Origin of the sequence: Capnocytophaga haemolytica, assembly GCF_001553545.1 — a bacterium.
Classification (GTDB): domain Bacteria; phylum Bacteroidota; class Bacteroidia; order Flavobacteriales; family Flavobacteriaceae; genus Capnocytophaga; species Capnocytophaga haemolytica.
The window spans coordinates 960,343-1,075,685 of sequence record NZ_CP014227.1 but is presented as its reverse complement, the minus strand read 5'-3'; the positions used below and the strand labels follow the sequence as shown (position 1 = coordinate 1,075,685).

The 115,343-nt window shown below is 45.5% G+C and carries 79 protein-coding genes, 2 tRNA genes and 2 pseudogenes (2 of these 83 only partly in view); 34 read left to right on the top strand and 49 right to left on the bottom strand.

From position 1 onward, the window contains the following. From AXF12_RS04715 to AXF12_RS04690, 6 genes are all read right to left on the bottom strand, one after another. Positions 1-697: the 5' end (the start) of a peptide MFS transporter gene (locus AXF12_RS04715; protein ID WP_066428764.1), read on the bottom strand. Its footprint begins 1,031 nt before the window's first position; only the first 697 of its 1,728 coding nucleotides appear in the window; the start codon lies at positions 695-697; its stop codon lies beyond the left edge, outside the window. A gap of 29 nt (positions 698-726) precedes the next feature. Beyond that, positions 727-2,457, bottom strand: a complete 1,731-nt coding sequence (locus tag AXF12_RS04710; RefSeq protein ID WP_066428763.1) for a peptide MFS transporter — start codon at positions 2,455-2,457, stop codon at positions 727-729. Positions 2,458-2,636: 179 nt separating this feature from the next. After that, entirely contained in the window at positions 2,637-3,851 is a 1,215-nt protein-coding gene (locus AXF12_RS04705; RefSeq protein ID WP_066428762.1) for an alpha/beta hydrolase fold domain-containing protein, read from the bottom strand. A gap of 226 nt (positions 3,852-4,077) precedes the next feature. Beyond that, the gene (gene htpG, locus AXF12_RS04700; protein ID WP_066428761.1) at positions 4,078-5,958 is read right to left on the bottom strand and encodes a molecular chaperone HtpG; all 1,881 of its coding nucleotides are present in this window, start codon (positions 5,956-5,958) and stop codon (positions 4,078-4,080) included. Positions 5,959-6,052: 94 nt separating this feature from the next. Beyond that, positions 6,053-6,658, bottom strand: a complete 606-nt coding sequence (locus tag AXF12_RS04695) for a hypothetical protein (protein WP_066428757.1) — start codon at positions 6,656-6,658, stop codon at positions 6,053-6,055. Next, entirely contained in the window at positions 6,655-7,800 is a 1,146-nt protein-coding gene (locus tag AXF12_RS04690; RefSeq protein ID WP_066428756.1) for an AAA family ATPase, read from the bottom strand. Before AXF12_RS04690 ends, AXF12_RS04695 begins: the two co-directional genes overlap by 4 nt. 220 nt (positions 7,801-8,020) lie before the next feature. Here AXF12_RS04690 and AXF12_RS04685 point away from each other — a divergent pair, with 220 nt between their 5' ends. From AXF12_RS04685 to AXF12_RS04670, 4 genes are all read left to right on the top strand, one after another. Then, the gene (locus AXF12_RS04685) at positions 8,021-8,782 is read left to right on the top strand and encodes an MBL fold metallo-hydrolase (RefSeq protein WP_066428755.1); all 762 of its coding nucleotides are present in this window, start codon (positions 8,021-8,023) and stop codon (positions 8,780-8,782) included. Positions 8,783-8,852: 70 nt separating this feature from the next. Continuing rightward, entirely contained in the window at positions 8,853-9,347 is a 495-nt protein-coding gene (locus AXF12_RS04680) for a lipocalin family protein (protein WP_066428754.1), read from the top strand. A 19-nt stretch (positions 9,348-9,366) separates the two neighbouring features. Further along, positions 9,367-10,056, top strand: coding sequence for a YiaD family glycine zipper/OmpA-like lipoprotein (locus tag AXF12_RS04675; RefSeq protein WP_066428752.1), 690 nt, complete (start codon positions 9,367-9,369; stop codon positions 10,054-10,056). A gap of 203 nt (positions 10,057-10,259) precedes the next feature. Beyond that, positions 10,260-11,510 carry an aspartate kinase gene (locus tag AXF12_RS04670; RefSeq protein WP_066428751.1) on the top strand — a complete coding sequence of 417 codons (1,251 nt, stop codon included), beginning with the start codon at positions 10,260-10,262 and terminating at the stop codon, positions 11,508-11,510. Between the two features lie 175 nt (positions 11,511-11,685). Here the strand turns inward: AXF12_RS04670 and hisS are convergent, their stop codons facing one another. From hisS to AXF12_RS04635, 7 genes are all read right to left on the bottom strand, one after another. Next, entirely contained in the window at positions 11,686-13,083 is a 1,398-nt protein-coding gene (hisS, locus tag AXF12_RS04665; RefSeq protein ID WP_066428750.1) for a histidine--tRNA ligase, read from the bottom strand. Between the two features lie 150 nt (positions 13,084-13,233). Beyond that, complete coding sequence (locus tag AXF12_RS04660) at positions 13,234-14,667, bottom strand: hypothetical protein (protein ID WP_143325014.1); 1,434 nt, start codon at positions 14,665-14,667, stop codon at positions 13,234-13,236. Between the two features lie 4 nt (positions 14,668-14,671). Next, positions 14,672-15,427: a DUF6261 family protein gene (locus AXF12_RS04655; RefSeq protein ID WP_066428748.1), complete on the bottom strand. Its 756-nt coding sequence runs from the start codon at positions 15,425-15,427 to the stop codon at positions 14,672-14,674. Positions 15,428-15,820: 393 nt separating this feature from the next. Continuing rightward, the gene (locus AXF12_RS04650) at positions 15,821-17,068 is read right to left on the bottom strand and encodes a DUF1735 and LamG domain-containing protein (protein ID WP_066428746.1); all 1,248 of its coding nucleotides are present in this window, start codon (positions 17,066-17,068) and stop codon (positions 15,821-15,823) included. A gap of 12 nt (positions 17,069-17,080) precedes the next feature. Further along, entirely contained in the window at positions 17,081-18,427 is a 1,347-nt protein-coding gene (locus AXF12_RS04645; RefSeq protein ID WP_066428744.1) for a glycoside hydrolase family 18 protein, read from the bottom strand. 8 nt (positions 18,428-18,435) lie between these two features. After that, positions 18,436-20,100 carry a SusD/RagB family nutrient-binding outer membrane lipoprotein gene (locus AXF12_RS04640; RefSeq protein ID WP_066428742.1) on the bottom strand — a complete coding sequence of 555 codons (1,665 nt, stop codon included), beginning with the start codon at positions 20,098-20,100 and terminating at the stop codon, positions 18,436-18,438. Between the two features lie 18 nt (positions 20,101-20,118). After that, a complete protein-coding gene (locus AXF12_RS04635; RefSeq protein WP_066428740.1) occupies positions 20,119-23,148 on the bottom strand; it encodes a SusC/RagA family TonB-linked outer membrane protein in 3,030 nt (1,009 codons plus the stop codon). 532 nt (positions 23,149-23,680) lie between these two features. Between AXF12_RS04635 and sppA the strand changes: the two genes are divergently transcribed. The 3 genes from sppA to AXF12_RS04620 all read left to right on the top strand — a co-directional run bounded on the left by sppA (position 23,681) and on the right by AXF12_RS04620 (position 26,706). Beyond that, positions 23,681-25,450 carry a signal peptide peptidase SppA gene (sppA, locus tag AXF12_RS04630; RefSeq protein WP_066428739.1) on the top strand — a complete coding sequence of 590 codons (1,770 nt, stop codon included), beginning with the start codon at positions 23,681-23,683 and terminating at the stop codon, positions 25,448-25,450. Between the two features lie 95 nt (positions 25,451-25,545). Beyond that, the gene (locus AXF12_RS04625) at positions 25,546-25,743 is read left to right on the top strand and encodes a hypothetical protein (protein WP_066428737.1); all 198 of its coding nucleotides are present in this window, start codon (positions 25,546-25,548) and stop codon (positions 25,741-25,743) included. A gap of 159 nt (positions 25,744-25,902) precedes the next feature. Beyond that, a complete protein-coding gene (locus AXF12_RS04620; RefSeq protein WP_066428735.1) occupies positions 25,903-26,706 on the top strand; it encodes a TrmH family RNA methyltransferase in 804 nt (267 codons plus the stop codon). A gap of 39 nt (positions 26,707-26,745) precedes the next feature. Here AXF12_RS04620 and AXF12_RS04615 read toward each other — a convergent pair whose 3' ends face one another. From AXF12_RS04615 to AXF12_RS04590, 6 genes are all read right to left on the bottom strand, one after another. Beyond that, a complete protein-coding gene (locus AXF12_RS04615) occupies positions 26,746-27,450 on the bottom strand; it encodes a phosphoadenylyl-sulfate reductase (RefSeq protein WP_066428733.1) in 705 nt (234 codons plus the stop codon). 2 nt (positions 27,451-27,452) lie between these two features. Next, complete coding sequence (locus tag AXF12_RS04610; protein WP_066428732.1) at positions 27,453-28,238, bottom strand: DUF3298 and DUF4163 domain-containing protein; 786 nt, start codon at positions 28,236-28,238, stop codon at positions 27,453-27,455. A 55-nt stretch (positions 28,239-28,293) separates the two neighbouring features. Then, positions 28,294-28,947 (bottom strand): metal-dependent transcriptional regulator, encoded by a 654-nt coding sequence (locus AXF12_RS04605; protein WP_066428731.1) that lies wholly within the window; start codon positions 28,945-28,947, stop codon positions 28,294-28,296. Positions 28,948-29,015: 68 nt separating this feature from the next. Beyond that, positions 29,016-29,549: an acyl-CoA thioesterase gene (locus AXF12_RS04600; protein ID WP_066428730.1), complete on the bottom strand. Its 534-nt coding sequence runs from the start codon at positions 29,547-29,549 to the stop codon at positions 29,016-29,018. A 19-nt stretch (positions 29,550-29,568) separates the two neighbouring features. Next, the gene (locus AXF12_RS04595; RefSeq protein WP_066428728.1) at positions 29,569-31,002 is read right to left on the bottom strand and encodes an HU domain-containing protein; all 1,434 of its coding nucleotides are present in this window, start codon (positions 31,000-31,002) and stop codon (positions 29,569-29,571) included. Positions 31,003-31,178: 176 nt separating this feature from the next. Continuing rightward, positions 31,179-31,250: transfer RNA gene (locus AXF12_RS04590), tRNA-Arg, on the bottom strand. A gap of 338 nt (positions 31,251-31,588) precedes the next feature. On the opposite strand from AXF12_RS04590, the gene AXF12_RS04585 reads away from it, so the two are divergent. Further along, on the top strand, positions 31,589-34,321 hold the full coding sequence (locus AXF12_RS04585; RefSeq protein ID WP_066428726.1) for a VPS10 domain-containing protein: 2,733 nt from the start codon (positions 31,589-31,591) through the stop codon (positions 34,319-34,321). Between the two features lie 65 nt (positions 34,322-34,386). On the opposite strand, the gene AXF12_RS04580 is transcribed toward AXF12_RS04585, so the two are convergent. The 6 genes from AXF12_RS04580 to AXF12_RS04555 form a co-directional block, all read right to left on the bottom strand. Continuing rightward, positions 34,387-36,342 carry an OmpA family protein gene (locus AXF12_RS04580; protein ID WP_066428724.1) on the bottom strand — a complete coding sequence of 652 codons (1,956 nt, stop codon included), beginning with the start codon at positions 36,340-36,342 and terminating at the stop codon, positions 34,387-34,389. Between the two features lie 87 nt (positions 36,343-36,429). Then, on the bottom strand, positions 36,430-38,394 hold the full coding sequence (locus tag AXF12_RS04575; RefSeq protein WP_066428722.1) for an OmpA family protein: 1,965 nt from the start codon (positions 38,392-38,394) through the stop codon (positions 36,430-36,432). A 47-nt stretch (positions 38,395-38,441) separates the two neighbouring features. Beyond that, positions 38,442-39,362, bottom strand: coding sequence for a PorP/SprF family type IX secretion system membrane protein (locus tag AXF12_RS04570; RefSeq protein WP_394336589.1), 921 nt, complete (start codon positions 39,360-39,362; stop codon positions 38,442-38,444). 155 nt (positions 39,363-39,517) lie between these two features. Continuing rightward, complete coding sequence (locus AXF12_RS04565; RefSeq protein ID WP_143325013.1) at positions 39,518-48,829, bottom strand: T9SS type B sorting domain-containing protein; 9,312 nt, start codon at positions 48,827-48,829, stop codon at positions 39,518-39,520. A gap of 244 nt (positions 48,830-49,073) precedes the next feature. Further along, positions 49,074-57,509, bottom strand: coding sequence for a T9SS type B sorting domain-containing protein (locus AXF12_RS04560; RefSeq protein ID WP_066428705.1), 8,436 nt, complete (start codon positions 57,507-57,509; stop codon positions 49,074-49,076). Positions 57,510-57,614: 105 nt separating this feature from the next. Further along, the gene (locus AXF12_RS04555) at positions 57,615-58,619 is read right to left on the bottom strand and encodes an OmpA family protein (RefSeq protein WP_074860790.1); all 1,005 of its coding nucleotides are present in this window, start codon (positions 58,617-58,619) and stop codon (positions 57,615-57,617) included. A gap of 518 nt (positions 58,620-59,137) precedes the next feature. Here AXF12_RS04555 and metG point away from each other — a divergent pair. The 9 genes from metG to AXF12_RS04510 all read left to right on the top strand — a co-directional run bounded on the left by metG (position 59,138) and on the right by AXF12_RS04510 (position 67,127). After that, positions 59,138-61,243, top strand: coding sequence for a methionine--tRNA ligase (gene metG, locus AXF12_RS04550; protein WP_066431781.1), 2,106 nt, complete (start codon positions 59,138-59,140; stop codon positions 61,241-61,243). A 45-nt stretch (positions 61,244-61,288) separates the two neighbouring features. Beyond that, the gene (locus AXF12_RS04545; RefSeq protein WP_066428700.1) at positions 61,289-61,477 is read left to right on the top strand and encodes a hypothetical protein; all 189 of its coding nucleotides are present in this window, start codon (positions 61,289-61,291) and stop codon (positions 61,475-61,477) included. Positions 61,478-61,647: 170 nt separating this feature from the next. Beyond that, a complete protein-coding gene (locus tag AXF12_RS04540) occupies positions 61,648-62,652 on the top strand; it encodes a cysteate synthase (RefSeq protein WP_066428698.1) in 1,005 nt (334 codons plus the stop codon). A gap of 40 nt (positions 62,653-62,692) precedes the next feature. After that, complete coding sequence (locus tag AXF12_RS04535) at positions 62,693-63,955, top strand: cysteate-C-fatty acyltransferase (protein WP_066428697.1); 1,263 nt, start codon at positions 62,693-62,695, stop codon at positions 63,953-63,955. 99 nt (positions 63,956-64,054) lie between these two features. Next, on the top strand, positions 64,055-64,372 hold the full coding sequence (locus AXF12_RS04530; protein ID WP_145955113.1) for a hypothetical protein: 318 nt from the start codon (positions 64,055-64,057) through the stop codon (positions 64,370-64,372). Between the two features lie 118 nt (positions 64,373-64,490). Continuing rightward, on the top strand, positions 64,491-65,003 hold the full coding sequence (locus tag AXF12_RS04525) for a hypothetical protein (RefSeq protein WP_143325011.1): 513 nt from the start codon (positions 64,491-64,493) through the stop codon (positions 65,001-65,003). 9 nt (positions 65,004-65,012) lie between these two features. Next, positions 65,013-65,711 (top strand): polyprenol monophosphomannose synthase, encoded by a 699-nt coding sequence (locus tag AXF12_RS04520; protein WP_066428688.1) that lies wholly within the window; start codon positions 65,013-65,015, stop codon positions 65,709-65,711. Positions 65,712-65,837: 126 nt separating this feature from the next. Next, complete coding sequence (locus AXF12_RS04515) at positions 65,838-66,224, top strand: diacylglycerol kinase family protein (RefSeq protein ID WP_066428687.1); 387 nt, start codon at positions 65,838-65,840, stop codon at positions 66,222-66,224. 3 nt (positions 66,225-66,227) lie between these two features. Then, positions 66,228-67,127, top strand: a complete 900-nt coding sequence (locus AXF12_RS04510) for a DMT family transporter (RefSeq protein WP_066428686.1) — start codon at positions 66,228-66,230, stop codon at positions 67,125-67,127. A gap of 139 nt (positions 67,128-67,266) precedes the next feature. Here AXF12_RS04510 and AXF12_RS04505 read toward each other — a convergent pair whose 3' ends face one another. The 4 genes from AXF12_RS04505 to AXF12_RS04490 all read right to left on the bottom strand — a co-directional run bounded on the left by AXF12_RS04505 (position 67,267) and on the right by AXF12_RS04490 (position 70,080). Then, positions 67,267-67,473: a hypothetical protein gene (locus AXF12_RS04505; RefSeq protein ID WP_066428685.1), complete on the bottom strand. Its 207-nt coding sequence runs from the start codon at positions 67,471-67,473 to the stop codon at positions 67,267-67,269. A 131-nt stretch (positions 67,474-67,604) separates the two neighbouring features. Beyond that, on the bottom strand, positions 67,605-67,949 hold the full coding sequence (locus AXF12_RS04500; protein WP_066428683.1) for a hypothetical protein: 345 nt from the start codon (positions 67,947-67,949) through the stop codon (positions 67,605-67,607). Between the two features lie 157 nt (positions 67,950-68,106). Further along, a complete protein-coding gene (locus tag AXF12_RS04495; RefSeq protein ID WP_066428682.1) occupies positions 68,107-69,375 on the bottom strand; it encodes an ABC-2 transporter permease in 1,269 nt (422 codons plus the stop codon). Between the two features lie 51 nt (positions 69,376-69,426). After that, entirely contained in the window at positions 69,427-70,080 is a 654-nt protein-coding gene (locus tag AXF12_RS04490) for a TrmH family RNA methyltransferase (protein ID WP_066428680.1), read from the bottom strand. Between the two features lie 104 nt (positions 70,081-70,184). Here AXF12_RS04490 and AXF12_RS04485 point away from each other — a divergent pair, with 104 nt between their 5' ends. Then, the gene (locus tag AXF12_RS04485; protein ID WP_066431779.1) at positions 70,185-70,931 is read left to right on the top strand and encodes an ABC transporter ATP-binding protein; all 747 of its coding nucleotides are present in this window, start codon (positions 70,185-70,187) and stop codon (positions 70,929-70,931) included. Positions 70,932-71,019: 88 nt separating this feature from the next. On the opposite strand, the gene AXF12_RS04480 is transcribed toward AXF12_RS04485, so the two are convergent. The 4 genes from AXF12_RS04480 to AXF12_RS04465 form a co-directional block, all read right to left on the bottom strand. Next, a complete protein-coding gene (locus AXF12_RS04480; protein ID WP_066428678.1) occupies positions 71,020-72,528 on the bottom strand; it encodes a collagen-like protein in 1,509 nt (502 codons plus the stop codon). 189 nt (positions 72,529-72,717) lie between these two features. Continuing rightward, positions 72,718-75,840 (bottom strand): VIT domain-containing protein, encoded by a 3,123-nt coding sequence (locus AXF12_RS04475; RefSeq protein WP_394336596.1) that lies wholly within the window; start codon positions 75,838-75,840, stop codon positions 72,718-72,720. 154 nt (positions 75,841-75,994) lie between these two features. Then, complete coding sequence (locus tag AXF12_RS04470; protein WP_066428673.1) at positions 75,995-77,380, bottom strand: DUF5723 family protein; 1,386 nt, start codon at positions 77,378-77,380, stop codon at positions 75,995-75,997. Positions 77,381-77,464: 84 nt separating this feature from the next. Then, the gene (locus AXF12_RS04465; RefSeq protein ID WP_066428668.1) at positions 77,465-79,015 is read right to left on the bottom strand and encodes a sialidase family protein; all 1,551 of its coding nucleotides are present in this window, start codon (positions 79,013-79,015) and stop codon (positions 77,465-77,467) included. Positions 79,016-79,433: 418 nt separating this feature from the next. On the opposite strand from AXF12_RS04465, the gene metE reads away from it, so the two are divergent. Next, positions 79,434-81,737 (top strand): 5-methyltetrahydropteroyltriglutamate--homocysteine S-methyltransferase, encoded by a 2,304-nt coding sequence (gene metE, locus AXF12_RS04460; RefSeq protein ID WP_066431776.1) that lies wholly within the window; start codon positions 79,434-79,436, stop codon positions 81,735-81,737. A 55-nt stretch (positions 81,738-81,792) separates the two neighbouring features. Beyond that, positions 81,793-82,929 carry a trans-sulfuration enzyme family protein gene (locus tag AXF12_RS04455; RefSeq protein ID WP_066428666.1) on the top strand — a complete coding sequence of 379 codons (1,137 nt, stop codon included), beginning with the start codon at positions 81,793-81,795 and terminating at the stop codon, positions 82,927-82,929. A 105-nt stretch (positions 82,930-83,034) separates the two neighbouring features. Here AXF12_RS04455 and metF read toward each other — a convergent pair whose 3' ends face one another. From metF to AXF12_RS04430, 5 genes are all read right to left on the bottom strand, one after another. Continuing rightward, positions 83,035-83,994: a methylenetetrahydrofolate reductase [NAD(P)H] gene (gene metF, locus AXF12_RS04450; protein WP_066428665.1), complete on the bottom strand. Its 960-nt coding sequence runs from the start codon at positions 83,992-83,994 to the stop codon at positions 83,035-83,037. Positions 83,995-84,062: 68 nt separating this feature from the next. Then, positions 84,063-86,483, bottom strand: coding sequence for a bifunctional aspartate kinase/homoserine dehydrogenase I (gene thrA / locus AXF12_RS04445; protein WP_066428664.1), 2,421 nt, complete (start codon positions 86,481-86,483; stop codon positions 84,063-84,065). A 336-nt stretch (positions 86,484-86,819) separates the two neighbouring features. Further along, the gene (locus tag AXF12_RS04440; RefSeq protein WP_066428661.1) at positions 86,820-87,791 is read right to left on the bottom strand and encodes an alpha/beta fold hydrolase; all 972 of its coding nucleotides are present in this window, start codon (positions 87,789-87,791) and stop codon (positions 86,820-86,822) included. 220 nt (positions 87,792-88,011) lie between these two features. Further along, positions 88,012-88,443: an acyl-CoA thioesterase gene (locus tag AXF12_RS04435; protein WP_066428660.1), complete on the bottom strand. Its 432-nt coding sequence runs from the start codon at positions 88,441-88,443 to the stop codon at positions 88,012-88,014. A 51-nt stretch (positions 88,444-88,494) separates the two neighbouring features. Beyond that, positions 88,495-89,367, bottom strand: coding sequence for a nucleoside phosphorylase (locus AXF12_RS04430; RefSeq protein ID WP_066431773.1), 873 nt, complete (start codon positions 89,365-89,367; stop codon positions 88,495-88,497). 316 nt (positions 89,368-89,683) lie between these two features. Between AXF12_RS04430 and clpB the strand changes: the two genes are divergently transcribed. The 10 genes from clpB (at position 89,684) to AXF12_RS04375 (ending at position 99,257) form a co-directional block, all read left to right on the top strand. After that, complete coding sequence (gene clpB / locus AXF12_RS04425; RefSeq protein WP_066428658.1) at positions 89,684-92,275, top strand: ATP-dependent chaperone ClpB; 2,592 nt, start codon at positions 89,684-89,686, stop codon at positions 92,273-92,275. A 144-nt stretch (positions 92,276-92,419) separates the two neighbouring features. After that, positions 92,420-92,794 carry a phage holin family protein gene (locus AXF12_RS04420; RefSeq protein WP_066428657.1) on the top strand — a complete coding sequence of 125 codons (375 nt, stop codon included), beginning with the start codon at positions 92,420-92,422 and terminating at the stop codon, positions 92,792-92,794. Positions 92,795-92,811: 17 nt separating this feature from the next. Beyond that, positions 92,812-93,030 (top strand): hypothetical protein, encoded by a 219-nt coding sequence (locus AXF12_RS04415; protein WP_066428656.1) that lies wholly within the window; start codon positions 92,812-92,814, stop codon positions 93,028-93,030. Between the two features lie 323 nt (positions 93,031-93,353). Then, positions 93,354-93,680 (top strand): YtxH domain-containing protein, encoded by a 327-nt coding sequence (locus AXF12_RS04405; RefSeq protein WP_066428653.1) that lies wholly within the window; start codon positions 93,354-93,356, stop codon positions 93,678-93,680. Between the two features lie 135 nt (positions 93,681-93,815). After that, positions 93,816-94,055 (top strand): hypothetical protein, encoded by a 240-nt coding sequence (locus tag AXF12_RS04400; RefSeq protein WP_066428652.1) that lies wholly within the window; start codon positions 93,816-93,818, stop codon positions 94,053-94,055. A gap of 10 nt (positions 94,056-94,065) precedes the next feature. Further along, a complete protein-coding gene (rodA, locus tag AXF12_RS04395; RefSeq protein WP_066428651.1) occupies positions 94,066-95,358 on the top strand; it encodes a rod shape-determining protein RodA in 1,293 nt (430 codons plus the stop codon). Then, positions 95,358-97,088 (top strand): MutS-related protein, encoded by a 1,731-nt coding sequence (locus AXF12_RS04390; RefSeq protein WP_066431770.1) that lies wholly within the window; start codon positions 95,358-95,360, stop codon positions 97,086-97,088. Before rodA ends, AXF12_RS04390 begins: the two co-directional genes overlap by 1 nt. 126 nt (positions 97,089-97,214) lie before the next feature. Continuing rightward, positions 97,215-98,072, top strand: coding sequence for a KPN_02809 family neutral zinc metallopeptidase (gene ypfJ, locus AXF12_RS04385; RefSeq protein WP_066428650.1), 858 nt, complete (start codon positions 97,215-97,217; stop codon positions 98,070-98,072). After that, positions 98,072-98,776 carry a lipoyl(octanoyl) transferase LipB gene (gene lipB, locus AXF12_RS04380; RefSeq protein WP_066428648.1) on the top strand — a complete coding sequence of 235 codons (705 nt, stop codon included), beginning with the start codon at positions 98,072-98,074 and terminating at the stop codon, positions 98,774-98,776. Before ypfJ ends, lipB begins: the two co-directional genes overlap by 1 nt. Positions 98,777-98,804: 28 nt before the next feature. Continuing rightward, on the top strand, positions 98,805-99,257 hold the full coding sequence (locus tag AXF12_RS04375) for a hemerythrin domain-containing protein (protein ID WP_066428647.1): 453 nt from the start codon (positions 98,805-98,807) through the stop codon (positions 99,255-99,257). Positions 99,258-99,374: 117 nt separating this feature from the next. Here AXF12_RS04375 and accC read toward each other — a convergent pair whose 3' ends face one another. The 8 genes and pseudogenes from accC to AXF12_RS04335 all read right to left on the bottom strand — a co-directional run bounded on the left by accC (position 99,375) and on the right by AXF12_RS04335 (position 106,972). Beyond that, positions 99,375-100,733, bottom strand: coding sequence for an acetyl-CoA carboxylase biotin carboxylase subunit (gene accC / locus AXF12_RS04370; protein WP_066428645.1), 1,359 nt, complete (start codon positions 100,731-100,733; stop codon positions 99,375-99,377). A gap of 75 nt (positions 100,734-100,808) precedes the next feature. Then, entirely contained in the window at positions 100,809-101,312 is a 504-nt protein-coding gene (gene accB, locus AXF12_RS04365) for an acetyl-CoA carboxylase biotin carboxyl carrier protein (RefSeq protein ID WP_066428644.1), read from the bottom strand. Between the two features lie 69 nt (positions 101,313-101,381). Next, positions 101,382-102,380, bottom strand: a complete 999-nt coding sequence (locus AXF12_RS04360; protein WP_066428640.1) for a beta-ketoacyl-ACP synthase III — start codon at positions 102,378-102,380, stop codon at positions 101,382-101,384. 182 nt (positions 102,381-102,562) lie between these two features. Beyond that, a complete protein-coding gene (locus AXF12_RS04355; RefSeq protein WP_066428635.1) occupies positions 102,563-103,762 on the bottom strand; it encodes a beta-ketoacyl-[acyl-carrier-protein] synthase family protein in 1,200 nt (399 codons plus the stop codon). Positions 103,763-103,764: 2 nt separating this feature from the next. Further along, on the bottom strand, positions 103,765-104,022 hold the full coding sequence (locus AXF12_RS04350; RefSeq protein ID WP_066428632.1) for a phosphopantetheine-binding protein: 258 nt from the start codon (positions 104,020-104,022) through the stop codon (positions 103,765-103,767). Between the two features lie 239 nt (positions 104,023-104,261). After that, positions 104,262-104,797, bottom strand: a pseudogene (locus AXF12_RS04345) (3-oxoacyl-ACP synthase). Further along, complete coding sequence (locus AXF12_RS04340; protein WP_066428631.1) at positions 104,782-105,663, bottom strand: hypothetical protein; 882 nt, start codon at positions 105,661-105,663, stop codon at positions 104,782-104,784. The pseudogene AXF12_RS04345 and the gene AXF12_RS04340 overlap by 16 nt, the downstream one beginning before the upstream one ends. 175 nt (positions 105,664-105,838) lie before the next feature. After that, positions 105,839-106,972, bottom strand: coding sequence for a beta-ketoacyl synthase N-terminal-like domain-containing protein (locus tag AXF12_RS04335; protein ID WP_066428630.1), 1,134 nt, complete (start codon positions 106,970-106,972; stop codon positions 105,839-105,841). An 842-nt stretch (positions 106,973-107,814) separates the two neighbouring features. Between AXF12_RS04335 and AXF12_RS04330 the strand changes: the two are divergent. From AXF12_RS04330 to AXF12_RS04315, 4 genes and pseudogenes are all read left to right on the top strand, one after another. After that, a pseudogene (locus tag AXF12_RS04330) lies at positions 107,815-109,196 on the top strand (sigma-54-dependent transcriptional regulator). Between the two features lie 237 nt (positions 109,197-109,433). Next, on the top strand, positions 109,434-110,780 hold the full coding sequence (gene murD / locus AXF12_RS04325; RefSeq protein ID WP_066431767.1) for a UDP-N-acetylmuramoyl-L-alanine--D-glutamate ligase: 1,347 nt from the start codon (positions 109,434-109,436) through the stop codon (positions 110,778-110,780). Positions 110,781-110,784: 4 nt separating this feature from the next. Next, complete coding sequence (locus tag AXF12_RS04320; RefSeq protein WP_066428629.1) at positions 110,785-112,020, top strand: FtsW/RodA/SpoVE family cell cycle protein; 1,236 nt, start codon at positions 110,785-110,787, stop codon at positions 112,018-112,020. A gap of 151 nt (positions 112,021-112,171) precedes the next feature. Beyond that, positions 112,172-112,251: transfer RNA gene (locus AXF12_RS04315), tRNA-Leu, on the top strand. 94 nt (positions 112,252-112,345) lie between these two features. On the opposite strand, the gene clpX is transcribed toward AXF12_RS04315, so the two are convergent. From clpX to tig, 3 genes are all read right to left on the bottom strand, one after another. Continuing rightward, positions 112,346-113,581, bottom strand: coding sequence for an ATP-dependent Clp protease ATP-binding subunit ClpX (gene clpX / locus AXF12_RS04310; protein WP_066428628.1), 1,236 nt, complete (start codon positions 113,579-113,581; stop codon positions 112,346-112,348). Continuing rightward, a complete protein-coding gene (gene clpP, locus AXF12_RS04305; RefSeq protein ID WP_066428626.1) occupies positions 113,581-114,240 on the bottom strand; it encodes an ATP-dependent Clp endopeptidase proteolytic subunit ClpP in 660 nt (219 codons plus the stop codon). Before clpP ends, clpX begins: the two co-directional genes overlap by 1 nt. 97 nt (positions 114,241-114,337) lie before the next feature. After that, positions 114,338-115,343: the 3' portion of a trigger factor gene (tig, locus tag AXF12_RS04300; protein WP_066428624.1), read on the bottom strand. It continues 332 nt past the right edge of the window; the window shows 1,006 of its 1,338 coding nt (coding positions 333-1,338); its start codon lies off the right edge, out of view — the gene reads right to left on this strand; it ends in the stop codon at positions 114,338-114,340.

Below are 115,343 nucleotides of genomic sequence, written 5' to 3'. Positions count from 1 at the left end.
GGTCGAAGGTGGTGAATGGATTGCGCTTTTCGTGAGGAGTATCCTTTACCTCTGTATGATCTACTTTAGCAGGAGCAGTGCCCAAGTCGCCCAAGAGGTTTTTATTGAAATAGAACTGCAACATACCACCGAGGGTCATAAATACGCCCGCAAGACCAAAGCCGTAGTTCCAATCAAAGTTAGTCCCTACATAACCACAGAGCATCATCCCAAAGAAGGCACCACAGTTTACGCCCATATAGAAAATGGTATAGGCACTATCCTTCTTCTCTGGATTATCTTTATAGAGTTGCGAAAGGATCGTAGGTGTGTTGGGTTTGAAGAGCCCTACGCCCACTACGAGGCATGCTAAGCCTATATAAAAGCTGAGATGCGAGGGCATAAATAGGAAGAACTGCCCTGCGGCGAGGAACACCGTGCCAATGATGATGGTTTTGCGAGCACCGAGCCAGCGGTCGGCAATCATACCGCCGAGCACAGGGGTGAGATAGATGAGCATTGCATACGTACCGTAGAGTGAGGTAGCACGCGCAGTATCCCATCCCCAACCAGGGTTGGCATCTGTAAGACTTGCTGTTAAGAAGAGCACCAAAAGGGCGCGCATACCATAGAATGAAAATCGTTCCCACATCTCAGTGAAGAACAAGAAGAACAGCCCCACGGGCTGACCTAACACTTTTGTATTTGTGTGATACATAATATATTTAAATTACTTTTTATCTTATGTTACTTTACTTCTCCCATTAGTTTTTTGAGCAGTGGGTGCATTGCCATTACGATAATAGCCGCACCTGCGGTGATACCTGCAAATATGAGGAAGAAGGCGTCTAAACCCCACTTCGCTTTGATGACGTCTACTTGTCCACCGAGTGAGGCAGCTATCTTCTTGGCTATAGCAATCGCTAAATACCACATCCCAAACATAAAGGCGAGCATACGCGCTGGCACTAACTTAGATATATAGGATAAACCCACAGGAGAGACAAACAACTCGCCTAAGGTAAGGAATAAATAGATAAGCACTAAGAAGAGCATCGGTATCTTTCCGCCTACGTTGAAATACACATCTCCCAACCAGATTGCTAAAAAGCCTATAGAGACAAGCAGCAACCCAAAGCCGTACTTGAAAGCCACAGGAGGATTGTATTTAGAGTCCCAGATTTTAGAGATTGAAGAGGCTAAGGTGATGACAAAGAAAGAATTGAGCGTGCCAAACCACGTTACTTCAATCTCTGACACTGTCTCGTGAAACTTCTGGTAGAGCATATAAATAGAGCCTCCCCAAAGTAGCATAAAGCACACTAATAGAATGAGGTTTGTAATCGGAATAATCTTAAAGGTAGCTATGGCGAGCCGTATGAGTACATAGGTGATAATCGCCAGCGGGACGAGCACCAATAGGCTATTGACGATGTTGAATATCAGCAGTCCGTTACCTGTGAGTGTTCTATCGATATGGTCGCGGGTGATGATAGTCAGTGAGGAAGGAGCTTGATCGAAACCAATGTAAAAGAAGATGATGAACATTGCGATACAGAGCACGGCAAACATACGGCGACGTACCTCCCCTTCATAGCGCATTGTACGTGAAATAATCAAGTAAATAAAAAGTAACAACGTGCCAAGTATCACAAGCAGTTGTCCAGATAGGTAAGGATTATCAAGAAAGCCAAAGACATCAGTAAAGCCGCCTTTTACCAACTGCTCATTAAGGGCATAGGTGAGCCCCAGTACTGCTACAATCACCGTGAGGATAATATCCACTATTGTAAAAGGGTTATGTTTTTCACCTATATCCACCTTCTTCTCTGCCTCAGGCATTCTCTTAGGGGCAGCCCCCAAGTTGTCCATTAGGTTTTTGGCAAAGATGAATTGCAGTGTGCCGAGCAGCATAAAGATGCCAGCCAGCCCAAAACCGAGATGCCAGCCCCAGTGGATGCCGAGGTAGCCACAGAGCATCATCCCAAAGAAGGCACCACAATTGACGCCCATATAGAAGATGGTGTAGGCACTGTCTTTTTTCTCTGGTTCACCGATGAACATCTGTGATAGTATAGAAGGCATATTAGGCTTAAAAAGCCCTACCCCAATCACGAGGCAGCACAAACCCACATAGAACATCGTGTGGGAATTCATAAAGAGACAGAACTGCCCGAGGGTCATAATGCTTGCGCCGATGATGATCGTCTTGCGTGCACCGAGGTATTTATCAGCGATGATACCGCCAATGATGGGGGTGAGGTATAGCAGCATTGCGTAGGTGCCATAGAGCGAGGTAGCACGTGCTGTATCCCAGCCCCAGCCTGACTGTACTGAACCTGTAATAACCTCCGCTGTGAGGAAAAGCACCAAGAGGGCACACATCCCATAAAAAGAAAAACGCTCCCACATCTGAGTGAAGAACAAAAAAAACAAGCCCGATGGCTGACCTAATACTTTGGTGTTTGAATAATTCATACCCCTTGCAAATCTCTTACTTTCTTTTTAAGGCGACAAAGTTATAAAAACACTACGAAACAACCAAAAATATTCTGTTAATTTTTTAGAGGTAAGGTATGAGATATGAGGTGTAAGGTATAAGGTAGGCGTGTTTTTCGTTTATTATCAATTGGTTACAGAGGAAAAGAAGCTTATTATTACTTACCATCCAGCACATCATCAAAGAAAAGGAGCATTTCCTTGATGTGGTAAATGCCATAACGTTCGAAGACGGCCTGGGTTTTCGCTTCAGGTTTCCAGTCGAAGAAGGCGTGGCTAGCACCACCTACTTCAATGTACTCTGCGCGTTGCCCTGCTTTGATGAGAGCTTGCTCATAACCTCGCACTTCCTGATCACTGATGATAGGATCTTCAGTGCCACGAAACAGCAATTGAGGTACATAACGCTCTTTAGCATTAGGAATAGATTCTATGGGAGCAATAGCTTTGCGATAGGCATCACTTTTGTCCTTCATAGGTCCTGAGAGGAGCCCTGCAGAGAACACTCCATAGGTAGGACTCACAGCTTTGATAGCCTTAGCTAAGTCGGTACGCACTTGGATGAGGGTTTTGCCTTTAGGCAGATAAGTGGGCTTAAATTCGTAGACATCTTCAGTCTTACCAAAACCACGATCTCCAATGCGCTCTACGAAGTTGGCAGCAGAAGCTGATAGGTGTCCGCCTGCACTATCACCTGTGAGCAATAACTTGGAAGGATCGCCTCCGTATACAGCAGCGTGCTCCATAATATGAAGCAGTCCACCGTAGACGTCCTCAATAATCTGATAGGGTTCGGTAGGCGTTTTGTCGCCATCAAGAGTGCCCAGCCAACGATAGTCCATACTGAAGACTACATACTTGCCCGTACGCGCCATCTCGCGTGCCATACCGCGCATAATGTCTTCGGTATTGGACGACCAGCCACCTCCGTGGATAATGACTATACAAGGCAGGTTTTTAGCTCCTTTAGGGGCGTAAACATCGTATTTGAGAGGCTTCTTCCCTGGTTGTGCAAATACTATATCTTGGGTAACGACAAGCCCTTGGGTAGCCTGTTGTTTTACGAAATAAGCCCCAATAGCGATATTGCGATGAACTGTAATTTTAAATTCAGGGGTCATTGTCTCGAAATAGAGTCTACCCCAAGGCATATCTTCGGAAGCGGTGTAATAACCACTGTCAAATGTGTAGCCCTTGTCTGGGGTGGCTTTTACGGTGAGCACAGTGCCTGCTTTGTACATCCCGCTTTTGGGCAGTGCTGGCGATACGGTATAGGAACCGTGTTCTGCCTTGTCAAAAGTTACCTTGTACTGCTGCCCCATAGCAGTTGCCCCTGTGAGTAGGGTAATGAGGATTAGTAAATGTTTTTTCATTTCTATACAGTTTAATATTTAATCATAGCTCTCAGCAATTTATTTTCTATAAGTAAGCTAATTGGCTATCTATTTTCAGGCGACAAAGTTACTATATTTTATCTAAACCTCTACATATTCCTCGAAAAAGTTTTGCAGAAAAAAGGATAAAAGGTCAGGGGTCAGAAGTCAGTGCATTTATACACTGACTTCTGACCCCTGACCTTTTATATTTGACTTATGGATGCTATTTAATTGCCTCAAAATTCTTCTTCACAAAGTCTGACAACTCTTTGCCTTTCAATAAGCCTTGTGAGAGACGTGCCAAATCAAAAGCCTGACTGATGAGGGCTTTCTTAGCGTCCTCTGTAGGGGCTTTGAGGATAGCGTCCGCTAAGGGCGAATTGCTATTGACCACCACGTGGTACACCTCTGGGAATGCCCCAAACATACCCCCACCGCTGGTGGCACTCATCTCTTTCATACGGCGCATAAACTCAGGTTGATTGATAGCCATCGGAGGCTCATCGCTCGCTAAATCCTCAAGCTGCACCATATAGCCCTCCTTAGGCACTACGGTCTCTATCACCTCTTTAAGGGTTTTCTTTTCCTCTTCGGAATACTTGGCTATCACCGTATCGTCTTTCTTAATGAGCTTTGAGAGTGGAGCAGAGTCTACACGGGCAAACTGCAACTTCTCATTGTCTTGCTCGAGCTTCTGCATCAAGTGCGATACAATAGGCGTATCAAGCAGCAGCACGATGTATCCCTTCTCCTTCGCCTCTTCTATGGCAGCGTATTGCGCCTCTTTGTTCTGTGCGTAGAGTAGCACCAAGTTGCCGTCCTTATCCGTCTGCAATGCCTTGGTAGCCTCTTTCAACTCTGTGAGGGTGTAGTATTTATCGTCCGTAGAGGGGTAGAGCATAAAGTCGCCTGCCTTCTCGTAGAACTTGTCATCGGTGAGCATACCGTATTCGAGCACTATCTTGATGTCGTTCCACTTAGCCTCAAAGTCCTTGCGGTTGCTGTTGAAGAGTGATTTGAGCTTATCGGCTACCTTGCGGGTGATATAGCTGCCTATCTTTTTCACATTGGCATCGGCTTGTAGGTATGATCGAGAGACGTTTAGAGGTATATCAGGTGAGTCGATCACCCCCTTGAGCATCGTAAGGAACTCTGGCACGATACCCTCGACATTATCGGTTACAAACACCTGATTCTGATAGAGCTGTATACGGTCTTTTTGCAGCTGTAAGTCGCCTGTGAGCTTAGGGAAGTAGAGTATCCCTGTAAGGTGGAAGGGATAATCTACATTGAGGTGTATGTGGAAGAGCGGCTCCTCGAACTGCATCGGGTAAAGCTCGTGATAGAAAGCCTTGTAGTCCTCATCGGTAAGGTCAGCAGGCTGCTTCGTCCACGCGGGATTGGGGTTGTTGATGCGGTTTGGCACCGTGTCATACTCCGTCTTATAGTCCTCGGGAGCATCTTCTGGGCGTGGTTTAGGCACTCGCTTAGTACCGAAGATAATCGGCACGGGCATAAACTTGTTGTACTTGGTCAGCAACTCCTCAATGCGGTGTGCTTCTAAAAACTCTAATGAGTCATCATTGAGGTGCAACACAATCTCCGTACCGCGGTCAGTCTTTTCTGGGTATTCTTCAAGGGTGAACTCAGGCGAGCCATCGCATACCCAGCGCACAGCGGGCGCATCGGTGTAGCTCTTGGTAAGGATTTCCACCTCCTTAGCCACCATAAAGGCTGAGTAAAAACCTAAACCAAAGTGACCTATAACACCTGCGTCTTTGGCAGTGTCTTTATATTTAGCGAGAAACTCCTCTGCCCCAGAGAAGGCAATCTGGTTGATGTACTTCTCCACCTCCTCGGCAGTCATACCGATGCCCTGGTCTTTGATGTGGAGTGTCTTGTTGTCTTTGTCTACACGCACAGTGATCTCTGGGTTGCCGTACTCTACTTTTGCCTCTCCGATGCTGCACAAGTGTTTGAGCTTGAGGGTAGCATCGGTAGCATTGGAGATAAGCTCGCGCAAGAAGATCTCGTGGTCGCTATATAAGAACTTTTTAATCAGCGGGAAGATGTTCTCCACTGAAACATTGATATTTCCTTTCATATTCTTTTATTCTTTATTACTTATTTAACGGCAAACCTATTGCGAAAAGCATACCAAAGTAGTGCTGACTGACATTTTGTCAGGTGGTGCCAGTTTAAGACAATGTTAATACTTGCGGATATGTGTATTCATAACACTCAAAGCCGAATGCTTCTATGTCGGGGTAGTTTTTCTTTATAGCTACTGAAGGGAGCGTTGCTAAGCGGTTAAAGGCTTCTGGGGCGTAGATGTTAGCTACGTTGGTGGGCTTTTTGTGAAAGAAACAGCATTTTCTAATGGTTTTTGTTTCTAAGTATTTTTTGATAGCGGGCACGGCACAGAGGGTTTGCAAAGAGGTTATTAACTGCGTTTTTGCCTTTTTACGCGCTTCTTTTAAGGCTCTTGTTTTGGTTTCTTTTAGTTCGCCGAGCACAAAGGTTTGGGTGGTTTCGCAGAGTATATCGCATCTATTTTTGTTTTTCTGAAATGCTTCGTTGGCAATGGTGTTTATAAAGGACTCATAGCCGATGATGGTGATGTTGTGTTTCTGGGGGTTGGTACAAACGGCTGTGCCTAAGTGGGTAGGTGTGATGGTGATGCCTTGTCCTTTTAAGTCGCTAATGCCAAAGGAGGTGTGTTGCAGTTGTATTACTTTTATGGTGGGCACGGCTGGCAGGTGGTAATGTGTGATGAAATCGTTGGTTAGTAAATCTGTTATCATTGGTTGTTTAGTTCTTCGTATTGGTTATAAATGTCGTTGATGGTGTCTGAGAGGCTATTCGTATCTACGATGCGGTTCTCTTTGATACACAAGTCTTCAATGCTGCCATCTATCACCTGATATACTGCTAAATCCTCAAACCTAATATTAGCCCCTTTTATCAATTGCCCTTTATCACACGCCTTGATGAGTAGGTTGAGGTAGTTGGCTATATAGGGGCTGTGTGTGGAGAAGACCATATTGACCTCATTCTTGTTTTCTTTAAAGCAGTTGGCAACGAGGGCACTCATTAGCTCGCATTGGGCATCGGGAAAAAGGCTCAGTTCAGGCTCTTCAATATGCAGTGAGATGCGCTTTTTAACCTCGCCGAGATTGGTTACGGGTTTGAAGTCAGTGAGCCTATCTATCTGACTTAGATAGTTTAACACCGTACGGTTAAACGCTTCTTCATAATCAAAATGTTTTGCAAAATAGGTAGCTATAAGTAATGAAGGTATTACATTTTGAATCCCAGAGGAGCTATCTTTCATATCTAATTCATACGTATTAGCGGTATCGCGAACTACATAGCGTGTTCTAAACTTCTCCTTTTTTACTGCAAATTGTAAGTTAAAAAAAGGAATGTCTAAGGCTTTAAGCATATTAGAAGCATCAATAAAGTCGTTCAAGACCTCTTGAAAATAAAAACCCCAAGTAGCCTTCGAGGGAGATTTCTCTGCCCACAACGGAATAAGGTTGCGTGTTTCAGAGATAAAACTCAACTTATTATACTGCAAATCCTCTGTAGCTATGATCTCATTTTTGCCTCTAAGCTTTCCTTGTGTAAAGGTAATGGTGTAAGCCCGTTCTCCAAAATGCGTTGTGTATTGTATCTCAGTGTTTTTCTTCACGTACTGAACAAAACCACAATTTCTTAGATAGGTATCCATACGAAATCGAAAAGGGCTTTTTGATATTTTGCTATTTTTCAGGTAAGAACGTATATTTTGCATCTTATAAATCCATCTAAAAAGCGCAAGGACTTTCATTAGGGTACTCTTACCACTACCTGACTCACCAATAAGTACCGTAAGAGGTTTTATATCCTCAATGTAGATGTCTTTTATAGGTCCAAAATTCTTAATGTGTATACTCTCTCTCATCTATATAATTAGTTTTAACGGGGCAAAGGTAGTATTTTTTATTTAAATTCAAGTAAAATACATATTGTTTTTTTATATCTTTTATATTCTATTCCCTCACCCTTAGTTCGATATCGATTCGATAGTAGTCCGTCAGGAATTTTTTCTGTGGCGAGGTTGGCTTGCTATTTGAAAAATATGTAGTACCTTTGCGGTTGGATTTATTTTTAGATTTATAACTTTGGAACTGGTATTTTTAGGTACGGGCACTTCGCAGGGGGTGCCTGTGATTGGCAGCGATCACCCAGTGGGGCGAAGTACTGACCCAAGGGATAAGCGTTTGCGCACTTCGGCATTGGTGAGCTGGGAGGGTGTGAACGTGGCTATTGATTGTGCGCCTGACTTTCGCCAGCAGATGCTGCGTGAGGGGGTGCGCCATTTGGAGGGGATCCTCTTTACGCACGAGCACGCTGACCATACGGCTGGCATTGACGATATCCGCCCTTTTGTTTTTATGCAGGGCGATATGCCTATCTATGCCCTCGCGCGGGTGATTGAGGAACTGAAAAGGCGTTTTGCTTATATTTTTGCTACTGAAAACAGGTATCCTGGGGCGCCTTCGGTGGTGATTCACCAAGTGGAGGATACGCCTTTTGAGGTGAGAGGTAAGCGGATTATTCCTGTGCAAGTGCAGCACGGCAAGCTACCGATTTTGGGTTACCGCATCGACGATTTGGCTTATATTACGGATGCAAAATACATCGCTGAGGAGGCGTTAGAGAAGTTAAAAGGTGTAAAAGTGTTAGTGCTCAATTGCCTGCGCAAAGAGCCTCATCCTACGCATCTGAACCTTGAGGAGGCGCTGGCGATTGTTGGCAAAATCAACCCGCAACGCACTTATTTTACGCATATTAGCCAGACGTTTGGCTTCCACGCTGAGGTAGAACGAGAATTGCCTTCGGGGGTGTTTTTGGCGTATGACGGGCTACGAATAAACTGTTAAGATTTCGTTAATTATTATGGTGGTTCGGAAATTTGTCGTATCTTTGCAGCAATTATTAAAATACAATTATATGAAAAGAATTTTAATTTTACTTTTAGTGGCAGCCACTATGGGCGCTTGTAAGTCGTCAGGCAGCTCAATGACTGCTAAACCGAAGGAGACCAATGTAGCTAACAAGACGCTTAAAGGGGAATGGACGCTACAGTCGATCACGTACAGCCAACAGGGTAAGTATGATGTTACCTTGCTACAAGATACTTCAAAGGAGTGTTTTGAGGGGAGTACTTGGAAGTTTGTTCCGAACAACAACCGTGGGCATTACACTATTAACAACAGTGGCTGCTCAACAGGGCAAAGGAACTTTATCTTTATTGTACAGCAAATAGATAAAGCGACAGGATACTATGATTTCTTGTTGAAGCCTACTAATGAGAAATACAAATCAGAGAACAACGCTGGTATTCGCTTACACTTGGCAAGCCTTTCTGATAACTCAATGGTGTGGGAACAAACCGTAAGGGTAGATGGCAAGCCTTTTGTGATCTCAATGAATTTTGTTAAATAATTTTTAAAAACATACAAGGATGAAAAAAATCGTAGTATTAGCCTTATCAGCGGCTGTAATGCTGGTGGGTTGTGAGGCTTATAACAACTCAAATAAAACACAGCGCGGTGCCGTAGTAGGTGCTGCTGGAGGTGCCCTTTTGGGTGCTATCTTAGGGAATAACGTTGGTAACGGACAGAACAGTGAACTCGGTGCGGTACTTGGTACGGTAGTAGGGGGTGCTGCTGGGGCTGTTATCGGTAACCAAATGGATAAGCAAGCTAAGAAGATCGAGCAGGAAGTGCCTGGCGCTGAAGTAAAGCGTGTGGACGATGGTATCGTAGTAACGTTTGATGACAACAACAGCGGTGTATATTTCGAGACTGCTAAGTATAACATCAACGCTAAATCGCAAGAGACACTCAATAAGCTGATCAGAATCTTGAAGGAATATCCTGACACTAACGTGCTTGTTGCAGGACACACTGACAGCGTAGGACAAGACGCTTACAATATGACGCTTTCAAAGAACAGAGCGCAATCCGTAAGCCGTTATCTTACTGCTAATGGTGTAGCTGGAAGCCGCCTTACTACTAAATGGTATGGTGAAAATAATCCAGTGGCAAGCAATGACACTGCCGCAGGACGCGCTAAGAACCGCCGTGTGAACATTGTGATTGTTCCTAACGAAAAGATGAAAGCGGATGCTAAAAAACAAGCTGGGCAATAATCCAGCACTTTAGTGTACTTATAATTAATTGCTAAGGAGTTAAGAGCTAATTGTTCTTAACTCCTTTTCTTATGGAGTCCGTTACAATCATAACAAATGGCATCTCTTTTGAGATATTCGCTGTAATATTTGGCGTAAAAGGTGAAAAGCCGTACTTTTGTGCGCTGTAATATTTTCAGAATTCACTCAAAAAAACAAGATTTATGCAGATATTTAAATTCGGGGGGGCATCGGTAAAGGATGCCGCAGGGGTGCGCAACGTCGCTAAGATATTAGAATCCGTAGGCTATAGCAATACGCTGATTGTCATCTCAGCGATGGGAAAAACTACCAATGCATTGGAGGCGGTAGTGCAGGCGTATTTCAAGGATAAAGAGATGCTTACCGCGCGCATTGACGAGGTGAAAGCCTTCCATTACCACATCATTCGCGAGCTATTTAAAGATGAAAACCATCCTGTATACTGGAAGGTGGACGGGCTTTTCGCAGAACTCGTGTCTTTCTTAGAGCGCAATAAGTCGCCAAAGCATAGCTTCGTATATGACCAAGTGATTTGCTTCGGCGAACTGATTTCCACCACCATCATCAGTCTGTATTTGAACGACAATGGTATTAAGAACACGTGGACAGACGTACGCAACCTTATCAAAACTGATAGCAACTATCGTGATGCCGCCATCGATTGGGAGGAGACGCAGCGCAATATCCGCAGTGGCATCAACAAGCAACTACTGAATATCACACAAGGTTTTTTGGGAAGTGATGCTAACTTCTTCACTACCACTTTGGGACGTGAAGGATCGGACTATACCGCTGCTATTTTTGCGTATTGCTTGGATGCCGAGAGCGTAACGATATGGAAGGACGTGCCAGGGGTGCTCAATGCCGATCCGCGCTACTTTGAGCACACTGAATTACTGCATAAAATCCCTTATCAAGAGGCTATCGAGCTCGCTTTTTACGGAGCATCGGTAATCCACCCGAAAACCTTACAGCCATTACAACAAAAGGAGATACCGCTCTATGTGCGTTCCTTTGTAGACCCGACGGCTAAAGGAAGTGCCGTTTGTAAGGTCGCCGATTTAGAGCCGAAGGTGCCCTGCTTTATCCTCAAGCGCGACCAGACGCTTATCTCGCTTTCGTCCTTAGATTTTTCCTTTATTATGGAGGAGCATATCAGCTATATCTTTAAGGCACTGCACCAAGCGAAAATGAAGGTGAGCGTGATTCAGAACTCGGCAATTAGTTTTTCGGTGTGTGTGGATAACAAGTTTGATACGCTCGCTGAGCTTCTTGGGCAGTTAGAGGGCAAGTTTAACGTGAGCGTTGCCGAGGGCGTTACCCTTTACACCATTCGTCACGCCACCCCCGAGGCAATTGCTAGCGTAGAGGAAGGCAAAGAGGTGCTTCTCAAGCAAGTGATGGGCGCAACCGTGCAGATTGTTACTTCGTAAGAGGTCAGGGGTCAGAGAGTAGAGGTCAGAGGCGAGCTGTATCAATAGAGGTCAGAGAACAGTAGTTATAGTACAGAGACGTACTATATAAATAATAAAGTCCCGAGAGTGTAATATTCTCGGGACTTTTTATATAATAATTCAAATGTTTATAGGTATTGTAGCTGATCTCTGGCTACTGACCTCTGATTTCTGCTGCGCCATTCATAATTGTAACGGCTTCCTGTGCTGTTGTCAGCTCTTTTTGCTCGCCTGTTTGCATATTTTTCAGTACGAATGTACCTTTTTGCAACTCACTTTCTCCGATAATCACCACATAAGGGATATTCTTTTTGTTGGCGTATTCCAACTGCTTTTTCATCTTGGCAGCATCGGGATATAGCTCGGCTTTTACGCCTAAACTGCGAAGGGTACGCAGTAACTTTAAGCTCGCTAAGGCTTCCGCTTGCCCAAAGTTGATACAAAGAACTTCCAGCGTAACGCCCAACGACTCAGGGTAGCGACCGAGTTCCTCCATCACCAAGGCAATGCGGTCTAAGCCGAAGGAAATGCCGATGCCGCTGACGCCTTTCAGTCCAAAAATGCCCGTGAGGTCGTCGTAACGACCGCCCCCGCCAATGGAGCCCATTTGTACTTCGCGCGGAGCGGCTACTTCAAAGATCGCCCCCGTGTAATAGTTCAATCCGCGGGCGAGGGTAACATCTAAGTCAAGGGTGGCAGTGGCAAGCGGTAGGCTGTCGATAGCCGTGGCGATAAACTCCAATTCCTCAATGCCCTTAAGCCCCGTCTCCGATGCTTTAAGGATTTCACGCAAGGCTGCTACCTTTTCTGCAAATGACCCGCTGAGGGAGAATATCGGGGCAATCTTATCGATCGCCTCCTGACGGATACCTTTGCTAAGCATCTCGCTGACCACGCCCTCTTTGCCGATTTTGTCGAGCTTATCCAAAGCCACTGTAAAGTCGATAAGGCGGTCGCTTTCCCCGATTACCTCCGCAAAACCGCTGAGGATCTTACGGTTGTTCAGCTTGATGGTTACAGGCAGGCGCAGCGAAGTAAACACCGCATCGTAAAGCTGCACCAGCTCTACTTCCTGCCACAGGCTTGCCGAGCCCACCACGTCGGCATCGCATTGGTAGAACTCGCGGAAGCGTCCTTTTTGTGGGCGATCGGCGCGCCATACGGGTTGTATCTGGTAGCGCTTGAAGGGGAAGGTCAGCTCATTTTGGTGCTGCACCACGTAGCGCGCGAAGGGCACGGTAAGGTCGTAGCGCAGGGCTTTTTCTGAAATTTGGGGGGTGAGGCGGGCTGCGTTCTTAGTCTGCCAATCGCTTTCGTCCACGCCAGCGGTAAAGTCGCCCGAGTTGAGGATCTTAAATATCAATCGATCGCCTTCCTCGCCATACTTGCCCATCAGGGTGTTGTAGTTCTCGAAGCTCGGCGTCTCGATGGGCGCAAAGCCAAAGCGCGCAAACTGCTCGCGGATGGTATTTATAATGTAATAACGCTTAGCGAGTTCTTCAGAAGAGAAATCGCGGGTGCCTTTCGGGAGACTTGGTTTCTGTATTGCCATAATGCTTATTCGTTTTGAAAGTGCAAAGGTAGTAATTATTTAGGTTAGATAAGTATTATCTACTATAAAAATCTAATCTGCTGCTATAAAAAATCGGCTTTGCTGTAATAAACAAAGCCGATTATGATAAAAAAATATGGAAAGGTTTATCTATTCTTCATAGAAATCTACCTCATAAATCTCAAACCAAGCATTGTTACCTCGTGATGATCTAAATGACCCAAATACTAAATATTGAGTCAAAATTGATTCTTTAAAAGTAACTGTATAGAATTTTCCAGACTCTGTAAAAGATGCCGTACCTTGATATTTTATACCATGAGCACTGTATAAATCATTTGAAGCAAAACATTGTAAACTACTTATTCCGTGACTTTCCTTTATTGTAAAGCGAATTGATTTAATTCTCTTTTTCTCAGGAAATTGAAAATATAAGAATTGTCCACTTCTCTGTTTAAAATATGCTGTATCATCAGTTTGACCATCTATCATTTTTTCAGCACGCCCAGTTTCATCTTGTAATCGGAACCAAAAAGACATTCCTGATTTGTCAGCTATGATCGTTCCACTAGGGTTTTCATCGTGTGAGCCTGAGCTGTTGCGGGAGTTTTCAATAAGTTCATTGCTTTTTTCCTTTAGGGTAATATTTACCAATATTTTATTATTAGGTAAATCATACATAGTCCCTTTTGAATCATAAATTACCCATTTTAGAGGTAAATCATATTTTCCTAAGGTTGTTCCCATTTTTGTAGCGTCTAAAGATATTGAAAGGCTTTGATCTGTTCCTTCAAATTCTTCTTTTGGTAAAGTGCCTTCTACTCCTTGAGGGGCTAAGGTTTTACCGCTTCCTAAAGAAGCATCATCACGAACTATTCCTATTGAAAGATTAAATGGAAGTTCGTTATCACTGCTGAGATCTATATTGATATTAGCTTCAGGAAAAGTAACTTTGCCATCCTTTAAATAGGCTGTCCTATCAAATTCAACCTGATTTGTACCAATAGTTACATTTTTTTTCACAAACTTAGCTACAAAATGATCTGCTTTATCTACTAATTTAACTTTTTCATTTGCAATTTTCAGTACGTAAGGAAAAATCAAGTTCTTAGTGAGATTTGTTTGGTTCTCTGCAACTAAATCAAATTTTACGGATCTCGTTCCTTTTGCAATTGTTTTAGTTGTTTCTGCTATTTTAATCAGAGAGGCGTCCCCTAATTCAAAGTTAGGATACTGTGCTTTTACTTTATCATAGAAAGCCGCATCATAAGCAATAGTTACCTGCTGATCTTCTAAGGCAGCATTTAGTAAGGTTACTTCGACCTGCGTAGTGGTATTGCCAACAAGGGGGACATTTTCCAATGATAACATTGGGATTTCCTTATCTGTTGTTGTAAAATACGCATAAGAAAATCTCGGATCGTAGCCGATGCGATTTCTGATGTCATCCTCAGTGATTTTCTTATCAATTTCCCAAGAGAGACTGTCATTTTTTTCAATGGTAATGTCTTCCTTTTTGCACGATGTCATCACTCCTAATAAGGAAAGGACAAGCAAACTATTTTTCAGAATATTTATTCTCATTTTATTAATTTTTAGAGTTTGATGTTTTTTTGTCAGTGTTTTTCTTCCCCTGACGTATTTTTATTTGTGTCTTTTGTTGTTCTAAGAGTTCTGTTAACTCATTGATGAGCGGACTGTAATCCTTGTCGGAGTTTTCGTCTTTATTGAACTCAATGGAAACAAAAAGTCTGTTTAAAGCACTATCCACCTGTGTACGAATAGCCTTCACATCTACATTAGGGATCTGTGAGAGCTCTTGAGTACGATTAAGGAATAGTGTCTCAAAATCAGTATTTGCTGTTTTTAGGCGTGTAAGTAAATCCGTCAAATGCAAATTGTCAAAAGCCGTTTTGAGATTTGTATCCTTCTCAATACCTGCAATAAACTGAGAGGTATTTTCGGTTTGAGAAGTATAATTTTCATTGATTATCTTACGGTCGTAGCCATAATTATCAAAGTATTTATCGATAAGTTTTGCATTCTCTGTATAAGGATCTACAGAGAGCATCTTAAAGGTACTTACTTGATTGAAGATGGCACGTGTAAGGCGATCACGAAGGCTATCCTTATCAGAGATTTCATTGGTGATACCGCTGGCTTTGGCTTGCTTTTCGAGTTTTTCTAAATCGCCTTGAAAAGCTACTAACCTATCAAATGCCTTTTTGAGTTGAAGTGCCTCTGGATTGTGTTTTTCAACAATTTTGATAATGCGCTCTACTACTAATGGATATTCACTGTTCCATAATTTAGAAAAAGTGAAAACTAATTTTTTACTTTTCATCTTAATCAAATTTTATTCGTTTAATAAATTTTGTTTTTTTAGTTTTTCGAAAACCCTTCAAAAAAACTTTTCTTTTGTGTTTTTTCTAAACTTGATACAAGAAAACTTTTCTTTTGCAGCATTTCTGAAAATTTGATGTGAGAAAACTTTTCTTTTACAGTATTTCTGAAAATTTGATGCGAGAAAACTTTTCTTTTACAGTATTTCTGAAAATTTGATGTGAGAAAACTTTTCTTTTACAGTATTTCTGAAAATTTGATGTGAGAAAACTTTTCTTTTACAGCTTTTTTAATTTTCTACTTCTAAAAAAACAACTGAAAAGCTATTTTTTAGAAAAAGAATAGTAAAACTATGTCAAAGTGGTATAACTTTGACATAGTTATGAACTTTTTACTAATCAGTAGTGGTTGTAAATGTATCAGAAGGGAATTTTACGTTTTCCGTCCACTCTACGGAGATGTCTGATTCCTGTACTGGTGGTTGGGTCTTAGGGTCGTGTCCGCTCTTGCCAAAGGTTACCTTATTATTGTATTTTGTAAGTTCCTTAAAGCCATTTTTCTTATCAATAGGTAAGTAAACAAGGAGTCCTTCAGCATCAGGATCGACAGGGAGGTAGAGATTGTCGTTAATCTCAGCCTCAGTAAGGGCGCGGTTCCACACACGTACTTCACGAATGCGGTAGTCGCGTGAATCGTCATTGCCTGCATTTCCGACAGTGATCGCCCCACCTTCTCCTTTAACGAAACTCAAGTTAGGACGTACAAAAGTTTTAGCGAGCTTACCATTGATATATACCTTCAAGTTATTATCCTTATATACATAGGAAACTTGATACCAAGTGCCCGTTTTTACATCCATTTTAATTTCTGTTGCATCTCCATCGGCATCAAGGTCTTTTACTTGAAAAGAACCTTTATTAACACGTGTATACCACCAGTTAGAGCCAGGACCACCTCGGAAGTTAATCATAGACTGATTCCAATAGTGCCCCATACCTGTGTTATCAAAATTTGAGAAGACAAAGTGTCCTTGAATGGTGAACTCAGCAGTGGTAGGGATGGTTGGATCTAAGGCAACAGAGAAATTGTTCCCTTTTTTGATTTCGCCTACCGAAGTTTTGAACGGACGGTTGAACGATACCACAGCGCGGTCGTTTTCCAAAATTCGCGATACGCCTGCAGAAGTAATTCGCAGCGGAATAGCGTATTTGATACCAATAGGGTAAGTTTCATCACTGAGCGGATTTACCACTACACGGATTTTTGCAGCGGCTTCCTTCTTTTTGATGTTTACCACAATCTTCCCGTCCTTCATCACGTTGGAAGGGTCACCTACTTGGTAGATTTTATATTCGCTTGCTGGCAACACTTTGTAGCGGGTGTTATTTTTCTTGTTATAAGCCGCGAAGAAATCATCCATAGAGATGGTAGCCTTCACATCCTCGTCGTTGCGTTTTGCCAAACGCACTTCCACATCGGTCTGCCCGCCAACGGTTGACGAAGCAATGTTGATAGTAGCGGTTTGCTCGGGCATATAGATCGCCGAAGCCTCGTTGCCGCTTGGGGTGTCCAATTTATCTTGGCAGCTCATCGCAGAGAAGAGCACTGCCAAAAAAGATGTTTTAAATATGATATTTTTCATTGTGATACAAGATTAAGGTATAACGATATAAGGTTCTTTTTCCACATAGCCAGCGTAGTTAGGTCGTGGATCGGCGATGCGTATACATTCGCGAGTCCAAGCATAATGCAAATATTTTCTTTTCAGATTATTAGCTTTTAAATAATCAGTAAATTGAATGTTATTCTCATTATTGATTTCATAATCTGTTTGACCGTGATAAGCCCCAAAGCCCCAAATTTGTTTGTTGTGAATAGCTTTTGCTTTAGCAGGGGTTACTTTAAAATTGCCTGCTTGGTAGTTTGCACTGGTAGAGTTATAATATACCCCCCCTAACTGCTTGATATGCGTACCAACACCTGATACTTGATAGTCTTGCATAAAGTGCTTGTCAAAGAATTCCTTAAAGTGATTATTAAAAACTGCAGCAACCCCACAAGGAACATCTGCACAGAAATAATAACGCTTAGTTAAATAATCACTTGGCAGATATGGCTTAAACTCTTCAATGTATTCCTTTTCCTTAGGGTGAAAGCCAGTTGTAGAAGCATCAAATAGTGCCTTGATATTTGCTTCGCGTTTTGCTTGTGTTTTTACCAAGTGGTTAGGACCTACAGGACCAAAGTACTTAGCCATTTCTTTTACAAATCGTGCTAAACTGCTATCATCCGAATTTTTATTCATCATAAAAGGAGTCCCCTCATCAGTTTCAGCCCCGTGATCTCCACAAGTTTCCCAGTCCAAATCATAGCCATCAAAACCAAGCACTATAATGTAACGAGAAAGCTCACGAGCATAAATCTGTCCCCATTGTTCTTTACATTCGCTGTAGGGGTATTTTTTATGAAAATCATCATACCCATTCAAAGTTCCATCTTTGCGGCTTGGTAACCCTAAACCAACACTTGGAGTTTGCCAGCACATAAATACTTTACTCCCTTTTTTGTGAAATATCTCAAGGTCTTTCTTCTGCATATCGGAAAGATTCTCAGGGCGTGTACCTAAGCCACCCCACATAGAAATAGCTGTAACAGAGTCAGGAATAGACTGCAACCAGGTTTTTGCTATTCCTTTTTGGGTTGTCCAAAAGCCTCCTGAGTACCAGAAGTAGAAAAACGGTGTTTGCCCACCTGCTTCGCCCGTGTTGAGCCAAGCTTTCTTCTTGTATTCTCTGAGTTGTGCCCAATAAGCGTCCAAGGCTTTTCGGTTTTCCTCAGTGCGCTGTGCTTCGGCTTCAAACTTAGCGTTATCGCGTTTTTCGCGCAGGTCCTTCAAGGCAGCATTCTCGAAATCATCTGCCATTGACTCGGTTTCTGTCCATTTGCTACAAGCAGCCACTAAGGCAGAAACCGCTATGATTGTGTATATGTATTTTTTCATATTGCTTATTATTTTGATTTTTTATCCCACCAAACATTCGTTGCTGCGTTGTCCGCTCCGCCAATTAAGGCTTGGGCAGCAGTTACATTGGCTTTGTTGAGCCTAAACTCTACTTCAGGAAGCGGGAATCTACGTACGCCGTAGTCTTTTCCGCCATTGCCGACGTTGCGCGTGCCCTTGTTGCTCAAATCAACAGGCACAGGGAACATACGTGGATAGCCTGTACGGCGCCACTCGCTCCACGACTCGAATCCGTTAGGATAATTGGCGATGTACTTCTGGGTGATGATTTGCTCTAAGTGTTCCTCTGTAGATCCTGATGCGAGCCATTTCTTATCAATAGTGCTGGCAGCAGTGATACTGTAATCAGAAGTTTTAGGGTCGGTATAATCCCCAGGTTTCCCTGTAGCCCCGTAGTAGGTTTGTGCTTGTGCAGCAGTTAAGCCGTTTTCAGTAAACGACATCTCGATGCCCTTTTTGTAAAGCGTTTCAGCATCGCCTGTGTAGAGCCCTGCCAGTGCTGCCTCAGCCAACAAGAATTGTACTTCAGAGGCGCGCAACCAATAGGTAGGTGTGGTGGTTACCACTGCTGGCACAGAAAACTCTTTGTAGAGACCATCAGCCAAATTAGGGCCGATACCTGAGCGCACTGCATAATAGCCTGGAACCTTCGGATTGGTATCCGCAGTGCCTTCTTTAAAGTATTTAGCCATACGCGGATCGCTATAGCCTGAGAGATACGAATAAATGGTAGCCCCCATATAGAGTTCTTTATAGCCTAACATCGTTACCAATGAGTTATCAAAACGATTGCGTGCCGTAGTTACGAGCTTAGCGGCTTGGTCATCGCTCTCAATAAGTCCACCTTTGCTGACATCAGTAGCCTCAGTGATGTACTTTTGTGCCAGTGCCGCATCCGCATAGCGCACGCGGATAGCCAAACGCAACATCAATGAGTTGGCAAGGCGAATCCATTTTGCAGTATCACCTTGGTAAACAGGGTCAAACTCTTCCAAGACCTTTTTGCTGGTACCATACTCAATAAGCACGTCTCTGGCTTCTACGAGTTCTTTGAAAAATGCCTTGTAGACAGCCTCTTGGCTATCGTATTTAGCATTCTGCTTCCCTGGCTCCATATCGCTATAAGGAATAGGACCATAAAGGTCAGTAGCACGGTGCATACCCATAATCTTCACAATCTGTGCTAAGGAATAGATCGCTCTACTGCTGAGATCTTTTGGGGTAAATACCAATTTACCATTGACGGTCTCGGTGGTGTGCGTCTGTAATTTAATCTTAAAGAAAGGATTCATCAGCACTTGTATCAAGGTGTTGAACGTACCGTTATTACGCCCGTCAGAGATGTAGAAACTAGTTTGGTTGGTACCACCATCCCATTTGTTTTTCCCAGGAGAAAAGTAGCCTACCCAGTTGTCTGTACTCATATTTTGTATCACCTGATAATCATTGGCAGGACCTACGCCTACTCCCGTAGGAATAGGGCGTTGCACCAAGCTCGCAAAATAACCTCCATTATCCAATCCGTCTCTCTCTCTTTGCTCGTCATTAGGCTGCAAAGGGTTGGTGTTTACATCTTGGAAATCTTTAATACAAGAGGTAAGCACTACACTTGAAAGTATTACAGCTATTATATTTCTATTAAATATTTTCATTATCTTAATCTTTAAAAATTAGAATTGAATTTTCAAACTTGCACCATAAGTAGTAGCACTTGGCGTCATAAATAATTCTTTTTGAGAATAAGTGCCTACCCCAAAAGTAAGTTGAGGGTCGAATGGAGCTTTGTTGTAAATCATCCAAAGGTTTGTACCTATCACACCGAGTGTAATACGTTTTACTTTATCCCAATGGAACTCTTCACCTTTAATACTATAGGTGAGTGCTACCTCTTGCAGACGAACATTCGTAGCATCGTAAGAATAGTAGCCTGGCAATTTCTTAATGGTATTGTAATATTTTTCTACATTCACAGGTTTACCATTTACAAACAAGCCATTATCACGTGCTTGAGCAGACGCCTTTGAAACGCCATAAGCATCTAAGTAAGGCTGTGTCCCAGCCAAAACGATACCTCCAAAACTACCGTTGAACAGCAAGCTAAGGTCGATATTCTTATAAGAGAAAGTATTTCTCCAACCCATTTGGAAATCGGGGGTCAAACGACCTAATTTCACCTCTTGCGTATTATCCCATTTGTACTCAGAAGCTTCTTCTACCAAATCGCCATTGGCATCCTTCCAAAGCACACCTTTTACAATCACATCCGACATACTACCACCTTCGCGCAATGTATATCCTCCCTTGCTTATTTCTTTAATATCAAATGTCTCCCCTGTAAATGGATTGCGGTAGCCTCTTACTAATTCTTTTATCTTATTTACGTTGCGAGAGTAAGTAACAGACGTATTCCAATTAAAGTCTTTCACCAATTCTTTGTTGAAACTTACCGCTAACTCAATCCCTCTGTTCTCAACATTCCCTGCTTGCAGATAGAACTTCGAATAAGTTGATGACGCTGACAAATCTTGCTCAAAGAACTGATTATATGTGTTCGATTTGTACAAAGTCAGATCAACTGAAAGGGCATTCTTAAAGAATTTAGAGTTCAACCCAAATTCCCAAGAAGCCGTACGTTCTGCCTTAAACTCTGGATAAGGATACACAGTATTAGGCTTCAGCCCTTCCTGAGTAAGCTCGTGAGTAATCGTCCCTGGGGTAATCCCTGTCTTACTGATAGGAGAACCTACTTCAGTATAAGAACCACGCACTTTCAGGTAGTTGATAAACTCAGGCATCTTAGCCATCTGCGAAATTACCCCCGAAAGCCCTACCGATGGGTAGAAGAATGAAGGTTCTGCTGAGTTTACCAATTGTGAAGACCAGTCGTTACGCCCTGTTACTGAGAGATACAGCATCCCTTTATAACCAAGTTCTGCACTACCAAATACAGCTACATTCTTAGCACGATAGTAGCTTTGCCCTGCACCTGCATCTACGGCATTGAAATTGGCAGTAGAAAAGAGGTTTGACACCTTGTATAAATAACCAGAAGCACTGAGCGATCTGCTGTAACGGTCGTTATAGCTCGAACCTAAGTTAGCTGTCAATGAGAAATCTTTTCCAAACGACTTGTTGAAGTTCAACATTACATCCGCATAAGTTTGCTCATCCTTAGATTCGGTAATGCCATATCTACCCTTGTTATGAGAACCTAATTCGTTTTTCCAACCTACTAAGAAGTTGGTAGTACTTGCATACAATTTCTCTTCATTGGTGCCATAATCATTATCCAAGCGTACACGCCCTGTGATATTGAGGAAATCAAAAATATCATACTTCAAAGAAGCGGACATCATATAGCGCTTTTTGTTTGAGGTAAAAACCTCACGATTGGCAACCCACCAAGGGTTTTCAGAGAAATATGAATCAACTCTGTCAGAGAAAGGTTGGTATCTTTCTGAGATTTTTCTATCAGGGTTATAGCGTTCGTATACCGCTACATCGTTGTAATCCAATCCACGAGGCATCAAGTAAAGCCCTACCAATGGGTTAAAGTAGCCACCCCCAGCAGTCATATTTCTATTCCCTTGACGGATAAAGTTACCACTTACGTCTAAATGCATCTTATCATTCAAGAAATTAGAAGTATTACGTACCCCTACATTATAACGATAATAAGCATTATTCGGAATCAACCCATCTGCACTAGTTTGTGCAAAAGAAGCATACGTTTGGTTCTGCTTGTTTCCTGTTGATAAGGTAAGGGAGTTGTTAATATTCGTCCCTGTCTGGAAGAACTTCCTTGGGTCTACATTTGAAGGAGTTGCGAGCTTAGCACCCCAGCTTCTATCGCCATTGCTGCCATACGTATTCTGGAACTCAGGCAAAATAAATGGTTTCATCAGTTCAACACTACTACCGAGGGTAACTTCGAGCTTGCCTTCTTTACCTTTCTTAGTATTGATGAGGATAACCCCATTGGCAGCCTCACTACCATAAAGTGCTGCTGAAGAAGGACCTGTAAGCACGTTGATACTCTCAATATCATCAGGGTTGATGTCGGCAATACCTTCACCACCACCTGGCTTACCAAAGTTATTTCCACCACCATCACTCTGCTTGTTAAACATTGGTACCCCATCAATCACATAGAGTACGCCGTTGTTACCATCCAATGATTTGAGCCCACGCATCACCACTTTGGTAGCACCCCCAACACCTGCAGAGCTACGTTGGATATTCACCCCAGCTACCTTACCATTCAGGCTATTAACCACGTTGGCGTCTTTCACCTTGGTAAGCTCTTCGGCTTTTACTTGTTGTACGTTGTAGCTCAAGGCTTTCTCTTGGCGTTTGATACCAAGGGCAGTAACCACCGTACCTTCGAGCTGCTGAATTTCCTCAGTCAAAACAACGTTAATAACCTCTGAACCACTCGCTTTGCTCACCTTCTTGTGCTGAGAAGTATACCCCATTGAGCTAAACTCAATCACCTCACCCTGTGAAGCCTGTATCTGATACTTCCCGTCAAAGTCAGTTGATACGCCTCGTGTTGTCCCTTTAATAACAACACTCACACCTGGTAAGGGCATCTTGTCGTTACCCGTAACAGTACCTGTCACAGATACTTTCGTTTGCGCCCAAAGCGAACCGCTAAAAAGCATCAAAACGAACATTAGCATTGATATTTTCACTTTCATTACTTTATTGAAATAAATTAAATTCGCGGTAAAATTAATATAATTTTAAAAACTGAAAAAACTTTTTACCCTATTTTTTTCGTCTATTTTAATATTTAAAGCCATTATAAATACAATTAACTGAAAATCACATACTAATAAAATGTTAAAAAAATAGAGCTTTTTTACAATACACGCTGATTTAAAAAAATAACAACACTTTTTAAGGTTATAAATATAACAAATTACAGAATGAAAATATAGTTTTTAATAATTTTTAATATATTTATCCCTAAAAAAAACGAAACCATTTATCAAGTAAACAAAAATACACTTCTAAAAAACTTATAAATTTTGTTAATAATATACATCCGTGACTTCCTATTCTCCGCTATCTAAAAAAACGAACACATATCGAAGGGGTAACGGAGAAACCCAGTAGCTCAATCCACCCTTTTCTCCACCTATATATAAATAATCCTACAAAAATTTTTTTATTCCAAGATAAATACCTACCTTTGCCACAGTTTTAATCATCGTAAAATAAGTAAAAATGAGTTTCCTGAAAACCCTCTTAGCCACCATTCTCGGCTTCTTTATCTCCTTGGGGATTATGTTTGTAATCTTCCTCGTAATAATTTCTGTACTAATGGCTTCTATTGGCGGAAACAGTAGCGAAGGCACTAAAGTAGAAAACAATACCATCCTTGAGCTGGACTTCAAAAAGCCTCTTACTGACTACGGCGAAAAAATCGTCATTGAGGACTTTGACTACACCTCACAGGACTATAACGGACTGAATGCCATACTCAAAGCAATCGAATATGCAAAAACCGACGACCGTATTAAAGGTATTAACATCAAGAGCTCAGGCAATATCGGCGGGGTGGCGTTTGCTAAGGAACTTCGTAATGCCCTCAACGATTTCAAAAAGTCAGGCAAGTTCGTCTTCGCCTATAACGACCAAATCCCTCAACTTGACTATTACCTCCAATCCATAGCCGATAAGGTCTTCCTTAACCCACAAGGAGAGCTAACCCTCAGGGGCTTATCCTCAGAAGTACTCTTCTACAAAGAGCTCCAAGAAAAAACTGGTGTACAAATGGAGGTCATCCGCCACGGCAAGTATAAAAGTGCCGTCGAACCCTTCCTGAGCAATACAATGAGTGAGGAGAACCGAAAGCAAATCACCGAGTTGCTCACCTCTGTATGGAATAGCATCGCTACTGACATCGCCCAAAGCAGAAACCTTTCTGTTGAACGTCTCAATGCCATCGCTACTAATTTAGAAGCCCGCACCCCCGAAGGCGCTAAGGCAAGCGGACTGGTTGACGAACTCCTCTATCGCGATGAGTTTGAGAAGAAACTCTGTGAAAAAACAGGTACAAAAAGCATTGACGATCTGCATTTTATAGGTATTGAAGCCTATGCTGAAAGCGTCGCCAATAAGTCAAAATCAGCTGCCTCCAAAGATAAAATTGCTGTAATCTACGCTGATGGCGATATCACCTATGGCAAAGGCAGAGGTGGCGTAGTTGGTGATGAAACCATTATTACTTCTCTCAGAAAAGCCGTTGATAATAAACATGTTAAGGCAATTGTGCTCCGTATCAATTCACCTGGGGGAAGCGCCCTTGCCTCTGAGCTAATGCACCGCGAAATTGAGCTCACTAAGAAAAAGAAAAAAGTATACGTCTCAATGGGAAACTATGCCGCTTCTGGTGGCTATTACATTGCCTGCAATGCTAATCGTATCTTTGCCGAGAAGAGCACCATCACAGGCTCGATAGGTGTTTTTGGGGTAATCCCTAATGTACACAAACTCGCTGAGAACTGGGGTATCAACGCCGAAACTGTCAGTACCCATCCCCACGCACAGCAGTACAGCGTATTCGAAAAACCCTCTGAAAGCTTCATCAAAGAAATGACCGAAGGGATAGAGCGCACTTACAAGCTCTTCGTAAGCAGAGTGGCAGCAGGCAGAGGGATGAGCACCAATCAGGTCGATAGCTTAGCGCAAGGCAGAGTATGGTCAGGAGAAGAGGCTCTGAAAAAGGGCTTAGTTGACGAAATCGGTAGCCTAAATGATGCCCTTGTCTACGCAGCAAAGCAAAATGGGATAAGTAGCTATGGTATAGTAACCTACCCAACCTACAAACTTAGCTTTCAAGATCTTATTGATAGATATACAATGAAAGTCAAATCACAATCTATTAAGCAAGAGGTTGGCAATGAAGCCTATAAGCTATATGAAAACCTCCATAAGCTCTCCGAACAGCAAGGGGTGCAAGCACGTATCTACTATGATATTCATTTAGAATAGCTTAAGAATATTAACAAAAGTTTAACACTTTTTATTTGGTGGAAATGGTCGTTATAACGTATATTTGTACTGTGAAATCACGAAAAGATTGCATTATGAAAAGGCCCATCTTGGAATATACCAAAGAGGTATTAGCAAAGGTAAGTTTCGACCCAAGTCTATTCTGTAAAGAACTCCAAAAGGCAATAGACACCCTACTGCCTTACGAAATAGATGAACTGAAAGTTTGGTTAGATGCCTATACCAAAAACAAACCAGAACTCGAAGAGTGTATGGTAGTGATTAATAAATAGGCACAAAAGTCAGAAAGTAGCCCACTTGTGAAAGTGCTTACTTCCTGACTTTCTTTATACTGCAAATCTTAAAATTATAATGCACACTTCTTAATATCAGAACAAGTGCTCTCTTTTTTATCAATAATTAAAACGTACCTCACTGAACAATAGCTTCTAATGAAAGAAATCACCAGTCTACAAAACCCCATTGTAAAACAGCTCGTCGCCTTAAGCGAAAAGTCACGCAATCGTAGGAAAGAAGGCCTTTTTACCATTGAAGGCATCCGTGAGATCAGCTTAGCCCTCAAAGGCGGTTATACCATTGATACAATCCTCTTTTACGAAGAGATCTTCTCAGAAGAAAGCCTACACCAGCTGCTTATAGACTCTCATCAAAAGATAGAATACATACGCATCACTAAAGAAGTCTACCAAAAACTAAGCTACCGCTCTTCAACTGAGGGAGTTATAGCCGTAGCAAGAGTCAAACAGCACCCTCTAGAAGCACTACATTTTAGCAACCCACAACCACTGCTATTAGTGGCTGAAGCCCCTGAAAAACCTGGCAATATAGGCGCCCTCTTGCGTACTGCCGATGCTGCAAGCGTTGATGCAGTGCTCATCGGTAACCCTAAAACGGATCTGTACAACCCCAACATCATCCGCTCCAGTGTAGGCTGTGTATTCACCACACCAATTGCTACAGGCACTACCACTGAAATCATACAGTTCCTACAAAAGAAAAACATCGATATATACTGCGCTGCCCTCTCGGCTTCTAAACCTTATAATGAAATATCATTCACACAGGCAAGTGCCATTGTAGTTGGCACTGAGGATGAAGGTCTTACGGAGGAATGGCTTCACAATAGCACTCAGAACATCATTATCCCAATGGCAGGTGTTATTGATTCTATGAACGTTTCCGTCTCGGCTGCTATCCTCATATTTGAGGCAAAAAGACAAAGAGGATTCAAGTAGCCCCTTGAATCCTCCTCTGTATCTATACCGTGCAATAGCTTACTTATGCTCGTGTAACCCACACTCTTTCTTACTATTACTCTCCCACCACCAACGTCCAGCACGGAAGTCCTCACCTTCTTTAATCGCACGCGTACAAGGCGCACAACCAATGCTGACAAAACCTTTATCGTGCAACACATTATAAGGTATATTATACTCCCTGATAAAAGCCTTCGTATCCTCAAACGTCCAATGTAGCAATGGGTTATATTTGAATAACTTATACGTATCATCCCACTCCAAGATAGGCAAATCGTGTCTTGCTGTCGACTGTTCTGCACGAATTCCCGTCACCCATACCTTATTGCCTTTCAGTGCTCTACTCAGAGGCTCTACCTTACGAATATGGCAACATTCTTTTCTCAGCTCCACCGAACGGTAAAAAGCCATCGCACCATTCTCCTTCACGTGCTTTTCTATTGCCTTAGCATCAGGGTAGTAAGGCGTAATATGAGTATTATAACGTTCATTGGTTGATTCCCATACCGAATAAGTCTCGTAGAAAAGTCGCCCTGTCTCCAAAGTAAAAATCTCAATAGGAATATGATTTGCCAAAATAAGATGTGTTATCGCCTGATCTTCCAAACCAAAACTGGTTGAAAACACAATCTCTCCTTTAAACTTCTCAGCTAAGAAGGCTAAGCCCTCCACCTCATTCATCTCAGCAACCTGCTGATATAGTTCTTCTAATTGTTCTCTCATTGCTACTTTTTATCCGAAAAAGTTAAGTAGTGTTGCACCTCATTCATAGGCACTTTCACTTCGAAAGCCGTATCCACGTATGCCGCAATCTCAAAAGGCTCGTAAAAGAGATGCAGATAATCCTTCCCAATACCGATGTTCTTCGGCAGATGAAAGACCCCGTCCTCAAACCAAAAACCCTTCTCATCTAAGGTCTTCGTAGCAAAGTTTTCCTGCTCTCTCTTAAAATACTTCTCAGCGATCTGCGCTACTTTAGCCTCGTCAGTGAATAAATTCTCATTAGTAATCACCTCGCCATTGGAAAGGTCAAAATGCGTAAACACCTTTGTGCGGAATGCATTCGCCGCCCCAGTAAATGAATAACGGTCAGAAAACACCGTAAGCATCTTACTATTCTTGAACATTATCGAGTCGTTAAGCATCAGTTCGTATGCTGGAATATCAGGAAAATGCTCGTGGATATTGTTGTAATCCGTCATAAAGCTCTCTAAGGCACTCTCTATGCTCACCCCCTCTACCTGCAAAGTATCTTCCCTATTGCCCAACAAAAAGTTAGACACTTGTAGTTCCATCTCCTTATTGAAGTTCTCAGCAAAGCTACTTGGCGATTTGCAATACAAGTAGTTGATATTTACCGACAAACAGTTCTCTTCACAGTCCGCTGTGCTCCGCTCTATTTCCCGCATTTCAAACTCAGGCGCACCACTTTTCCACAGAAAATGCACCGCCAGCACACACCCCACCGTCAGCAATAGGAGTGAAAATAATAGTATGTAAAACCTTTTCATCGTTATCTCTTATTCTAATAGGATTATTCTTCTTTTCTCACAAGCCACTCACCTGCTATTTCTTCTGCACATAAATATTTCGGCAAACCATCGGTGAGAGCGTCATTTCCTTACCGCGTAGATTGACAGTCATAGAGTTATCAAACACCTCCTTAGTCACCACCTCAAGAGTATCACCCAGCGCAATCTCCATCTTAGTAAGGTACACCAAAAACTCCTTTGAAGTATTCTTTACCGCCATACAAATCGCCTTATCCCCCGCATTGAGCTCACTGAGCAGCGTCTTAAGCGTCGTGCTAAACACCCCCTCTTTATTCGGTATCGGGTCGCCGTGCGGGTCAGTACTTGGGTAATCAAGATAAGCATCCAACCTATCTATGAGCTTATCCGACTCTATATGCTCCAGCTCCTCTGCAATTTCGTGTACCTCATCCCAAGTAAAAGACAGCTTCTCCACCAAAAACACCTCCCAAAGCCTATGCTTACGGATGATAGCTATCGCCTTCTGCCTCCCTTGAGGCGTCAAGGTTACCCCTTGGTACTTCACATAGTTGATCAACCCCTTATCCGAAAGTCTTTTAAGCATATCCGTTACCGACGATGCCTTCGTATTCATACATTCCGCTATCGCATTCGTATTCACCTCCTCCTCGTGCTCACTGTACAAGTGAAATATCGCCTTTAAGTAATTCTCCTCTGATAACGTCATAACACATTCCTCTTTTATAAGAAAAACCGCCTCTACGACGGTTCTCCAATTAAATTTATGAATACAAATTAACCTTTCTTGATATCCAACTCTGTAAAAAGCGCTTTAAGCTCCGTAGCATCGTGCGGACTGAGTTTACCCGCCAGCACTAAGCTCAACTGTCGGCGTTGCAACGCCCCTGCATAGCGCTCTTTCTCTATCCTCGTCTCAGGGATAAGCTCAGGAACCCTCACAGGCTTCCCTTCTGCATCTACAGCAACAAAAGTATATATAGCCTCGTTGGCCTTCACCCTATCACCCAATAAATCCTCGACCCAAACATCTATGTACACTTCCATCGAAGTCGAAAAAGCACGCGAAATCATCGCCTCCACCGTCACCACACTCCCCATATCAATACTGTGATTAAAAGCCACGTGGTTCACCGATGCCGTTACCGTTACGTGGTTCGAGTGTCGTTGTGCAGCAATGCTTGCCGCCCTATCCATACGAGCCAATAGCTCCCCACCGAACATCTTATTCAGGTGGTTCGTCTCGCCCGTTAGCACCAAGTCCGTAAGTATCGTACGCGATTGCGAAGGTGTCTTCCTTTCTATATTCATAGCTACCTTATCCCCAAAATTACGGCTGGGTAAGTATCCAACCCCCATCTAACTTCTTCTCTTCCTTCGAAGCCTTCACCTCAGTCTGCAACAGCTTCGCCTCATCCATACTGTCATAGCCACCGTAGCTCACCTGATAAAGCCCTTTGGCATTCATTCCCAGCACAAAAGCATCCTTATAGCCCAACTTACGCAACTGCAACACACGCGTAGTGGCATTCTTCTCTTCCTTAAAGGCACCCGCAATCACCTGATATTTCTTAGAAGCCGCTGCCGACTTACCCACAGTAGCCGAACTTGCCGCTGGCGTACTGGCTGGCTTAGTAGCCGCTGGTGTAGCCTGTTGCGCAGGTTGTGCAGGCTTCTGTGCAGGTGTATTAGCCACTCTTTGAGCCGGTTCTGCCTTAGCAGGCGCTGGCTTCTGAGCGGGTTCTGGTTTCGTATTAGCCACCCTCTGAGCTGGTTCCGCTTTAGCAGGCGTAGCCTTCTGAGCAGGCTCTGTTCTCACAGGCGCCCCACTTTGGGTCCCTTGCGGCTTAGCAGTAGTATGTGTCGGCGTCTGTTGAGGCGCATTCTCAGGTCGCTGCCCAGCATTCGTAGCCTTCACAGCACTCGTCTTGCCACCTCTCACCTTAGGCAAATTCAGCGTAATCGCAGGCATAGGCTCTGGCGAAGTAAAGAATGTAGCCTCGCTAATCTTCTGATTTACACGCTCATCGATCTGATTGTCGGTAAATGCAAACTCATTGGCGAGCGCCTGTCCGTCAGCCTTTATAGGTTCGCTGAAAAGCAAATAAGCCCCATACGCCAAAATAGCCAAGCCCACAGCCGCTACCGCCGAATACGTAATATACTGATTGCTCTTCGACGCCTTCTTCACTGGAGGCGGAGGCGTAACCCTTTTCTTCTTCTTCTCCTCTACAGGCGTAACCATATTAGTCACAGGCACTTTCACCTCCTCAACAGGAGGCAACTTAGTCTCCTCCTTCACCGTAGGGCGCACCTGGTTTTCCTCAATCTGCATCGTAGCCGTACTCGGCACTTCGTGAGGAACAAACGGCGCCATACCAAACGAATCCGTAAGATAATTCACATCCGTATCAGGCTCAAAAGTAATCCTACCATCAGTAGTTTGCCTTAAAACCCCTATATTCTCCAAGTTCAAAGCCTGCTCCTGCTGAAGAATACGTTTCCAGCCTTCGACAGCTAAATTGATGTAATCCTCAACTAAATTGTAGTCAATCCCCGACTGCTCAGAGATATACTTAATCAGCAAACCATCGTTGGAAACCAAACTCGCGTTGAACGACAATTCGCGCTTCGGAGGGTCAAAAGTCTTATCATCAGACATTTGCGCCGACTTCCTGTTCGATATAAACGCACCAAACTTAGGGATAATCACACATTGGTGCTTATAAAGCAATTCCTCGATATAGATGTTTAGGTCTTTCATAATTCTTCTTTTAAAATTATTGTAAATTACAAACGTTCCTTTTATCGGTCAAAAGTACAACAATTCCCCATACCAAACAAACATTTTAACAAAATATTTTATACCTTATTAAAATACTTGCTGATAATGAATGGCTTACAATATACACCCTTCACCAATTTTAAGAAAACATCTCGTGGTCTTGCCAAGAATCGAACTTGGATCTAAAGTTTAGGAAACTTCTATTCTATCCGTTGAACTACAAGACCGCCACAGTTAATAGACCGCAAAAGTACTACTTTTTTCTCAAACAAAAAAACTTTTTCTACAAAATCATTCAAAAGCAACTTTCCTCCCCCCTCCCCTCCCTACTGCTTACCTACCTTAATATCACACAAATACACCAAAAATTCCCCACAAAAAAACACCCTCATACAAGCCCTACAAATTCGAACACGAAACGAAGCCGTAACGGATCTACTCACTAAAAAAGCAAATTCCCCTCACTTTTATTTTCCAAACTCAATTATTTGTCGTAATTTTGCACATCCTTACGCGGAACCCTCCGCTGACATTACTACCTTTTTTAGCTTAAAAAGTTATGTATATGAAAAGACAATTTTTAGCACTAAGCTGCTGTATTTCAATGACTGCTCTCTCCTTCGGGCAAGAGCTACTCCCCCTTGCTATCCGCCAAAAAGAAGAGATCAAAGCCAGCTCGTGGGTCAAAGAAACCCCCTTCGAGCCTATCAAAGTAAAAGAAATTGGCAACACCATCAAGGCATTGGCGATCAACCCCAGAAACAGCGCCGAAATAGTCGTTGCCCCTACCGATAGCGGGCTGTGGCTCAGCCGAAATGGTGGCGAGACTTTCACCCCCCTCTGTCCTACCCTACCCACCCACAGTATCAGTGCCTTAGCAGTCGATTGGAACTCACAGCGCTTGTGTGTAGCCACCCCTTATGGCTTGTTCACCTCCACAGATATGGGCAAAACTGTACAGTTCAGTGGCTTAGCAGCCGTACAGCAGATCACCTCCATCGTCATAAACCCTCAGAAACCCAACGAGATCATCATAGGGGCACTTGGTAATACCTACCGTGGCGACGAAAAGCGCGGCATCTTCAAGAGTACCGATGGCGGCAAAACTTGGTCGCAGAAGCTCTTTATAGGCACCCGTACAGGCATCAGCCAGATCATAAGCACTGCTGGCGGCAACACCCTCTACGCTGCTGCTTGGGAAATCAATAGCACCCCCTCCGACCTCTCACCTTATGGCGCAGGGAGCGGTATCTACAAAAGTGACGACAGCGGCAACACTTGGTCGAAGGTCTCTAACAACGGCTTCCTCAAAGGTAACACTATCGGACGTATAGGGCTTACCGCTTACGACGCCCAGACCCTCTATGCCGTCGTGGACAATCGCAGCACCAAACGTCGTGAAGCAAGCAACAGCGTACAGAAAATAAGCAAAATACATCTCTCCGCACAAGACTTCGACGGTATGAGCAAACCCGACTTTTTAGCCCTCGACAATGAGCGCCTGAACGTATTCCTCTACAACACGGGGCTCGACAAAAAGTACCGTGCTCAGAACCTCAAAGATATGATTGCCGCCGACGTCACCTCGCCCGACCGACTGTTGAATTACCTCGGAGTAAGCGCCCAAGAAGTAGTGGGTGCTGAGGTATACCTGAGCACCAATGGCGGTACCTCTTGGCAGAAGACTAATGCCCAACCCCTCACTGACGTCTACTACCAAAACGGCGACCTTTTTGGGGGCATCAGCGTTGACCTGCAAAACAAAAACCACCTCTTGATAGGCGGTTACCCCCTCTTAGAGAGCTTCGATGGCGGGAAAAACTGGCGTAGTAAGCGCCCAATGAACCTTGACAACGCCTATTATCAGATCTACCAACAGCAAGGCACCCTCTTCTGTACTACTGCCTACGGCTTAGAGGTATCCTATGATGGCGGAAAAAGCTGGGCTACAAAGAACGTAGCGGGCGCTATGGCATTCACCCGTATTGACTACGACAAAGCCAAAAAAATACCTTATCTACTAAGCACACAAGGCACCCTCTACAATGAAAATGCCCACTGGAGCAGCCTACGCATCCCCTTAAATGCCATCCTCTTTGGCAACGACAGTTATGCCGCACAAGATTACGGCAACTTTAGCACTTACGACGAAGGACGAGCACAGTTCTACCCCTTAGGAAGCCTCTTCTATGGAGAAAACAAGGCTCCTCTACGCTTAGGCAAAAAAGCACCACTGCTCATCTCACCGCAGAATAAAGACATCATCTACGCAGGAAGCAATAAACTCCACATCTCAATGGATAAAGGGCGCAATTGGCGTACTATCTCTGAGGATGTAACCAATGGGAACAAACAGGGCAACAAGGCTTACGGTACCATTGCTAGTATTGCCGAATCGCCATTTATGTTTGGCTTGCTCTATACGGGCAGTGATGACGGGATGATTTACGCAAGCGAAAATGGTGGTGTATCGTGGAAGCAGGTATACAATGCTTTCCCTCGCCCGCTTAAAGTCAATAACCTCATCGCTTCAAAGCATCAACGCAATCGGGTTATTGCCACCTTAGTAAGCAATGATGAGAATGACACTGAGTCCTTTATCTTCCTGAGTAATGACAATGGCAAAAGCTGGAATGATATCCACTCCAATCTGCCACAAAGCCGTGTGAATGTACTACGCGAAGACCCTAAGAACAGCCAAGTGCTCTACCTCGGCACCGATAATGGGCTTTATATCTCGTTCAACTTAGGTGAGAGCTGGCAACCCTTCACCAAAGGTTTGCCCGAGACAGGCTTTAGCGACATCTACATTGATGAAGCCTCTGGAGATATGTATGCTACCAGCTTGGGTAATGGCGTATATCGCACTTCTATTAAGATGATGCAGGAACTTAAAGTAGCTATCACCTCACAGGATTTCTACCCTTTGGAGACGCCTATCTCTATCGCCTACTCCAGCAATTGGGGAAATGCCCTGAGCCAATGGGAAGAGCCCGCAAAACCTTCGGTATACTTCTATGGGTTTGCCTCTAAGGAAAACCTCAAAATAGAAGTCCGCATAATGAAGGGACGCATCAAGTTACAGTCGTTTACCTTTAAAACAAACAAAGGCTTTAACTATATTCCCTATGACCTTACCCTTTCCGAAGAAGGAAAAACAGCTTATGAAAAAAGCCTACAAAAGATATTTATACCTACGGCTCCTGATGGCAATGCATACTTGCCCAAAGGACGCTACACCGTAGTATTCGAGACCCCCGATGGCTTTGATGAAGAACGTACCCTCGACGTTTACTAACCATTTACATATAATAAAGGGGCTACTCCCTATGGTAGGATAGCCCCTTATTTGCATAATTCACTTTATAAGCTGATGATAATAAACTCACTGCGGCGATTGGCTTGGTGCTCTTCCTCGCTGCACGGTACACCATTGGCACAGTGGTTGGTAAGGCGGGTCTCACCGTAGCCTTTGGCTGTCAATCGCTTCTTGTCAATGCCGTGAGCTATCAGCCATTGCATTGTTGATTTAGCTCGTCTATGTGAGAGGGCTAAGTTATACGCATCGGAGCCGCGACTATCTGTATGTACGCGTATATCGATCTTTATCGTAGGATACTCATTGAGCACAGCCACCAGTTTGCTGAGCTGTTCGGCAGCGTCAGGGCGTATGTCTGCCTTGTCAAAGTCGAAGTAAATATTCTGAATCGCGAGCGTTTTAGCTAAGTCGACCCCGACTTTTATCTCGGATTTAGGCGTCTCGGGTAGGTGTTGTAAAAGCAATTCTGCATAGAAATCGCTATTGCCCTCGGCGGTGACGGTTTGCGTAACCGTTACGTAACCGTTCTTTTCCGCTTTGATAAGTACCTTTTGATCTTTGCAATTCCAATCGTGGGTGAGGGCAAACTGACCGTTTTCATTTGAAGTGCCGATTTCTACAGGGTTATTCTCAGTATCTAAAAGGGTCAGTTTTACCTCAGGGATAGGCTGTTGCGACTGGGCGTCCTTGACCATACTGCGTACGTTTTTAGTACAATCAAACTGCACTGAGGCTTGCTCGTAGAAGCTATAAATATCGTCCTTACCCTCGCCTCCCAAGCGATTGGATGTGAGGAAGCCTATATGGCTATCACTATCAATTACATAGCAGAAGTCGTCGTAGGCACTATTGGCAGGCTTACCGATATTCACTGGTTTAGAGGTTGTGCCATCGGCATAGAGCTTCACGGCAAAAATATCCAAGCCTCCGAGACCTGGAAAGCCATCGGAGGAATAGTAAAGCACGGAGTCCTTAGAGATGAACGGGAAGGATTCGCGCCCTGTGGTGTTGATAAGCGCTCCGAGGTTTTCAGCCCTGCCGTAGCCTGTTTTCAATATCTTTGCCCGATAGATATCGGAGTTCCCCAGTGAGCCTTTCATATTGGAAGCGAAGTAGATATACTTGCCATCGGGGCTGAGGGCAGGGTGTGCAACGCTGTAAATATTACTGTTGAAAGGCATCTCTGTGATGTGCCCCCAATTGCCATTTTGATCCTTAGTGGCGCGGAGTATTTTCAGCAGCACCGTGTCTTCGCCATCAGTGGTTAGCTTGTTGTGTACGTAGTTATTACGAGTAAAGTAGACGGTATCGCCGCTGGTGGTAAAGGCTGCTGTTGATTCGTTGAACTTGGTGTTAATGCCACCCATCTTGCGCGGGTGTGATACTTCTAAGCTATCGCGATTGGCTTCATAGAGGTCGTAGAAAGCGTCGCCCGTCCACTTTGATTTTCCTTTGAGAATGCCCTTGCTGGCTGAGAATACGACTTTATCACCGTAGAAGGCAGTGCCGTATTCTGAGTTTTTTGAGTTGATGCTCAGTGGGTGAAGGTCGAGCCTACCTGAATTACGCTGTATTTCTTTATAATAATCCTTATGCTTGGTAAAGAGCTGTGCCCTTGAGTCCTTACCGCCTGTAAGGGCAACAAATTGCTCCATTACCTTATTGGACTGGTCGTACTTATCGACTGTTTTGAGGGTTTGTGCATAGCGATAGTAATACTCAGGTTGGAGCTTATACTCGGGGTTGGAAAAGAGCTTTTCATACCACGTATAAGCATTCTTATAGTCGGCATTGAAGTAATAAGCATTGCCCAAATTCTCATAGACCTCTTGGTTGGCGCCTCCTTTGCTGGCAATGGCTTCATAGGCTTTGATAGCACGGACATAGTCGAGCTTCTTATAGTAGTTGCGCGCCTTGAGGAGCTCTTGTTGCTGGGCAAATAGTGCCTGCAAACTGAGAAAGGCTAAGATCAACAGCGTATGTTTCTTAAGTTTAAGCATATCAATAGGTTATTATTTATACGAAAAGTGGTAGTAATAAAGGCTTTCATTCCCTTTATTAGTACCACTTATCAGGATTTATGTTTTCTACTCCATACTTACGATGATGAACTCACTGCGGCGGTTGGCTTGGTGCTGTTCCTCAGTACAAGGAACGCCGTTAGAGCAACCATTAACGAGCTGAGTTTCACCGTAGCCCTTAGCTGTTAGGCGTTTGCGGTCGATACCTTGCTTGACCATCCAGTTCAAGGTTGATTTCGCACGGCGGTCGGAAAGGGCTAAGTTGTACGCATCGGAAGCGCGGCTATCGGTATGTGAGCGGATATCGATCTTCATCTTAGGATACTCCTTCATCACCTCTACGATCTTCGCCAACTCAACAGCGGCATCAGGGCGTATGTTCGACTTATCTAAATCGAAGTATATTTCTTTAATATGGAAGACCTTAGCTAAGTCAGTATCCTTATTGATCTGCACTTCACGCGGCTTTAAGAGGAGCTCATAGAATACCTCATTATCATCACCCTCAGTGAGCACTTTCACCTCAGCGGTTTCATACTTTTCTTTTTCGCCTCTGAGATAGAAGTAAAGGTCAGCACAGTTCACATTGTCAAACTGAAAAGTACCGTCCTGCTTAGATTTTTGAGAGCTAACAGGCTTCATCGTTCTGTCGGAGAGAGAGACGAGCCCATCGGAGATAATCTCTTGTGTTTGGGCATCTTTTACAATCCCTTTAATAATCTTCTGGCAGCCGAACTTCAGTGGCTTGGTCTCTAAGAAGCTATAGATATCGTCCTTGCCTTTTCCACCAGGGCGGTTTGAGCTGAGGAAGCCTATGTGAGTATCACTATCCATAATAAAACAGAAGTCGTCGTCAGGGCTATTGGCGGGTTTCCCGACGTTAATAGGCTTGGAGGTCGTGCCATCGTCAAAGAACTTTACTGCGAAGATATCTAAGCCTCCTAAGCCAGGAAAGCCGTCGGAGGAATAGTACAGCACATTGTCCTTAGTAATAAAAGGAAAGGACTCGCGCCCTGCGGTATTGATGGTGCTACCCAAATTCTCAGGGGTACCGTACTTGTTATTGCCTTTGATTTCTACACGGAAGATATCCGAATTGCCCAAAGTACCCTTCATATCCGAGGCGAAGTAAAGGTACTTCTCATCGGGGCTGAGGGTAGGGTGAGCCACATTGTACTGATCGCTGTTGAAAGGCATTTCGACTACGTTGCCCCAATTGCCATCGCTATCTTTGGTAGCTTTGAGGATTTTCAGCAGGATTGTATTCTCCTTATTAGTGCCAATGCGGCGGTTTACATAGTTATTACGGGTGAAATAGACCGTCTTCCCGTCTTTGGTAAAGACTGCTGTCGATTCGTTGAACTTCGTGTTGAGCGCTGATGAGAAAGGCGTTTTGCCTGTGAGCTTCTGCTTATCGCGCTGGGTGAGGTAGAGGTCGTAATAGCTCTCACCTGTCCACTGTGATACCCCCCCTTTGGAAGCCTTCCCACTACTTGCGGCGGTAAATACCACATCATTGCCGTAGAAGGTGGTGCCGTACTCCGAATAAGGTGTATTGATACTCACAGGCTGAAGCTCAAAGCGACCTGAATTACTCTGGATCACCTCCTGATAGTTTTTATTTTCTTCAAAGAGGGCTGCCCGAGAGTCGCTGTCGGCGGTGAGCTCTGCGAATTTATCCATCATTGCGTTGGCCTCGTCGTACTTGCCTACAGACTTTAAGCTCTGTGCGTAGCGATAGTAATACTCAGGTTTTATTTTGTAATCCTTACCTTCAAAGAGTTGCTTATACCAAGGCAAAGCCTTTTTGTATTCTGCGTTGAAGTAGTAGGCATTGCCAAGGCTTTCGAGCATATCTTGGTTCACATAGCCTTTCTTGGCTATTTTTTCGTAGACCTTAATAGCATCGACGTAAGCGTAGTTTTTGTACATCTGCTTTGCTTTCTCTAACTCCTTATCTGTTTGAGCAAAAGTGTACTGCGTCGCTCCTACGAGCGCAATGAGCAAGGTATAGTAATAAATTTTCTTCATAGTATATCTGTGTGATTTTGCTATTTATAACTGTTTATATCAAATCACTAAAAGAAGCGTGGTGATACGATCTTCTTGTAGGATTTAAGCAACTCATAGCGGAGGAATATCTCGTGTGAACCTGAGTTGTACTTTGAAAGTTCGGTAGTTTCGAAGTCGTAGCCATAGCCAGCAAACCAACGCTCGCTGAACTGGAAGCCTGCCATTACGCTCACTGCTGCCGACCAGCGGTAGGCTGCCCCAAGGACAAACTTTTCGTTGAAGAGGAAGTTCGCCGAGAGATCGAGCTGCAAAGGTGCCCCCCAAGAGACTTTTGAGAGTACTGCTGGCTTGAACTTGGTATTCTCTGAAAGGTCGAACACATATCCCCCGATGAGGTATAAGTGCTGTGAGTTCTTCAGTACGGAAACGGCTTTGTTATCCTTATCATAGTGATTGGTTTCGAGCATATTAGGGACTGAGAAGCCTAAGTAGTACTTATCAGTATACCAGTATACGCCTGCCCCTACGTTGGGTGAGTAAACGGTTTCATTCCCTGTGAAGTTAGGGTCTGTTCTATCACTTGGGTTGAGCTTGTTGTAATCAATCTCGAAGACGTTGAGCGCACCGTTTAAACCAAAAGCGAGCTTTGAGTTTTCGAAGTTGAGGGTGTATGATACATCGAGGACTAAGTCTGTCTTGGTTTCAGGGCCGATGCTTTCGCGGAAGACGGTACCTCCTAAGCCGACATTTCTGAGGCTTTCCATAGGCTGGTGGTAGCTGATACTGCCATTAGTAGGGGCGCCGCTGATGCCTACCCATTGTGTGCGAAACATACCAAAGAAACTTCCTACCCCTCGAGAGCCTGTATAGGCGGGGTTAAACATCATTGTATTGTACATATACTGTGTGTATTGCGACTCTTGTTGGGCAAAAACAGCTGTACAAAACAACATTATTACTGCTGAGAAAAATACATTTTTCTTCATAATTTAAAAATCTTCTATTGTTAACTATTTAATCTTATTTTTGCTTTATTATGACGCCCTTTGCCGAGGATCCGTTACGGCTCCGTTTGGCGTTCGTTTGAAAAACTCGGTAAAGGTACGTCTTTTTTATCAACTACTTGTTTTTTTAGTTATTATTATTTTTTCTTGATATAGAGCCAGCCTACTTTATTTTGGCGATTACCCTTAGTATCAGTGTATTCGATTACGTAATAGTAAGTACCTTGTGGTAACTTCTCGTTGGCTTCGACCGTTACGCGGCCGTTGGAGATACCTCTAAAGACCTTTGTTACGTTGTCATACCCTGACTGCTCGTAGACTTTGACACCCCAACGGTTGTAGATGCGTACTACATTGTCTGGGTAAGCTTCTATACCGCCTATCTGGAAGTGGTCGTTGATGCCGTCACCATCTACCGAAATGGCATTGTAAGGGATAATATCGGCAATCACATCGATTGTTACAGTGGCTGTTACGCAGTTGCCTGCTCCATCGCAAAGTTCGTATACAAAGCTGTCGGTGCCTGAGTAATTGGTATTTGGTGTATAGCTGATGCTTCCATCGGCATTGACTATTGCTGTACCATTGCTTGGCGGTGTTTGCAGGCTTACTTGCGGTGTGGTTCCGTAATCCTTATCATTGCTTAATACATTGATATTCACTGGTGTATTAAGGGTTGTGGTGGCGGTGTCATCGACAGCCTTGATCGTTGGTGTAACGGTGGCTGGTGGCACTACTACGGTGACGGTGGCTGTATCGCAAGCGGTAGGTGTGGCTACGGTACAGATTTGGTAAACGATCGTATAAGTACCTGATGGTGTATTGTTTGACACCGTTACATCACCTGTGGCTGGGTTGAGAACTGGCACTGTGGTGCTGGTACCTACCCCTTGGGCTACCGTGGTAACGCTGATGGTTACGTTGGTAGTGGTCGCTGACTGGGTAGTGTCTACCGTGTCATTGGTCAATACATTGCCGATCACGCCTGTGGAGGTTGCCGTGAAGTGATCGTCAGTGGCATTGACTGTTGGCGTTGGTGTGGCGGCTACTACCCTTACGGTAGCGGTAGCAGTGCTGCAGGTTACAGTACCTACTTTTGTACAGATCGTATAGCTAATCTGATAAGTGCCTGTGGCTGTGCCTGCGGCTACGGTGATGGTACCGTCGTTATTATAGGTGAAACCTGTTGGCGTTGCTGTATTCCAAGTGAGCGTTACCGAGCTCAGACTTGGGTTTGGCGCTCCATTGTAGGTATCATTAGCCAGTACGCTGGTGGTGGTGCCCCCTATGGTATTGGTAAAGGTACCTGCTGCTGGGTCGTCATTAGCTTTGAGGGCTACTGACGGAACGCTTACGGTTATCGTCACCACTGCACTATCGCAGTTGGTTGGGTTCGCTTTTTCGCAGATGGTATAAGTAATCGTATATACGCCTGCTGGGGTATTTGGAGGTACGGTTACAGTACCATCAGGGTTGCCTGTCCAGCCTGCTGGGGTATTCGTCCAAGTCAGTGTTACCGAAGTAGTATTGTTTACTGGTACCCCGTTGAGAGTATCGTTTGTCAATACATTGGTAACAGTGCCGCCTGTAGTACCATCTGGTATTGTACGGTTGTCATCCGTTGCTACGATCGGTGGTGCGCCTACGGTTACCGTTACGGTTGCCTCATTACTACAATTACCCAAAGCATCGCAGATATGATAAGTCATCGTGTAAGTACCTGAGCGGGTGCCTGCTGGTACGGTGATTGTACCGTCAGGGTTGCCTGTCCAGCCGCTTGGTATGTTGTTGAACGTTGCCGTTACTGTACCTGCTGGCGGTGGGGTCTGTCCATTATAGCTGTCGTCAGGTATTACACTGCTTACTGTACCGCCGTTAGCACCGTTTGGTATGTTGCGTATATCTGGGTTGGCAATAATTTGTGAAGCACTCACAGTAATTGTAACTATGGCACTATCGCAAGCCGTCGTGCTCGATAGAGTAGCGCATATCTGGTACACGATAGTATAAGTACCTGCTGGGGTGCTTGGTGGTACGTTTACTTTACCCGTAGTTTTATCTAAGGTTGGTACGTTAGCTCCTGACTGTTTAGGCGTTGCTGGAGTAGTAACGGTAAGACTTACAGTGCTTACTGTAGGCGTTTTGCCATTGACCTTATCGTTGCTCAGTACGTCAATTACATTAGGTGCTCCTGTACCACCATTGATAGTTGTTGTATTTGTATCGCCATTGGCAATAACACTCAGGTTGGTAATCACTGAGGTTTTCGTTACTGTATTCCCAAACTTATCCTTAGCGGTGAAAGTAACCGTTGTGGTACCCGCTGCACAAGGATCGGCTGGTGGGGTATAATCATTTGTAGGTGTAACTACCCCTTGGCAAGTATCATTTGCAGTGGCTTGTGCGAGCCAAGCATCAATAGTTGCAGTGCGCGTTGCTGACTTACAATCAACGACCAAGGCAGGTGGCACACTAAGACTTGGATTGGTGGTGTCGTCTATTGTGAGAGTAATAGGCACGCGTGTGCTTTCACAGCCTTGGGCATTTACCACTGCTACATAATGAGTAACGACCGTTTTGGTAGTTACGTTGGTATCAATAGTAGGTGCCGTAGTGCTTGAAACTGTGGTGGTAGCCGTTGTATACCAATACAAAGTGCCTACTGCTGGTGTATTGACATAATCGACAAAGGACACCTGATGACTCGCTGCTGTTGGGCAGAGGTCTGTTATTGGCTTGAGCGTAGGGACTGCTGGCACTGCTAACTTCGCAGTAGCGGTAAAGCTATCCGAATCTGGCGAATCACAGGTGCCTTTGGTAGCTTTCAGGGTGTAGGCTGTACCTACTGTCAAGCCTGTGATGCTACTACCTGTGATAGTTACCCCTGCATTTGGCGTAATAGCATAGGTGGCTCCGCTATCGTAGTTGGTAATCGTTGCTGTGGTACCTGAGGCGGTACAAGTAGCAGCGGCTACACTTACTGTTGGCTTCGCTGGCACAGTCAGTTGTGCAGTAGCGGTAAAGCTATCTGAATTTGGCGAATCACAAGTGCCTTTAGTAGCTTTCAGGGTGTAGGCTGTACCTACTGTCAAGCCTGTGATGCTGCTACCTGTGATAGTTACCCCTGTGTTTGGCGTTATAGCATAGGTGGCTCCGCTATCGTAGTTGGTAATCGTTGCTGTGATACCTGAGGCGGTACAAGTAGCAGCGGCTACGCTTACTGTTGGCTTCGCTGGCACAGTCAGTTGTGCAGTAGCGGTAAAGCTATCTGAATTTGGAGAGTCACAAGTGCCTTTGATTGCTTTCAGGGTGTAGGCTGTACCTACTGTCAAGCCTGTGATGCTGCTACCTGTGATAGTTACCCCTGTGTTTGGCGTAATGCTATAGGTAGCAGTGCTATCGTAGTTGGTAATCGTTGCTGTGGTACCTGAGGCGGTACAAGTAGCAGCGGCTACACTTACTGTTGGCTTATCCACTGAGCCAATAGTGATAGTACCTGTGATTTGCGCTGTAGTACAAGCCGAGGTCAGTGGTATAGCATAGGTATAAGTGCCTACTGTGGCAGTTCCTGTAATTTGTACTGTTTGAGCAGTAGGATTGTAATTTACTGTAAGTCCTGCTGGAAGACCTGTTGCTGTGCCTATACCTTTAACAGCTCGTACTTTGTAAGTAATATTAACTGTTTCTCCTTGGCAATAGGTAGTCTTGGTAGTAGTGGCTGTAACGCCTACTATATGCACCTTGATATCACGGCCTTCGGACTCACACTTCGTGTTTGTGGTATCAAATACAGTAAACTGGTATTTGTAGTTATAAGGTGTGGTATCTTCTACTGCCTCTAAAGGCTGATTGCCATTTGTAATCTCAGTGCCCTTTGTTCCATTAGAAAGACGGTTGTAAATCTTTACTTGGCTTACTGAGACGTGCTCATTAGCAGCAATTTTAGTCTTTAAGTCAGCAATGGTAGCCCCTGGGCAGAGTACATCTTGGTCGTGCTCACCATTGTAAGCGGTGATATACTGTGCCTTTGTTGGGAAGACTACCTTCTCACTTGCACAGTTAGCTCCCTTGGCTTTGCGCTGTACTTCATAAACCTTAGTTTGATCTACATAGGTTTGATCGCCCAGTGGGCTATTGTTGCCTTGTTCGAATACATCGAAATCGGCAACAGTAGTGCCTGCATTTATGTTTTTAAGCGCTTCTTTTATCTCGCCTACCTTCTTTTTATCATTTACACAGAATGGTGTAGCGGGTAAGGCGACAGGAGTATTATTGACTGTTACGGTTACTGTTTGTGTAGCTTTACAGCCTCCTTCACGGGTAATTTCGAGTGTATAAGTGAAGGTTTTTGTACCTGTAAAGGTAGCCCCTGTGTAATGGAATGTAGGCTGTAGGATATTGGCTGCTGAGAGGTATCCCAAAGCCTCTGTACTGCTACTCTTCCACTCATAGGTATGGTAAGTAGGCTGTGCCGCCTTATCTTTTTCAAAGGTTTTACTTTCACCAGCACAAAGGGTTAAGTTCTTTACTAAACCTGTGATCTGCGTTGGTGCGGGCACTTGAACGGCATCGATAGAGCAAAGGCAAGGATTGTCCGCTCCTTCAATACCTATGAGCAAGCGGCATACTTTATCAGCTGGCACATTAATTGCTTCTGCTATGGCTACTGTGCCATTGGCTGGTATACTAAGATTTTGCTTTAAGAAAGTGGCTATTTGCTCATCAGTAGCGTCTATTTTTCCGTTATTGTTGGTATCGTATACTACTTTAAAGCGTATTTGCCCACTGAAGGTCTCGGTAGTAGTGCCTACTTTGAAGCTAAGGCTTCGTTTCTCCTTCGTTGCGTCTTCGATTTGAGTGGTTGCACTAAGGTCCTTGATTGAAAGCGCTGAACGGTTGGTAAGAATAGGCACTCTAACAGGTGTTGCCAATGCTCTTTCTATATTAGCACAAGCTCCTGAAGGACAAGGCGGTGCAGCTACATTAGCAATAGCATAGTATTGCAATTCATCTGCTTTTTCACAATCAGAGGCAGCAGCGGTAGAAACCTGCATCACCTTTATGGTGTATGTGAACTCATCACCGTTTTTCATCCCTTGAGGTGCTGCAATGGTGTATTCCTTTATATCGCCTTGTGGGGCAGGGTTAGCATTCTCAAAGTCTGTAGGGTTAATGAAGGTTCCGCTCTTGCTTACAAAAGTAAAGCCAGAGAGGTTATAGCCCTTAGGCACGCGAATCACGAGCTTATCAGTATTACCTGTCTGAGCAGAAGGGCTTGAGGAGGTTACCTTGTAAGTACCTCTATAAATAGCTCCGACACCACAAGCCTTAGCGCTACCGCTTTGGTGCACCAAGGTAGGCACTACGGAGTAAGCTATTGGGGTGATGCCATCAATATCGGAGATAATGTCAGCATCGCGTGTTCCTTGTATTGAGCCGTCGCAAGCACTCTTCCCTTGTACCTCAGTGCGGAATATTGCACCTGCACGTACACTACACTCAGGCACTACGGTAATCGCCACGCGTATATTGCGCTTATTGACATCGTTAGGCTCTGATTTAAGTCCTTTAAGAGCCTCGCCATCATCGAGCAGTTTGTAAACCCACGCCCCGTTTTCTTCTGGCACAACAGTGTAGTTCTTGGTAGGTGTAGTAGCATTTGAAGGATAATATACCTCAACCTTAGCTATCTTTATCCCCGTTTCTTTATGAATCAAGAGCTTAGGGTCGATGATGTCTCCTTCTTTACTTGCATTGATAATATACTCGTATATATTGTCCTTACACATCTCAAGTTTACCTTGCTTAGCAGTACCTTGTTGTGGACTCTTAGTTCTGGTAAACTGTATTTCACTTACGGCTGCTTGCAGTGTATAAGTAGTCTTTCCCGCTTGCAGGTTACTACTACAAGAGTTCTCATAGCTTGTAGGGTATTCAGTGCAATTCCAGCCTGCGTAGGCTGTTAAGGTTGCTGTTTTACAGTCGTTGAGCTTTACCTTAAGGGTATAGTTCTTTGAAGCTCCTTTCGCTAAGCCTGCACTGCTAAGGTAGTACATATACTCCCCTGTAATGGTACTTACACGACCAATGGCATTAGCTCCGTCGTACAAGCCTAAAACCTCTACCCCAGTAACCTCAGGCACTGAAATCCAAGTGTAAGGAGCAGTATTTGCCCCTGTATTCCTAAGGGTAATGCTCAGGTCATTTGTTTTTTGAGCCAAGGTTTCTATAGTCGTACCAGCATCCAACCTGATGGAAGGCATATTATTTAGCGTTATGTTGCGCCCGCCATTTTGCTGATCCTCATCATTGTATTCCACGCCTGCTTCAACACGCCCATCCTTGCTTGGATCTGACTCAACTCTCGCATAATGATAGTAAAAGTCGTAGAACCAAGTCTTTATTCTAAAATTGGTAGATTGTGGTGAAGCACAAGTAGCCTGCGTCCATACTTGTATATGGGAAGAGTATCCATTCTCAACCTGAATAATACCTGGGGGCAAGAGGAAACCATTAGGGGTTAGCTCATTCTCTATTGTGTACTTAGTGCTATTGCCTACTGAGGTCTTTTTAATTTTATCTGCTGGGATAACAACTTGCATAAGTTTACCCCCTGCTGTCTGTACATAATAATATTTTACATCTGTAACCTTATAGCTATTAGGCAGCGTAAACTCGCTTTTCTTTACAAGCCTATCAGGGCGAAACTCTTTATTAAATGCAGTACCTCTTGTATTGAACCTACGTGCTAAGTGTACTGTATAGCCCCCCAAATCCTTAGGTGTACAGCCTGTAAGTACATAGTAAGGAGCATCACCATTATAGCGCGAATGAGGAAAAGTGTCAGCTATGTAGAACTCAGGTACATTAGGGGCACCACAATAACGCTCTACATCCTTCCCTTGCGCATCTTTTTCTAACATATAGAAGTAGACCTTCTGAGCAATCAAGCGGTCTTGAGCACTATATTCCCTCTTCTGTACATCTGTACCTAAGGTCGGTTTTACCTTATAAGTAACCTTTACCTCAAAGGCATCATTGGGTTGCAATGTTTTGCCATCTGCTGCGGAGAGCAAAGTCCAAACGAACTTCTGTATTCTTCTGATGCTAACACCTCCCTCACCTGGCAGTGAAGTTTCAGCAAAGGTATTTATCGTCTTTATATAACCATTATTTGCCCCTGAGGTAATCTTAAATACCAATTCCTTAGGCTCTAAGGTCATCCCTTCATTAGAAGTAAAGGAGTAGTACAGATTGTTAGCAGTGCCAGCGCCCTGCTTCCCTTTAGAAACGATCTCTATCTCATCTAAAGGGAGCGCACGCCTGAGCATCAAAGGGTCAGCTGCCTTTAGCGTAGCCTTTGTATGACGCTCTCTCATCGTGTAATCCTTCCAACCGAGTGAGTTCTCTGAGCGTTCGCCTTCGGTATTGATAATCAGTGGACCATTATTTGCACAACCATCACAAATGATTTGCACAGGTTTATCGACACACAACAGTTTTAAAGCATTGTTAGCACGACTATATTTATCAAAGAAGAAAAGCTCATAATTCACTTGTACATTCTTATTCGTACCACACTTCGCTTTAAGATCCATTGTTACAAAGCCTCGCTCACCTTCTGGTGAAAGTACTTTTATGACAGTACTGCCTCCGTTTTGCTTTATATCTAAATTAGGGTGCCCTGCTGTTAAATTAATAGTTTCTGTCGTTACAGGGTAATTAGCAGAAGAATGCCATTTGATAGTCGATTGGTCTACCTCTACTCCATCGGGAATCGTTATCACGTATTGGAAGCGGTATTTTGATAGTTCATTTGTGCCGCCTTTGCTTCTCTCTTCTATTTCGGATTGAGAGGTTTTCCCTGCAAAACGCGCCGTTAGTGCAGGTGCATCTTTCACTAAAACAGGAGGGATGAACGAAACATCCGCGGGGGTCAGCAGATTGAGAATATAGGCTCTCAGGTCGTACTGATTTTTAATAGCTGGCACCGGAGTAGTACCACAAGTAGTCGTATAGCCTACATAAGAGGAATAGGCTAAGATAAAACCTTTCCCTGTAAGGCAGTCAGAGACATCAGTTCTATTTTTAACCAAGTCAAACTCTATGGCAAAAGACTTGCCCGGTGCCAAATCGTCAAACTTGCCATCGGCATCCAAATCTTCCAAGCCATCTGCCCCATCGGGGTCAGTAGTAAGCCCCTCAAGCGATACGCTAAAGAGCTTGTTTTGCCCAGTTATATTCCCGCTTGTTGTTGTCTTTACACCTGAGGTAGGGATAGGCGTAGTAGTGCCATCAGACTTTACAATCCTAAAGTTGATAGGGCGGAAAAAGGCATTTGCCCCATCATTCCACTTCTCTTGAATGAGCAAATTGACCTTATAGGCTGCCCCGCCAGAGCCTACCGCAGCGTTGTTTTTATATGACACGCGCATTGTCCCCATTACATTTGCCGCAGGAGCAGTTGCAGCAGCTACGGGTGTTACAGGCACATTAAAGCCATTCTTCATTGTGAAGTAAGAGTCGTTATTGCCTGTATTCATTTTAATATCAGGTGCTGCTGAAGGAGTGCTAACTTTGCGTAGCTTATAGTTGTCCTTCCCCTTAATCATCGCTTGATACCAATCGGCATTTGTAGCTGATTTTCCCCAATTGGCAATATACTCTATATCGCCAGAGGCACAACGCCCAGCTTGTGTATACGTTTCTGTAATAGTAATAGGTGCTCCTCCTTTTACAAGCCCATTACCGCTATTGATAGCCGCTGCTGGAATCGCAATAATATACTTATCACCTGTTTTCGTAGGAACAGTAATATTGGTAGTCCCCACTTTAAGGGTCTTAAGAGTTAAGCCATTAGGGTATTTAAGGCTCAGGTAAAAACTTTCTATCTTGCCCTCACCTCCATTGGCAATCGTAAAAGTAGTGGTATTATCGCCTTTTTGCGAATCTGCCTTAGGAGTAGGGTCTGTAATTACCAAAGAGGGGTATTTATAATTACTATAAGCATCGCCTTTCTTCTGTGCTGTACTCCCTTGGGTAACACTTACTTGGTCTTGAAGGGTTTTCCCGCCTACAACCTCTTTATGCCCCTCAGGGGTAATGGTTTTCTTCAGCGAGAAGGTTACAATACCTCCTGCTGTGTTAGGGGTAAGGTCGAAAGTAAGGTCGTTGCCACTTGCCACAGGTGCCGTAGCCGTACCTCCACTGACAGTAATCGCACTACCATCGTGCTTTACGCCCTTAGGAAAGGTTATTTTTACTTTCGCAATACTTTTCGTTGCTAAGTTCATCGAAACCTTAAGCATCCCTACCTCGTAACCATTAGAGGCTATGTTGGTATTGGCAGGCGCTGTGTTTTCCACAGTGAGATTTGACACCTGTGCGTGCAAAATTTGCCCTACAAATACACACACAAGGACACACCATAAAGAAATCAATTTATTCATATTTAAAACATTATAGGTTTTTCTACACATTTTATACTGCTATTTTGTGGGCAAAAATAACACTATTTTTAAATCTGGCAATCATATTTATTAAAAATAACAAAATTTTAAGATTTTGACTTAGCTAAAAAGGTGAATTTATTCGTTACATATCCGTTGTGAATCCGTTTCGAATTGTAAGGTTTTTCCTAAGAGAAAAATACCCGCACCGAGGTGTATTTTCTGGTACGGGTATTTAACTTTTTTATTTGTTTTTCTTAACATATAGCCAACCTACTTTGGTATGCCTATCGTTATGCTTATCAACATATTCAATGACGTAGTAATAAGTGCCTTGTGGCAATTTATCGGCGGCTTCTACCGTTACACGACCATTGGAAATACCACGGAAGACACGAGTGACATTGTCATAACCTTCTGTTTCAAAGACTTTTACGCCCCAACGGTTGTAAATGCGTACTACATTGTCGGGATATGCTTCTATACCACCTATACGGAAGTAGTCGTTCACTCCATCTCCATCTACCGAAATAGCGTTGTATGGCACTATATCGGTGATGACCTCAATGCTTACAGTAGCTGTGGCACAACCGCTTGCGTTGCAGATCTCGTATAGGAAATGATCGGTGCCTGTGTAGTCGCGATTAGGGGTATAGGTGATGCTGCCATCGGTGTTTACCACTACAGATCCATTGGAAGGCTGGCTTACGACCGTAGGTGTTGTAGCACCATTAGGGGTGTCGTTGCCAAGCACGCTGATAGTGATAGGGGTATTGATAAGCGTGTTGCCGCTATCGTCTACTGCTATAGGCGGTATCGGTGCTGGTGGTGTAGGAGGCAAAGGCGGCGTAGGTGTTCCACTCACGATGATGGTTGCGGTAGCAGTGGCACAGTTATCGGTGTTGAGCTTGCCGCATATCGTGTAAGGAAAGGTATAAGTGCCGCTGGCAGTGCCCTGAGGTACGCTGATGGTGCCGTCGGGGTTGCCTATAAGTCCGCCGCCCGATGGGATTCCCCAGCTGAGGGTTACCGATTGGGTGCTTGGTGTATGCCCATTGTAACTATCGTTGGTAAGCACATTGCCAGTGGTGCGCGTTGCGGTAGTATCCGTGAAGGTATAGCTATCGTCAGTGGCTGTTATTGGTGGTGCACCTACGGTGATGGTTACCGAAGTGGTAGCGCAGTTGGTAGGATTGGCTTTTTCACATATCGTATAGGTAGCCGTATAAGTGCCTGATCGGGTGCCTTTTGGTACGCTGATGATGCCATCGGGGTTGCCACTCCAGCCGTTAGGGACGCTATCCCAAGTGATGGTCACGGTGCTTGGTGTCGGTGGGTTGCCGCCGAGGTCATCATTGGTAAGCACGTTGGTGACAGTGCCGCCGTCAGCCCCATTAGGGATATGGCGAAGGTCAGGCACGGCAGTGATAGGGGTCGATTGGACGTGAACGGTGATCGTTGCTGTATCCGAAACGCTAAGGCTTCCCACTGTGCCCGTAATCTTATAGACAATGGTGTAAGTGCCTGAGGCAGTGCCTGCTGGTACGGATACTTTGCCTGTGGTGGTATTGAGCGTAGGGACGGTGGTGCCTGTAGCAGGCTTAACGATGCTAATGGTTACGTTAGCGGTAGTGGCTTGGTTGCCGTTAAAGCTATCGTTTGCAAGTGCATCAATCACATCTGTAGCCCCTGTAGTGCCATTGATAGGCGTGGTATATGTGTCATCTACAGCGTCAATACTCAGGGTGCGGATGGTTGAGGTCTTAGTAGTGGTATTGCCAAAAGGATCTTTGGCGATGAAGGTAACCGTTACGACCCCTGTGGCACACCAGTCAGCTGGCTTTACGCTGTTGTAATTATGGGTAATTGTAGGGCTGCTACAATTATCGGTAGCGGTAGCAGTGGTCAGCCAATTGCTGATTTGGGTGCTGAGGTTAGCAGCCTTGCAGTCTACTACTAAAGGCGTTGGAGCGGTAAGCTCAGGAGCCTCAGTATCGTCGATAGTGTAGGTTACTTCTGCGCGCGGACTCTCACATCCTTCTGTATTTACTTGTGATACCCATCGTTTTTCTACTGATTTAGAGGTTATAGTAGCTTTGTTTATCAGTGCTTGAGTAGCATAAGTGGTTGCCGTTTGTGTGGTGTACCAACGCAGGGTATTACCGCCTGTGGGGGTTACTAAGGTAGCCATATCAAAATAGCCGCTACCTGCAGGGCACTCGGTGAGGTTCCTCACGGTAGGTGCTGTAGGGGTAGGCTTCTGAGGGGCTATGGTAAATGAGTTAGAAGGTGCGGACTGACAGCCTGCGGCATTTCGTGCCTTAATAGTATGTGTGCCTACCGAAAGCCCTGTAATGGTACCATCAGGGGCTACGGTTAGGGTAGTGGTGCCACTTAGGTACGTAAGCCCTGCCTCATAGTTTGCGATTTTAGCTTGGGTAGGATGCTCGCACGTAGGTGCGTTGGTGGTTACATTAGGAGCTAAAGGAGCTGCTTTCTTCGCTTCTATATCAAATGGATCGGAAGGCTCTGAAGTGCAGACTGCAGCATTATCGCGAGCGATGACCTGCTTATTGGTTCCTATAGCCAATGCATTGGTGACATTACCCATACTATCAAGGGTCAGTATGGTGGTGCCTATCCTATACTCAATTCCTACAGCGCGGTTTGTAATCCTGATCTTAGTAGCTGAGGTACAGTTGGCAGGAGTAATGATAAGGGTTGGTTTTGCAGGTTTATTTTTCGGTGAATTGATATAGAATGAATTAGACAATGGCGATTCGCAGCCTGCGGCATTTCGGGCTTTAATTCTTTGATTCGCTCCTGTGCTCAGCCCTGTGATTTGACCTGTGCCGCTTATGGTCAGCTGGGAGCCATCTTTCCAGTAGGTGAGGTTAGGATCGTAATTGGTGATAAGTACCTTGGCAGGCACGCCACAAGTAGGCTGGGTAACGCTTAATGTTGGTGCAGCAGGTATGGTATTAACCACAACATCAAATGGATCAGAAGGGTCTGACTCGCAGCCTTTATTACTTACCGCTATTCTATAGCCAGTGCCTGCGTTTAAATCCTTTACAGTGCCATCAAAAAGAACAGTGAGGTTAGCTCCTCCAACTAATTTATAAACAACACCTGGAGTGGCATCCCTATTAGTTACTTTTACCTGCGTGGTCTGGGTGCAGGTAGCAGGAGTAATGCTAAGGATAGGTTTGGCAGGCTTGGCAAGCTGAGGGGCTGCTTTGATATTTGTAAAAGCAGTACAGTATCCTTTTCCAACGGTAAGGGTATAATTAGTGCCTACCTTCATATTGGAGATAGTAGCACCTGAAAGGATAACACCATCCTGAGGGATGATCTCATAAATGAGGCTGGCATCGTAGTTAGTGATCGTAACGGTAGTGCCTGCTGCATCACAAGTGGCAATAGCAGCTGAGAGCGTAGGAGCCGCTAAGTCCGCCACGGTTACCTGAATAGGAATCTTATCACTTTCACATTTGCCACTTTCAGTTATGGTTGCGTAATAAGTGCCTGTTTGCAGCGCCGTAGAGCCACTCGCTTTATATCCTAAAGAGTTGTATAGCGTTACAGTGCCGCCTGCTGGCTTAGGTATTTTTGAGATGAGTTTATCAACTCGTGCATCACCTTTACAGAAGAATTGCGGTGCTATTACCCTGTTGAAGATTGTCTTCTCTTTAAGGGTAACGGTTACTCCTTGGGCAGCACTTTCACATTTATTGTGCTCTGTCTGTGTAATGTAGTAAGTATGATTATTCACTAAAGGCGTACTATCAGGGAGCTCAATAGTAGCTGTAGGGGTTAGGAATACCTTTGGCTGTGATAGCTTGAGTTTTGCTTTGAGATCAGCTATGGTGCCTGCCCCACAGATCTCTTGAGAGGTAGTGGTAGGCTTCTTGCTCTGCTGATCCCCGATGGTAAGCGTACCTGTGATCTGTGCTGAAGGGCAAGAGGAGAGCAGCGGTATCGTATAGTTATAGCTGCCCTTGACGGTAGTGCTACCAGCAATCTCTATGCGCTTAATAGTTGGGTTGTACTTCGCTTCAACTCCTGAAGGTAAACCTATAGTAGTGCCTATTCCTGTGATATTATAAGTAGCATACACTATTGATACAGGCTCAGACCCACAGAAGGATGTCTTTTGGGTAAGCCTATCAGCACCTACCACACGCACCCGTACATCACGCCTATCAGAATCGCACTTAGTGCCTGTGTTGTCTATTACTTGGTATTGGTAACGATATACGTAAGGAGTGGTATCTTCAGTAACGAAAAGAGGAGTAGTATCACCTACTTCAGCTCCTATGACTGTATCGAATACCTTAATCTGGTTGATAGTGATATGCTCTGCTGTAGCGATGGTTTGTTTTAGATCGGCTATGGTAGTACCTTTGCAGAAGCTATCTGTTGTATGCTCACCATTGTAGGAGGTAATGATCTGTGGCTTGATGCGGAAAGGCTTCTTCACCGATGGACAAGTGCCTCCTGTATGGCTGCGTTCTACCTCATACTGCTTGGTAGGATCAATGATGTCATCATTACCTAAGGCGGTTGTTGCACCTGCTTCATACACGTTGTAGTCCGTACGAGAACCACCATTAAGAGCAGCTAAGTTATCCTTTATCTCACCTACCTTTATGTTCTGCCCAATACACTTAGGCTGAGCAGGGACTATGAGGTTAGCTCCCCCTTGAGCTGGAGTAGCTTGGAAGTTCTCAGAGAGGACTGATAGGCAGTTACCTTTCTTAGCTTGCACCTTGTAGCTAAGCCCAGCGGTAAGCCCTGAGATGACGCCTGTAGTGGCTACATTTACATTGGTGTCTGTTACCCCTGCTTGGGTGAAAATATAAGTATAGCCCACTACATAATTGCTGATCTTCAATACTTCATCGTCAGTGCAAGTGGCTGCTGACTCGCTCACTACTACGGGTTGATAAGTGTCTAATCCACGTGTGGATTGTACTTGCAATGTATACGCAGCGGTCTTGCATTGTTCACTGCCTGAGTTCGCAAAGTAGAAAGTATAGTGCTCTGTATCAGTGAGCTCATATTCATCAGGTAGGGCAGTGCTTTGCCCAGCCTTGAGGATCTTCACTGCTAATGAAGTATCATTAGCATAGCCCTCATCTTCTTTGATCTGTTGAGCGATGCGCTTTACGGTTGGCACCCCACAAATATCGTACTGCTTAGCCGAAAGAGTGTTAGGCAGCCTGCCCTGACTGATTTTGAGGGTTGTATACCCTGAAGGGCAATTAAAGCCTGCATTGCTATAAGTGAAGTAAACATTCTGTGGATTGTTGAGCATCAATAGCCTATCTGTAGGGCTAACAGCAACGATGTTTTTATTACGATCCTCTTTGTACCACGATAAGGTAGCGTTAGGGATCAGGTTGCCAAACAAAGCCCGTGCCTTTTGCTCTATTTCTGCGTAGGTAATATTGGCATCATTACACAGGGCAATGGTATTATTATTGCCAAACTTGACCGTAGGCGCACTCTGGGATACGGTAATCGTAGCGGTAGCTTTCACCTGATTGCCGCAAGCATCAACCCCTATGTACTGAAAAGTTCTATTGCCTATGATAAGGGTTTGTGTGAGGTCAACTTTGAAGTTCTTAATTTGCAACTGCCCTGAGAGATCTATAATCTTACCCTCAGTTATGTTCTCCACCTCAAAGAGGTCTCTCAGATCGTAATTTCTATAGCCCTTTTCTGTTGAAATCTTAGTTTCAAGATCCCCTGAGCATATTGGCAGTGTCTTGCCGATGAGCTTACTTGGTTTTGCATTGGGGTTCTTCACTAACTGATATGCCAGCTCGCTATCCAAGCATAGGTCTACATTGGGGTCAGTGGGCTGCACTCTTACTTTGTATTTATGAGTAAAGTCCTCAGCGGTAAGGGTGGTTATCGTTAGCACATTTGAGGTGCTGAGGATATTACTTGGCGCGTCCTCTCTGTACCACTGATAGGTAGCAAAGCCAGCTCCGCCAAGCTCTGGCACTGACAGCACTGCTTTCCCACCTTGGCAATAATTCGCTAAGTCAGCAGTGATCACATAGTTAGGCATACCGTTGACTACGGCGTCAATAGTAGCCGATTTACCACACTTATCCCTTACACTGAAACGATAGTTCACATTAGGGTTCTTATTCGGTGTACCGTCTTTTGCAGGTAGCTTTAGGAAGAATTTACCATTCGTGCTGGCTATAGGGGTAACGTTATCCCCACCAATGGCTATAATCTCATACGTATAAGGAGGAAAGCCCCCACTGGCTACTACAGCCACGTGATACGCCCCATCACTACAGCTGAGTTTATACACGCGCTCAGCCTTAATGCGCTCCCCGAAGTTGTATTCTGAAAGGGTAGTGATACACTTATTATTAGCGGCATAAGGCTGGTAAACGATCACTGCCACGCGGTACTTGCCTGCCATCTCATATTGGCTTGGCAATTCCTTAGTAAGCCCCTCATCACCTACGTAGGTGCCTACTTCTTCATAGCCGCCTGTTTTGTACGCTTGCGAGCCATCGTTTTGCTTCTCAATAGCACCCCAAGTGTTGGTATTCTCATCGTAGTACTGCAATATGTATTTCTCTGTACTGATGCGCACAGGGTAGCGATTGTCTCTCTTCTTGAGGGTAACACTTAGCTTGCAATCTTTCAGTTCCCAATGAGCCACTAAGTCAGCCCCATCGGCTTGCACCTCTTTGGTTTCCACATTGCCACATTGGGGTGTTATGCGCAGCTTGTACTTACCACCTTTGATTACAGGAAGCGTTACGTATAGCAGTTGAGTAGCCCCATTAGCCTCAGCCGTCTGAGTGGCTACATTGCTGTAAAGGCTGCCATCGTCATTGAGCACTTCCACCTGCTTGAAGGTAGATCCTGATAGGCTTACCTTTGCAATAAATTGCTTATCCAAAGCATCACATACCCCATAAGAAGTTACCGATGCACGAGCAAAAGAGGTACCACTAAGGGTTACCGTTTTGGTTACTACCTCACTATTGCCACATTCATCTATAAATTGGAAGACGTATTCCCCTTGGCAAGCGGCATCACTGATAAAGGCAACCGACTGACCCTGCACGTATCGCTTTACGTTTGGATACACCTTGCCCTGTATCTCTTTTCTGTAAAAGCCATTATTCTCGGGCTTAAAGCACGAAGGATAGCTCAGCAGGGCAATGTCTACTGTCCTTTTTGATGAAGGAGAGAAGCGCATTCCCGTGCAGTTATCGGCATTGACTTGCATCCCTGCACCAAGGCTTCTATCTATTGCTGTTACTTCTTTCTGTTGCTCGCCTGTATACACCTTGCCACAGCCATCTGTGAGGGTATGCTTCAGTGTCCATTTTCCTTTCTCGTGCGGCACATTGTTGAGCACCGAAGAATTCATATTATAGGTATCAAAGCGCATAGAGGTGTGGAGCCCATTGCTGGCAAACCGCTCTACGTCTTTCTTGTTGTGCATCACTATCGTCTCGCTGTATGTTTTCCCCGAAGGTGAGGTATATAGCATTGAGAGCGTCAGCGGGTAAGGCACATTATCGTTTTTCAGTAGATACCCATCTTCACCAAACGGACTGCCATAGAGTCTTGTCCCCTTATCATTAAGCGCTACAAAATCAGCATTTACAATAAAATAGAGCTTATCACCTGGGCACTTGCCAATATTTTTGACGTAAGGATCTTGCATAGGGCTCATATTGGTGATGCTAAAAGCACCTTTGAGCTTGGTGGAATTGACGGCTTTAGTCTCTTCCTCACCATTGCCCGAAGCCCCACAGAAGTCCGCTACCCCAATGGTGTAATTCCTATTAGGGTCTAAGTCTGTGAATAGATTGTCATTCACCTGAGTCTTTATCGGAGTTCTCAAGTCCTCAGAGTAATAGAGTTTGTAGGTCATCGGGAAGTTGCCCCGCGTTACATTCACCACCACACTGGCTTTATTCGCTTGGCAGAGCGAAATGCGCTCCTGAAGGTCGAACATCGGCACTTGGGTTCTATTTTCAATATGTATCTTTGTAGGTCCAAAGGTCTTTGAAGGGTCAGTCTTGTGTACTGCTTTTATCTCATAATCCCCCGCCTCCAAAGCCTTGGTATGGCTGTAGGTATTGATGAACGCACTTGCTGAGGCTTTCTTGTAGGAGTAGTTGTAGTCATCGGCATTCTCACCTGTGCCTACCACTTGGGCTAAGAAGCCACCCGCTTTCTTACAGTACTCATCTACTATACGCACAGAAAGCTGTGGCGTAGTTACCGCCTTGATGCGTACAGGTGTAGGCAGCGTGTAAGAGCAGCCGCCTTTCTCGGCTTTGATGGTAAAGGTTTTCTCACTGTCGATCACCCCTACGTTGATTTCCACCAGTCCGCTCACCGTATTGAAGGCACCGGTAAAGTGATGCCCCTGCGCATCGGTGGCGGTGTACTGCACCCCTTGCATAATATTGGTAGCAGTATCCAAATAAATAACCGCCGTACTGCCCTGCGTTACTGCGGGCAAGGCTGAAGCCTTCGTATTCTCGAGCGACTTCTGCAAAAGTGGATTGTTGCACTGCGCCTGCGCTACATTTACTAAAACAATAAAACTAAATAAAACAACAAAAATCAATGAAGAGAGCCCTCTGACCCCTTCTCCTTTTAAAATATTATTCTGCACTGTTATTACTATTTAAACTATTCTTCTATTCCATATTTTGGGAGGACAAAAGTAATACTTTACTCCTACCCTCCCAAGTTTTATCTTGTAAAAATCTTATATTTCTTATAAACTGGTTACTATAAATTCCACACGCTTATTCGCCTGATGTTCCTCTTCACTACAAGGCACCCCTTTTTCACAACCATTCACCAGCTGAGTTCCCCCATAGCCCTTAGCCGTAAGTCTACTGGAAGGCACCCCTTTGGATAGCAACCATTTGTAGATCGCTCCCGCTTGGCTCTCAGTCTGTTCCATAGCATAACTCTCATCAGCCCTACTATCGGTGTGCACCTTCACATCGATGCGTACCGACGGATGCGCCTCCATCAACGCCACCACCTTAGCCAGCTGCACCGAAGCATCGTAGCGGATATTGATACTCCCATAGTTAAAGTGAATATTATCAATAGCAAAAAGCCTTGCCAAATCATCGTATTCCTCTACCTTATAAGTATTCGGAGGCAACAATAGCTCGTATTGCAACGCGTCGCCCTTGGTGAAAAACACCTGAGGTTCTTGCCCTTCATAGCCCTTCTTCACCCCACGGATATACACATAAGCCGAATTCTCCACAGGCTTGTCAAAACTATAAGCCCCCTTCGCATCAGTAGTCGTAGTACCTATTACATTCATCCGCCTGTCCAAAAGCGTCAGTGCCACCCCCGAAAGCGGCTCCCCAGTCTGCAAATCCTTCACTGTCCCACTTACCTTAGTGGCACTCTTCCCTTCGCTCGCTTTATCCTGAGCGCTCACCATACTGGCAAAAGTCTTCAGCGCCTTATCCGCCTCAGCCTTCCTGCCCAAAGCCTGCAACACCTCCGAGTAGCGGTAGTAATACGCCGCCTTAGGCTTATACGTCCTATTGCTCATCAACTTATCATACCACGAATAAGCCTGCTTATAATCCTTCTGAAAATAATACGCATCGCCCAAACGCTCCAAAGTCTCCTCTAAAGTATAACCCTTGCGCGCTATATCCTCGTAAATCTTTAGCACATTTACCTGTATTTGGGCAATTCCCGATTGAAATGCCAACAAAAAAACAACTAAAACAATACTTCTTCTCATTTCTTAATAATTTTCTAACCGATTTATTACTATTATTAAGTGTACTCAGCCTCTTTTCAAAAAACAATAAACTGATTCGGGCGACAAAAGTACAACTTATTTTTAAAACAAAAAAACAAATACACGTATTTTTCTAATTTAGAATCAAACAACAATCGTGCCAAACCCCAAAAATACCCCGTTACCACACCCGTAGAAAACTCAAAAACACCCTGTTACACTCTTAAAAAAAACATACCCCTCCCCCACCCTTCCCCTTCGAAGAAAAAACGGATCCACAACGGATCTACCCCCTTACTCACCCCTACAAAAATAAAAAACGCCCCTACTCCATTCCCATCCCTGAAAAATTATTCGCTGTACATTATTCATAATCCATCAAAAAGTCGTACCTTTGCCGCCTGAAAAAGGTCTCAGCTGCCAGCTATCAGCCCCCAGTGCACACCCCCTTTGCAAATTAAAATTATTAGTATGCAGAATTAATTGCCTGTGCGGCTCGCACCTGACCACTAATGAATATGACAAAGAAAAGATATACCATTACCGCGGCTTTGCCGTACACCAACGGTCCGATACACATCGGGCACTTGGCGGGCGTATATGTGCCTGCCGATATTTTTGCACGCTACGAGCGTCTGAAGGGCAACGATGTAGCCTTCATCTGCGGTAGCGACGAACACGGGGTAGCCATCTCCATCAAAGCGAAGAAGGAGGGTACTACCCCGCAGGCGATTATCGATAAGTACCACACGATCATCAAGCAGTCGTTTGAAGATTTCGGCATCTCCTTCGATAACTATTCGCGCACTTCGGCACCTATCCACTATGCCACTGCCTCTGAGTTCTTTCGCAAACTCTATGAGCAGGGCGACTTCATTGAGGAGGTTTCGGAACAGCTCTACGACGAGGAGGCACACCAATTCCTCGCCGACCGCTTCGTTACGGGCACTTGTCCCAAATGCGGCAACCACGAGGCTTACGGCGACCAATGCGAGAAGTGTGGCTCGTCGCTCAACGCTACCGACCTCATCGACCCACGCTCGACTATCACAGGCTCTAAGCCCGTACTCAGGCAAACGAAGCATTGGTTTTTACCCCTGAATAGATACCAGCAATTCCTTGAAGAGTGGGTACTCGAAGGGCATAAGAAGGATTGGAAGCCCAATGTGTATGGACAGGTGAAAAGTTGGCTCGACGATGAGCTCAAGCCGCGTGCCGTTACCCGCGACCTCGATTGGGGTATCCCTGTGCCTGTGGAAGGCGCAGAGGGCAAGGTGCTCTACGTGTGGTTTGATGCCCCCATTGGCTATATCTCCTCCACCAAAGAGTGGGCAGCGCGTGAGGGCAAGGATTGGGAGCCCTATTGGAAGGATAAAGACACTGAATTAGTGCATTTTATTGGTAAGGACAACATCGTTTTCCACTGTATTATCTTCCCTGCTATGCTCAAGGCAGAAGGCTCGTATATCCTCCCAACAAACGTGCCTGCCAATGAGTTTTTGAACTTGGAGGGCAATAAGCTCTCCACTTCGAAGAATTGGGCAGTATGGCTGCACGAGTATTTGCAGGACTTTCCTGAGCAGCAGGACGTATTGCGCTATGTGCTCACTGCCAATGCCCCTGAGAGCAAGGACAACGACTTTACGTGGAAGGATTTTCAGGCGCGCAACAACAATGAGCTGGTAGCTATCTTTGGGAACTTTATCAACCGCGTGGTGGTGCTCACCCATAAGTATTACGGGGGTGTAGTGCCTGCGGCTGGGGTGCTCACTGATGCTGATAAGGCGGTGTCTACGGAATTGGCTGAGTTAGTAAATAAAATAGAATACTCCATAGAGCATTACCGCTTCCGTGAGGCACAGCAAGAGCTGATGAACATCGCGCGCTTGGGCAATAAGTACCTCGCCGATGAAGAGCCTTGGAAGGTGGTAAAGACCGACCCCGAACGCGTGCAAACCGTGATGAACGTTGCCCTGCAAATCGCAGCGGCATTGGCAATCACAAGTGAGCCTTTCTTGCCATTTACGGCTGCCAAACTGCGCACAACGCTGAGGTTAGGAAAAGAGGAAAATAGCAAATCAGAAAAAGAGATAGAAGGTGCGCAAAAGCTATGGGAGGCAGTGAAGGATACATCTAAGAACGATGCTCTGCTACCAGCGGGGCACACTATTGGCGAGGCTACGCTGCTCTTCCAAAAGATAGAAGACGAGGCTATTGAGCGACAATTACAGCGTTTAGAGGCAACCAAAGTAGCCAATGCCGCTGAGCAGTCGGCAGGGGTAGCCCCACAGAAGCCGCTGATCACTTATGAGGATTTTGAGAAGATGGATATTCGCATAGGTACGATACTCTCAGCGGAGAAGATGCCTAAGGCGGACAAGCTATTAGTGCTGAGGGTGGATACAGGCATCGATGAGCGTACTATCGTCTCGGGCATTGCCCAGAGCTTTGACCCACAGGAGATTGTGGGCAAACGCGTAACAGTGCTTGCCAATCTCGCTCCTCGCAAGCTGCGCGGGGTAGAGAGCCAAGGGATGATACTGATGGTGGAGAACTCTGAGGGTAAATACCGTTTTATCGCCCCCGATGCTGAGGGCGTAAAGAACGGTACGGAAGTAAAATAGCTTTCAGTGCAGAACTAACTCCTAATCACTAACCCCTAATTAGTAATGAAAAAACTATACACAGCCTTTGGAGCGGGTTTATTTGTAGGCTCCGTAGTATTTATCGTAGGTGCACTCTCGCCGTTACACCTCCCCCTCGACCGCAATTTGATGGTCTCGGGAGTGGTTGTAGCGGTAGTCACAACAGCTTGCATCCTCTACGAAAAGAAGAAAAGCAAGAAAGAAGAAAAATGAGAAATCAAGCGTCAGAGCGTATTACTACCCTCTGACGCTTGACTTTTAACAATTATTTATCAACAACTTACAATAAAAAATCAATACAACTGCAAAATTATACACTATTCATTATTCATTATTCATTAAAAAGTTGTATCTTTGCGGTTTGAAAACAAAAGGTTATTGAAATGCAAATAGATAGATCACGAAATGTACATAGCAGCCTCACGGAGCTGATTGGCAATACGCCGCTCTTGGAGCTGCATAAGATAGTAAAGGGACTCAAAGGACAGTATTTTGCTAAGATTGAGGCGTTTAACGCGGGGCAATCGTCAAAAGACCGCATCGCTCGCTATATCATTGAGCAGGCAGAAAAGGACGGCACGCTCAAAGAGGGTAGCACCATTGTGGAAACCAGCTCGGGCAATACGGGTTTTAGCCTCGCGATGATTGGGGCACTGAAGGGCTATAAGTGCATCATCGCCATTAGCGATAAGTCCTCACACGACAAGGTGGAGATGTTGCAGGCGTTGGGGGCTGAGGTGCATTTGTGTCCTGCCGCAGTGCCGCCTGACGATCCACGTTCGTACTATGAGGTAGCGAAGCGCATTGCTCGTGAGACACCTAACGCGGTGTATATCAATCAGTATTTCAACGACCTCAATCCGCAGGCGCACTACCTGACCACAGGGCGCGAGATATGGGAGCAGACCCACGGTCAGGTTACGCACGTGGTGGTGTGTAGCGGTACGGGAGGGACTATATCGGGTATTGGTAAGTATCTGAAAGAGCAGAACCCAAAAGTGCAAGTGCTTGGGGTAGATGCGTTTGGGTCGGCGATTAAGGCGTATCACGATACGGGGAAGTTCGACCCAGCAGAGGTGTATTCGTATAAGATTGAGGGTATGGGCAAGAACCTGATTCCCTCAGCGACCTACTTTGACGTCATCGATGAGTTTGTAAAGGTTACCGACAAGGACGCCGCCTTAATGGCACGCGAACTTACCCGCACAGAAGGGCTCTTTATGGGCTACACCAGCGGGGCGGCGATGCAGGCGGTAAGGCAGTATGCGGCAATGGGCAAGTTTGATGAGCAGAGCGTAGTGGTAGTCCTCCTGCCCGACCACGGTTCGCGGTATATGAATAAGATTTACAGCGATAAGTGGATGCGGGAGAATGGGTTTATTGAGTAGTAGTGAATTTAACAGATAAAAATAAATTAAATAAAGAAATATGAAGGACTTATTTGAGCATATTTATGCGAATAAAGGCAGTATAGGGCGTTGGTCTGAGCACGCCGAAGGGTATTATGTATTTCCTAAATTAGAGGGCGAATTGGGTCCTCATATGAAGTTTCAAGGGAAAGAGGTGCTGAATTGGAGCCTTAACGACTATCTCGGTTTGGCGAATCACCCTGAGGTGCGCAAGGCTGATGCTGAGGCGGCTGCGGAGTATGGGGCGGCTTACCCTATGGGGGCGCGTATGATGAGCGGGCACACTACCGAACACGAGAAGCTTGAGGCGCGCTTGGCAAAGTTCGTGCAGAAAGAAGCGGCTTACGTGCTTAACTTTGGGTACCAAGGGATGGTATCTACCATTGATGCCTTAGTAACGAAGAATGATGTGATTGTTTACGATGTGGACTCTCACGCTTGTATTATCGATGGGGTACGCCTGCACTTTGGCAAGCGTTATACCTATCAGCACAACGATGTAGAGAGCTTAGAGAAGAACCTGCAACGCGCTACAAAACTCGCTGAGGCCAATGGTGGTGGTATCCTCGTTATCACTGAGGGGGTATTCGGTATGCGTGGTGAGCAGGGCAAGCTCAAAGAGATTGTGGAGCTGAAGAAGAAATACCAGTTCCGCCTTTTGGTAGACGATGCACACGGTTTTGGTACTTTGGGTCCGCATGGGGAAGGCACGGGAGTGCACCAAGGTGTGCAAGATGGTATTGATGTGTATTTCTCTACTTTTGCCAAGAGTATGGCAGGCATTGGGGCGTTCTTAGCAGGCGATCCTAAGGTGATTGACTATTTGAAATACAATCTCCGCTCGCAGATGTTCGCCAAATCGTTGCCGATGATTTACGTAAAAGGCACAATGAAACGCCTCGATATGATGGAGCAAATGCCTGAGCTACAAAAGAAGCTGTGGGACAATGTACACACCTTGCAAAACGGCTTGAAGGAGCGCGGCTTTAACATCGGTACCACTAACACTTGCGTAACCCCTGTGTATCTCCACGGTAGTATCCCAGAGGCGATGGCTATGGTAAACGACCTGCGTGAAAACTATGGTATATTCCTCTCGATTGTGGTATATCCTGTGATTCCGAAGGGAATGATACTCCTGAGGGTGATACCTACCGCATCGCACACTAAGGAAGACATTGCACGCACTTTGGAGGCGTTTTCAGCAATCCGCAGCAAGCTCGAAGGTGGGGTATACCGCGCGCAGAATGCTGAGTTGGCAAAGGAAATGGGCGATATGTAGTGCAAGCCACACAGGCAATTATTTTAGAGGGCAGAGGGCAGAACTGAAAGCTGACTATTGAAAGCTAACACTACGTATTATATTTCATACATATTATTTTTGTGCTCTGCTTTGTTGTGGGGTAGCTTCTCGTGGGGGCAATCTAATTATTATAGTGAAGATAAATATATCTCAGGGCGATTTGGGTATAGCTACACAAAGCAAATACACAGTGCAAAAGTAGGTATAGGGTTGTTCAATAGCCCAGCTTATCAGTCGCTGACGTATTTTGCAGATGTAAGTCTGTACCGCGATACGCACGGCTGGCAAGCTGAACCTGAGGTAGGGATAGAAGCCGTAGTTTTTCTATTAGGAGCGGGTGCTTCTATCTCCCCACATACGGTGCAACTCAAAGCTGGGGTTAGCCTTATCGGTTGACTCTCGCTCAGCTATCAGTATGGGATACCTTTTCGCGAAGGAGGAATGTTAGCAGGACATAGTGTGTGCATCGGTGCTCAGATACCGATATACAAAAGAAAGAAATTATAAGAACCTTATGCCATATAAACTAAGCTATATAGCCTGCACAATATGCATTGTGTGCTTCTTCTTTGATACCGCTTTTGCACAAGAGCGAGACTCCTTGCTGTATATGCCAAGAATGCACGATGCCTGCGTATTCAATAACACTCCTCGCAATTGGGGTGCAGTACGCGCGAGCTATGACTATGCCCTCCGTGAAAACAAGCACATAGCAGGTGTAAGTGTAGGCTATGGAATGGGGACCCCATTCAGCGGCTTAGTAGTATTTGGCGGGGTGCAATTGCTAAACGATAGTCGTGGCTTTCAGGTGGAGCCTGAGATAGGTGCTCATTTGCATTTCCTTATGACAGGTGCAGCAAGTATTGCCATAACGCCCCATAGGCTACACCCCAAGATAGGGCTATCCATATTTGGGGTAGTCAATGCAATGGCAGGTTATAGTTTCCGCTTGAGAGAGGGAGCTTTATTTGAAGGACCTACTATTGGCGTGAGTATTCAATTACCCGTGATAGGTACTTTCTTATAATAGAAAAGATTGTTAGTTATCATTCCGACATATAACGAGATAGAAAACATTGAGGCTATCATACGGGCAGTGCTGGGGCAGTCGCCTGAGTTTTCGGTATTGATAGTAGACGACAACTCTCCTGACGGCACGGCGGCAAAGGTGCAGGAGCTGATACCGATTTATAACGAGCGGTTGCACTTAGAGGTGCGTACGGAGAAGAAAGGATTAGGGACGGCTTATGTCCACGGTTTTCAGTGGGCACTCACCCGCAATTATGAATATATCTGTGAAATGGACGCTGACTTCTCGCACAACCCTGCTGACCTCTTGCGCCTTTATGAGGAGTGCAAGGTCAGTGGCAGTGATGTGGCTATCGGCTCGCGCTATATCAAGGGGGTGAACGTGGTAAACTGGCCACTGCGGCGTATACTCCTCTCCTACGGTGCCTCAATGTATGTGCGAATTATCACAGGTATGCGCATACAAGACCCTACCGCGGGCTTCGTTTGCTACAAGCGGCGCGTATTGGAGGAGATTGACCTCAACAGTATCCGCTTTGTGGGCTATGCCTTTCAGATAGAAATGAAATATCGCGCTTACAAAAAGCATTTTAAGATCACCGAAGTGCCTATTGTATTTACAGATAGGATCAGAGGTAAGTCAAAAATGAACGGCAGCATCATCAAGGAGGCGATGTGGGGGGTAATACGGATAGCTTTCAGCTGACAGCTTTCAGGTGTCAGACAGCTGTATTGAATAATAAGTAATAAAACAACCGCTTTTTGTTATTAGCATCTCGCTTTTAGATACTATCTGAAAGCCGAAAGCTGAAAGCTGAAAGCTGATCAAAGAATGAAAGACTTTATAAACAAAAGACTAAAAAGCTTAAAATACGTAAGTAAAGGTATCTTTTACCTCATCAAGGAGCCGCCTGTGCTGGTGCATATCACTGCGTCGGTTATATGGATTGTCTTGGGCTTCTTCTTCCATATCACTACCTACGAATGGATCGTGCAACTGCTCTGCATTGGGCTGGTGCTCTCCGTGGAGGGCTTAAACACCGCTGTGGAGAAGATTTGCGACTTCATCCACCCCGACCACCACAAGATGATAGGCGTCATCAAGGACATTGCAGCAGGCTCTGTGGGCTTTGCTGTTATCCCTGTTACGGTGGTGCTCTCGGTAATTTACTTCCCTTATATCACCCACTACATTCAATACCTGATGCAGTACTACTAAGCTATGAGAGAGTTAGTTAAAGGCTATATTGCCGCCTTCATCTCAGCCGTAACCTACGGGATGATTCCTCTCTTTATGATCCCCATAAAGCAAGAAGGCTTCTCGGTGGATGTGGCACTCTTCTACCGCTTTATCATCAGTGCGGTGTGCTTGGGCGGCTACCTCATCTATAAAAAAGAAAGCCTACGCTTTAGTTTGCGTGAGGGGCTACTCTTTGTAGTCCTCGGGATACTCTATGCCCTCTCGGCAGAGTTTCTCTTCATCGCCTACGACCTACTGACGCCAGGCATTGCCTCTACTATCTTCTTTATGTACCCGCTGATTGTGGCTTTGGGGCTGGCACTCTTCTTTGGCGAACGCCTTACCGCCTCTACACTCCTCGCCTTAGTGATGGTGCTTATCGGTGTCTTCTTCCTCAGTGTAAAGGATATCCATAGCCTCTCTATCAATTACCTCGGGGCATTCGTTTCGCTACTCGGAGCATTAGTCTACGCACTCTATATGCTCATCGTACAGAAGGGCAAACTCTCTGCCTCAGGCATTAAAGTATCGTTTTACTCTACCCTATTCTCGGCGGTATACTTCGTGGTAAAAGTCTATATTACAGGGCATACACTCGTCATTCCAGATGCTTATACCTCGCTGCTGCTCACGGGCTTTTCTCTTATCACTACCTTGCTTTCGCTCGTTACGCTCGTCTATGCGATATGGCAGATTGGCTCTACCCCCACCAGCATCATCGGGGTAATGGAACCCTTAGTAGCGGTGGCTATTAGCATCTGGGTATATCACCAAGAGGAACTGACCTACAACCTTATCATAGGGGTGGTACTCATTGCCATTGCCGTGGTAATTGATATTTACCAAAGAAGTGCGAGCCGCACGGGCGTTAATAATGAGTAAAGAGCAGAGAGCAAAGAGTAATGACAACTAAAAAAGTCCCTATACCAATAATGTATAGGGACTTTTTTTAATAGCTTATTTCGTGTATTTAGTTTATAGCCTAAACTTATCTTAAATGCACTAAAAGTAAGTTTATCGGTTAAATGAGCCTTTCAACAGTACCTGTGTTTAACTTTGGACCAATACCGCTCAAACCTACATCATAGCCAAAACTAAATACAAATTGGTTTAGCTCAATCCCTGTAGCAAAAACCAAACCAATATGAGTTCTATCAACATCTTCACCCAATTTATACGTATCTTTTGTGATAACTTGCTGGTATCCACTTCCTTCCTTTATGTTCACTGCACCTTCATATTTCGATTTAAAAGCAATAAAGAGATAAGGACCTGGTGTTGAGAAACCATTTTGTATGCTCTTTATTGATGATAAAGAATTTAGCCGTTACAGGAATATTAAGCCCGTAAATAGTATTCTCAAACTGAGGTACTGCAGGGGGAATTAGTACTAATAATAGCATTACCACTTACATTACCAGCATTGCGCTTTGTACCTCGCGAGTCGAAGAAAAGCCCTGGCTCAATACCAAGACGCTTACCTGCTCTGAGCTCATACAGTGCCCCGATATGGTAATTAACCAGAGACCCTCCACTGGAAATATCTGAAGTATTGATATTCAACCCAGCTTTCACAGTAATTCCCAGAGGTTTATATGTAGGGATAGGTTCCTGTGCCATTACAGCACCTTCTTGTGCGCTGACCGTGTAGCCAGCCAATCCGATAACAGTTATAAGAGCTGTGCTAAAAAACTTGTTAAACAATTATTTGCTGCAAAGGTAATAGTTTTTTTATAATTAGCAGACTATAATAGTAATTTAAATTTACCCTTATTACCCTTATCTAAGGATAAAATACTGATTTTTAATGTATAAACATTACTATAAAGAATATAAGAAATTAGCATTCAGCACTGAAGTTTTATACGTTTCTCTTTCTATTTTCATAATAAACAGATATAAGCATACATAAGGCAAAGAAGCCTATTAATAGAGCAATTTTGGGTAGGAGTGCACTTAGCGAGGCGTTGCGCAGTAGCACGTCGTAGAAGGCTTGTAGTGCCCAATTCATCGGTGAGAGGTGGGCGAGGTGCTGCATCAGTGAGGGCATTGCAAAGGTGGGTATCCAGACCCCTCCGATGGCTGCTAGCAGCACTGTTAGGGTTGCCCCCAGTGGTGCTGATTGCTCCTGTGTCCTTGCCAAAGTGCCTAAGAGCACCCCCACGCCTATGGCTGATAGTCCGCTGGAGAGTGCTACGAGGATGAGCGATAGCCATCGCCCTGAGCAGTCTAAGGCAGGCAAACCGATGAGCGGGAATACGTATATGCCGATGAGCACCATTAGCGCGAATTGCAGCAGACTGATGCACAGGAATACGATGATTTTTGCAGTGAGCAATGCGCCATAGCTCAGCGGTGAGGTGAAGAGCCGCAAGCCTGTGCCTGAGGTCTTTTCCTTGACGATGCTCGCCGAGAGGGGTATAGTGATGAAGAAGATAGCAAAGAGCGTCCACGCGGGGACGTTGTGCTGGGTAGAGTTGGGCAAGAGCACTTGCTCGGGACTTTGAGGGTTGATTTCCTTAAAATCAACAAGTGACTTGGTGGCAGGCAGCTCGATATTGCCCTCAAGCTGCTGCTGAAAGGCTTGGTAGATAAACTCGTTTTCTATCTCGTACATCATCTTGCTGATGTTGCTCTTGATGTTCTCCTTGAAGGAGGTTTGCACTGTAGGGTCAAAGTAGATGCGCACTTCCTTCGAGGTATACGCTGTGGGGGTGGTGGTAGCGGTGGTGCTTTTCTCCATAAAAGTGCTAATGATGCTCTCTACATTGTGTGACACGCGTTGGTGAAGGTCTTTAGAAAGTGCCTCGGGTAGGGTGATAGCCATTAGGTATTTGCCTTCTAACACGCGTTTGCGAGCGCACTCTTCCGTAAGGGGCACGCCGTTCTCCTCAGTGGTAAGGGCAAAGAAATGGCTCTCGCGGATCTGTTTTTTGATATGTGCAGCGATGTCGCCCTTGTCGTTATCCACAAGGGCTATGGCTACCTTTTGTTCAGTGATATTCTTAAAGGCAGCGTCCTGTAAAAGGGTGATGGTAATCACCAAGAGCAGTGGCATCAGAAAGAGAATTACCAGCGCACCAAGGTCGCGGGTAAGGAGTAAAAATTCTTTTTTAATAGATTGAAACATAGGGGTTAGGGGTTAGTGATTAGGGGCAGTGATTAAAGGAGCGTTTTTATTTTAGGAAGCTCCTTTATACCGCTGCATTATGTAGTCAATATTACGGATTGATTTCTTCATCCACGCGATGAGGATATCGGTCTTTTCCTCTTCTGATAGTCTCCAATCTACTTGTGAAGAGCGCAGCCTACTGGTGAGTTGCTGCAAGATAATAGCCGCTGATACTGAGATGTTCAGGCTTTCGGTAAAACCTACCATTGGGATGGTCAGGAAGGTATCGGCAGTGGAGAGTACCTCTTGCGAAAGACCATCCTTTTCCGTGCCAAAAAAGAAAACACTCTTCTTGCTAATATCGAAGGTCTCCAATGAGAAAGCCTCCTTGTGTGGCGAAGTAGCAACGATCTGATATCCCTTACTGCGAAGGCTTTGCAAGCAACTCTGTGTATCTTCATACCTGAAAATATCGACCCACTTCTGTGCGCCCATCGCAATCTTAGCGTCCAAGCGCTTGCCAAAACGCTCCTCAACAATATGTGCCTGTTGCACCCCGAAGACCTCACAAGTACGCACCACAGCACTGGTGTTGTGCATCTGGAAAACGTCCTCCATAGCCAAGGTAAAATGGTTCGTGCGCCGCGATATGACGTCGAGAAAGCGCTCTTTACGGCTTTCGGTGATAAACCCTTCTAAGTAGGTCAGTAGCTCTTGCTTCATCAGATGGATATTTACAGTTGAAAGCGCAAAGGTATGAATATTTTGCGTATGAAATAGCTCAGATAAACTTTTTTATCGTACTTTTGCCCAAAAAAGGTACAATAGTGACAAATACAAATACCCACGCAATAGAAGTATCACACCTGAGTAAGCAGTACAAAGGTGCCAGCGAATACGCCCTTACCGACGTCAGTTTTACAGTTGAGAAGGGTGAAGTTTACGGTGTATTAGGTCCTAATGGGGCTGGGAAAACCACGCTGATGTCTATTCTCTTTGGCAGTATTCGCCCCACTGAAGGCAGCTTTTCGATCTGCAGCCTTACCTATGCGGCACAAGCTGGGCAGTTGCGCTATAAGATAGGGGTTGTGCCACAGGAGTATGCGCTTTATCCTACTCTTACGGCTCGTGAGAACTTGCTGTATTTTGGAAGTCTTTATGCTCTTAAAGGGAATGCCCTCAAACAAAAGGTCGATGAGGGGCTCGCTCGGGTGCAGCTCTTGGAGGTAGCCGATAGGAAGATCGCTACTTTCTCGGGTGGTATGAAGCGGCGTGTGAACTTGTTGGCGGGCATCTTGCACACTCCAGAGGTGCTTTTCTTGGACGAACCTACGGTGGGGGTTGATGTGCTCTCAAAGCGCATTATCATCAATTATTTAAAGGAACTCAACGGTGAGGGAATGTCGGTACTATATACCTCACATCATTTACAGGAGGCTCAGGATTTCTGCCATAAGGTAGCTTTCCTCAACGGGGGGCGTCTTATTGCTGAAGGGAGCCCAGAGGCGCTTATTGAGCAGTACAAAAGCACCGACTTAGAGGCTGTATTTGTAGAGTTAGCGGGAGGTGATTAATGATTAGTGGTTAGTGATTAGTGGTAAATAGTCAGCCCCAAGAGTAATAAACTCTTGGGGCTGACTATTTTTAGGAATTACCATTATGTTACAAAGAGGTTATTTTATCTTTGTAAGGTTCTGGGAATTTAGCTTTATAAGTACCCTCTAATCCTTTTGGAACAATGATTGTCTTGATATAAGTAGTAGGGATACCTTTGGCTTCTATAGTAAAGGTAGTAGGCTTTATCTCAGGGGTATCTCTTCCTTGGAATATTACATTGTGCAAGCTAATGCAGTATAAGAAAGCACGAACTTCTATCTTCCTTAAGGTGCGAGGAAATACCATTGCATTGAGTTTTATACAACTTGCAAAGGCAGCACTACCAATAGTAGTAATTCCCTCTGGGAGGTCTATATTTTGTAGACGATAACAGTTGTTGAAAGTACTGTTTCCTATTGTAGTAAGTCCGTCGGGGAGCTCTACTGTTTTTAGCTTTTTGCAAGAGTCGAATGCTGCATTCCCAATACTTGTCACTTTATCACCTACAATAATTGATGTAAGTTGATAGGTGCCTTGTATTTCAAAGACAGCAAAGGCATTTGCTTCTATCTTAGTGACGTTTTTAAGGGCTGGGATACTGTTCATATCCAAATATTTGGTGTTGGGGTTGAGCCACTTCACTAAGGTAGTGCCATCGCTTGAAAGCTCGTAATCGTCAGTGGTGATAGTGTTGGCAGTGAGTGAGATAGCGCTTTGAGCCGACCACCCTGAGGCTTTCTTAGGTCCGTAGAAGATCTTAGCTACGGTGTCAATGTAATAGTCGCCCTGACGACCGACATCGCTTTTAGGAAAGCCTTCGCCAGCGTAGATGGTTGACCCGTCTTTACCAGGAATTCCTTGGTCGCCTTTGAGCCCTTTTTCGCCCTGAGCGCCTTTTTCACCTTGTTTGCCATCAGCCCCTTTTTCTCCACGCTCTCCTTGGGCTTTTATGTCTGTTGTCTTGCCGTTGATAACCCAAAAGCCATCTTTTATTTCTACAGTAGGGGTTACACCATCTTTTCCGTTGTCACCTTTGTCGCCCTTAGGACCTTGAGCGCCATCTTTCCCGTTGTCGCCTTTGTCGCCCTTAGGACCTTGAGCGCCGTCTTTCCCGTTAGTTCCGTTAGTACCATTTTCACCTTGGGCTTTTTGGTTTGATTTTTGACCATCAATTACCCAATAGCCATCGTCGCTGATGGTGATTTTAGGGGTTTTGCCATCTTTTCCATTGGTGCCGTTGGTACCGTCTTTACCATTGTCTCCTTTGTCACCTTTTTCGCCTTGTAATCCTTGGGCGCCTGTATCGCCTTTGTCTCCTTTTTCACCTTGGATACCTTTGAGGTCGAGTACGGGGTTACCCCATCCTTCGGCAGTTTTGGCGCCGTAGAGTTTGGCGGTGGTAAGGTCTAAATAATAGTCGCCTATCTGCCCTTGAGCGGCAGTAGGGGCGCCTTTACCTGAGAGGATGACACTTCCGTGTACTTCTTTCTCTACAATTTTTTCTTCGGTTTTAGTGCACTGTGTGAGTGCTAAAACCAAGCAGCATAAGATTGCTACAATAAATCTTTTTTTCATATACAATACTGATATTAATGATTGGTTATTAAAAAAACGCGGCAAAAGTAGTTATTTTATTTTACATAAAAGCACTACTTGCTGAAAAAAATGTTTTTTTAACATTTCACTAAGGGATTAAAAAAGGCTGTGAGCGTGTGTTCACAGCCTTTTTAACCGTTGTGGATCCGTTACAGATCCGTTTGTGATTTAAAACTCGAACATACCTACTTCGTACACGTCTTTGTTGTTGGATAGGCGTAGGGTTACTTCTTGTTTTTTCTCTTGAGGGGTGCCGTAGCCTGTGAAGAAGGTCACGCGTAGGCTGACGGGTAGCAGTTGCTTTTGGGAGTGGTTGCCGTAGTAGTTTACGCTCACTTTGTATTTGCCTTTGGGGGCTTTCTTGAGCATAAACTCCTCAGGTCCGTAGCCGCGGGTGATGTCGTTGCTGAGCTTGCCACCTAAGTAGGTGTTGCGATGCCCGTAGTAGCACTTCTCGCCTTCGGGGTCGAACACCCATAAGTCCATATCGGAGTTGTCAGTATCCCAAGTGAGCACTACTCGCACATCGACAGGTTCTTTTTTCAGGAGAGCCTTATCAATAAAGGAGGTATTGATACCCTTGTGGCGCATTATGAGGTCGTTGATTTCGTTCATCACGATCAGCTGCACGTCGTAGAAGCGGTTGTCCCAATTGTGGGTTACCACCTCATAAAGCGTTTTGACTGCCTCGTCGTACTGCTTGTTATCAGCTAAGGCTAAGCCGAGGTCGCGGTAGCTCTGTGGCTCTTCTTCACGTATTTTGAGCACTTTGCGGAAGGTGTTCACTGCCTCTGCCTTAGCGGTGTAGGCACTGAGTTTATAGCCCAGCACGCGCAGCAGTTGAGCGTCCTCTAAGCCGAGTTCGGCTAAGTTGGAGATTACCAATATTGCCTGCTCTCGATTGCCTTTCTTGAAGAAATAGTCGGCTACATCTACGTAGAAGGAAGGGGTGTTGCCATACTCTTTTTTCAAGCGATGATAGGTGTCGAGGGCTTTGTCTGCCTCGGCGTATTCCATCACTTTCAGGTAAGGCGTATCGGGATTGTAGGCGTTGAGCTGTATTTCTCCTGAGGCAGTTCTCACTACCACTTTGCCTGCCTTGTTGGAAGTTTCTTCCTTGTATACATTTCCTCTGTAGTAGTTAAAATCAGAGACCTCATCATCTGCTACGTTTGCATTATCTACCACTTGTATATCTTCAACTACTGCTGGTGCTGGTGTGCGGTTACTTCTGCTTTTTACTTTCTTTGAAGAGTTGCTTTTCTTTGCTGTTGTGACACTACCCACCATTGCTTGCACTCTCTTTGGGGCATTTCCCGTTACTACGACTTCGGATAATTCAGCTGCTTCTTCTCTCTCAGGAGTGATGCTACGTGAGCCACGCACAGCTATATTGCTGTGAGAGCTATCTCTATGGGCTTCTGAACTTCGCATCATTGCTACTTCTACTACTCTTTCCTCTTCATTTTCCTTCTTCTGCGGCTTGCTGCCTTCTTTAGGGAAGGTAGTATTCCACCAACTGCTTTGCTCGTTTGATAGCCCAATGATACGCTTGATGACTTCTTTCTCGCGGTCTTCTTTGTTCTTCTTTTCCGTGTCGAGGCGGTGATAGTACTCCTTTTGCAGTTCTTCAGGAGGCACGATCTTATAGCGGAGGTAATCCTCCACAGTCTCTAAGACGATGAGCGAGTTGCCCTCAGTAACGATACCATAAGCGCGCCCTACCTCGTCAATCTTCTTGCTATCGGTACCTTCAAGGCGTAGCTGGGCTATTTTCTTCTCAGCCCATACGCGACGTAAGAGTGCCCTCAGTTGTGGACTTTCGGCTTCAAGAGCTGCTTTTTTGAGCGTTACTTCTGTCGTTTCAAGGGTTTTGTGGTTATAGCCAAAGCTGAGCACTAAGGTAGCCTCATCGGTGAGGAGCTCACCCGCAAAGGTGAAGTGCGCAGCTACAGGGGCGCCTTTCTCGGGGTAGACATTGGCTACTTTGCCGCTCTTTACGGTATATCCTAAGAAGTGGTAAGGCTGCGATAATAAGGCTTTGACGGCTTCAGAGGTTTCCTCAGTAGCGAGATTGACGAAGCTGCCGCCTGTGGAGGCGCTCAGGTAGCGCATCTTGTCCGTAGCAGCTATAACGCTTGAATTGACCACATCCACAGGGCTTTTAAGGCTTTTTACTACCTCTGAGAGGTTGAACTCCTTGCTACCAAAGTTAAAGATAGCATCGGTGAAGAGCAGCGTCTGGTCGTTCTTAGGGTTGAACTGCATCGCATTGCCATCGGTAGCACCATCATAAGTGAGGGCTTCCAGATGGGCTTTGAGGGCTGCCCAATTGCCGTCCTTCACCTCAAAGATTTTGGGCGTTGAGGTGCGTATGTTGAAGGTGGTCAGCTCGACGCTTACGTTCTTTAGCTCTTTAAAATAAGCCTCTAACAAGGCAAACTCCTTCTTTAGGTCGCGGCGTTGTGCTGATGAGGAGTTGTCCCAAAGGATACCAATGCGCTTAGGGACGGGGCGGATAGCTACCTTTTGTGAGGTGGGGCTGATATTGCCGTAGAAGTAGGTCGTTCCTCCTTCGGTAGCGGTGAGCAGCTGCGGCTTTTCTACCTTGGGAAAGCGTAGAGCGATATTCTTGTCTAATTTGAAGTCTGTTTTGCTCACTTCGCTGATGAGGCTGCTGCGCGACTGCTTAAAGTCAAGGGAAAGTGAGTTCTTGATGTCGGCTTTTACCAAGCGGGAGATCACTTCGGTGCGGAGGCTGAACTTCTTTAAGTGCACTCCTTCAGCGATGGGCAGGAAGTAGTAATCCTCGCCGTCTTTACTGCCGAGTTCTTGCTCAAAGGCGATAACAATGCGGCGTGAGCCTTGCGCAGGCATAGGGTAGACGCGCGCACGAAAGTTGTTCCCCTCGGTCTTCTCGAGTAGCCCTGGGTCTACACCACGACGGACGATCTCCTCAAAGGCTTTGCGTCCTTCAGCCTTATCCACCACTACGCCCTCGCGCAGCTTGCCATTGATGTCCAAGGCAAAGCGCGATACTTCTTGTCCGTCAGAGAGAGGAAACTCAAACTCACCTTCCATCACACGGCTGTTGGGGTTGTAGAAGGTCATATCCAGCGTAGTGAGGGCAGTCTGCCCCATCACGAGGATGTCCACCGAGAGCTCTTGGAGCTGCATCGGCTTGGCATTGGTCTCGTTCTGCACCTTTACGGTAGGCAGTACAGACTTTTGTGCTTGCACCCCAAAGCAAAGCAGGGCGAGCACGCACTGAAAAATATACTGAAACTTTATCATTGTGAAAACTATAAAAAGGTTATCTACTTACCTCCTTCACAAATACCGTGCCAGTCGTAGGGTGGTAACCAATAAAGTACGTTGATAGTACAAAAAACTAAAAAGCTGCCCCGTAAAAAGGCAGCTTTTAGGCAATTTATGAAAAAAAACGTTAGTCGTTATTATTGTAGAAGGACATATGTCCGAATCGCAGTCCGACGAAGAAGTTAAGTTCCTTAGCTTCTTTGCCAAAGGCGTTGCTCAGCAAGGTGCTTGAGCCTAAAGTGAGTGGACCTAAGCGCAGGGCTAAGCCCACGTGTGCCTTGGACATCTCATTGTACGAAATAGGCAGATAAGCCCCAAAGGAGTTACTGTCAAAGCGAGGTGTAAGGGTGAACTCATTGGCGTAAACAGCACTGTAAACCTCACTCTTCTTGCCTGCAAGGTTGAATTGTGAGGAGAAGTTGGCGTAGAAGCCATTGACGATGCGGTAATCAACACTGGCATTGAAGGTAGTAGGCAACGATGATTTGAGTTTGCCACGAACCCCCTTAGGTCGGTTGCCGATAGCCTTTGTCAGTTCATCCTGCGAAAGTTCATCCAAGTCAATCGAAATCTGCTGATTGGGCAGCGTGTAGCGGTAGGATTCGTTATTGGCGTTGTAGCTGATGCGCCCTATATCCATCAGCGATACACCGATGCGCAGGTCATAAGGCAGGTTGTGGCAGGTAGGGCAGCCTTCTCTACGCCATTCGTAGATAGCACCCAAGTCCAGTCCTACAGTGGTGGCTTCAGAGCGGAATAGCTTGTTGGCATTGAAATCCTCAATGAAGTCGGTGCCCCCATTGAGCACTTCGAAGGTACCTCCTGCGGAGTTGATATCTAAATACACTTTTTGATTTACAGGGTCAGGGCGCAAGGTGGCTGTACCGTTAAAGTCGTGGAAGCCTGCATAGAGGTTGCCTGCTCCCCGTACGATCTTGATGCTTGCCCCTGCTTTCACTACGCTGTTTTCACTGAAATAGAGCTCACCAGCCCACGAGAGTCCTATCTCTGAGAAAGCGTTGGCAATCACTTCTTGGTTGTTGATATCTATCTCGTAAGGCTTTTGGAGGTCGATTTTGTTATAATCGTAAAGCATCGATTGAAGGAGCTTAGGGTTGATGTCCTTCACATTGCCGAGAACGCGTATACGCGAGAAAATCCCTACCGAGTGGTTATTGGCTACACGCAAGAAGAACGAAGGTCCTAATACGTCCACGTTTACCTTGGCATCGAGCTCGTTGAGCTTTAGGAAGGCGTTCTGTTGATCAGCGCGGGTGTAGTCGTTGAAGCTCTTGTTCAGGTCGGTGGTCAGAGGGATGGAGTTGTTGTTGAAGTCGCCATTGACCGAGAGGATGTTCACATCCCACAGGCGTTTGTTGCTCCCCATATAGGCTGGGTTGGCAGTTACTTGGTATACGCCTGCAAAGTTACTTTCCCTTACGCCTGCAAAGGATTGCTGTGCTTCGGCATATAACCCACTGAAAGCAAATGCTAAGAAGATGATTTTTTTCATTGTTGAAAATTGTTAGTTGAAATTAGGCGGCAAAAGTACGATGTTTTTTGATATAGGGGTAACAAATTGCTTAAAAAATGATTTTTACTTTATAAAATCACTGATAGGGATCTTTTGAAAGTAGAGCTCACCAGCAGCGCCTTCGTAGAGTATGCCTATGTATTTACCCTCAATCAGGGTCATACACGAGTAGCCCATAGTGTCACCTTCATAGAGCATCTTCTGAGGGAGCTTATCCCAGGTAAGCCCGTTGTCGGCACTGGCTTTTATAGTCAGGTGGATACGCTTTTGGGCATCGGCAGGGTTGGAGAAGAACAAGTAGTGCTTCCCTTTAGGGCTTGTGTAGGCAATCAGGCTTGCCATACAGTTAGGTTCCACCAAAGCTTTGCGCGAGGTAGGGTGCTCACTCCAAGTCTTACCCATATCACGCGTAGTGTACACCGAGCGACCGTGGAGGTTGTCCGAGAGCTCAAAGTTATGACGGTTGCGGTCGTCGCGCATATTGAGCATCAGGCTGCCATCAGGTAGCTGAACCACTTGTGCCTCAGTGGTATTGGTTTTTGCCCCAGTACCTATCTGCCAATGCTCACCGTGGTCAGTGCTGTAGATGATCGTCGAGTGCGGCACTTGCTGTGCGTCCCTGAACTGACCTGCGAATACAAGCGTGCCGTCAGCCATAGTGATGCCACGCCCTGGTCCTTGGAAGAGGAGGTACCACTCAGGTTTTTTGATTTGCTCAGTGATGTTCGTAGGGGTGCTCCACGTAAGTCCGTCATCAGTGCTTTTGGTGAGCATCACTTGGGCGGTCTCGTTAGGGGTCATCCCTGGTTTTGAGCCCCACCAGCTCGTATCATCCTTAGTGAGACCGTGTTGCCAGAGTGCCATCACGTACAGCGTGCCCGTTTGCTCGTCCACCAGCACAGCAGGGTCGCCAATGCCATTGAGCTGCTGAGGGAGGTTCCCCCAAGTGCCCATATCCATTATTTCCTTCATAGGTCCCCAAGTCTGCCCGCCGTCGGTGCTGCGGCTCATTCCGATGTTGATATCCTCTTGTAGATCTTTGCAGTTGTTGTAGCGGTTATCGTATACACCGATGAGGGTTCCCTTAGGGGTAGTTACCAGCCCAGGGATGCGGTAGCACTCAATGCCGTCTTGCTTCCTTTGGCGGAGCGTGATAGCGTATCGCTGAGCTGTTTTCCCACTGTTTTTCAATGTGTAAGCACCTTTGGTGGTATGTACTTTGATGCTTTTCAGGTAGAGAGTAGCCAGTAGGTCGGGCTGCTCAACAGTTTTGGCGGTGAGCCATACGAAGAGCTGTTTGCCGTGTGGCGTATATCTGCCTTTGAGCTCTGTATGATGCTTTACGTCAATACTTTGAGCGTAGAGGGTAGCCCCTTGCCGCTGATCGCTTTCGCTCACATACACCGAGAGGTGACTGATGCCCAAACTATGATGGCTATCTTGCAGAGTGAGACTGAGGGCAGTGATCTCAGCACCCTGTTTTACGGGCAAGGAAAAACTCGCCAAGAGGTTCTCTTGCTCGGTGCTCAGCGGCATTTGCGGCTGAGTAAAGCGCCCTTGGGCGAAGCTCAAGCTGCTGAGCAGCAGCATTGTGATGAGGAAGTATGTTTTCATTATACTACTATGATTACTAATTTTTGGCAAAGATAATACTTTTTTAGGAAATAGAAAAACCAACACAAACAATTTTTACTAACAAACCATCAGCACACAATCCGTTCTGGAACCGTTCTGGAACCGTATTAAAACTCACCTTGAAAAACGTCTTAGCAAAAAAATACCTAACTCTATCCTATAAAGAAAATCATAATGGCTGTATTGCTCTAAAAAAAGGAGTTTAGCACTACCCCTACCCTACTATATTTTTCCATCTTTAAAACCTTTAACTATTATAAAATTATATTAAAAATATAAAATTAAAAACTTTTTTTGCTAAAATATTTGGTAGTTAAGAATCCTTTTTGTACCTTTGCCGCCAGATTGACAAATGAGCATCACGCTCCTAACTAAAAAGAAAAATAAAAATTACCGTATGAAATCAAACGTTTTAGGTTATCCACGTATTGGTGAGAAGCGCGAACTGAAAAAAGCCAATGAGGCTTATTGGGAAGGCAAGATCTCACAAGAGGACTTAGTAGCGGAAGCAAATAAAATCCGCATTCACAATTGGAAATTGCAGCAAGAGGCTGGGGTAGAGCTCATTTCTTCGAATGACTTCTCGTATTATGACCAGATGCTCGACTTTTCGTTTACTGTTAATGCTATACCAGAGCGTTTTGCCTCAGTGAGCAAGCTTTCAGCACTTGAACGCTACTTTGCGATGGCTCGTGGCTATCAGAAGGATGGTATCGACGTTACGGCTATGGAAATGACCAAATGGTTCGATACGAATTATCACTACATCGTTCCTGAGTTTACTAAAAATCAGCAGTTTAAACTTGCACACAACAAGCCTTTAGAGGAATATCAGTTGGCAAAAGCTAATGGCGTAGAGACCAAGCCCGTACTTATTGGGATACTTACTTACCTGCTTTTGGGTAAGGAGAAAGAAGCTGGGTTCAGCCGTCTGGACTTGGCTGAGCGTCTGCTGCCTGTATATATTGAGATTATCGAGAGTTTGGTGAAGGCGGGTGCTAAGACTATTCAGATCGATGAGCCTTACTTGGTGCTTGACTTGCCCGAGCGTGCTGCCTCTATTTATCGCACTACTTATGAGGCGATTGCGGCGAAGTTCCCCAACACGGAGTTTATCCTCACCACCTATTTCGGAGGCTTGGGCGACAACCTCAACTTGACACTCTCATTGCCATTGCAAGTACTGCACATCGACTTGGTGCGTGCCCCTCAGCAACTCGACCTCGTGCTGGAATTGCTACCTCCTCATAAGAAACTCTCTTTGGGATTGGTAGATGGGCGCAACGTTTGGAAAAACGACTTAGAGGCATCTGTAGCCCTTATTGATAAAGCAGAAGCTAAGATTGGTATGGATCGTATCTACGTAGGTACCTCGTGCTCACTGCTGCACTCGCCTTGCAACTTAGAGCTTGAAAACAACGAGAAGGTGCTTACCCTAGAGATCAAGCAATGGCTTGCCTTCGCTAAACAGAAAGTAAAGGAAGTACAGCTGCTCACCGTACTGGCATTCGACAACCCTAATGCTGAGGAGGCTGCCTCATACGAAGAGAACAAACGCGCTGCGGCTGCTCGTCGCACCTCGACCCTTATCCACGATAAGGCGGTAAAAGAGCGTGTGAAGAATATCGCTGAGGGTGATGACCAACGCAAGAGCCCTTTCAGTAAGCGCAAGCTCGCACAGCACGCAGCCTTAGGGTTGCCGCTCTTCCCGACGACTACTATCGGTTCCTTCCCACAGACGACAGAAGTGCGCTCGTGGCGTGCTCGCTTTAAGAAAGGCGACCTCACGCAGGCTGAGTATGATGAGCTCTTAGAGCAAGAGATTGAGGAGTCAATACGCTTTCAAGAGTCCACAGATATAGACGTGCTGGTACACGGCGAGTTTGAGCGCAACGATATGGTGGAATACTTTGGCGAACTGCTCAAGGGTTATACTTTCACTAAATTCGGTTGGGTGCAAAGCTATGGCTCGCGCTGTGTGAAGCCACCAATTATCTTTGGTGACATATCACGCCGTGCGGCAATGACCGTGCGTTGGAGTAAGTACGCTCAATCACTGACGAATCGCCCCGTAAAAGGAATGCTCACAGGACCTGTAACCATCTTGCAATGGTCGTTTGTGCGCGATGATCAACCGCGCTCAGAGACTTGCTTGCAGATCGCATTGGCTATCCGCGATGAGGTAGTCGATTTAGAGCGCGCAGGTATTAAAGTTATTCAAATCGATGAGCCTGCTATTCGCGAAGGGCTTCCACTGCGTAAAGCCGAATGGGCAGCCTATTTCGATTGGGCAATCAAAGCCTTCCGCATAGCCGCCTCAGGTGTTGAAGATAAGACGCAGATACACACCCATATGTGCTACTCTGAGTTCAACGATATGATTGAAGCCATCGCTGCTATGGACGCTGATGTGATCACCATCGAATGCTCGCGCTCACAAATGGAGCTGTTAGACGTATTTGGTGAATTCAAATACCCTAACGAGATCGGCCCAGGGGTGTACGACATCCACTCGCCTCGTGTGCCGTCCGAAGAAGAGATGACTGCACTGATGGAAAAGGCTATCAAGGTGATACCAAAGGAACAACTGTGGGTAAACCCTGACTGCGGGCTCAAAACGCGCCATTGGGAGGAAACCAAAGCTGCCCTCCACGCAATGGTAGCCACCGCTAAAAAACTGCGTGCGAAATACGGTAAATAGAGAGTAGGGAGCAGGGAGTAGAGAGTAGAGAGTAGAAATTAGAGATAATAAGATTATGAAGTTTGAAACAAAAGCAATTCACGGGGTAAGGAGTAATGGCGAAAAGGTAGAAGAATGGGGCAGTACCATCAATATGGCGTCGACCTTTCCGATAAGGGAGTTTGGTGTGGAGCAAGAGTTTGAGTACAGCCGCGTGTCGAACCCTACGCGTCGCGAGCTGGAAAGGCTTTTAGCGCAATTGGAAAGTGGCAAGCACGGCTTCGCTTTTTCTTCGGGAATGGCTGCTATAAGCACGCTACTAAGCGTGTTTGAGGCAGGCGACCACTTTATCTTCGGGCTGGATATCTACGGGGGTACTTTCCGCATTATACGGGATATCTTCGGGAAATTCGGGCTTAAAGCATCTTTTGTAGATACCACTAATCTTGAAAATATCCGCAAGGCAATATTGCCTTCGACTAAGGGGATCTTCATTGAGACCCCTTCTAATCCACTGCTGGATATCACTGATATTGAGGGGGTAGTAGCTATTGCCCGCGAGCACAAGCTCATCACGATAGTCGATAACACCTTTATGTCGCCTTATTTACAGCGTCCGCTGGAGTTAGGTGCTGATGTGGTGGTGCATTCCGCAACGAAGTTTCTCAGTGGGCATAATGACATTATTGCGGGGGCTATCGTACTGAACGACGATGCTCTCTCTGAGAAGATTAGCTTTGCACAGGTGGCTATTGGGGCAATGATAGCACCCTTTGACAGTTGGCTGCTGATGCGCAGTATCAAGACGCTGAAAGTGCGTATGGACTACGCACAGAGCAACACTGAGGCGCTGGTGCATTACCTCAAACTGCATCCTGCCGTTGAGAAGGTGTATTACCCTACCGAAGCCGATGCTGAGCGCAAAGCTATTCACCAGCGACAAGCCTCAGGAGGAGGGGCTGTCTTTTCTTTCGTTCTGAAGGATGAGAAAAAGGTAAAGAGCTTCTTTGAGAGCCTGAAAGTGGCTTTATTTGCGGTGAGCTTAGGCGGTGTGGAAACCTTAGTGACCCACCCCAGTACGCTTACTCACACTGAGTTCCCTGAGGAAGAAAAGGTGGCGCGTGGAGTTACGCAGACCTTGGTGCGGGTGGCTGTCGGCATTGAAAATATCAACGACCTGATTGCAGACTTTAAGCAGGCGCTGGAGGCATAGGGAGGATTGACTATACGCTTGAAATACATACAGTTTTAATATAAAATCGGGCTTTGTACTTTCGTACAAAGCCCGATTTTATATATCTTTTTAGATAGTAAAAGCTCAGAATACCTCGCGTACCACCCGTGCGATGTTGTCTGCCTTACCCATTGAGTAGTAGTGCAGCACGGGCACCCCGTAGGTCTTCAGCTCGCGACTTTGGTAGATTGCCCACTCTACGCCTACTTCTTTTACTTCGACGTTGGTTTTGCACCGTTCAACCTCGTGCACGAGCTCTTCGGGAAAGTCAATCTTAAAAGCCTGCGAGAGCAAATGGAGGTGTTTTTTGGTAGCAATGGGCTTAATGCCTGGTATGATAGGCACATCGATGCCCATCTGGCGCACACTATCCACAAAGGCGAAGTACTTCTGGTTGTCGAAGAACATCTGGGTTACGATGTAGTGTGCTCCTGCCTCTACCTTCTCTTTCAGGCGGGCGAGGTCGAACTGCAACGAGGGGGCTTCCAAGTGCTTTTCGGGATAGCCCGCCACGCCTATGCAGAAGTAGTCCGCCTTCGTATCGGCTTCGATCACCTCGTGGAGGTATTTGCCTCGGTTGAGGTTAGCGATCTGCTTCACTAACTGTGAGGCGTAAGTGTGTCCGCCGCGTGTAGGCTCAAAATAGCGTTGCTCCTTCATTGCATCGCCGCGCAGTGCCATCACGTTGTGGATACCGAGGTAATAGCAATCGACTAACAGGTATTCCGTCTCCTCGCGCGAGAAGCCGCCACAGAGCACGTGTGGTACGGTATCGACCTTGTACTTGTGCTGTATTGCCGCACAGATGCCCACTGTGCCAGGGCGCATACGGGTGATGCGCTTCTCAAAGAGCCCATTGGGGTGCTCAATGTAGTAAAACTCTTCGCGTGAAGTAGTCACATCAATAAATGGCGGATTGAACTCCATCAGTGGATCAATGTTCTTGTAAAGTTCCTCAATGTTATTGCCCTTCTTCGGGGGGATTACCTCAAAGGAGAAGAGTGTTTTGCCTTTGGCACGCTTGATATGTTCGGTTACTTTCATTGTGATTTAGTGGTTAGAGATTAAGGAATTCAGCATCTATACTATTCGCTAGATATTTATGTTAAACTTTAAAAATTAAAAATCATCGCCTCTGCCAGCCGTAGGATATCGCCAAAAACGCCCCGCGCCGTCACCGAAGCACCTGCCCCAGCCCCTTGTATCACCAAAGGGTTAGCACCGTACGAGTCGGTGTAGATCTCAAAGATGGAGTCGGCACCGCGCACCTGCCCCAGCGCACTGTCCTTAGGCACGGAGATGAGCTTCACGTCGAGCTGTACACTCTCGGTAGCCTCCAAATTGCCGTGCAGGTCGCCCACATAGCGCAACACGTGGTTAGGCGCTTGGGCGTCCTTTATCTTCTGATAGATAGGGTCAAAGACGGCGAGGTGGGCGAGAAAATCCTCCACGCTGCCCTCTCTGAGGTTCTCGGGGATAAGGTTCTCAATCTTCACATCGGCAAACTCATTGCCGAGGTCGAGCTCGCGGGCGAGGATGAGCAGCTTGCGCCCCACATCATTGCCACAAAGGTCTTCACGCGGATCAGGCTCAGTGTAGCCACTCTCAATAGCCCCACGGAGTACCTCACTAAAGGGCTTATCCTCAGCTGAAAAGGTGTTGAAAAGGTAGCTCAGCGTCCCCGAGAAGATCCCCTTAATACGGGTGATATTCTCCCCTGAATGATGCAGCAGCCGTATGGTGTCGATCAGCGGCAAGCCCGCCCCCACATTGGTTTCGTAGAGGTAACTCTTGTGGTGCAGGCGCAATTCCTCACGCAATTGTTGGTAAAATTCATACGAGATAGTGTTAGCGATCTTATTCGCTGAAACAAGGTCGAACCCGCTCTGTACCAAGGGAATATAATTCTCAATAAACGCCTTACTCGCTGTTACATCCACTGCGATGAGGTTCTCCAAGTGATGCGTATCGACAAACGCCTTGAGCGTATTGAGGCTATACGGCTGTGCCTCACGCTCAAAAGTCGCCTCCCAATCGCCCCCGACACCCTTGGCTGCGGTGAGCATACGCGTAGAGTTGGCAATGGCTATAATGCGCAGACTGAGGTTCTTGCGCTTTAAAAGACTCTCGTGGGCGGCGATCAGCTGTGCGATGAGCGTGCCGCCAACGGTGCCTTTGCCGAAGATCACCAAGTTGATACGGCGCGACACCCCAAAAATCTCACCGTGGATAACGTTCAGCGCCTTGTGCAAGTGCGAGGCGTGCAGCACCAAACCTACATTTTTCCCCGTAGCGGCGTTGTTGATGAGCAGTGGTACTATCTGGTTGCGAATGAGCGCATTATAAGGATGATGGAAAGTGGAAAGCGGTTGCCCTACTATCGAAACGACCGCCACCTCAGGGGTGATGCTCACCGCACTGACGTCCTTGGTGTAGAAGTCGTATGAGAACTCCTCTTCGAGTGCCTGCTTTGCCACTTCGGCGTCGGCTTGTGCTACCACCAATCCCACACCACGCTCTGAAGAGCCTTGCGAGATAATACTCACGCTCACTTGCTTCTGTGCCAAGGCTTTAAAGATACGCGCATCGACGCCCACTTTGCCCAGCAATCCACGCCCTTCCAGCACAATGAGCGCATTATCGCAACTTACAGAGAGTGCCTTGATGCCCTCGCCCTCGCTCTGTGCGTGGATGAGGGTACCTGCGTCTTCGCTGTTGAAGGTATTCTTAATACGAAGGGGTATTTGCTTCTCTATCAATGGGATAATCGTCTTTGCGTGTAGTATCGAAGCACCGAAGTTCGCTAGCTCATTTGCCTCTTCATAGCTCAAGGTACGTATGATTTGCGCCTCAGGCACCAATTCGGGGTTGGCAGTGAAGATACCATCAACGTGGGTGTAGTTCTCCAACTCCGTAGCGTTGAGGTAGTTGGCAAGCAGCGCTGCCGAGTAGTTGCTGCCGTTGCGCCCCAGCGTGGTGGTTTCGCCGTGCTCGGTGGAAGCGATAAAGCCCGTAACCACAGCCACCTCTCTCGGGGCGATCTCAGCAAAGAGTGCACGCGTCTTCTCTTCCGATACCCCACTGAGTATCTGCGCATTGCCTACCACAGCGTCCGTCTTAAAGATCTCACGACTATCGACAAAGCGTGCTTTCACGCCCCCTTGCCTCAGCAGTGCCACTACGGTTTGTGCCGCCATCAATTCGCCTTGTGCGAGCACTAAGTCGGCAGTGCGCTGGGTATAGTCTTTCAGCAGTGATACGCCCTCTAAGAGCTTGTCCAACAGACGGAATTCATTGGTAAGGTCTACGCCAAACTCCGCCGATTGGTAGGCTTTTAGTGCCGATAAGGCTGGGGTGTAGTCCTCACCTGTGCGTGCTTGCTCCAATAGGTCTAAGAGCCTATCGGTGGCGTCTACCCGTGCCGATACTACCACAGCCACAGCCCCCTCAGTCGCCGCCTTACCGATGATAGCTACCACTTTGCTGATTCCCTCGTTGGAGAGCGAGCGCCCCCCGAATTTTAATACCTTCATAGCTTTCTTTTTATCTAAGATTACGCCGCAAAAATACTAAGAATATTTTAATTGGCAATGAAAAACTTCCAAAATTTATAAAAAAAATAAAATAGCATTCTATTATAAAACTCTTAAATCAGAGGCATAGCACCCAGTAGCCCCTTGTAAATAATATGATACAGAAAATATTTCCAATAGGAGCTCCTACGGAATAAATACGGACAAAGTACGGAAAATATACGGATAATGAGCGCTATTTTTTAGACTCAGCTAAGTGAGGGCTATGCAATTGATAAAAGAAAAATAAGCTGCAAAACACATATATTGCAGATAGAAGATAAAGTCTCTTAGGGTTTACTCCTCAAAGCAACCTCTCAACAACCGCTCCAATTGTCGGAATTCGATCAGAAAAGCGTCGTGCCCGTGTACCGAATGGATCTCTTTGTAATGCACACTCTTGCCCAAGGCCGCCAGTTCCTCAGCGGTATCGCGGTTCTCTTGAGGTGAAAAGTACAGGTCAGAGTCAATCGCCACCAGCGTAATCTCACTATCGAGGTCGTGCACTGCCGCTGCAAAACTATCGTGATCGCGAGTGATGTCAATGGTCTTAATCAGCTGATTCATCAGCTTGTAAGCGGAGAGTGAGAAGCGCTCTTGTAGCTTCTCGCCGTGGTGCAGTAGCCAGCTCTCTACGTTGTAAAGCTGTGTGGGTAGGTGTGTACTGCGGTCGAACTTCATTTTCAGCGACTGCGGCGTACGGTAACAGAGCATTGCGTGCAGACGCGCATCGTGTAGCGGGTTGTTAGAGTTCTTGAGTATCTGCTCCTGCAATAGGCAGTTGCCTATGATCCAGTCCGTTGCCTTCCAATCAGCAGCGATGATCACCAATTGCTCAAAGAGCGCAGGGGCAAGCACAGCCATCTCCCAAGCGATACCACCCCCCAGCGAGCAGCCTACAAGGGCGTAGACTTCCTTTAAGCCCAGCACCTCTGTGATACCGTAATTAAAGATGCGCGCCACATCTACCGCCGTCCAATGTTGGTAATTGAAGATAAGTTCATCAGTTCCTGCACCATAGCCATTACCAGGGATATTGAAAGCCACCACCGTAAAGCGCGTCGTATCAATCAGTCGCCTGTCGCCCACAGCAATGCTCCACCATCCGTCTTTACCCGTCAGCTGAGAGTTGCCCGTAAACGCGTGATTGATTACCACCACAGGTGCCGACCCCAGCTCACAGCCATAGAGTTGGTAGTGCACCCGAAGTGCTTCCACCCGTACGCCCACCGAGGTGGTAAACTGTGCTATTTCAAAAGTGTGTATCATCTTAAAAGGTAGTGATTCAGCGTCACTGATCAGCGACCAGCATTTGGTATAACTAATTGTTTAGAGCTATTAAAATGCCGCAAAATTAGTATAATTTTTTTAAACACTAAAACCTTTTTGAAAATAATTTCAGTGAAATGTTAAAATTACAGGAAAAACACTTTTGTGATAAAACCGATATTCTTCGGCTAAAACACCATACCACACAGGGTGATAACACCTATGGCTCCTCGCTTTGAAGTCTAAACCATTCAGGCAAATAAAGTGCCAGACTGTGGTCTTCTAAGGAGGTAAACACTTGTTCAGTGAGTCCTGTGCAGACGAGCTCCTCAGCGGCGTTGTAGATGAAGTAGTGGAAGATGAGTTTGGCGGCATTGGTAGGCTGGTAGTGGGCTTCCACACGGAGGGTCTCGCCGTAGCGCACCATCTTTTTGTGCTCACAAAGGCTCTTGACGATAGGCGTAGCATAGCCTTGTCTCTCAACGTCTAAGTACGAAATACCATACTTGCGCCCAAAAGCCTCGCGGGCTTCTTCAAAGTATTTGATGTAATTGCCGTGCCATACGATACCCAGTGGATCGGTTTCGCTGAAGCGCACACGGATTTCTATGGCAGCACAAAAATCAGAGATATGATAAGATTGTTTTTGCATTTCTATCACAATGAAGAATAAAAAGAGAGCAGAGAGTAATACGCCTATATGCTAAAAGCTACTCAATCGCTCTAAACCAAAGGCTATCAAGCGTTCCACAGCCTGCTTAGGATCTTTGGTAAAAGTACCTGTAGGACGGTTAGCAATGATAGCATTAAGCGATACTGCTTGATGTCCCAAGAGTGCCGAGAGCCCGTAGATAGCCGAAGTTTCCATCTCTAAGTTCGTCATACGATGTCCTTTGTGGTTAAAACTATGTAGCTTATCGTTGAGTTGTGGGTCCTGCACTGCAAGGCGCAATACACGTCCCTGTGGACCGTAAAAACCTGGTGCTGTACCTGTAATTCCCTCAAAGACCTCAGAAGTAAGAATGTGTGCCTTGAGCTTTTGTCCACACGGTATGATGTACGGTCTTCCCTTATCCATAAACCAATGGGTATGTGTGATAAAAGCCTCCTCTAAAGCAAGGTCGCGCACAGTAGCTGCATCACGGTATGAGTGGAACATATTATCCATACCTAGCCCGTGCGAAGAGAGCACAAAGCTATCCACAGGAATGTCCGCCTGCAACGAACCTGAAGTACCAAAACGCACGATATTAAGCTCTGTATGAGTGGCTTTTGGTGTACGCGTAGTAAGATCAATGTTAAAAAGTGCATCCAGCTCATTGATAACAATATCAATATTATCAGGACCAATACCCGTAGAGAGTACCGTCATACGCTTACCCTTATAAGTGCCCGTATGAGTACAAAACTCGCGCTTTTGTGTCTTAAACTCAACCGTTTCAAAGTGTGCACTCACACGTGGTACACGGTCAGGATCGCCTACCAAGATAATGGTAGTAGCTACATTTTCAGGATTTAGGTTCAGATGGTATACACTGCCATCAGGGTTTAAAATAAGTTCTGATTCTTTAATCATTATTATTATTCGTTTTATGCTTTGAGTTTTCACCATAGCAGAAAACTCTCAGCTGGTTCACGGGGCAAAGTTACACCTTTTTTAGAAAAACAAGAAAAATAGAAAGAAAATTAAAAAAAGTAGTGCTAAGGGAGGCCTGCTACCAAGGTACATAAAGCAGTAATGGACTATTACATATTGTAAAATTACCTCCAGACACCCCTCCTGACAAAATGGCAGGTTTTTCAGCTTTGGCACGCTTGTTGCCCTTAGTGAGGTGTATAACACGTTAGTGGACAGTAAGCTGAAAGCTAACCCTTAAACACTAAAAAAGAAAATGAATTTTAATAATTATACTATCAAAGCGCAGGAGGCAGTAGCCTCAGCGCAGCAGTTGGTACAAGCCCTCGGGCAGCAAGAACTGCAAAATGAGCACTTCTTCAAAGCCATTGAAGAGGTGGATGAGAATGTGTTGCCTTTCCTGTTTAAGAAGCTCAACGTCAATCGTGAGGCAGTCGATAAGCAGTTAGGGGCAGCCTTGGAATCGTATCCAAAGGTAAGCGGCGGACAGATAGGCATCTCACGCGATGCAGCTACAATGCTCAATGATGCTGCTAACATTGCTAAGAAGTGGAATGACGAATACGTATCGCTGGAACACTTGATATTGGCTATTTTCAAGTCAAAAAGCAAGATAGCACAGATACTCAAAGACCAAGGGGTACGCGAAAGTGAACTTGAAAAAGCTATCAAGGAACTTCGCCGTGGTGAGCGCGTAACCAGTGCCTCTGCCGAGGACACTTACAACTCGCTAAATAAATATGCGAAGAACCTCTGCAACTTAGCCTATCACGGCAAGCTCGACCCTGTGATCGGGCGTGATGAGGAGATACGCCGCGTGCTACAAATCCTCTCCCGTCGTACGAAGAACAACCCGATGCTCATCGGTGAGCCTGGAGTAGGTAAGACAGCTATTGCTGAGGGGCTGGCACACCGCATTGTGCAAGGCGATGTACCTGAGAACTTGAAGGACAAGGTGATCTACTCCTTAGATATGGGGGCACTGATCGCTGGTGCGAAGTACAAGGGTGAGTTCGAAGAGCGACTTAAATCAGTAGTGAAAGAAGTTACCAGCTCTGAGGGGAGTATTATCCTCTTCATTGACGAAATCCATACGCTGGTAGGTGCTGGCGGTGGTGAAGGTGCAATGGATGCGGCTAACATCCTAAAGCCTGCTTTGGCACGAGGGGAACTCCGCGCTATTGGGGCAACGACTTTGGACGAGTACCAAAAGTACTTCGAAAAGGATAAGGCACTCGAACGCCGTTTCCAAAAGGTGATGGTAGAAGAACCTGATACTGAAAGTGCTATTTCCATCCTTCGCGGTATCAAGGAGAAGTATGAAACTCACCACAAAGTGCGCATCAAGGACGAGGCGATCATCGCAGCTGTGGAACTCTCTGAACGTTATATCACCAACCGATTTTTGCCCGATAAGGCGATCGACCTGATGGATGAGGCAGCGGCAAAGCTCCGTATGGAAATCAACTCTAAGCCTGAAGAGCTTGATGTGCTCGACCGTAAGATAATGCAGCTTGAAATTGAGATAGAGGCTATTAAGCGTGAAAAAGACGAGGATAAGCTCGTAAGTTTGAACGTGGATTTGGCTAACCTCAAAGAAGAGCGCAATGCAATCTTTGCTAAATGGCAGAGTGAGAAGACCGTTATCGACGAGGTGCAAGCTACCAAAGAGGCTATTGAGAACTACAAGCTCGAAGCTGACAGAGCAGAACGCGAAGGCGACTATGGCAAGGTAGCAGAGTTACGCTATGGGAAGATTAAAGAGGCGCAAGATAAGCTCGCTGAGCTACAAGAGAACTTGGACAAGAATGCACAGGGGAACTCCCTTGTAAAAGAGGAAGTCACTGCTGAGGATATCGCTGAGGTGGTAGCTAAGTGGACAGGTATCCCTGTATCAAAGATGCTGCAAGGCGAACGTGAAAAGCTGTTGAAGTTAGAGAGTGAGCTCCACAAGCGCGTGGTAGGGCAGGAAGAGGCGATAGAGGCGGTATCCGATGCCATACGCCGTAGCCGTGCGGGCTTGCACGACCCTAAAAAGCCTATTGGTTCGTTCCTATTCTTGGGGACTACGGGTGTCGGTAAGACCGAGCTGGCAAAGGCTTTGGCAGAATACCTATTCGACGATGAAAATGCAATGACGCGTATTGATATGAGTGAATACCAAGAACGTCACGCCGTAAGCCGATTGGTAGGGGCACCTCCAGGATATGTAGGCTACGATGAAGGTGGTCAGCTGACAGAAGCTGTGCGCCGTCGTCCGTACTCAGTGATCCTGCTCGATGAGATTGAGAAAGCACACCCTGACACTTTCAACATTCTCTTGCAAGTACTTGACGAAGGGCGACTGACAGACAACAAAGGACGTACTGCCGACTTTAAGAATACGATCATCATAATGACCAGCAATATGGGCAGCCATATCATTCAGGAGACTTTTGACAAGTATCCCGATGATACCGAGCGTGCCATTGAGCAATCGAAGACTGAGGTGTTGCAGCTCCTCAAAGAGACGGTGCGCCCTGAGTTCTTAAACCGTATTGACGACATCATTATGTTTACACCGCTGAGTCAGGCTAATATCCGCAGCATTGTAAGGTTGCAGCTCGATTCCGTTATCAAGATGGTAGCCAAGGAAGGTATTATCATTGATGCTACTGATGATGCTGTAGATTATCTGGCAAGGAAGGGCTTCGATCCACAATTCGGAGCGCGCCCCGTGAAGCGTATCATTCAGAAGGAAGTGCTCAACAAGCTTTCGAAGGAGATCCTCAGCGGCTCCGTTCACAAAGATTCTGTAATCCTCATTGATGCCTTCGACGATCAATTAGTTTTCAGAAATAATCCATAAGAATCCCATTTTGAATTTAGTTAATTGATGAAAAGCGCGACAATAAGAGTCGCGCTTTTTTAGTAAAAAATGCTCGTTAATCATTGTTTATTGATTATTAATTTGTATCTTTGCCGAGTGAAAAGAATTTCTAACAGAAAAAATATGTCCGTACAAAACATTAAAGAAACCATCACAGAGCTTCCCGCACAAGCAGAAGAAACGCTCCACACTAACCTCGCTTATTACAAGCTCTTTCTATTTAGGTTTATCGCCAAGTCAGCCAATGGGTTGATAATGATATTTCTATTAGGGCTTACGGCGCTATTGGTGCTCTTTCTCTTCTCGTATGCGGCAGCTTATGCCATCGGTAGTATCCTCTCTAGCGATGCCTTAGGCTTTCTCATCGTGGGGGCCTTCTACATCTTGGTCGTAGGGATTGTGATGCTCTTCCGCAAACGCTGGATTGAGCGCCCTCTTCTGGCAAAACTCTCTGAGATCTATTTCAAAGACGAAGAAGAGAGTGAGACAAATCTATAAATATTAAAACTTAGTATATGAGAACATTAACAGTAAAAGTATCTGATACAGAAGCAGCGCGTTTAAAGGCCTTACTCAACGCTTATGGTGGCTTGCACGTGTACGAAGATGACTATGTGTCCATCCCTGAAGATCATTGGGAAGCGATCCAAATAGGAGCAAGAGAAATTGCCGAAGGAAAGGTTTTTGACAGCGATGAAGTATATCGAGAAGCATTATTAATATGCAAAAGATAAATTGGACATTCTCTGCTAAAATAGCATACCACAATCAATTAATTTTTTGGAAGGAACATAATCAATCTGAAAGTTACCCTCTTAAAATTATTAAGGAAGTCAATGCTATAGAAACGATTCTGATGAACAATCCCTTTGTAGGCAAGATGGTTATTGAAGACCCATCGTATAGGCAGATATTAGTGTTAAAATGCTTTTGGATTTATTATACAGTCACTGAAGACACTATCAACATTGTAGCATTTAAAAGTACTTATCAATTATAAGAATAACACTCATAAGAGCGGCATCTCACCCTCTTGTGACTTTAATAATAGTAAATTATGGCAAAAACAGGAAATGTATTATTAGCCTTAGCCGCAGGTGTGGCAGTAGGCGTAGGAGTAGGTATCTTATTTGCTCCTGATGAAGGAAAGAAAACCCGCAAAAAGATCAAAGACGGGTTAGGACAATCAGCAGAAAAGCTCAAAGACCAAATTGATAGACTCACACATACCGTAAAAGAGAAATCATCGGAATTGAAGGGTTCATTGGAAGATAAGGTTGATAACCTCCTCTCAAAGTCAAGCTATAAAGCTGAAGATGTGATCACTTTCTTAGAAAAAAAATTAGCAGCACTCAAACAAGCCAATGCTAAGCTACAGAAGTAAATCACAGACAAGACTAAGGCTGCTCAAGGGTTAATACCTTTTTGAGCAGTCTTTTTTTTCTTTAAAAGTAAAAACATTTGCTCAGTTTTCATAAAATTACTATCTTTGCGGCTCCAACCCAATAGTTAGTAAGAAATGATCAAGAATAAAATATACACTTCCTTTGAGCAGATCGATACCGACCTGAAAATACTTAAACTTCAAAAGGAAATAGATACACTCACCTTAAAGAATCACGTGGTGGGTATTAAAGAGCAGTTTACACTGAAAAACCTACTGGCTGGCACGTGGTTTTCATTCGTATCTACCGAAAAAAGATGGCTCCAATGGGCTGTGGAATGTGCTTTGTACTTTTTGTTTCGCAAAAAACACTAATTGAGAAACTATGAGGCATAGTGTTCTTAAAAATCTCGATTGGTTCTCAGTAATCCTCTACCTGCTATTAGTAATAATGGGGTGGATTGCTATCTTCTCTACAACCTATAACGACACCAACTTTACCTCAGTGTTCGACCTAAACCAGTTCTACGGCAAACAGCTGATGTTCATTGAGTTGAGCTTTGTACTGATCACTTTTATCTTAGCTATTGATTCGCGATTTTTCCCGAATACAGCTATTATCTTCTACGGTATTTCAATACTCTTGCTCTTGGGATTGTTCGTCTTTGGGAAGGAGACCAATGGTGCTAAAGCTTGGTATGCTATTGGCAGTATCACGGTACAGCCCAGCGAATTTGCCAAAGTAGCTACGGCGCTATTCTTCTCGCGCTACGTGAGTGATATTCATACTCATATTGAGCGCAGTAGTAGAGACCTGATGAAGGCAATCCTGATTATATGTATCCCTGCAGTGCTCATCTTGCTTCAGCCTGATGTAGGGAGTTTGATTGTTTTTTTCTCACTAGTTTTTGTACTTTTTAGGGAAGGAATGCCCTCTGCCTTTTTATTTTACATATTCTTAGCGGGGGTCACTTTTGTCAGCACTCTAAAATTCGGTGCTACCATTACCATCTTAGGGGCAGCGCTGTGTATTACTATTTATGCTATTTGGTATAAAAGGAAGAAACACCATATTCCATATCAGAATATATTTATCCTATCACTTCTCTGCCTTGCTAGTGCAATGATTACCAAGCCTGCCTATGAGGGGGTACTCAAACAGCACCATCGCAATAGGCTCAACCTATGGCTGCGCTTGGAGAACGACCCTGCTAAGATAGCAGCTATGAAACGTGATTTTGCCTACAATACCAATATGGCAGAGTCGGCGATCACCTCTGGAGGCTTCTTTGGCAAAGGATTTCTACAAGGTACGCGCACTAAGGGGAGTTTTATCCCTGAGCAGCACACCGACTATATTTTCACTACCATCGGCGAGGAGTGGGGTTTCGTGGGCACTACGGCAGTGGTGGTGGTCTTCTCAATGCTGCTTTTTAGGCTTATTATCCTTGCCGAGCGGCAAAAATCGAAGTTCAACCGTGTATATGGTTACAGTGTGGTCTCCATTTTGTTTGTGCACTTTGTGATTAATATCGGTATGGTGATCAGCCTTATTCCTACTATTGGGATTCCTCTACCTTTCTTCAGCTACGGAGGATCGGGCTTGTGGTCATTCACTATTTTACTCTTTATTTTCCTACGGTTAGACGCTAGCCGAGGTAGCAACTGGATTCGATGATGATTTACACCCAAAAACTCGCTGAGGCAACCGCCCTATACCAAAGGCTTACACGAAGATATAACACCCTGAGCTACCTGCGCTTGGGACTATTCCTGAGCTTGGCAACGCTCATTTATTTTCTGATAAAAGCATTCAGCCTTGTGGGGGTGATTGCTGTGCTTATTGGGGTGATAGCCTTTCTATACCTACTCTCAAAGCACAAGGAAGTCGCCTTTGCACGTAGCCTTGCCCAAGCCAAAATAAAGCTCAATGAGCAGGAGATAGCCTTTTTGCAGCAAGGAAAATACTTTGCTGACAATGGGGCTGCTTTTGCCCCTGAAAACCACCCTTACAGCTACGACCTAGATGTTTTTGGCGAGCACTCACTCTATCACTACATCAATCGCACACACACTTATCTGGGGCGTAAGTTGCTCGCAGAGCGTTTTTTAAACCCTGACGAAACCTCCATTATCGCTACCCAACAGCAAATACAAGCCCTCACCCCCGACCTCGACTTTCGACAGAATTTCCTCGCACTGACCTCCAAGATTAACGACTCTGAGGATTTTTATGAGCGACTCGATGCGTGGGTAGAAAAAGAAAGCAAGCCTCTCAGTAAATTTACTTCCGTTTATATAAAAGCAGCTCCCGTTATCGCAGTGATTTCACTCATTATTGGCTACTCCATCGGCAATGAACTGCTAAAACAAGTAGGCAAATGGCTTTTGGGGATTAATTTACTCGTATTTTTGTCATTTATAGGTAAAATACTGAAAGAAAAACTTAGTTTTGAGCGTGCTTACGACACTTTACACTCGTTTAAGAGAAGCATTGAGATGATTGAGCATCGTTACAACAAGAAAGAACACGGGATAAGTGCCAAAATAGCCCAATTGGCACGCCTTTTAGACGACCTCGACAATATGAGCAACATCCTCGTATCTGTACCGTTCAATACCCTCACCTTTTATCATCTGCACCGCTACCAACAGCTCTTGCAGTGGAAAAAGGCTTATGCGAAGGACATCGCACAGTGGCTGAGCGGAGTGGCTTCTACGGAGGTGCTTTGTAGCTTTGCCAATTTTGTCTATAACAACCCCAACTTCGCCTATCCTACGCTTCAGGATACGCCTGAAATCAGCTTTACGGCTATGGGGCACCCTCTTATCCCTGAAAAAGAGCGTATCACCAACGATATTCACTTCGGTAAAGACACTTTTGTAATCCTGACGGGCTCTAATATGTCGGGTAAGAGCACTTTTTTGCGCGCTTTGGGGGTAAATATGCTACTTACCTCGATGGGTATGCCCGTTTGTGCACGAGAAGCCAGCGTACACCCTATGAAGATATTGGTTTCTATGCGAATGTCCGACTCACTTACGGACGGCAAATCGTACTTCTTCGCTGAAATTGACCGACTGCAAGGCATCATTCGCACCCTTGAGCAAGAGCCTTGCTTTGTGCTTTTAGATGAGCTACTGCGCGGCACCAACTCCGAGGATAAGCAGCTCGGCACTATGAAGATCATTGAGCGTATGGTAGCCCTCGGTGCCGTAGGGGTGATTGCTACCCACGATTTAGAAGTATGCTCCTTAGCGCAACACTACCCTCAGAAGCTACAAAACAAGTGCTTTGAGGTGCAAATAAACGGCGATGAACTCTATTTTGACTATCGCTTGCGCGAGGGTATTTGCCAGCAGAAGAACGCCTCTTTCCTAATGAAGAAGCTCGGCATCATCAGTTGATAAGCTTTTAACAATTAGCTTGTACTTGCCTGACTTCTAAAAAATAAATCGTCAATTATTAGAACATTTATCATTAATTTGTATCTTTGCCCCCTGAATAACAATTAATAGTAAAAATAGTCAATTATGAAATGGGAAGGTAGACGACAAAGTAGCAATGTAGAAGACCGTCGTGGGCTTCGTAGCACTGGCGGTAAAGTGATCGCTGGTGGAGGTGTCATCGGAGTAATCGTGCTGCTTCTACAGGTTTTCGGTGGAGAAACAGGACAGAACGTTGCCAACGTAGTCAATCAATTCAATCAGGGCGGAAGTCAGCAAGCTGTTGAGCAAGTAGAGCTTACCGCTGAACAAAAGAAAATAGGTCAATTCACTGCTACGGTGCTCGCCGACACCGAAGATGTGTGGACGCAACTCTTTGCTGAGAACGGCTATGGTACGTATCGCAAACCTAAGCTCGTGCTTTTCAGTCAGAGCGTTAATACAGGCTGCGGACAAGCATCGGCTGCAGTGGGGCCATTCTATTGCCCTGCTGACGAAAAGCTCTATATGGATATGGATTTCTTTGAAGAGCTCAAAACGCGCTTTGGGGCTAAAGGCGGCGATTTTGCCATTGCCTACGTAATGGCGCACGAAGTAGGGCACCACGTACAGAACCTTCTTGGCACTTCTACCAAAGTGCACAATGCCCAACAACGCCTTAGCAAAACAGAGGCAAATAAGCTATCAGTAGCACTGGAATTGCAAGCTGACTTCTACGCTGGGGTATTTGCCCATCACGACAAGAAATTCTTAGATGCTGACGATATCGACGAAGCGCTCAGTGCTGCCCAAGCTGTTGGCGACGACGCTATCCAAAAACGTATACAAGGACACGTAGTGCCTGATTCATTTACCCACGGCACCTCAGAACAACGCAAAAAGTGGTTTATGAAAGGCTACAACACAGGCGATATGAAACAAGGTAATACTTTCGACGGAATATAATGAATAAGCAAATCACCATAGAAGATTTAGGTAATCGCGATTACAAAGATACTTGGGATTACCAAGAGCAGCTCTTTGACAGCATTATTGAGATAAAGAGACGTAATCGCACCGAGAATACGGACTTTCCTACGCCGAATTACTTTCTTTTTGTAGAGCACCCACACGTGTATACCCTCGGGAAGAGTGGCGATATCCACAATTTGCTGGTCAGTGAGGAAGTTTTAGCACAAAAGGGTGCTAAATTCTACAAGATTAACCGCGGAGGCGATATCACCTATCACGGACCAGGACAGATTGTGGGGTATCCTATCTTAGATCTGGATAACTTCTTTACTGATATCCATAAGTACCTCCGCTACTTAGAAGAAACTATTATCCGTACACTTGCTGAATACGGTATCAAGGGAGAACGCAGTGCAGGTGAGACGGGTGTTTGGATCGATGTGGGCACACCCTTTGCCCGTAAGATCTGTGCTATGGGGGTGCGCTCTTCGCGCTGGGTTACGATGCACGGTTTTGCACTAAATGTCAATACTGATCTCGGCTACTTTGATAATATTATCCCTTGTGGCATTAGGGGGAAGGCTGTTACCTCTCTCAATGTGGAACTGGGACAAGCACAGGTAGATATAGCAGAAGTAAAGCAACACATCCTGAGACATTTCGCTATTCTATTTGGTGCCGAACTCACTTACAAATAATCACTTACCTTATAAATATTAAATCCTTATGAAGAGAAATGAGAATATCGTGCTGCTCTCAAAAGATCACCACTTTGGGCTACTCTGTGCGTGGAAAATCAATAAGGGGCTTAAAGACGGTATAAGCCCTGAACGCATTGCTACTTTCGTTAAATTCTATTGGGAGAACAACCAATGTAAACATTTTGAGGAAGAGGAACGGTACTTATTTCCTTACATTGACAATGAGCTGACAAGGCAGGCTTTAGCTGAGCATCAGCAGATGCGCGAGATGGTAGGAGTGATTATCAATCAGCACGATACTGAGGTGTTAGCACTCTTTGCAGAGCTGCTCAAAAGGCATATCCGCTATGAGGAGCGTGAACTCTTTCCTTATATGGAAGCCCATCTCAGTGATGCTACTTTGGAGGAAATAGGCAGAAACTTAGGCGCATCACATCACACCGAACGCGACGACTACAACGACCCTTTTTGGTTATAAGCCTTTATCCGATGGCGATCCGTTTGGGCTTCGTTTGTTTATCGTCAAAAATGCAATAAAAAGGCGGCTACCCTTGTGTGGGTAGCCGCCTTTTCTCTATAATATGAAAACATCTTCCTATATGGGGTATTCTTCCATTGGCTTCATCTTGAAGTCCTCCATAAACTTGGTGGTGTAGTTGCCTGCCAAGTAGTCTGGGTTTTCCATCAACTGCTGGTGGAAAGGAATTGTAGTCTTCACACCCTCTACGACGAATTCATCTAAGGCGCGCTTCATCTTGGCAATTGCCTCCTCACGCGTCTGAGCCGTGGTGATGAGCTTCGCAATCATCGAGTCATAGTTCGGCGGAATCACATAGCCGCTATATACGTGCGTATCCAAGCGTACGCCGTGCCCTCCTGGGGCGTGCAGCGTGGTGATCTTCCCTGGTGAAGGGCGGAAGTCGTTATAAGGGTCTTCCGCATTGATACGGCACTCAATTGCGTGGAGCTTAGGTGTATAGTTCTTCCCTGAGATAGGCACGCCTGCGGCTACGAGTATCTGCTCGCGTACGAGGTCGTAGTCAATCACCTGCTCGGTGATAGGGTGCTCCACCTGTATACGGGTGTTCATCTCCATAAAGTAGAAGTTGCGGTGCTTATCCACCAAGAACTCTACCGTACCAGCCCCCTCGTACTTGATGTATTCAGCCGCTTTTACGGCAGCCTCGCCCATACGTTTGCGCAGGTCGTCAGTCATAAAGGGCGAAGGTGTTTCCTCAGTGAGCTTTTGGTGGCGGCGCTGTATAGAGCAGTCGCGCTCAGAGAGGTGGCACGCTTTGCCATATTGGTCGCCAACGATCTGTATTTCAATATGGCGTGGCTCTTCGATGAGCTTTTCCATATACATCGCATCGTTGGCAAAGGCAGCCCCTGCCTCTTGTTGCGCATCTTCTAAGGCCTTTTGCAGATCTTCTTCTTTCCATACGGCGCGCATTCCCTTACCACCGCCCCCAGCCGTAGCTTTCAGCATCACAGGATAGCCGATTTCATTAGCCACCCTTTTGGCGTGGTCGAGCGACTCGATGAGCCCGTCTGAGCCGGGTACAGTAGGCACTCCAGCGGCTTTCATTGTCGCCTTGGCTGAGGCTTTATCGCCCATACGGTCGATCATCTCAGGTGATGCCCCGATGAACTTAATACCGTGCTCGGCGCATATCTTTGAGAATTTAGCATTCTCAGAGAGAAATCCGTAGCCTGGGTGTATGGCATCTGCATTGGTAATTTCAGCAGCTGCAATAATATTTGGTATCTTTAAATAAGAATCCTTACTCGCTGGTGGACCGATACATACCGCTTCGTCGGCAAAGCGCACGTGGAGGCTATCGGCATCGGCAGTGGAGTACACCGCTACCGACTTGATACCCATCTCTCTACACGTACGAATCACCCTGAGCGCAATCTCACCGCGATTCGCAATCAATATCTTTTTAAACATAATATTTTAGTTTTAGTAATCAGCACATAATAGCCCTCTAATCTCTGCTTTCTGACCTCTGACTCCTGATCTCTACTATGATGGATCTACTAAGAAGAGTGGCTGGTCGTACTCTACTGGAGAGGCATCATCCACCAAGATTTTCACCACTTTACCTGTAACTTCCGATTCTATTTCGTTAAACAATTTCATTGCCTCAATAATGCAGATCACGCTGCCTTTGGTGATGCTGCTCCCTACTTCCACTAATAGTGGCTTATCAGGACCAGGGCGGCGGTAGAAGGTGCCGATCATTGGCGATTTTACCACTACATACTTGCTGTCGTCCTCAGCAGGCGTTGCTTTGGTTTCAGCAGGCTGTACCTCTGCAGCGGGTGTAGGCGCAATCGCAGGGGCTGGTGCTACGGGCATTTGGTAAGGTTGCCCCGCAGGCACCTGCTGGATAAACACCTGCTCTTTGCCGCCTTCTTCGGGATTGGTTTTGATGGTGATCTTCACGTCCTCCATCTCGAGCTTCACCTCACTGGCACCCGACTTGGCAACAAATCTAATCAAATTCTGAATGTCTCTTAAATCCATACGTATATGTGTTTTATTCTTTTATCCTTTTATTTTATTACTCTTTACGCTCTACTCTCTGCTCATTACTTATTTCCCGTCATAAGCCCACTTCACATAGATAGCCCCCCAGGTGAAGCCTCCGCCAAAGGCAGTAAATATCACATTATCGCCTTTTTTCATCAGGTGCTCATAGTCGCTCATAGCCAAGATGAGTGTGCCCGAAGTGGTGTTGCCGTATTTCTCGATGTTCATCATCACTTTTTCAGGGGCAAGCCCAATGCGCTCGGCTGTAGCGTCGATGATGCGCTTATTGGCTTGGTGTGGGGTGAGCCATTGCAAGCTATCCTTGTCCAAGCCATTGCGTTTAAGCAGTTCCTCAGCCACATCTGCCATACCCGTTACGGCATATTTGAACACGCTTTTGCCGTCTTGGAAAACAAAGTGCTCTTTGTTCTTAGCGGTCTCTACCGTAGTAGGGCAAAGCGAGCCTCCTGCTTTAATATACAAGTAATTGCGCCCTACACCATCGCTTTTTAGGATCTCATCTTGCACGCCTAAGCCTTCGTAGTTAGGCTCAAAGAGTGCTGCCCCTGCACCGTCTCCAAAGATGATGCACGTAGCCCTATCGGTGTAGTCGATGATGGACGACATCTTATCTGCCCCTACCAAGAGCACTTTCTTATACCGCCCTGACTCGATGTACTTTGCTGCCATCGAAATGCCGAAGAGGAAGCTGCAACACGCCGCTTGCAAGTCGAAAGCGTAGGCATTGGTAGCCCCTATTTCACTTGCCACATACGGACCTGTGAGTGCCACAGGCATATCGGGGGTGGCAGTGGCTAATATGAGTAAGTCGATTTCCTTAGCATCGATGCCGCGCTTGCGCAGCACCTCATTGGCGGCTTGTATAGCCAAGAAGGAGGAGCCTTTGTTAGGGTCTTTCAGTATGCGGCGTTCTTTGATGCCTGTGCGGGTGTAAATCCACTCGTCATTGGTGTCTACCATCTGCTCTAACATAGCGTTAGTGAGCTTATCCTCAGGCACGTAACTGCCAATAGCCGTGATGGCTGCGGTGATTTTATTCATCGTAAATTCCTTTCTATTAAACACTTTTTAGTGTGTGTAGTGCTCCTAAAGAGGTACCATACACAAATATTTTGCAAAAGTACACAATTATTTTTTCCACACCAAAAAAAAGAACGTTTTTTTATGTGACAGGTGATTTTTTATGGTAAATGCGATGATAAGCAACCTCTTATCAAAGAGTTTTAAAAGGCTGAAAAGACTAAGGTTGAGCAGTTTCCACCGAAGCCAAAGGAGTTGGAGAGAACGTGGTGGAGTATTTTTTCTTTCAATTGTAATTCAGGGCGTATGTTTACTTCACTCATCGGAGTGGTGAAGTTCAAGTTAGGCCATATTAACCCTTCTCGCAGGGCTAAGATACTGTAAATAGCTTCCACTGCTGAGGCCACTGCCAAAGTATGTCCTGTATAGGCTTTTGTAGAGCTAAAAGGAGGCATTGTCGCCACACCAAAAATGCGCTCCAAGGCGTGACTTTCCGAAAGATCGTTGTTGATGGTTGCGGTGCCGTGGGCATTGACATAGTCGATCTGTGAGGGCTGTAAAGAAGAGGCTTGCAGGGCTTTCTGCATAGAGAGATAAGCTCCTTGTCCATCGCTTGAAGAGGCGGTTTGGTGATAAGCATCGTTGGCATTGCCCCAGCCTGAAAGCTCGGCGAGGATGGTTCTGCCATTTTTGCGAGCGCTCTCCTCAGTTTCCATCACCAGAAAAGCAGCTGCCTCACCCAAGTTGAGCCCTTTGCGGTGCTCATCAAAGGGAGTGCAGTCGGTATCGGAGAGGATCATCAGTGAGTGAAAGCCATTGATAGTGAACTTCGAGAGGGCATCTGCCCCACCTGCTAAGAGTACCTCAGCCCTACCCGTAAGCAAGAGATGAGCTGCCGTCATTATGGCATTGGCTGATGAGGAGCACGCCGTGCTTAGGCTGGTAACTACCTGTCTGAGCGCAAAGTAATCGGCAATTTGGTGGGTTACCTCGCCTATGTTGTGTGTTGCGATATAGCGCCTCAGGGGCACATTATCGGTATACTGGTAAAAATAGCGCTCGGTCATATCCATCCCGCCGACGCTCGAAGCCATTATCAAGCCTACCTCAGGGGTCTTTTTAGGGTCGATACCAGCACTTTTGAGTGCCTCATCGGCGGCGATGATCCCCAGTAGTGACGTGCGTGAGTGGCTATTGACCTCAGGCAAGCCTAAGCGCTGAATGAGTGCTCGATCAGTGTGCTTTATCTCGCCTACTTTTATTGTGTCTTTATGCAGGCTTTCGAAGTTTTCAAGGGTGCTGATGCTGCTATGGCGATGGATAAGGGCATCGAAATTCTCTTCGACAGTTTCACCTATCGAAGAGATTATTCCCATCCCTGTGATCACTACCTTTGCTGGCATTGTTATTTGGTTCTGTGAGCCTTGATATAGTCGGCCATTGTGCGGACAGACTGGAAGATTTCCTTGCCTTTCTTAGGGTCGTCCAAGCGGATACCGTAGTTTTTGTCCAAGAGCACAATAAGCTCTAAGGCGTCGATAGAATCGAGTGCTAAGCCAGTGCCGAATAGGGGCTCATCTTCATTGATATCCTCGGGCTTTACATCCTCTAAGTTAAGCACTTCGATAATTTTGTTTTTCAGTTCTAAAATAAGTGAATCCATTATATTTTTCTGTTAAAAATCCCAAATTACAGATTAAAACATAGCGATAGAAGTAGTTCATTTTTCAGTTACAACCCCCGCCTTTTAGGCTCCCCCTTCAAAGGGGGATTCTCCAAAGTAGGTTATAATTTATTAAAGAATTACTTTATAACCAAGGAACAGATTTCTAATGCAATGTTCGAGATATAAATTTCAGGCGGCAAAGGTACGACTTTTTTCGGAAATAAAAAGCAAATTCATTAAATTAATGTCGCTACTGCCTTATAGTCGCCTTCTAAGAAATCAACCCAAGCACAGAGTACGCGCTCAGCCAGCCCTCTTTGCAGTAGGAGGCTGCTGTACTGGGTAAAAAAATCCTCGGGGTAGGCATCGAATACAAAAAAGGCGTTCTCGGTGTGCAGCCCGTGGCGAATACTCACCTCACCTAAGCAGATGTTGGGCAGGGTGTATACGAATACGGCGGGACTGGGGTAGTAATTGTTTGGGTCGGCAATGCTGCGCTGGTGCCTAAGGTCGGTGTCTAAGCTGGCAGAGCGGTTGGCGAAGAGCAGTGCTACACCTTTCTTTTCCTCTGGGGGAGTGCTTGCAGGAGCACTTCGGCAGCTAAAAAAGCGAGCTTGCTGAGATTGTCCATCTTAAAGAATTTCGGGTAATCTACCTGCAAGAAATGTAACGCCTGCTTAGCAAAATCGGCAAATGACGCCCCGCCTTCCGCTGAGAATAGCTTTTCACCTTTGTAGGTGATTGCCCCTTTTTCTATTATACATTGTTCCATCTGATCACTTCTTGAGTATTGTTATCGTCCTCTTCTTTGTGCTTTTTCACCCAAAGATTATCTTTATTGACCTCAAAGGGCAGCTTGTGTTTGCGTTTGTAAATAACGGTATAGATAACCACTGAGGCAATAATGAGTGCATTGATATAAAGGTTGTGAAAACACATATAGAGCAGGTTTACCACCATTTGCACAAAGATGACTACCCAAATATTCATCTTCCACTCCACATACAGCCACGCGATCCAGAAGGTGTTAAGGAGGACGATTAGTAGGGTATCGGTAAATATATAGCCTACAAAGGCTGCTGTATGCCAGAGGGTTGTACCTGAATAGGAGGGGTGAGATAGGAAGAAGATAAATCCTATCACTGCTGGCACCAAAGCGATGATAAGCACTATGGGCAGTACGCCCAATCGGGTGTGTTGAAAGAGGTTTCTGAAGATAAACCCTTGGTCGATAATCGCATCAAGGAGGAGTGTCAAGAGGGTGAAAAACAGCAGTGATGGGCTTGTAAATATGTTCAAAAAGTCCAAAAAGATCATAAGCACATAGCGGCTTGCTAGTGAGAGGATAATTATCAGCAGCATAAAGGTGAACAGCGCCACCCAGCCTACACGTAAGCCTTGCCTTATATTACCTTGCAAGCCTATGTTGCGAGGGAAATCGGCTGCTTTGTCCAATAGCAAAGCTCCTACTGCGATCGGCAATGCCAACAGTAGGCTTACCAGAAACGAGGAGAGGTGGCTATCGCCTATATTGGCGGAAAGTACTTCCCAGAACTGCACATAGTACAGCTTAGAAAGCAGTACGTAAACTACGAAACTCACCAGTGTGATGAGTGCTTTTTTTGTTGAATTATTCATAACTTAATATATTTAGGGGTCAGGGGGCGGGGATCAGAGATCAGACACTGATAAGACCTGAGCCTTTGGTATTTTACTTACTGATGCTGTGCCAGCTTGCGTTACAACCCTTCAAAGGGGGAGGACGCTAGCGCTATACTTTTTACTATTTATTCTTTTCTTTATCCTTTACTATCTACTCTTTACTCTCTGATCTCTGACTACTGACTTCTAAAACCAAAGCGGTATTACTGCCACCGAAGCCTGAGGCTGTTTTTAGGAAATGGCGTCGGTTGGTTTTTTGGGTGGTGGTGAGCACGTTGATAGGCTCGCTGACGCCGAGGGTTTCGAAGCCGATACTTTTCAGGAGGAGACCTTGACGTAGGAGGGCTGCGGTAAGCACTGTCTCCAGCAAACCCGAGGCGCCGAGAGTATGCCCGAAATAGCCTTTATAGCTGTTGAGGGGCACGTGGGTGAGCCCTGCGCGTGCAAAGGCGATGCTTTCCATCTCGTCGTTGTAGAGGGTGCCCGTGCCGTGGGCGTTGATCAGCGCCAGTGCCTCGTGGGTGATGTTTGCCTGACGCATAGCGTTCTGCACGCTTTGGTAGAGTCCCTCGCCTGTGCGTGAGGGGCCTGAGATGTGGTTGGCATCGTTAATAGAACTGCTACCGAGTATTTTTGCTGAGGCGCCTTGGGGATTACGGGTGAGGTAGACTGCTGCTGCGGCCTCGCCCAAGGTGATGCCGTCGCGATGGGCGTCGTAAGGTTTGCAGGGCTGGGCACTGAGTGCTTGGAAGGAGGCAAAGCCTGAGAGGACGAACTCAGAAACCACGTCGCCTGCGAGTACTAAAGCGCTGTCGTAGATGCCTCCTTCGAGCAGCCTATCGGCTACTGAGAGTGCCATTGCCCCTGAGACGCAGGCGTTGGAGAGGACTATGGGCTGGGTGGTGATGCCGAGCCTATGGGCGAGGGTGTGTGCCAGATCGCTGAGGAAGGGTAAGGGCTGCGTGTGAGGGTTGGAAAGGTCGGTGATATTGCCTTTGGTGGTGGAGAGTACAAGGGCTGTCCGTTTGGTAACCGTTATGGCTTCGATCAGGGGGGAGGCACAGAGTAGGAGCATTTGCTCGAGCTTAGTGGCTGGCTGCTGATAGTGCGCGTGGTAATGCTGTTGTAGGGGCTGTGTGGGCACTACTGAAAGGGGGATGGGCTCGAGCTGCCCATAGCCTTGGTGGGGTGCAATAGCTGATTTTCCTCGTAGGAGTTCGGCGAGGGTGTGCTGCAGGTTGTGCCCTAATGGGGTTACTATATTATAGGTGTGTATGTATGCCATTGGGTGTTTTGTAATCTCATTGGGCAAAGGTACGACTTTTTTCTCAATGTGCATATACTTGAGTAGGAAATTTCACTTTATGAACAGGTATGCTCGGCTTATCAACAAAGTTATTAACAGGTGTACTTGATAAGTGTGCATAGGGGGCAAAAGGGGTGTATTTAGCGAGACAACTGTGTAATGATTTCGTATATTTTTTACACCTAAAATGTGTATTTACACAGGTTGTACACAGCTTACGGCATACTTATCAACAGGTTGTTAATATTTTATTTTATTGGTAATAAACGACTTAACAAAGTTATAAACAGTTGTTGATAAGTTTGGCACGATATTTTCTATATAGGTAATCGTAAGTTTGTAACTTGCAACTATGTGCATAATAATGAATGATTTTTTTAAAACAAAAAACGATTAGATTAGATTACTGAAAAAATTGCTTAAAAGAAACATTGTTAGATAAGAATCATTAAACAAAAGGTTAGAACTAAATTTCATTGAGCATTGTTGGGAAACAACGCATTTAATTAGAAACATTGCTAAGTTAATTAGAAATTAATTACTCAAAAATCATTTATTAAACTATTTAAAACAAATTACGTTAGTACAGGTTCCCCACAAGGGAACCTAACTAATGTTATAAGACTTCAAAACACACCAGTAAATAGTATTAATATGCAATTGAAGAAAGGCTTTCTGAAAAAGAAAGTCTTTTTTTATGTTTTTTATTAGTTTGTATGTAAATATTTTGTACCTTTGCACCTGCGTTGTGTTATTACGCTAACTCGAAATTAGTTATATTGCTAATAACCAACATTTTACTATTTTTAACAGATTAGATAATGACGACAGATCCAATTCTATTAGTTGAAGACGACGTGGTGTTTTCAAAGATGCTAAGTCGTTTTTTAGAACGTAACGGCTATAAAGTAGTGGTATGCTACACTTTGGAGGAGGCTCAGAAGAACCTTACCTCTAACTTGAAGATGGTTTTCACTGATTTGCGTTTGCCTGACGGCGATGGTATTGACTTCTTAAAGGAGGTTAAGGAGGCTTTGCCGCTGATCCCTGTGGTGGTGATGACCAGCTATGCTGAGGTTTCGACGGCTGTTGAGGCTATGAAGCTCGGTGCTTTTGATTATATCTCGAAGCCTTTCCAGCAGGAGGATGTGCTGAATGTGATTAAGAATGCTGAAAGTTCGACTAAGAGCCAGATGCAGCTGCCTACTGGAGGGAAGCCTGCTGACACGAGCAAGGCTGTGAAGGCACCGAGTATCAATGCGGATACGCCTTTCATTGAGGGGATTAGCCCTGCCTCGAAGAAGCTGACTGAGATTATCAACTTGGTGGCTCCGACGGATATGTCGGTGCTGATCACTGGGGAGAGTGGTACGGGTAAGGAAGTGGTGGCTAAGTCGATCCACTTGAAGAGTGAGCGCCGCGGTAAGCCTTTTATTGCGGTGGATTGTGGTGCGATCCCTAAGGAGATTGCGTCGAGTGAGTTCTTCGGACACGTAAAGGGATCGTTTACAGGGGCTATCACTGACAAGAAGGGTCATTTTGAGGAGGCTAATGGGGGGACTATTTTCCTTGATGAGGTGGGTAACCTGAGCTATGACAATCAGATACAGCTGCTGCGTGCTTTGCAGGAGCGCCGTATCAAACCTATAGGTAGCTCGAAGGAGATAGAGGTGGATATCCGTGTGCTGGCGGCTACGAATGAGGACTTGCTGGCGGCGGTGGAGAAAGGGCAGTTCCGTGAGGACTTGTATCACCGCTTAAATGAGTTCTCTATCAAGGTGCCATCGCTAGTAGAGCGCAAGGATGACTTGATGATCTTTGCGTCGTACTTCCTTGAGAAGGCTAATGAGAAGTTGCATAAGGATGTACAGGGCTTTACTGAGAAGGCGGTACAGAAGATGTTGCTTTACACTTGGGGGGGAATCTGCGCGAGCTCTCGAATACGATCAAGCGTGCGGCACTGCTTACCCAAGGTGACTATATCACTGAGAATGAACTTCCTGAACCTGTGATCAGCGAAACACGACACTTTCCTACTGAGCGCTTTACTTTCTCAACTAAAGAGAACGAAAAGGAGCTTATCATCAATGCGTTGCACGAGACTCAGAACAATAAGACTGAGGCGGCGAAGCTGTTGGGCTTCACGCGTAAAACACTCTATAACAAACTGAAGGCTTATAATATTGACCCGATGAATAGTTGATCCGTTAGGGAACAGAGAGCAGGGGTCAGAGAGTAGAGCTGAGTATAAGAGATAGGGCTATCCGTGTGGGTAGCCTTTTTTTTGTTGAAGGCTATCTTCAAAAGCCTGTTGATAACTTCGGGGTTAGAGAAAACTTGAATATGTTCATAACTTTTTGTAAAAATATTTGCAAGCAAAGCGGGAAAGGCTTACCTTTGCACTCGCAATTCAGATACGCTTAAGAGCGTGAAGACAGTTATGAAACAGAACCAAAGAATCGCTATATTAGGCGGCGGCGAAAGCGGTGTAGGTACGGCTATCTTAGCTAAGAAGGAGGGCTGGGAGGTGTTCCTTTCCGACAAAGGCAAGCTGCAAGAGCATTACCGCGAGGTGCTTATACGTGAAGATATTCCCTTTGAGGCAGGGCAACACACTGAGGAGCTGATACTCAGTGCGGACTGCATAATGAAAAGCCCCGGTATCCCTGAGAAGGCGCCTATCGTGAAGAAGGCTCTCGAGAAGGAAATCCCTGTGATCTCGGAGATTGAGTTTGCCAGTGCTTATACCCATCATACGCTTATCGGCATCACTGGTAGTAATGGCAAGACTACCACTACGCTACTGACCTATCACCTGCTAAAGGAAGCGGGGCTCAATGTGGGGCTTGGTGGTAATATTGGCTATAGCTTTGCTGAGCTGGTAGCAACACACGACCCTGACTATTACGTATTGGAAATCAGCAGTTTTCAACTTGATGGTGTAGAGAGACAATTTGCCCCTCACATTGCGGTGATCGTCAATATTACTCCCGACCATTTAGACAGATACGACTATAAATTTGAGAATTATATAGCTTCGAAGTTCCGCATTGCACAGAACCAAACGGAGCGTGATTACCTGATCTACGATGCGGACGACCCTGTGATTGCTGAGTACCTCACTAAGCATTCTCTTCGACCGAAACTCATTCCTTTTTCTATTGAAAAGACGCTTAAAGAAGGTGCTTACTTAAAAGATAATAAAATACACATTATGATAGAGAATCAAGAGACAGAAATAGCCGTAGAGACCATTCCCCTCAAAGGGAAGCACAACCTGAAGAACACGATGGCTTCGTTAATGGTGGCGCGCTTGGTCAATATCCGTAATGAGGCGATGCGCGAGAGCCTGAAGGGCTTCAAAGGGGCACCACATCGCCTTGAAGAAGTGCGCAGCCTCAGGGGCGTTACTTACGTGAACGACTCGAAGGCTACAAATATCAACTCGGTGTACTTTGCCTTGGATACGATCAAGACGCCTATCGTGTGGATCGTCGGTGGGCAGGATAAGGGCAACGATTACAGCGTGCTTTTGCCTTATATTCACGAAAAGGTAAGGGCTATTGTATGCTTAGGGGTGGATAATCGCCCGATATTGGCATCGTTTGAGAATGTGGTTGATGATATCGTCGAGACGCGTTCGATGGCTGATGCGGTGCGAGCTGCGGAGCGATTTGCTCATAAGGGGGATACGGTGCTTTTATCGCCTGCTTGTGCGAGCTTTGACCTTTTTAAGAACTACGAGGATAGGGGCGACCAGTTCAGAGATGAAGTAAACAAATTATAGGCGTATGCGGGAGTGGTTTGTGCGAAATATAAAAGGCGACAGAACGGTTTGGGCAATCATCGGGATGTTCACCTTGTGTTCTTTCTTGGCTATTTATAGTGCAAGCACTAACTTAGTGTACGTGATCGGTAAGGGCACCTCTTTTGGGTACCTTCTTAGGCATAGTGTGTATATTACCTTAGGCTTTTTCACGCTCTACATCGTTCATAAAATACCTTACCGTTTCTTCCGCCCTATCTCAAAATTAGGCTTAATTCTCTCGGTGCTGATGCTCATTTTTGCGACCATACGCGGTACTACCATCGAGGGGGCTAATGCGAGTCGGTGGATATCGCTTTTGGGGGTATCGTTTCAGCCTTCAGCCTTTGCCTTGGTAATGCTGATGGCGTATGTGGCTTCTTATCTTGCTGAGAATTACGGCAAGAAGCTCACTTTTAGCGAGACAATTTTGCCACTATGGCTGCCCGTAGGTGCGGTAGCGGGCTTAGTGTTGCTTTCAAACCTCTCAACTGCGCTATTGATGGTTGCCTCAGTGCTCACCTTGGCTTTCATTGCGCGTTTTCCTATTAAATACATACTTTCAGTCATTGGTATTGGGGTGCTTTTTCTGGGGATTTTTTTCCTTTTAGTGAAGGCTTTTCCTGATGCTTTTCCCAACCGTGTGGATACGTGGATGAGTCGTATTGAATCCTTTATGGATAAGGATGACGGCAAGGAGGGTTACCAGATTGAGCGTGCTAAGATGGCCATTGCTAAAGGAGGGCTGCTGGGTGAAGGTGCGGGCAAAAGCCGTATGAAAAACTTTCTTCCACAGAGTTCTTCCGACTTTATTTACGCTATCATCACCGAGGAGTACGGTTCTGTTGGGGCGCTTTTGGTGATGTTCCTCTATATACTATTGCTTTTTCGCATTGTGGTCATCTCACAGAAAGCGCCTACTATCTATGGGCAGCTATTGGTGCTGGGGCTTGGTTTCCCGATTATTATGCAAGCGCTCATCAATATGGGGGTAGCGGTGGAGCTCTTCCCTATTACGGGGCAAAACCTACCGCTAATTAGTAGTGGGGGTACGTCGGTATGGATGACGTGCTTGGCACTAGGGTGCATTCTCTCGGTAAGCGCTACCAAACGCAAGGACGGTAAAATGGAAGTGGATAAGAATGTAGCTGAGGTGGAAGAGGAATTGGCAGAAGGTATTATGGAAGAAATCGCAAAACAGAAAAAGCCTAAGAAAGCCTGAGTGACACTTTAAAAGGTTTATTACCAGTCATTAGCAGGGGATTTAGGAAGATGGGGAAAGCAGTGGTGAAGTAAAAATATAAAGTTTTTTGTGAAATTATTTGCAGATTAAAAAAATAGCTGTACCTTTGCAGCCGAAATCAAAGAAAGAAGCCTGAGTGGCGGAATTGGTAGACGCGCACGACTCAAACTCGTGTTCTTCGGAGTGAGGGTTCGATTCCCTCCTCAGGTACAAAAAAGAGGCTGTCCAAATATCTTGGACAGCCTCTTTTTATGGGTTCGGTTCGATACGGCTTCGTTATCGGTTCGTTCGTAGGAGCTGCGATTTATGAAGCCAATTGTAGAGCCGATTTATTGAGCTTCTCTTGGGCATAAGCACGGGTTACCACGAGCTTCTTTTCGTCAGTGCTAGGAAGTTCAAACATCGCATCGGTGAGGATATTTTCACAAAGCGACCTGAGCCCACGCGCACCGAGCTTGTATTCTAACGCCTTTTCGACAATAAAATCAAGTGCCTCTTCGTCAATTTCAAAGTCTATACCATCCATCTCGAAGAGCTTCTTGTACTGCTTGATAATCGCATTCTTAGGCTCGGTGAGGATCATTCGCAGCGTATGGCGGTCGAGCGGATTCATATAGGTAAGCACAGGCAATCGCCCGATAATCTCAGGGATAAGCCCAAAATCCTTCAAGTCCTTCGGAATAATGTACTGTACGAGATTGTGTCTATCCACGTGGTCAACTTTTGAAGAATTATAGCCCACTGCCTGCATATTCATACGCCTTGAAATAATGCGCTCAATGCCGTCGAAGGCTCCCCCAGCGATGAAAAGAATGTGCTCAGTGTTCACCTTGACATACTCTTGGTCGGGGTGCTTGCGCCCGCCCTTCGGAGGTACATTGACCACAGAGCCTTCCAAGAGTTTGAGTAAACCTTGCTGCACCCCTTCTCCCGAAACATCGCGGGTGATAGAAGGGTTATCGCTTTTGCGGGCTATCTTATCAATCTCATCGATGAAAACGATACCGCGCTCAGCTTTTGTCACATCGTAGTTAGCGGCTTGCAATAGGCGTGAGAGGATACTTTCGACATCCTCACCCACGTAGCCTGCCTCGGTGAGCACCGTAGCATCAACGATAGCCAGCGGCACGTTGAGCAACTTAGCGATGGTTTTAGCCACGAGGGTCTTGCCTGTACCTGTTTCGCCCACAATGATCACATTGCTCTTTTGGATCTCGACATTGTCGTCGCTTTCAGGCTGTGCCAAGCGCTTGTAGTGGTTGTAGACCGCCACTGAGAGTATCTTTTTGGTAAAATCTTGTCCGATGACGTATTGATCGAGAAAAGCTTTGATCTCCTGTGGCTTTTTAAGAGTGATATCGCCGTTAGCTGTTGCTTCTTCCTTAGGGGAATGGGCTGCAATCTGCTGATGGAGAATGCCGTAAGCCTGCTCAATGCAGTAATTACATATCCGAGCTTCCTCACTGGTAATCATCAGCAAAGTGTCATCGGCAGTGCGACCGCAGAAGGAACAATATTCTATGGGAGTTTTCTTTGCCATTATTTACGTTCTAATACCTCGTCGATCATACCATAAGTCTTTGCCTCACTGGCTATCATCCAATAGTCGCGCTCGGCATCTTTATATACCTTATCAAAGGGTTGCTCACTGTGCTTTGCGATGATCTGATAGAGTTCATCTTTGAGGTTAAGCAACTCTTTGAGGTTGATTTCCATATCGGTAGCCACTCCTTGTGCTCCTCCTGAGGGTTGGTGTATCATCACGCGGGAGTGTGGCAGTGCTGAGCGTTTTCCTTTAACCCCTGCACAGAGGAGTACTGCTGCCATTGAGGCTGCCATTCCTGTACAGATCGTCGCCACGTCGGGCTTTATAAACTGCATCGTATCATAGATACCCAAGCCTGCATAGACACTTCCCCCAGGTGAATTGATGTATATCTGAATATCCTTACTACTGTCAAGGCTTTCAAGGAAAAGGAGTTGTGCTGTGATGATATTCGCCACAGCATCATCGACTGCGGTACCGAGGAAGATAATGCGGTCCATCATCAGGCGTGAGAAGACGTCCATCTGAGTGACATTCATCTGGCGTTCTTCCATAATATAAGGGGTCATACTACCTACTATTTGCTGATAATAGGTATTGCTTACCCCGTGATGCTTTGTAGCGTATTTTCTAAATTCGTCGTGTAAATTCATAAGTTATTATATTTAAGATTCCCTCGTCCCGCTGCCCCAAAGGGGCAGCGGGACGAGGCTTATAAAGTTGTTTTTCTCACTTGTAAGTTCTTGCTTCTTATGCCTCTTCGTGAGGGAAAGCAGCCTTTACGAACTCATCAAAGGTTACCTTTTTAAGATTGATATGAGCGTTCTCCTTGTAGAAGTCTAACAGCTTTTGGAATACCAACTGCTGGTTGAGACGCTGTACCTCCTCACGATTTTGTAATACACGCTTTACAATGCCTTCGACATACTGCTCATCATCAGTAGGCATACCGTATTGCAGCAACTGATTCTTAATATTGGTATGTGCATAAGCCATTAGCTCGTCGTAAGTAGGGTTCAAGTTGTTATCCGATAATATTTTACCTTCTATAAGCTGATAGCGCAAGCCCTTCTCTGAACTCTCAAATTCCTTATCTGCTTCCTCCTCGCTCAGCTCTTTTTCTCCTGCTGTGCGCAACCATTTCTTCAAGAATGCCACAGGCAGATCAAACTTAGTGTTATCGACCAGATAATCGGTTACCTCATTGAGGAAGTGTTGATCTGCTTGGCTTCCGTATTGAACCGTTATATTCTCTCTTATTTTCTCGCGCAACTGCTCCTCTGAGGTCACTTCACCTGCAGGGAAAAGCTTATCAAAAAGCTCTTGGTTGAACTCTGCTGCCTCACGCACATTGATTTCCTCTAAGGTAAAAGTTACCTCCACATCAAGGTGGTGTGCCTCATCGTGCGATACTTTTAAGTAATGCATCAAGCTGTGAGCGTCTGAAAATAAGTCTTTAGTTTTTAGCTGCCACTGATCGCCTATCTTCTTGCCTATAAAGCTCTTGCGGCTCTTCTTAGAGAGCTCATTGAGGGTAAAAGTGGCCTGAGCATCAATATTTTTTTCCTCGTTGAAGAACGAACCTGTGATCTCCAAGTCGTCTTGGTCAAGCACCTCACCCTTAGCGATGAGCTTGCCAAACTGCTTACCGATGCGCTCTATCTGTGCGTCGACCTGTGCGTCATCTACTGTGATTTCATAACGCACCAAGCCTTTCTTAGGCTTCAAATCTATGTTGATTTCGGGTACCAGCCCA

Coding starts and splice junctions, on each gene's coding strand:
- AXF12_RS04710 (WP_066428763.1), bottom strand. CDS start 2,457: ATGAATTATTCAAACACCAAAGTATTAGGTCAGCCATCGGGCTTGTTT.
- AXF12_RS04705 (WP_066428762.1), bottom strand. CDS start 3,851: ATGAAAAAACATTTACTAATCCTCATTACCCTACTCACAGGGGCAACT.
- htpG (WP_066428761.1), bottom strand. CDS start 5,958: ATGAAAGGAAATATCAATGTTTCAGTGGAGAACATCTTCCCGCTGATT.
- AXF12_RS04695 (WP_066428757.1), bottom strand. CDS start 6,658: ATGATAACAGATTTACTAACCAACGATTTCATCACACATTACCACCTG.
- AXF12_RS04690 (WP_066428756.1), bottom strand. CDS start 7,800: ATGAGAGAGAGTATACACATTAAGAATTTTGGACCTATAAAAGACATC.
- AXF12_RS04680 (WP_066428754.1), top strand. CDS start 8,853: ATGAAAAGAATTTTAATTTTACTTTTAGTGGCAGCCACTATGGGCGCT.
- AXF12_RS04675 (WP_066428752.1), top strand. CDS start 9,367: ATGAAAAAAATCGTAGTATTAGCCTTATCAGCGGCTGTAATGCTGGTG.
- AXF12_RS04670 (WP_066428751.1), top strand. CDS start 10,260: ATGCAGATATTTAAATTCGGGGGGGCATCGGTAAAGGATGCCGCAGGG.
- hisS (WP_066428750.1), bottom strand. CDS start 13,083: ATGGCAATACAGAAACCAAGTCTCCCGAAAGGCACCCGCGATTTCTCT.
- AXF12_RS04660 (WP_143325014.1), bottom strand. CDS start 14,667: ATGAGAATAAATATTCTGAAAAATAGTTTGCTTGTCCTTTCCTTATTA.
- AXF12_RS04655 (WP_066428748.1), bottom strand. CDS start 15,427: ATGAAAAGTAAAAAATTAGTTTTCACTTTTTCTAAATTATGGAACAGT.
- AXF12_RS04650 (WP_066428746.1), bottom strand. CDS start 17,068: ATGAAAAATATCATATTTAAAACATCTTTTTTGGCAGTGCTCTTCTCT.
- AXF12_RS04645 (WP_066428744.1), bottom strand. CDS start 18,427: ATGAAAAAATACATATACACAATCATAGCGGTTTCTGCCTTAGTGGCT.
- AXF12_RS04640 (WP_066428742.1), bottom strand. CDS start 20,100: ATGAAAATATTTAATAGAAATATAATAGCTGTAATACTTTCAAGTGTA.
- AXF12_RS04635 (WP_066428740.1), bottom strand. CDS start 23,148: ATGAAAGTGAAAATATCAATGCTAATGTTCGTTTTGATGCTTTTTAGC.
- sppA (WP_066428739.1), top strand. CDS start 23,681: ATGAGTTTCCTGAAAACCCTCTTAGCCACCATTCTCGGCTTCTTTATC.
- AXF12_RS04625 (WP_066428737.1), top strand. CDS start 25,546: ATGAAAAGGCCCATCTTGGAATATACCAAAGAGGTATTAGCAAAGGTA.
- AXF12_RS04620 (WP_066428735.1), top strand. CDS start 25,903: ATGAAAGAAATCACCAGTCTACAAAACCCCATTGTAAAACAGCTCGTC.
- AXF12_RS04615 (WP_066428733.1), bottom strand. CDS start 27,450: ATGAGAGAACAATTAGAAGAACTATATCAGCAGGTTGCTGAGATGAAT.
- AXF12_RS04610 (WP_066428732.1), bottom strand. CDS start 28,238: ATGAAAAGGTTTTACATACTATTATTTTCACTCCTATTGCTGACGGTG.
- AXF12_RS04605 (WP_066428731.1), bottom strand. CDS start 28,947: ATGACGTTATCAGAGGAGAATTACTTAAAGGCGATATTTCACTTGTAC.
- AXF12_RS04600 (WP_066428730.1), bottom strand. CDS start 29,549: ATGAATATAGAAAGGAAGACACCTTCGCAATCGCGTACGATACTTACG.
- AXF12_RS04595 (WP_066428728.1), bottom strand. CDS start 31,002: ATGAAAGACCTAAACATCTATATCGAGGAATTGCTTTATAAGCACCAA.
- AXF12_RS04585 (WP_066428726.1), top strand. CDS start 31,589: ATGAAAAGACAATTTTTAGCACTAAGCTGCTGTATTTCAATGACTGCT.
- AXF12_RS04580 (WP_066428724.1), bottom strand. CDS start 36,342: ATGCTTAAACTTAAGAAACATACGCTGTTGATCTTAGCCTTTCTCAGT.
- AXF12_RS04575 (WP_066428722.1), bottom strand. CDS start 38,394: ATGAAGAAAATTTATTACTATACCTTGCTCATTGCGCTCGTAGGAGCG.
- AXF12_RS04570 (WP_394336589.1), bottom strand. CDS start 39,362: ATGAAGAAAAATGTATTTTTCTCAGCAGTAATAATGTTGTTTTGTACA.
- AXF12_RS04565 (WP_143325013.1), bottom strand. CDS start 48,829: ATGAATAAATTGATTTCTTTATGGTGTGTCCTTGTGTGTGTATTTGTA.
- AXF12_RS04555 (WP_074860790.1), bottom strand. CDS start 58,619: ATGAGAAGAAGTATTGTTTTAGTTGTTTTTTTGTTGGCATTTCAATCG.
- metG (WP_066431781.1), top strand. CDS start 59,138: ATGACAAAGAAAAGATATACCATTACCGCGGCTTTGCCGTACACCAAC.
- AXF12_RS04545 (WP_066428700.1), top strand. CDS start 61,289: ATGAAAAAACTATACACAGCCTTTGGAGCGGGTTTATTTGTAGGCTCC.
- AXF12_RS04540 (WP_066428698.1), top strand. CDS start 61,648: ATGCAAATAGATAGATCACGAAATGTACATAGCAGCCTCACGGAGCTG.
- AXF12_RS04535 (WP_066428697.1), top strand. CDS start 62,693: ATGAAGGACTTATTTGAGCATATTTATGCGAATAAAGGCAGTATAGGG.
- AXF12_RS04525 (WP_143325011.1), top strand. CDS start 64,491: ATGCCATATAAACTAAGCTATATAGCCTGCACAATATGCATTGTGTGC.
- AXF12_RS04515 (WP_066428687.1), top strand. CDS start 65,838: ATGAAAGACTTTATAAACAAAAGACTAAAAAGCTTAAAATACGTAAGT.
- AXF12_RS04510 (WP_066428686.1), top strand. CDS start 66,228: ATGAGAGAGTTAGTTAAAGGCTATATTGCCGCCTTCATCTCAGCCGTA.
- AXF12_RS04495 (WP_066428682.1), bottom strand. CDS start 69,375: ATGTTTCAATCTATTAAAAAAGAATTTTTACTCCTTACCCGCGACCTT.
- AXF12_RS04490 (WP_066428680.1), bottom strand. CDS start 70,080: ATGAAGCAAGAGCTACTGACCTACTTAGAAGGGTTTATCACCGAAAGC.
- AXF12_RS04480 (WP_066428678.1), bottom strand. CDS start 72,528: ATGAAAAAAAGATTTATTGTAGCAATCTTATGCTGCTTGGTTTTAGCA.
- AXF12_RS04470 (WP_066428673.1), bottom strand. CDS start 77,380: ATGAAAAAAATCATCTTCTTAGCATTTGCTTTCAGTGGGTTATATGCC.
- AXF12_RS04465 (WP_066428668.1), bottom strand. CDS start 79,015: ATGAAAACATACTTCCTCATCACAATGCTGCTGCTCAGCAGCTTGAGC.
- metE (WP_066431776.1), top strand. CDS start 79,434: ATGAAATCAAACGTTTTAGGTTATCCACGTATTGGTGAGAAGCGCGAA.
- AXF12_RS04455 (WP_066428666.1), top strand. CDS start 81,793: ATGAAGTTTGAAACAAAAGCAATTCACGGGGTAAGGAGTAATGGCGAA.
- metF (WP_066428665.1), bottom strand. CDS start 83,994: ATGAAAGTAACCGAACATATCAAGCGTGCCAAAGGCAAAACACTCTTC.
- thrA (WP_066428664.1), bottom strand. CDS start 86,483: ATGAAGGTATTAAAATTCGGGGGGCGCTCGCTCTCCAACGAGGGAATC.
- AXF12_RS04440 (WP_066428661.1), bottom strand. CDS start 87,791: ATGATACACACTTTTGAAATAGCACAGTTTACCACCTCGGTGGGCGTA.
- AXF12_RS04435 (WP_066428660.1), bottom strand. CDS start 88,443: ATGCAAAAACAATCTTATCATATCTCTGATTTTTGTGCTGCCATAGAA.
- AXF12_RS04430 (WP_066431773.1), bottom strand. CDS start 89,367: ATGATTAAAGAATCAGAACTTATTTTAAACCCTGATGGCAGTGTATAC.
- clpB (WP_066428658.1), top strand. CDS start 89,684: ATGAATTTTAATAATTATACTATCAAAGCGCAGGAGGCAGTAGCCTCA.
- AXF12_RS04420 (WP_066428657.1), top strand. CDS start 92,420: ATGTCCGTACAAAACATTAAAGAAACCATCACAGAGCTTCCCGCACAA.
- AXF12_RS04415 (WP_066428656.1), top strand. CDS start 92,812: ATGAGAACATTAACAGTAAAAGTATCTGATACAGAAGCAGCGCGTTTA.
- AXF12_RS04405 (WP_066428653.1), top strand. CDS start 93,354: ATGGCAAAAACAGGAAATGTATTATTAGCCTTAGCCGCAGGTGTGGCA.
- AXF12_RS04400 (WP_066428652.1), top strand. CDS start 93,816: ATGATCAAGAATAAAATATACACTTCCTTTGAGCAGATCGATACCGAC.
- rodA (WP_066428651.1), top strand. CDS start 94,066: ATGAGGCATAGTGTTCTTAAAAATCTCGATTGGTTCTCAGTAATCCTC.
- AXF12_RS04390 (WP_066431770.1), top strand. CDS start 95,358: ATGATTTACACCCAAAAACTCGCTGAGGCAACCGCCCTATACCAAAGG.
- ypfJ (WP_066428650.1), top strand. CDS start 97,215: ATGAAATGGGAAGGTAGACGACAAAGTAGCAATGTAGAAGACCGTCGT.
- lipB (WP_066428648.1), top strand. CDS start 98,072: ATGAATAAGCAAATCACCATAGAAGATTTAGGTAATCGCGATTACAAA.
- AXF12_RS04375 (WP_066428647.1), top strand. CDS start 98,805: ATGAAGAGAAATGAGAATATCGTGCTGCTCTCAAAAGATCACCACTTT.
- accC (WP_066428645.1), bottom strand. CDS start 100,733: ATGTTTAAAAAGATATTGATTGCGAATCGCGGTGAGATTGCGCTCAGG.
- accB (WP_066428644.1), bottom strand. CDS start 101,312: ATGGATTTAAGAGACATTCAGAATTTGATTAGATTTGTTGCCAAGTCG.
- AXF12_RS04360 (WP_066428640.1), bottom strand. CDS start 102,380: ATGAATAAAATCACCGCAGCCATCACGGCTATTGGCAGTTACGTGCCT.
- AXF12_RS04355 (WP_066428635.1), bottom strand. CDS start 103,762: ATGCCAGCAAAGGTAGTGATCACAGGGATGGGAATAATCTCTTCGATA.
- AXF12_RS04350 (WP_066428632.1), bottom strand. CDS start 104,022: ATGGATTCACTTATTTTAGAACTGAAAAACAAAATTATCGAAGTGCTT.
- AXF12_RS04340 (WP_066428631.1), bottom strand. CDS start 105,663: ATGAATAATTCAACAAAAAAAGCACTCATCACACTGGTGAGTTTCGTA.
- AXF12_RS04335 (WP_066428630.1), bottom strand. CDS start 106,972: ATGGCATACATACACACCTATAATATAGTAACCCCATTAGGGCACAAC.
- murD (WP_066431767.1), top strand. CDS start 109,434: ATGAAACAGAACCAAAGAATCGCTATATTAGGCGGCGGCGAAAGCGGT.
- AXF12_RS04320 (WP_066428629.1), top strand. CDS start 110,785: ATGCGGGAGTGGTTTGTGCGAAATATAAAAGGCGACAGAACGGTTTGG.
- clpX (WP_066428628.1), bottom strand. CDS start 113,581: ATGGCAAAGAAAACTCCCATAGAATATTGTTCCTTCTGCGGTCGCACT.
- clpP (WP_066428626.1), bottom strand. CDS start 114,240: ATGAATTTACACGACGAATTTAGAAAATACGCTACAAAGCATCACGGG.